Below are 115,343 nucleotides of genomic sequence, written 5' to 3' on the forward strand. Positions count from 1 at the left end.
TATCACGACACCCTAAAACCATTTGATTGTTAATGAAATGATATAAAAACGCTATAAAATATTTAATTAGAGAAAATTCCTAAGCCTTTTTAAATATGTTGGAAATTATCTTAGAAAATCATTCATCCATTTTTATTTTTTCTTCTTTTAATTTTTATTGTCTATTTCTGGGCATTGCGTTTTTACGCCTATTACTTAAAAGCGCTGCCTGCGCCGCGTAAATCTAAACGCCGGAAGCAAATCACGTTGCCTCTCGCCGTACGTCCCTATCAGACAATTCCCTACGGTGTTCCACATTTCCTCCATTTTTCTGCCGGGATGCCTGACTAAACTAGTATCATTCCCCGAAGTGTTTCAGGATGAGAACGTATAACGATGAAAGGCCGTAACAAATCCCGCTGGGCCATTGCCGCCGGCATCATTGTGGTGGCACTTGCCGCCGCCTGGTACTGGCATAACCACTCTGCAAAAACGTCTGCACCTGCGGGTGCCAGCAGCCACCCGCAGCAGGCCTCGGGCGGACGTCGCGGCATGCGCGGCGGCGCGCTGGCTCCGGTTCAGGCGGCCACCGCGGTGAATAAAGCCGTGCCGCGTTATCTTACGGGTTTAGGGACCATTACCGCCGCCAACACCGTTACGGTGCGCAGCCGCGTTGACGGCCAGCTGATGGCCCTGCATTTTCAGGAAGGGCAGCAGGTAAAGGCCGGGGATCTCCTCGCCGAAATCGATCCGAGCCAGTTTAAGGTCAACCTTGCGCAGGCGCAGGGGCAGCTCGCCAAAGATAAAGCCACGCTCGCCAACGCCCAGCGCGATCTGGCGCGCTACCAGCAGCTGGTGAAAACCAACCTGGTCTCCAGACAGGAGCTGGACACCCAGCGCTCGCTGGTTAGCGAAACGCAGGGCACCGTCAAGGCCGATGAAGCCGCCGTTGCCAGCGCGCAGCTCCAGCTCGACTGGAGCCGCATCACCGCCCCGATTGACGGCCGCGTAGGCCTCAAGCAGGTGGACATCGGCAACCAGATTTCCAGCGGCGATACCACGGGCATCGTGGTCATCACCCAGACCCACCCAATCGATCTGGTCTTTACCCTGCCGGAGAGCGACATCGCCACCGTGGTGCAGGCGCAGAAGGCCGGAAAAGGGCTGGTGGTCGAGGCCTGGGACCGCACCAACAAACAGAAGCTCAGCGAAGGTTCCCTGCTCAGCCTGGATAACCAGATCGATACCACGACCGGCACCATCAAGCTGAAGGCGCGCTTTAACAATGAGGATGACGCCCTCTTCCCGAACCAGTTCGTCAATGCGCGCATGCTGGTTGCGACGGAAGAGAACGCCGTGGTGATCCCCACCGCCGCGCTGCAGATGGGTAATGAAGGAAACTTCGTCTGGGTGCTGAACGGCGACAATAAGGTGAGCAAACATCTGGTGAAAACCGGGATTCAGGACAGCCAGACGGTGGTGATTGCCGCCGGGCTTTCAGCGGGCGACCGCGTCGTCACCGACGGCATTGACCGCCTGACCGAAGGAGCCAAAGTCGAAGTCGTCGAGGCGCACGCAGGCACAGCAGCAGCCGAACAGCCTGCGAAACGGGGAGCGAAAGACTGATGCAGGTGATGCCGCCAAGCGCTACAGGTGGGCCATCACGCCTGTTTATTCTGCGCCCCGTTGCCACGACCCTGCTGATGGTGGCGATCCTGCTGGCCGGGATTATTGGCTACCGCTTCCTGCCGGTTTCGGCGCTGCCGGAAGTGGACTACCCGACGATTCAGGTGGTGACCCTTTATCCGGGCGCCAGTCCGGACGTGGTCACCTCCGCCATTACCGCCCCGCTGGAGCGCCAGTTCGGCCAGATGTCCGGCCTCAAGCAGATGTCCTCGCAAAGCTCCGGCGGCGCGTCGGTGGTCACGCTGCAGTTCCAGCTTACGCTGTCGCTGGACGTCGCCGAGCAGGAGGTGCAGGCCGCGATTAACGCCGCCACCAACCTGCTGCCGTCCGACCTGCCCAACCCGCCGGTCTACAGCAAGGTCAACCCGGCGGACCCGCCGATCATGACGCTGGCGGTCACCTCCTCCGCCCTGCCGATGACGCAGGTGGAAGACATGGTCGAAACCCGCGTGGCGCAGAAAATTTCTCAGGTTTCCGGCGTCGGCCTGGTGACGCTGGCGGGCGGGCAGCGCCCGGCCGTGCGCGTGAAGCTGAACGCGCAGGCGATTGCCGCGCTGGGCTTAACCAGCGAGACCATCCGCACCGCCATCAGCAACGCTAACGTCAACTCGGCGAAAGGCTCGCTCGATGGCCCAACGCGCGCGGTCACGCTTTCCGCAAACGATCAGATGCAGTCCGCCGACGAGTATCGTCAGCTGATCGTTGCCTACCAGAACGGCGCGCCGATTCGCCTGGGCGACGTGGCGACCGTTGAACAAGGCGCGGAAAACAGCTGGCTGGGCGCGTGGGCGAACAAACAGCAGGCGATCGTCATGAACGTTCAGCGCCAGCCCGGCGCCAACATCATTGATACCGCCGACAGCATCCGCGCGATGCTGCCGCAGCTGATTGAGAGCCTGCCGAAGTCGGTCAGCGTGAAGGTGCTTTCCGACCGCACCACCAACATTCGCGCCTCCGTCACCGACACCCAGTTCGAGCTGATGCTCGCCATCGCGCTGGTGGTGATGATCATCTATCTGTTCCTGCGCAACGTTCCGGCGACGATTATTCCCGCCGTCGCCGTACCGCTGTCGCTGGTCGGGACCTTCGCCGTCATGGTGTTCCTTGATTTTTCGATTAACAACCTGACGCTGATGGCGCTCACCATCGCCACCGGCTTCGTGGTGGACGACGCCATCGTGGTGATCGAGAACATCTCGCGCTACATCGAAAAGGGCGAAAAGCCGCTCGCCGCCGCGCTTAAGGGTGCGGGGGAGATTGGCTTTACGATCATCTCGCTGACCTTCTCGCTGATTGCGGTGCTGATCCCGCTGCTGTTTATGGGCGATATCGTGGGCCGCCTGTTCCGCGAGTTTGCGGTCACGCTGGCGGTGGCGATCCTGATCTCCGCCGTGGTGTCGCTAACCCTAACGCCAATGATGTGCGCGCGCATGCTGAGCGCGGAATCCCTGCGCAAGCAAAACCGCTTCTCGCGCGCCTCCGAGCGCATGTTCGAGCGCATCATTGCCGCCTACGGCCGCCTGTTGGCGAAGGTGCTGAACCACCCGTGGGCGACGCTCGGCGTGGCGCTGGGTACGTTGGCCCTGAGCGTGATGCTGTGGATTTTCATCCCGAAAGGCTTCTTCCCGATTCAGGACAACGGCATCATCCAGGGCACCCTCCAGGCCCCGCAGTCGGTTTCGTTCGCCAGCATGGCCCAGCGCCAGCAGCAGGTATCCGAGATCGTGATGAAGGACCCGGCGGTGGAAAGCCTGACCGCCTACGTCGGCGTGGACGGCACCAACCCGTCGCTGAACAGCGCGCGGCTGCAAATTAACCTCAAGCCGCTCGACGAGCGTGAGGACCGCGTGAACGCGGTGATTGAGCGCCTGCAGCAGGCGGTGGCGAAGGTGCCGGGCATTTCGCTTTACCTGCAGCCGATTCAGGATTTGACCATTGACACCCAGGTGAGCCGCACGCAGTACCAGTTTACGCTTCAGGCCACCAGCCTCGACGCGCTCAGCACCTGGGTACCGCAGCTGGTCAACACGCTCCAGGCGCTGCCGCAGCTTTCTGACGTCAGCAGCGACTGGCAGGACAAGGGGCTGGCGGCCTACGTCAACGTGAACCGCGACGCCGCCAGCCGCCTGGGCATCACCATGGCGGACGTGGATAACGCCCTGTACAACGCCTTCGGCCAGCGCCTGATTTCGACCATCTACACCCAGGCAAACCAGTATCGCGTGGTGCTGGAGCACAACACCGACAGCACGCCGGGGCTCGCCGCGCTGGACACGGTGCGCCTGACCAGCAAGGACGGCGGCATCGTGCCGCTCAGCGCCATTGCCAGCGTCGAAGAGCGCTACGCCCCGCTCTCCATCAACCATCTGGATCAGTTCCCGTCCACCACCGTTTCGTTTAACGTCGCGGACGGGTATTCGCTGGGCGACGCGGTCGAGGCGATCCAGAATGCGGAAAAAAACATCAGCTTCCCGTCGGATATTCAGACCCAGTTCCAGGGCAGTACGCTGGCGTTTCAGGCCGCGCTGGGCAGCACCGTCTGGCTGATCGTCGCCGCGGTGGTAGCGATGTACATCGTGCTCGGCGTACTGTACGAGAGCTTTATTCACCCGATCACCATTCTCTCTACCCTGCCGACCGCCGGCGTGGGTGCCCTGCTGGCGCTAATGCTGGCGGGCAGCGAGCTGGACGTGATTGCGATTATCGGGATCATCCTGCTGATCGGGATCGTGAAGAAAAACGCCATCATGATGATCGACTTCGCGCTGGCGGCCGAGCGCGAGCAGGGCATGTCCCCGCGCGACGCCATTTTCCAGGCCTGCCTGCTGCGCTTTCGCCCGATCCTGATGACGACCCTCGCGGCGCTGTTAGGCGCGCTGCCGCTGATGCTCAGCACCGGCGTCGGGGCCGAGCTGCGCCGCCCGCTGGGGATCGGCATGGTCGGCGGGCTGCTGGTCAGCCAGGTGCTGACGCTGTTTACTACGCCGGTGATCTACCTGCTGTTTGACCGCCTGGCCCTGTGGACCAAAAGCCGCTTCCCTCAGCGTGAAGAGGAGGCGTAAATGTCGTTTTTCGCCCTCTTCATCTACCGCCCGGTGGCGACGATTTTAATCTCGGTCGCTATCACCCTGTGCGGCGTGCTCGGCTTCCGGCTGCTGCCGGTGGCCCCGCTGCCGCAGGTGGATTTTCCGGTGATTATGGTCAGCGCCTCGCTGCCGGGCGCGTCGCCGGAGACCATGGCCTCGTCCGTCGCCACGCCGCTTGAGCGCTCGCTCGGGCGCATCGCGGGGGTCAACGAGATGACCTCCAGCAGCTCGCTCGGCAGCACGCGCATCATCCTGGAGTTCAGCTTCGATCGCGACATCAACGGCGCGGCGCGCGACGTGCAGGCGGCCATCAACGCCGCGCAGAGCCTGCTGCCGAGCGGCATGCCGAGCAGGCCGACCTACCGCAAGGCCAACCCCTCCGACGCGCCGATCATGATCTTAACGCTCACCTCGGACACCTATTCCCAGGGCGAGCTGTACGATTTCGCCTCCACCCAGCTGGCGCAAACCATCGCCCAGATCGACGGCGTCGGCGACGTGGACGTGGGCGGAAGTTCGCTGCCCGCCGTGCGCGTGGGCCTTAACCCGCAGGCGCTGTTTAACCAGGGCGTATCGCTGGACGATGTGCGTAGCGCCATCAGCAATGCCAACGTGCGTAAGCCGCAGGGCGCGATCGAGGACGACAGCCACCGCTGGCAGATCCAGACCAACGACGAGCTAAAAACGGCCGCCGAGTATGAGCCGCTGATTATTCACTACAACAACGGCGCGGCGGTGCGGCTAAGCGACGTTGCCAGCGTGACCAACTCCGTGCAGGACGTGCGCAACGCCGGGATGACCAACGCGAAGCCGGCGATTTTGCTGATGATCCGCAAGCTGCCGGAAGCCAACATTATCCAGACGGTCAACGGCATCCGCGAGCGGCTGCCGGAGCTGCGGGAGACCATTCCGGCAGCGATTGACCTGCAAATTGCCCAGGATCGCTCCCCGACGATCCGCGCCTCGCTTGAGGAGGTGGAGCAAACGCTGATCATCTCCATCGCGCTGGTGATCCTGGTGGTGTTCGTGTTCCTGCGTTCGGGGCGCGCAACGCTGATCCCCGCGGTGGCCGTTCCGGTGTCGCTGATTGGGACGTTTGCCGCCATGTACCTGTGCGGGTTTAGCCTTAACAACCTGTCGCTGATGGCGCTGACCATCGCCACCGGCTTTGTGGTCGACGACGCCATCGTGGTGCTAGAGAACATCTCCCGCCACCTTGAGGCGGGCATGAAGCCGCTGCAGGCGGCGCTTCAGGGGACGCGCGAGGTCGGCTTTACGGTGCTCTCCATGAGCCTGTCGCTGGTGGCGGTCTTCCTGCCGCTGCTGCTGATGGGCGGGCTGCCCGGGCGGCTGCTGCGCGAGTTTGCGGTAACGCTCTCGGTGGCGATAGGCATTTCGCTGGTGATTTCGCTGACGCTAACGCCAATGATGTGCGGCTGGATGCTCAAGCGCAGCAGGCCGCAGTCGCAGCCGCGCCGCAAAGGCTTTGGCCGCGTCCTTGTGGCGATGCAGGAAGGCTACGGGAAATCACTGCGCTGGGTGCTCAGGCACACCCGCATCGTTGGCCTGGTGCTGATTGGCACCATCGCGCTGAACGTCTGGATGTACATTACCATCCCGAAAACCTTCTTCCCGGAGCAGGACACCGGCGTGCTGATGGGCGGCATTCAGGCCGACCAGAGCATCTCGTTCCAGGCGATGCGCGGTAAATTGCAGGACTTCATGAAGATCATCCGCGAAGATCCGGCGGTGGATAACGTGACCGGCTTTACCGGCGGCTCCCGCGTGAACAGCGGCATGATGTTTATCACCCTCAAATCGCGCGACGAACGCAGCGAAACCGCGCAGCAGGTGATCGACCGCCTGCGCGTGAAGCTCGCCAAAGAGCCGGGGGCAAACCTGTTTTTGATGGCCGTTCAGGATATCCGCGTCGGCGGCCGCCAGGCCAACGCCAGCTACCAGTACACCCTGCTCTCTGACGACCTTGCCGCCCTGCGCGAGTGGGAGCCGAAGATCCGCAAGGCGCTGGCCGCCCTGCCGGAGCTGGCGGACGTTAACTCCGATCAGCAGGATAACGGTGCGGAGATGGCGCTCATTTACGATCGCGAAACCATGTCGCGGCTGGGCATTAACGTCGAGGCGGCGAATAGCCTGCTTAACAACGCCTTTGGCCAGCGCCAGATCTCCACCATCTACCAGCCGATGAACCAGTACAAGGTGGTGATGGAGGTTGACCCGCGCTACACCCAGGACATCAGCGCGCTGGACAAAATGTTTGTGATCAACAGCGACGGCAAGGCGATTCCGCTTTCGTACTTCGCCAGCTGGCAGCCGTCGAACGCGCCGCTTTCGGTGAACCATCAGGGGCTGTCCGCGGCGTCAACCATCTCGTTTAACCTGCCAACCGGCTCCTCGCTTTCGGAGGCCAGCGACGCCATTACCCGCGCCATGACCCAGCTCGGCGTGCCGTCCACGGTGCGCGGCAGCTTTGCCGGCACGGCGCAGGTATTCCAGGAGACGATGAACTCGCAGGTCATTTTGATTCTGGCGGCGATTGCGACGGTCTACATCGTGCTCGGCGTGCTGTACGAAAGCTACGTGCATCCGCTGACCATTCTCTCCACGCTGCCGTCGGCGGGCGTCGGGGCGCTATTAGCGCTGGAGCTGTTCGGCGCGCCGTTTAGCCTCATCGCGCTGATTGGGATCATGCTGCTCATCGGCATCGTGAAGAAAAACGCGATCATGATGGTCGACTTCGCGCTGGACGCCCAGCGCAGCGGCGGCATGACGCCGGAAGAGGCCATCTTCCAGGCCTGTCTTCTGCGCTTCCGCCCGATTATGATGACCACGCTGGCGGCGCTGTTTGGCGCGCTGCCGCTGGTGATTTCCGGCGGAGACGGCTCCGAGCTGCGCCAGCCGCTGGGGATCACCATCGTCGGCGGGCTGGTGATGAGCCAGCTGCTCACGCTCTATACCACGCCGGTGGTCTATCTTTTCTTTGACCGCCTGCGGCTGCGCTTTTCGCGTAAAAACAGAACAACGGTGACCGAGTAAATGACCGATCTCCCCAGCAGCGTTCGCTGGCAGCTTTGGATTGTCGCCTTCGGCTTCTTTATGCAGTCGCTGGACACGACCATCGTCAATACCGCCCTTCCCTCGATGGCGAGAAGCCTGGGGGAGAGCCCGCTGCATATGCATATGGTGATTGTCTCCTACGTGCTGACGGTGGCGATCATGCTGCCCGCCAGCGGCTGGCTGGCGGACAAGGTGGGCGTGCGGAATATCTTTTTCACCGCGATAGTGCTGTTCACCGCCGGGTCGCTGTTTTGCGCCCAGGCCAACACGCTCGACCAGCTGGTGATGGCGCGCGTGCTGCAGGGCGTGGGCGGCGCGATGATGGTGCCCGTCGGGCGGCTGACGGTGATGAAAATCGTGCCGCGCGAGCAGTATATGGCGGCGATGACCTTCGTCACCCTGCCCGGCCAGGTGGGGCCGCTGCTCGGTCCTGCCCTCGGCGGTATTCTGGTGGAGTACGCCTCGTGGCACTGGATTTTCCTGATCAACCTGCCGGTCGGCATCATCGGGGCGATTGCCACCCTGACGCTGATGCCGAACTACAAAATGCAGACCCGGCGCTTTGATTTCACCGGCTTTATTCTGCTGGCGGCGGGGATGGCCACGCTGACGCTGGCGCTCGACGGCCAAAAGGGGCTGGGAATTTCATCGCTCTCGCTCGCGGCGCTGGTGGCGATCGGTATCGCTGCCATCCTGTGGTATTTGTGGCACGCCAGAGGCAACGAGCGCGCGCTGTTCAGCCTGGCGCTGTTCAAAAACGCCACCTACCGTCTGGGGCTGTTCGGCAGCTTTGCCGGGCGCATCGGCAGCGGCATGCTGCCGTTTATGACGCCGGTATTTCTACAGATCGGCATGGGCTTTTCGCCGTTCCACGCGGGCCTGATGATGATCCCGATGGTGCTCGGCAGCATGGGCATGAAGCGCATCGTGGTGCAGGTGGTTAACCGCTTTGGCTATCGCCGCGTGCTGGTCGCCGCCACGCTCGGGCTGGCGCTGGTCAGCCTGCTGTTCATGGGCGTAGCGCTGATGGGCTGGTACTACGCGCTGCCGCTGGTGCTCTTCTGCCAGGGGATCATCAACTCCATGCGCTTCTCGTCGATGAATACCCTGACGCTGAAGGATTTGCCCGACGGGCTGGCCAGCAGCGGCAATAGCCTGCTGTCGATGATCATGCAGCTCTCCATGAGCGTGGGCGTTACCGTTGCGGGGCTGCTGCTCGGGATGTACGGGCAGCACCATCTCAGCGTAGACACCCCGGTTGCCCACCAGGTCTTTTTATACACCTACCTCAGCATGGCGGTGATTATCGCCCTGCCCGCTTTCATCTTCGCCAGAGTACCGGCGGATACCAGCAAGAACGTCGTTATCCGGCGCGGCAAAAGGAGTGCACCATGAAACTGTGGCGACCGGGCATTACCGGCAAGCTTTTTGTGGCGATTTTAGCCACCTGTATGGTTCTGCTGATCACCATGCACTGGGCGGTGCGGGTGAGCTTTGAGCGCGGGTTTATCGACTACATCAAGCACGGCAACGAGCAGCGCCTGCAGGGGCTGAGCGACGCGCTGGGCGAGCAGTACGCCCTGCACGGCAACTGGCGGTTCCTGCGCAATAACGACCGTTTTATTTTCCAGATCCTGCGCTCGCTGGAGCACGATAACGACGACGATCGCCCTGGCCCCGGCATGCCGCCGCACGGCTGGCGCACCCAGTTCTGGGTGATCGACCAGGAGAGGCGCGTGCTGGTGGGGCCGCGCGCGCCGGTACCGCCGGACGGCTCAAAGCGCGCCGTTAAGGTAGACAATGCCATCGTCGGCTGGGTGATCGCCTCCCCGGTAGAGCGCCTGACGCGCAATACCGATATCAACTTTGACCGCCAGCAGCGCCAGACCAGCTGGCTTATCGTCGCGCTCTCCACGCTGCTGGCGGCACTCGCCACCTTCCCGCTGGCGCGCGGCCTGCTTGCGCCGGTCAAGCGGCTGGTAGAGGGTACCCACAGGCTGGCCGCCGGGGATTTTTCCACCCGCGTAGACACCCGCAGCCAGGACGAACTGGGCAAGCTGGCGCAGGACTTTAACCAGCTTGCGAGCACGCTGGAAAAAAACCAGCAGATGCGCCGGGACTTTATGGCCGACATTTCGCACGAGCTGCGCACCCCGCTGGCGGTGCTGCGCGGCGAGCTGGAGGCAATCCAGGACGGCGTGCGCCAGTTCACCCCTGAATCCGTCGCTTCCCTGCAGGCGGAGGTGGGCACGCTGACCAAGCTGGTGGACGATCTGCACCAGCTCTCTATGTCCGACGAGGGCGCGCTGGCCTACCAGAAAGCGCCGGTGGACGTGATTAACATTCTAGAAGTGGCGAGCGGCGCCTTCCGCGAGCGCTTCGCCAGCCGTAACCTGAAAATTGACCTTTCGCTGCCGGACAGCGCCGTGGTGTTTGGCGACAAAGACCGCCTGATGCAGCTCTTCAACAACCTGCTGGAAAACAGCCTGCGCTACACCGACAGCGGCGGCGGGCTGCACATTTCCGGCACGCGGGAAAACGGCCGCTTTTCCCTCACCTTTGCGGATTCTGCCCCCGGCGTGCAGGAGGCGCAGCTGGAAAAGCTGTTCGAGCGTTTTTACCGCACGGAAGGCTCGCGCAACCGCGCGAGCGGCGGCTCCGGACTGGGGCTGGCAATCTGCGTGAACATCGTCGAAGCGCACAACGGCACGATCCGCGCCGCCCATTCGCCTTTTGGCGGGGTTAGCATTACAGTAGAATTACCGCTGGAACGGGAGTTATCGAGAGAAGCATGACCGAGTTACCCATTGATGAAAACACGCCGCGCATCCTGATCGTGGAAGACGAGCCCAAGCTTGGGCAGCTCCTGATCGACTACCTGCGCGCGGCAAGCTACGCCCCTTCGCTGATTAGCCACGGCGACCAGGTGCTGCCCTACGTGCGCCAGACGCCGCCGGACCTGATCCTGCTGGACCTGATGCTGCCGGGCACCGACGGCCTGACCCTGTGCCGGGAAATTCGCCGCTTCTCGGACGTGCCTATCGTAATGGTCACCGCCAAAATCGAAGAGATCGACCGCCTGCTGGGCCTCGAAATTGGCGCGGATGATTACATCTGCAAGCCCTACAGCCCGCGCGAGGTGGTGGCCCGCGTGAAGACCATCCTGCGCCGCTGCAGGCCGCAGCGCGAGCTGCAGGCGCTGGATGCCGAAAGCCCGCTGATCGTGGACGAAAGCCGCTTCCAGGCAAGCTGGCGCGGCAAGCTGCTGGACCTGACGCCCGCCGAGTTTCGCCTGCTGAAAACGCTCTCCCACGAGCCGGGCAAGGTGTTCTCGCGCGAGCAGCTGCTCAACAACCTGTATGACGATTACCGCGTGGTAACCGACCGCACCATCGACAGCCACATCAAAAACCTGCGCCGCAAGCTGGAGGCGCTGGACGCCGAGCAGTCGTTTATTCGCGCGGTGTACGGCGTGGGATACCGCTGGGAAGCGGACGCGTGCAGGATTGTCTAATAATGCGTTAGCCTGCCGGACGGCAGGCTTTCTTTAATATCTTTACACATTTCTTTGATATAACCTTAGCGGTTTCAGGGTATAAATCTCTTCCCCCGATCATAATTTATGAGGAGATTATTATGGCCCAACGCAAATATTTAACCCGAAAAGAGATTGACGCATTAATTGCTGCAACCAAAACCAGCGCTTATCCTGAAAGGGATCGCTGCATGATTGAGATTTGTTTCAGGCACGGCCTGCGGGTCAGTGAATTAGTTAATCTACAAATCACCGACATTAGCCTTTCCGATAAAACAATCTATATCCAGCGTCTGAAAAACGGCTTCTCCACCATTCAACCTCTGATTCATACCGAAATTGTTGCCCTGGAGCGCTGGCTGGCGTGTCGACGCCACTGGCGGGACGCGTCAAGCGCGCGGCTTTTTCTTTCCCGAAATGGCGGAAGCCTTACCCGGCAGTATGTTTACAAGTTACTCAAAAACTGGGGCATGGAAGCCGGTATTACGGTGGCGGTACATCCGCATATGCTTCGTCATTCCTGCGGCTATGCGCTGGCGGATCTGGGCGCCGATACGCGGCTTATCCAGGACTATCTGGGACACAGAAATATCAGGCACACCGTGATTTATACGGCCAGCAACGCGGAAAGATTTAAGGGCGTGTGGCGGGAAAGGTAGGCGGAAAATATTCCACTTTGACCCAAACTGGAACTGATTTTAAATAAACCCTGACGGATGTCAATCTTCTCAAAATAACGTCAAAAGAAAATCTTACAGGCCTATGAAATTTAACTGCTTTATTTTTTAACCTCATTTCCCCTTTCTGCAGACGACATATCCACATATTTATTCCGACTTTTTACTCATTACTCACGAAGTGAATTAACGTGATAAAAACCTGTGCATTAACCACCAGGCAGTGATTACCACCACCACCCGATGATTTTCCGGTCATAAATAAAGTTTACTTTTTGGGTCAAATTGTCATGTTTTTTCGACACAACATGATGCGCCCTTTCTGAAGTAACTCTCTAATTTATAAAGGAAAACATATGAAGCGCTTTACACTTCCACTCATCGCATCTGCTCTGGGAGCGACTATCGCCACCAGCCACGCGGCAGACGGCACCATCCGCTTCACCGGCGCGGTTACGGATACCACCTGCACCATCGCAACAGGATCTCAGAACCTCAACGTTGACCTCGGCAAAGTAGCGAAAACGTCCCTGAACGGCGCGGCCGGAATGCAGGCTTCCCCAACCCGTTTCATCATCGCGCTGACGGGCTGCCCGGAAACCGTTAAAAACGCCAACGTCAAATTTGACGGCACGGCGCACAGCGCTAACCCGCGCCTGCTGGCGCTGGACAGCGGCACCGGTATTGCCACCGGCGTAGGTATTCAGATTGCCGATTCAGACGGCAGCGAGATCCCACTCCACACCGCCACCCGGGACTACGCCCTGGCCACCGGTGCAAACCAGCTCAGCTTCACCGCTCGCTATGTCTCCACGGCAGCCGCCGTCACCACCGGAACGGCCAACGGCACGTCGCAATTCACCATTAACTACAAGTAAAACGTTACGCGTTTACAGGTGCAGGGACGCACCGTTTATCAGAGGAAGAGGAATGGAAAAGGTGCTTATGCTGTTGATCGTCGTAACTGCGTTATTCGTGGACTCTGCGAAAGCCGGTATTGTGATAGGCGGTACCCGGATTATCTTTGACGGTAAAAATAAAGAGGCGTCTGCCTCCATTAAAAATACCGGTAAAGCGGATGTGTTTCTCATTCAGAGCTGGCTGGAAAGCGATGCTGCCGGGTCAAAACCCCCCTTTATCGTCACTCCTCCGCTGTTTCGCATTAATGCCGGCGAAGAAAACCTGCTGCGTATTGTGCTTACGAATAATCCGCTGCCGAAAGACCGGGAATCTGTCTTCTGGTTAAACGTCAAATCCATTCCGGCACAGGACAACAGCAAATCTGCCAGTAACGTATTGCAGGTGGTCATTAAGTCTCGCCTCAAGTTTTTCTACCGTCCTGAAGGGCTGGAGGGGACGCCTGAAGACGCGTGGCAACAGTTAACTCCCGCCCGCAGCGGCAGCCAGCTCGTGCTGACCAATCCGACGCCCTATTACGTCTCGCTGTATTCACTGAAGGTCGACGGGGCGGAGATTAAAGAAGCCGACCTGGTTCCACCTAAAGGTAAAGTTCGCTTCGCGCTGCCGTCTGCGGCAGCTTCCAGAGTCTCGTGGCAGGCAATTAGCGACTACGGCAGCATCAGTAGTGAAGAACAACGTTCATTGTGAGGCCGTGGAACATGCAAAATCCTGATCCACGCCCGTTTATCGTTGTGCTGGCACTGCTCCTGATACTGATATTGCTCATGGGCTACGTGCAGACGGCGTACTCAACGGAAAAATTCAATATTCACGCGCTGGAAATTGATAACCCCGACCAGCCCATCGCCGATCTCGACTGGTTTACCCAGGATAACGGCCAAATTCCCGGCGTTTACCCGGTCACGGTCTATGTCAACGGCGAGCGTCAGCGCGACATTCAGAATATCGCCTTTACGACGGGCCCGGACGGAAAGCTCGTTGCCCGGCTTACGCCCGCCATGCTCAAGCAGTGGGGAGTAAAAACCGCCGCGTTTCCGCCTTTACTGGCGCAGCCGGAGGATCGGCCGCTTGACAATATCGGCGCGATCATCCCGATGGCAAAAACGGCGTTACGCTTTAACACGCTGCAGCTGGATGTTTCGATCCCGCAGGCGGCGATGAACACCACCGCGCGCGGCTGGGTTGATCCTGCCGAATGGGATAACGGTATTCCCGCGCTGCTGCTGAACTACAGCGTCACGGGGAATAGCAGCCGTTACCGGGCCAGCGGCACCCAACAAAGTCAGTATGCCAACCTGAACAGCGGGCTGAACGTTGGTCCCTGGCGCCTGCGTAACTATTCAACGTGGAACTCAGATGACGGCCAAAGCCACTGGGAATCCATCAATACCTATGCAGAGCGCAATGTCCCCGCGTTGAAAAGCCAGCTGACGCTGGGGGACAGCTTTACCTCGTCGGATATTTTCGACAGCGTGCAGTTTCGCGGAGCCCAGCTGGCCTCCGACGACGCGATGCTGCCGGACAGCCTGCGCGGGTTTGCCCCCGTCATACGGGGAATTGCGCAGTCTACGGCGCAGGTGACCATCCGTCAGAACGGCTACGTCATTTATCAGTCATCGGTGGCGCCCGGGGCGTTTACCATCGATGACCTGTACCCCACGTCCGGCAGCGGCGATCTCGAGGTCACGATAAAAGAAGCGGACGGCAGCGAGCGAAAATTTACCCAGCCCTTCTCCGCCGTCCCCATTATGCAGCGCGAGGGACGGCTGAAGTACGCGCTGACCGGCGGGAAATATCGCAGCAGCAGCGACAGCGATAAGCCCGAGTTTATCCAGTCAACGTTCATCTACGGCCTGCCTCGCGCCGTGACGGCCTACAGCGGCGTTCTCTATTCGGGAAATTACCGCGCCGCCGCGTTCGGTCTGGGGTTCGGGTTCGGTACGCTGGGTTCACTATCCGCTGACGCAACCACCGCGCACACCTCGCTTGAGGGCGATGGCAACCGTCAGGGCCAGTCGTACCGGGTGCAGTACTCGAAGGATATTCAGACCAGCGGCACCAGCTTTACGCTGGCGGCGTATCGCTATTCGACGAAGGGATTTTATACCTTTCAGGAAGCGAATGATTTCCGCTCCGACAGCGCAAACGGCGGCCTGACGACGTTCGCCAAGCGTCAGAAAATGCAGCTGGATATCAGCCAGAACGCGCAGGCATTCGGCTCGCTCTTTCTTTCAGGCTATCAGCAGAGCTACTGGGGGCAGAACGGGTATGAGCGCACGCTCAGCGCCGGCTGGAACAACACCTTTAGGGGCGTGAACCTGAGCGTGGTGTATAGCTATAGCCGCTACCCTGGCAGCGCGCAGCCCGCCGACCAGCAGGTCGCGCTTAACGTACAGGTCCCGCTTTCTCGTTTCCTGCCCAATGCGTGGGCAAGCTACAGCGCGACGGCCTCACGGGGCGGCGACACGCGCCATCAGCTTGGGATAAACGGCACCGCGCTGGCCGACAACAACCTCAGCTACAGCCTGCAGCAGGGCTACGCCAGCCGGGGGAGCGTCAACAGCGGAGCGCTAAGCGCGACCTATCGGGGGACCTACGGCGAGCTTAGCGGAGGATACAGCTACGACGACAGCATGCAGCAAATCAACTACGGGCTGCGCGGCGGTGTTGTTGCGCATCCGCACGGCGTGACCCTGTCCCAGTCGCTCGGCCAGTCGCTGGCGCTGGTTCGCGCGCCAGGCGCCAGCGGCGTGAAGGTGCAGAACAACACGGGCGTTTATACCGACTGGCGAGGCTATGCGGTCGTACCGTACGTGAATCCTTATAAGAAAAACCGCGTTGCCCTGGCGACGGAAACGCTGGGTGACGATGTGGATCTTGAATCCTCGGTGCAGACCGTCGTCCCGACGCAGGGTGCCGTTGTGCTGGCTAATTTCAACACCCGCACCGGTAAACGCGCGCTGATGACGCTGCTTTATAAGGGGCTGCCGGTGCCGTTCGGCGCGCAGGCGACGCTCAAAAATGGCGGCAGCGGTATCGTGGGCGACGACGGACAGGTCTATCTGACGGGCGTTCCCGACAGCGGTGAAATTGCCGTGAGCTGGAGTGGCGCAAAGCGGTGCATGGTGCGCTATCAACTTCCGGAGGGTGCCTCACAGCCGGTCATCTCAACGGAACAGGAGTGTCTGTAATGAACAGGTTTTTACTCGCGGGCGGGCTGTTGCTGGCCCCCGCTTCTTTGGCGTTTGCCGCTAGCTGCGAAACAATTTCGAGCGGAATGACTCTTAACCCGGGTAACATCACCGTACAGAGAGATGTTGCCACGGGACAACCAATCAGCGAATGGATTGAAACACCAATCTTTGCTTCCTATCGGAATTGTGAATTCGATGATGAAGTAACCCATTGGCGAGTAAATGGTATAGAAACCTTTAATGCCGCTTCATCTGGATTGAGTTATACAGGGCTTCGCGTTTTTGATACCAACCTTTCAGGCGTTGGAATGATCATTGCCATTGATGGTAACAATATTGATGACCTTTCCCTGACTCCTAGCTATGGCGGTTTTATTCCTACTGGTAGGCAGAGTGGCGTTTCCTGGAGTGGGCAAATAATAAAAGGTCAAAAATATCATGCCACTAACCGGGTACGCATTCGTTTGATTAAAACCGGTACAATTAGTAGCGGGGCGTTAGCTGGAAGTATCGCTCAAGTTTATTACCGTACAGAGCAGCCAATACCCACTGTCCCAATTACCTTCGCAGGGGGTACGATAAGTGCCCTATCCTGTTCGGTCACCACACCGAATATCAATGTGCCCCTGGGCAAACAGGCAAAATCCAACTTTAGCGGCGTCGGTTCCGGTACGGAATGGCAAAGTTTTGATATCCAGCTGAACTGCCTTAAAGGTGCGCGGATCAACGTGCGCCTCGATGCCACCGCCGCACCGGCAACCACGCGAAAAGATGTCATGAGGCTCGATCCAGAAAGCGGTGATATTGCGGCCAAAGGCGTCGGGATCCAGCTCGGCTACCGTATGGGTTACGAATTAGAATTGGGTAAGACGCTGCTATACGAAACTTCTAAATTTGATACGGAATTTATTATGCTCCGCGCCCGCTATTATCAGACAGAGGAAAATGTTATTGCCGGTAAAGCCAATGGTACCGCCACCTTTACCCTGACGTATAAATAATAAAACCGTTGTTTATTACCCGTTTGCCCGGTTCGTGAGCCGGGCTTTTTTGCTGAAACCTTTCCCTCCTGCTACCTGACACTAGTCTACAAATCCATTACCGTAATTTACTTAGAAATGAATTAGTACAGCATTGAAACTAATCAAATTCAATGATATACCCCGTTTTAGGTATTCTTTAAAACGGGAAAATTATGAGCAAGCGAAAATATTTAACGGCTAACGAAATCGATAAAATTCTGCTTGCGACTCGCCAGGGTAAATATCACCTGCGTGACTATTGCCTGTTTAAAATGTGCTTTGTACACGGTCTGCGCGTCAGCGAAGCACGCCAACTCTTTCTCTCCGATATTGATATTCCAGGGCGCACTATTTTTATTCGCCGCCTGAAGAACAGCCTCTCAACGCAGCATCCTCTCTTTGACGACGAGATAGAAGCGCTGATTAACTGGAAAGAGCAACGTAATCACTGGCGCGGCGCAGAAAGCGACTGGCTATTCCTGTCGCAAAAGGGTGGCCCGCTTTCCAGGCAGCATATTCGTAATTTATTAAAAACGTATGGCGCAGCGTCCGGCATTCGATCTCATCCGCATATGCTGCGCCATGCGTGCGGCTACGCCCTGGCCGATCGGGGTAACGACACGCGCCTTATTCAGGATTATCTTGGGCATAAAAATATCCGTCATACCGTGCTTTACACCGCGACCAATGCCCGGCGCTTTACCACAATCTGGGATTGTCACCAAAAAAAGCGCGACCTATTTTTCGCAGACGAGGGAAAGAATACGGAAGGATAAACGGGCGTAATGGTTTACCTCCCTGCCCCTCGGCGCTACAATGCCCGCCCTTAAAGTAGGGGATCATCCCCTCACCGCGGCACCGGGTGCGCGCGGATCTGACCTGTCATCAGAACGAGAACAAACATGTTTAAACCGGAACTCCTCTCCCCGGCGGGAACGCTGCAAAATATGCGTTACGCTTTCGCCTATGGTGCCGACGCCGTATACGCGGGCCAGCCTCGCTACTCGCTGCGCGTGCGTAACAACGAATTCAACCACGAGAACCTGCAGCTCGGCATCAACGAAGCGCATGCCCTTGGCAAAAAATTCTACGTGGTGGTTAACATCGCGCCGCACAACGCCAAGCTGAAGACGTTCATTCGCGACCTGAAGCCGGTGGTGGATATGGGGCCGGACGCGCTGATCATGTCGGATCCGGGTTTAATCATGCTGGTTCGCGAAAACTTCCCGGAGATGGACATTCACCTGTCCGTGCAGGCCAACGCCGTCAACTGGGCGACGGTGAAGTTCTGGAAGCAGATGGGGCTGACCCGCGTCATTTTGTCTCGCGAACTGTCTCTCGAAGAGATCGAAGAGATCCGCACCCAGGTGCCGGATATGGAAATCGAAATTTTCGTTCACGGCGCGCTGTGCATGGCCTACTCCGGCCGCTGCCTGCTCTCCGGCTATATCAACAAGCGCGATCCGAACCAGGGCACCTGCACCAACGCCTGCCGCTGGGAATATAACGTTCAGGAAGGCAAAGAAGACGACATCGGCAATATCGTCCACAAGCACGAGCCGATTCCGGTTACCAACGTGGAGCCGACGCTCGGCATCGGCGCGCCGACCGACAGCGTATTTATGATTGAAGAGGCCAAGCGTCCGGGCGAGTACATGACCGCCTTTGAAGACGAGCACGGCACCTACATCATGAACTCGAAAGATCTGCGCGCCATTGCGCACGTTGAGCGTTTAACGCAGATGGGCGTGCACTCCCTGAAAATCGAAGGCCGCACCAAGTCTTACTACTACTGCGCGCGCACCGCCCAGGTATACCGTAAGGCCATCGACGATGCCGCAGCCGGCAAACCGTTTGATACCAGCCTGCTGGAAACCCTAGAAGGCCTGGCGCACCGCGGCTATACCGAGGGCTTCCTGCGTCGTCACACCCACGACGACTACCAGAACTACGAGCACGGCTACTCCGTTTCCGAGCGCCAGCAGTTCGTCGGCGATTTCACCGGCGAGCGCAAGGGCGCGCTGGCGGCCGTGGCGGTGAAAAACAAGTTCACCAAGGGCGACAGCCTGGAGCTGATGACCCCGCAGGGCAACATGAACTTCAAGCTGGAGCATCTGGAAAACGGCAAAGGGGAAGCGATTGAGGTCGCACCGGGCGACGGGCACACCGTCTGGCTGCCGGTGCCGGAAGAGATCGAGCTGAAATTTGCGCTGCTGATGCGCAACTTCAACGGCGAAAGCACGCGTAATCCCCACGGCAAATAGTTAATCAGGGTAATTTTTTCACGCGGGGATGATTCTTAGAATCGGATCACATACCGCTTCGCTCAATGCGGGTATTATCCCTCCCGCTGAAAAACATAACCCATAAATGCTAGCTGTACCAGGAACCACCTCCTTAGCCCGCGTAATCTCCCTTACGTGGGCTTATTTTTTGCCTTTCGTCCAGTTCTTACCCGCTTTTTTCCCCGCTGCGATACACTCTTGATAGAGCTAAAAAGGGAATAATGTAAATGGCAACCTATCCAGACAGTTTATTGATTCTGAATGGCAAAAGTGCAGGCAACGATATTCTGCGCCAGGCAATTACCGCGCTACGCGAAGACGGAGCCCGCATCCACGTGCGCGTCACGTGGGAGAAAGGCGACGCGGCGCGCTATATCGACGAAGGCCGTCGGCTGGGCGTCGAGACCATCATTTCCGGCGGCGGCGACGGCACGATCAACGAAATTGCGAGCGCGCTTGTCGATCTGGACGCGGCTGAACGTCCGGCGATGGGCATTTTACCGCTCGGCACGGCCAATGATTTCGCCACCAGCGCGGGGATTCCGGAGGAGTTAGGCAAAGCACTCCAGCTGGCGATCCTCGGTAAGGCGACCGCGGTGGATATTGCCCAGGTGAATGATAAAACCTGTTTTATCAATATGGCCACGGGCGGCTTTGGCACCCGCATCACCAGCGAAACGCCGGAGAAGCTAAAGGCCGCGCTGGGCGGCGTGTCGTATTTGATTCATGGCCTGATGCGCATGGATACGCTGAAGCCCGACCGCTGTGAGATTCACGGCGAGAATTTCCACTGGCAGGGCGACGCGCTGGTCATTGGGATCGGCAACGGCCGCCAGGCGGGCGGCGGACAGCAGCTGTGCCCGGAGGCGCTGATCAACGACGGTCAGCTCCAGCTGCGTATTTTTACCGGAGACGGGCTGCTGCCCGCGCTGTTTACCACGCTGACGCAGCCGGAAGAGAGCCCGAATATCATTGCCGGGAAATCGGCATGGTTTGAGATTAACGCCCCGCACGGGATGACGTTTAACCTTGACGGCGAGCCGTTGAGCGGGACGCAGTTCCGCATTGAGGTCATTCCGGGCGCGCTGCAGTGCCGCTTGCCGCCGGACTGCGTGCTGCTGCGCTGATGTTTTACACGGTGCGCGATGATGCCCTCACCCACCCCTCTCCCACGGGAGAGGGAGAAAACCATACCGCGCTCGGCCTGTCCCCTCTCCCACTGGGAGAGGGGGATGGAGGCGTCAGGCAATCGTGACTTTGCTGTCCAGATAGACATCCTGAACCGCATTGATCAGCTTCACGCCGTCGGCCATTGATTTTTTAAACGCCTTACGGCCCAGAATCAGCCCCATGCCGCCCGCGCGTTTGTTAATCACCGCCGTGCGTACCGCGTCAGAAAGGTCGGTTTCACCGCCCGCCGCGCCGCCGGAGTTAATCAGCCCCGCGCGGCCCATGTAGCAGTTCGCCAGCTGGTAGCGCACCAGGTCGATTGGGTTATCGCTGGTCAGCTTGCTGTAGACACGGTCATCGGTGTAGCCAAAGTTCACCGCCTTGTAGCCACCGTTATTCTCCGCCATTTTCTGCTTGACGATATCCGCACCAATCGTGGCCGCCAGGTGGTTCGCCTGCCCGGTGAGATCGGCAGAAACGTGATAGTCCACGCCGTCCTTCTTGAACGCGGAGTTGCGCAGATAGGCCCACAGCACCGTCACCATGCCCAGCTCGTGCGCGCGCTCGAAGGCCGCGGAGATCTCTTCAATCTGACGACGAGACTGCTCGGAGCCGAAATAGATCGTCGCCCCGACTGCCACCGCGCCCATATTGAACGCCTGCTCAACGCTGGCGTAGAGCGTCTGATCGTATTCGGTCGGGTAGCTCAGGGTTTCGTTGTGGTTCAGCTTGACGAGGAACGGAATGCGGTGCGCGTAGCGGCGAGATACGGAGGCCAGCACGCCGTAGGTTGACGCCACGCAGTTACAGCCGGCTTCAATCGCCAGCTCCACGATGTTTTTCGGATCGAAATAGAGCGGATTGGCCGCGAACGACGCGCCCGCAGAGTGTTCAACGCCCTGGTCAACCGGCAGAATGGACAGATAGCCCGTACCGGCCAGTCGGCCCGTGTTGTAGAGCGTCTGCATGTTTCGCAGCACCGCCGGCGGACGGTTGTTATCCACCATCACGCGGTCTACGTAGTCGTGGCCAGGCAGGTAAAGCTGGTCGGATGGAATGGTCATACAGCGATGCTGCAAAAGGCCGTCGGCGTCTTTGCCAAGCAACTGCGCAATATCGGTCATAGCTATTCTCCCGTAGCGTGTTATCCAGGCCCACAGCGTTGTGGGCAGACTAAGCCTGGTACCGACTTAACAGATTTTCCACCATTTGCAACGTTATTCAGCACATTCTGCTGGCTCGATTCGTGTACATCGCGCCGCGTTACCACCACGCGTGAAAATGATGAACCGGCCCAATACCGTGGCCGACCTCCAGCGTGTCGGCCTGCGCCAGCGCGGCGGAAAGCCAGGTCTTGGCGTGGAGCACCGTATCATTCCAGCGTTGATGTCGCGGGCGCAGGGCGGCCAGCGCCGCGGAGAGCGTACAGCCCGTCCCGTGGGTGTTTTTCGTTTGCACGCGCGGCGCGGTAAAACGCTGCTCCCCGTCGCGGGTGAACAGCCAGTCGGGGCTTTCGGCATCGTCAAGATGTCCCCCCTTCATCAGCACCGCACCGCAGCCCAGCGCCAGCAGCGCGTGGCCCTGCGCCTTCATTTCGCGTTCATTCCGTGCGTGCGGCGCATCCAGCAGCGCGGCGGCTTCGGGCAGGTTTGGCGTAATGAGCGCCACCTGCGGCAGCAGCTTTTTGCGCAGCGTGTCAACCGCGGCCGGAGAGAGCAGCGGATCGCCGCTTTTCGCCAGCATCACGGTATCGAGCACCACGTTTTGCACCTGATAGCGCTGCAGCCGCTCGGCCACGGCCTCCACGATATCCGTCTCCGCCAGCATGCCAATCTTGGTGGTATCGATACGCACGTCGCTGAACACGGAGTCCAGCTGGGCCGCGACAAAATCCGGCTCAATGCGGTAGACCGACTGCACGCCGCGCGTATTCTGCGCCACCAGCGCGGTAATGACCGAACACCCGTACGCGCCAAGCGCGGAGAAGGTTTTTAAATCGGCCTGGATCCCCGCCCCGCCGCTCGGATCGGTGCCTGCGATAGTGAGTGCGTTAATCCGCTTCATGCCTGCACCTCCAGCGCGTACAGCGCGTCAAGAAAAGCGGAGGCGAAGCTGCCCGGCCCGCGAGCGTCCGCAGCCGCGCGCGACCCGGCGCGCTTCATCCACTTACAGGCCGCCGCCGCGTTGTCCAGCCGATCCCCCGGCAGCGAACAGCTGGCCGCCACAACCGCAGAAAGCGCGCACCCCGTCCCTACCACGCGGGTCATCAGCGGGTCTCCGCCGGCGACCGTGCGGGTTCGCTGTCCGTCGGTGATGTAATCCACCTCCCCCGTGACCACGACGATGGCGCGGGTCCGTTCGGCCAGCGCCTGCGCCGCGGGCAACGCGCCGGACGCGCTGTCGGTGGAATCTACGCCACGACCGCCTTCGCTCATTCCGGCCAGGGCCAGAATTTCGGAGGCATTGCCGCGAATGGCGGCGGGCTTAAGGGAAAGAATTTGCTGGCAAAAGCGGGTGCGAAACGCCAGCGCGCCGACGGCAACCGGGTCGAGCGTCCAGGGTTTTCCCGCCGCGACGGCGCTTTCAATCGCCCGGCGCATCGACTGGGCGCGCGGCGCGGTCAGCGTACCGACGTTAATCAGCAGAGCGTCTGCCGCCGCAGCAAAGTGTTCCGCTTCTTCGGCCTCAATCACCATCGCCGGGGAGGCGCCGAGAGCCAGTAAAACGTTGGCGGTGAAGGCCTGCACGACGTCGTTGGTCATACAGTGCGTGAGGGGCGAATGGGTGTGGAACTGATGTAAAACGTGTAGATCGAGCAGGTCAGGCTGCATGGTTTCGCTCCTGCCTTACGTGAAGAAGCGATGACCGGGAAGGCATCTGACTTCCCTACGCTGGCATTATCCAGATCAGGTAATACGGGTATTTCTCAGCCTTCATTTAAGAAGGGCACCCCGAGTCAATTGTTGACCATTTGTAGAGTAATACCCTGCTCTTTGCAAGCCCTTATTTCATTCGTTATATTTCCGCTTTTATTTTATGGATATTCTCACCCCTCTCCATTCCGAATGAAAACGGGTCATATATCTTTCGAAAACCAGTCATTCAATATATTGATTTATATGAATTTTTATATTTATATAAGATCATTCCCAAGCCATACAAATCGCAAATTTTAGTGATCTGCATCAAGATCTTATTAATGAATCAGAGGGATAGTAATGCCACTTAATTACTCCAGAATCTATAAATACGCAGCCGCAATGGTTGCCTTTGTCTATGAGTAGCAAATGCCATTTATTTAAAATGGCTGGCGTAATTAAGCCCATATAAATTATAGAGATGATAGCAATGTTACAAACCAATAAGGCCATAATTATTATGGCTTCTTTTAGTGCGTTCAGTGTAAACGCTTCCACTCCGGCTTCGGACGTTTCGCTCAATTCGGGCGGCAATGTCGAAATAGCCATTGATCAGCTCGCAGGTCAACTTTCCGGCCTGTCCAGCGACGTCTATAGCGCTGGGCAAACCGATAAACGCCACGATCTGCAGATCTCAATTGCGCAGGATACGGCTAACGACGCCAGCACCAAAGCGAACGTCGCGCAGCTTAACGCCAGCCTGGCCGGTGCGGCGGCTGCTGGGGCGGACAAAACGGCCCACACGGCGCTGGCCGCGGCGGGAAATGCGCAAATCACCGCCGACCTGAACGGTAAAAATATACATGCCAATACCACCAGCATTCTGACGAACGTTGCGGGCATCGCTGAAAATAAAAAATCAATCAGCGCCAACACCAGCGCGATAGACGGAAAGGTCGAGAAGAGTACGTTTCAGGCGGACCGCGATCGTCAGGATAAGGCGACTCAGAGCGCGGCTGATAAGGCGAACCAGGCGTATAGCAAAGGCGCTTACGCGCAGCAGCTGGCGGTGGATGCACAAACCGTAGCCACCGCTAACCGGGCAGCCGTGGCGCGCGTGCAGTCCCGCAGCCGGGCCAACAGCGATGAGCTGCAGGCGCAGGCGGGCCAGCTGCAGAATCATGAAGAACGTATTACCTCTCTGGAGGGGGCGACCAACGCGCAGTTTGGCGCCCTGAAAAATGAGGTTGAGGAGAACCAAAAAGAGGCCCGAAGCGGCTCGGCGGCGGCCGTCGCGATTGCCTCTATGCCGCAGGTCGAGCAGGCGCAAACGGTGATGTTTTCCGCCGGGGCGGGCACCTTTAAAAGCGAATCTGCGGTGAGCGTCGGCGCCTCTTTCCATGCCGGAAACGCCATCGTCAAAACAGGATTCAGTACCACGACCAACGATGACTTTGCCGTGGGTGCGGGCGTCGGGGTTGGGTTCTGATCGTTAATACAATAAGCACCGATTAATTACCGATTTAAACGGCGGTATTAATCTTTGCGCTTTTAAATAGCAGGAAATATATGAACAAGTGGTTAACCGCATTATTTTTTATCCTGACGCTCTCGGGCTGCTCACACCGCGCCCTTAGCGAAGGCGAACGTGCCGCAATGCTGCAGGCCTCTGAAAAACAGGCGCTGGAAAATGCCCGGGCGCAATATCCGGTACAAAAAGCGCAGGCGACTAAAAAAGCGTTCATAAAGCATTACGATAATATGGAAATTAAGCGCGGCAGCGACGGTATCTTAACCGTAGACGGCAAGCCAGCCGCGGTAATTGAAACGACGGAAAGCGCCACCGTTTACAGCCAGGGGATCGTCGACATCATTGTTTACAAAAGCGGCAAAGTGGCCGTAAACAAGAACGGCGTTTTCGATGGCTTTGCCCGGTAGTTGATCTTATAAACAGCGCGTTAAGGGACTAACGCGCTGCTGCCCCTTTTTTACCCGCGATTTCCCCCGCTTCGCTGGGCCTTTTATTGATTATTTTTGTAACAAACTACGCCCCGACTTCACCGCGCAATTGACTGTTTTTATTCAATGATATTTCTCCAGATTTCACGCGCTTCATGGTGGGGTGCGGTTCCTTTACGTTTGTCATAAAACCGCAAACAAATTAACCATTGAGCCCAACCTCAAAAGGCTCTATATTGGCGGCGTTTTTTCAGGCCCCATCTATTTTTTATACTATTTATTCAATCGTGGCGCATAGCGAAGCCGCGGTTGTAGGAGAGATATGATGACGGATAAAGTCCGTATTGACACTGTAGATGCCCACAAAAGCAACGAAACCTATCTGGCCCGTCAGGCCGAGTTTGAATCTAACGTCAGGAGTTATCCGCGCAAGCTGCCTTTAGCGATTACCAAAGCAGAAGGCGTGTGGATCACCGATGCAGATAATAAAGAATACCTTGACTGTTTAGCCGGCGCAGGCACCCTCGCGCTGGGCCACAATCATCCTGATGTGCTGAAAAGCATCCAAAATGTCATTACCAGCGGCTTGCCGTTACATACCCTCGATTTGACTACGCCCTTGAAAGACGCGTTTTCCGAATATCTGCTCTCTCTGCTGCCAGGCCAGGGCAAAGAGTATTGCCTGCAGTTCACCGGCCCATCCGGCGCTGACGCCGTTGAAGCCGCGCTGAAGCTGGCGAAAAAAGTCACCGGCCGCAGCGGGATTATCAGCTTCTCCGGCGGCTACCACGGCATGACCCACGGCGCGCTGTCCGTGACCGGCAACCTGTCTCCGAAAGAAGCGGTTGATGGCATGATGCCAGAAGTCCAGTTCATGCCATACCCGCACGAGTACCGCTGCCCGCTGGGCATCGGCGGCGAAGCGGGCGTGAAGGCGCTGACCTACTACTTCGATAACCTGATCAACGACGTTGAAAGCGGCGTGCGTAAACCTGCCGCGGTGATCCTGGAAGCGGTTCAGGGCGAAGGCGGCGTGAACCCGGCTCCGGCCGAATGGCTGCAGCGCATCCGTAAAGTGACGCAGGAACACGGCATTTTGCTGATCCTTGACGAAGTGCAGGCGGGCTTCGCGCGCACCGGTAAATTCTTCGCCTTCGAACACGCGGGCATTGAGCCAGACATCATCGTGATGTCTAAAGCCGTCGGTGGCGGTCTGCCGCTGGCCGTACTGGGCATCAAAAAGCAGTTCGACGCATGGGCGCCAGGCCACCACACCGGCACCTTCCGCGGCAACCAGCTGGCGATGGCAACCGGCCTGACCACGCTGAAAATCCTGAAAGACCAGAACATCGCGGGCAAAGTGGCCGCACAGGGCGAATGGCTGAAAGGCCAGCTGAAAGAGATGGCGAAACGCTATCCGGTTATCGGCCACGTTCGCGGTCTGGGCATGATGATCGGCATTGAAATCGTGAAGCCAAACGAAGCGGCTGACCACATGGGCTGCTTCCCTGGCGACGGCGAGCTGTCTGCCCTGATCCAGAAGAAGTGCTTCGAAAACGGTCTGATTCTGGAGCGCGGCGGCCGTAACGGTATCGTTCTGCGCCTGCTGCCGTCTCTGCTGATTAGCGATGACGAGCTGAAGATCTTCCTGGATAAATTCGAGCAGGCGCTGCTTGCTGCGGGCGTTCGCCCGGCGTAACCGGAGTTGTTGATTACGATGTCTGATTCAAACCCAATTTTGTTCTCCTCTGCGCAGAGCATCGACGCTTACCAGCAGGCGATTGAACAAAGCACTCAGGCTGTGATGCAGTGGCTGAAGCAGCCTGAGATGTATCAGGGCAAAACGGTCGCTGAGCTGCGCGACCGCATTAAGCTGGATTTCAACCCGAAAGGGCTGGGCAACGAAGCGGCGATTGAACGCGCCGTGGAGTTCTTCCTGAAAGACAGCCTGTCCGTTCATCACCCGCAGTGCGTGGCGCACCTGCACTGCCCAAGCCTGGTCGTGAGCCAGGCGGCGGAAGTGCTGATCAACGCCACCAACCAGAGCATGGACTCCTGGGATCAAAGCCCGTCCGCAACCATCATTGAGATCAAGCTGATCGAATGGCTGCGTACCCGCGTGGGTTATCAGGCTGGCGACGCGGGTGTCTTCACCAGCGGCGGTACCCAGAGCAACCTGATGGGCCTGATGCTGGCGCGCGATGCGTTCTTCGCGCGCCAGGGCCACTCCGTTCAGCAGGACGGTCTGGTCGGCGATCTGCGCAAGATTCGCGTGCTGTGCTCCGAAAACGCCCACTTCTCCGTGCAGAAGAACATGGCGCTGATGGGGCTGGGCTACCAGTCCGTGGTGCAGGTGAAAACGGACGAGTTCTCGCGCATGGATCTCAGCGATCTGGCGGCGAAAATCGAGCAGTGCAACGCCAACGGCGAGCAGATTCTGGCGATTGTTGCGACCGCAGGTACCACCGATGCCGGTGCTATCGATCCGCTGCGCGCGATTGCCGAGCTGGCGGCGAAGCAGAACATCTGGGTGCACGTTGATGCGGCCTGGGGCGGCGCGCTGCTGATGTCCGAGCAGTATCGCCACTACCTGGACGGCATTGAGCTGGTGGATTCCGTTACCCTGGACTTCCACAAGCAGTTCTTCCAGACCATCAGCTGCGGCGCGTTCCTGCTGAAAGAAGCGCGTCACTATGAGCTAATGCGCTATCAGGCGGCCTACCTGAACTCGGAGTTCGATGAAGAAGCGGGCGTGCCGAACCTGGTCTCCAAATCGCTGCAGACGACGCGCCGCTTCGACGCGCTGAAGCTGTGGATGAGCCTGGAAGCGCTGGGCCAGGAGCAGTACGCGGCGATTATCGATCACGGCGTGACGCTGGCGCAGCAGGTTGCGGCCTACGTGAAGGAGCAGCCTGCTCTGGAGCTGGTCATGCAGCCGCAGCTGGCAAGCGTGCTCTTCCGCTTCCGCCCGCAGGCGCAGCTGGACGATGCGGGCGTTGCCCTGCTGAACCAGAAAATCGGCGATGCGCTGCTGGAATCCGGTCGTGCCAACGTTGGCGTGACCGAGCACAACGGCATCACCTGCCTGAAGCTTACCCTGCTGAACCCAACCGTGACGCTGGAGGACGTTAAGGTCCTGCTGTCTCTGGTTGAGCGTACCGCTAAGGAAGTCATGGCCAAGTAATGTCAGCCCCTCTCCTTACGGAGAGGGGTTATTTTATCGCCCCGCCCACCACATCCGTACTTTCATTCCCCAGTAGCTCGTCCAGCCGGTTGTCGTGCTGACCACCTGCCCTTTTGACACAATCACCAGCGTTGGCGTGACGCTCACCTGCCACTGCTGCGACAGCGCCCCGCGCGCATCGTTAATCACCGGCATCGTAAGCCGTTTCTTTTCCACCCAGCGCGCAAGCTTCGCGTCATCGCCGGAGCGCAGCGCGATGCTCACCACGTTCCCGCCCTCTTTCGCCATCTTATCGACCGCTGGCGTCGTAAAGCGGCAAATGCTGCACCAGGTCGCCCAGACGTAAATCAGCAGCGGCCGCTCCTGGCTGAGCGCCGCAATGTCGAACGTTTTTCCGTCGATGCTCTGCATCGGCGTCGCGCTGAAGCTGGCGGGCAAATCGGGTTTGCGGTATTGGTCCACGCCCCACATGACGGCCAGCGCTAGCAGAACGATAATGATCCCTTCTCGCGCCCAGCGGCGGAGCTTAGCGAATGTGCGGTTTTCCATGTTGACCTCGTGAGTAGACGAGGGTCATCTTAGCGAGCATTGCGCCGCCCCGCTGTAAAGAAGTGTCGCGTCAGGTTGCGCGCAGGGTTTCCAGCATCAGCGCAAAGCAGGATTCAATCAGCGGAGGCAGCGCCTGCGGGGCGCGCATCAAGGCCACCGTGCGGGCCAGCGCCGGCTGCTGAAGATGAACGACCTTAAGCTGCGGGTCCTGAAGATGGGTCGTATAAAGCTGGGGCAAAATAGCCACCGCGAGCCGGGAGCGCACCAGCCCGTACAGCGTTTCGATGTAATCCACCTGATAGCGCGTGCGTAAAGAGAGGCGGTGGCTCTCCGCCAGCGCGTTGACCAGGCGCTGAATATTGCCTTTCGTGAAGACCGCGATATCACGGCCGGCCAGCTGCTTCCAGGGCAGGTGGGCCGAGGCGGCCAGCGGATCGTCCCGATGGACCACGGCAACAAACGGATCTTCCTGAATCGGAAACACGTCCAGCGCGTCGGACACGCTGTTATCGAGCGCGCCTATGCCGAAATCAATCTGCCCTTTCAGCAGCTGCGCCACCAGCGCATCGTTAGTTTGATCGTGAAACTCGACCTTCAGGCGAGGAAACGCCTGCGCCAGCGCCTGCGGAAGCTGTGGGAATAAGAGCGAACCGACGGAGGGGATCAGGCCAATCCGCACCGTGCCGTCGCCGCCGGCCTGCACGATCCGCTGCATATCCTCGAACGCAAGCTGCGCGACGCTGACCACCCGCTGCGCGTGCGGCAGAATGGCATTGCCCAGCTCGGTTAGCGTCACGGCAGAGGCGGTACGGTTAACCAGCTTGCCGCCCAGCACCGTTTCAATTTGCCGCAGGGCGCTGCTGAGCGCGGGCTGGCTAATCGCCAGCCTGCTGGCCGTATCCGTAAAATGCCGCAGCTCGGCAAGGGTGACAAAGTACTGAAGCTGCCGAAGAGAGAGCGCGGGCAAGCGCTGCCAGGGTTCCGTCATCATTTTCTCTTTCACGCGTCGCAGAATAACCCGTAGTTATCGGGTGATAAATTTTATCAGCTAGGCAAACGTTTGCCGGGTGCATAGAGTAGCGTCATTATTTTGAAGCTGGAACCGTTTATTGCATGACTGCCGAAACCCGACGCCGCGCCGTACAGGCCGCGCGAGGCGAACTGCCTTTTGACCTGCTGCTCACCCAGGCCCAGATTATCGATATGGCGACCGGCGAGATCCGCGACGCCGACGTCGGTATCGTCGGCGAGCTGATTGCCAGCGTACACCCGCGCGGCAGCCGCAGCGATGCGCTTGAGACGCACGATCTCAGCGGGCTTTACCTTTCTCCGGGCCTGATGGACACGCACGTCCATCTTGAAAGCTCGCACCTGCTGCCCGCCCGCTACGCGGAAATCGTGCTGGCGCAGGGCACGACGGCGGTTTTTTGGGACCCGCACGAGCTGGCGAACGTGCTCGGCATTGACGGCGTTCGCTTTGCGATTGAATCCACCCGCAACCTGCCGCTGCAGGTCATGGTCGCGGCACCATCAAGCGTGCCCTCTACGCCCGGGCTGGAGATGTCCGGCGCGGACTTTAACGGCGATGAGATGACGACCCTGCTCGGCTGGCCCGACGTGCGCGGCGTGGCGGAAGTGATGGATATGCACGGCGTGCTGAACGGCAGCCCGCGCATGATCGGCATTCTGCAGGCGGGCCTGGAAAGCGGAAAGCTTATCGAAGGGCACGCCAGGGGGCTGAGCGGGGCGGATTTACAGGCCTATCTCGCGGCGGGCGTGACGTCCGATCACGAGCTGACCTCCGCGGACGATGCGCTGGAAAAACTGCGCGCCGGCCTGACGCTGGAAATCCGCGGTTCCCATCCCTACCTGCTGCCCGAAATTGTTAACGCCCTGAAAACCCTGCCGCATCTCTCCTCGCAGATCACGGTTTGTACCGACGATGTGCCCCCCGATATGCTGCTGGAGAAAGGCGGCATTATCGCCCTCCTCAACCTGCTGATTGAGCACGGGCTGGCGGCAACCGACGCGCTGCGCTTCGCCACGCTGAACGCCGCCATTCGCCTGCAGCGCAACGATCTTGGGCTGATCGCTGCCGGACGACGCGCGGATCTGGTCGCGTTTAATTCCCTGGATAAGCTGGCCGCTCGCCGGGTTTACGCCGCGGGCAAGCTGATTGCCCGCAACGGGGCGATGACTGAGCCAGTGATATCCCCCGCGGCCTCATTGCCGCGCGATACCCTGAGGCTGTCTGCGCTCGCGGCTGATGATTTTCAGCTTCGCATCGAAGGTGCCAGCCACGGTATAGCCCGCCTGCGCCACATCAGCGGCGCGCGGTTTACCCGCTGGGGCGAAGTTGAGGTTAACGTCCACAGCGGACGCGTTGAAGTACCGGAAGGATTTAGCCTGATTTGGGTACAGCATCGCCACGGTCGCCATGAGGCCAAACCGCAGATTGCCCTGCTGGAAGGCTGGGGAGAGCTGCGCGGCGCGATAGCCACCAGCTACTCGCACGATGCCCACAACCTGGTCGTGCTGGGACGCTCGCCGGAGGATATGGCGCTGGCGGCAAACGCGCTGATTCAAAGCGGGGGCGGCATGGCGCTGGCGCAGCGCGGGAAGATTATCTCGCACGTCGCGATGCCGATAGCCGGAATGCTGTCCGAACTGCCGCCGTCCGAGCTGGCGCAGCAGTTCCGCACGCTTCGCGATCGCAGCAGCGAGATTGCCGACTGGGAGCCGCCGTATCGCGTCTTTAAGGCGATAGAGGGCACGTGTCTTGCCTGCAACGCCGGGCCGCATTTGACCGACCTTGGATTGACCGACGGCACCACGCGCCAGATTGTCGATCCGCTCATTTCGTACCGGGAAACGCCGGACGCCACGCAATAATACTGAAGGAGAGCCGGATAATGGCCGACAATACCGTTAATACGCCAGCACCAGAGAGCTGGCTTGAGCGCCGTTTCGCACTGCAAGCGCGCGGGAGCACCGTACGAACAGAGTGTCTGGCCGGCATTACCGGCTTTCTGGCGGCCGCGTACCTACTGGTGGTGATCCCCGGGCTGCTGGCCGTGGGCGGAATGGACAAAGGCGCCGCAACGACCGGCACCATTCTGGTATTTGTCGCCGGCACGCTGCTGATGGCGTTTTACGCGAACCTGCCGTTTATCGTCGGGCCGGGCATCGGCGGCTCGGTGCTGGTCGGCGTGACGCTGGCGGGAAGTGAGGGTATTGGCTGGCAAATCGGCCTGGGCATTGCCTGCTGGTCGGGCATTTTGTTCTTTTTGCTGACCCGCTTCGGGCTTCGCGAAGTGGTCACGCGCTCGGTACCCCAGTCCATTAAGCTGGGCCTGACCGCGTCCATCGGACTGTTTGTCGCCGTGCTTGGCTTTAGAAACGCCGGGCTGGTGCTGGCAAACGCGAAAACGAACGCGCTGATGCTCGGTGATTTTCTCTCACCCGCCGCGCTGGTGGCGTTGTCCGGGCTGTTTTTGGCCATCGCCCTGCAGGCCCGCCGCATTCCGGGCGCTATCCTGTGGGCCATTCTGTTCGCCACGCTCGTCGGCATCCCAATGGGCGTGACTAAATTACCCGCCAGCCTTATCGATGCCCCCCACTCGCTCACGCCGGTGCTGGGCCAGATCGACATGATCGGCGCGCTTAACATCGCCTTCCTGCCGTTCCTGTTCGTCTTTTTCGCGTCCGAGTTTTTCTCCACCATGGGGACGACGCTGGCCGTGGGCGGCGAAGCGGGTTTGCTGGACGACGAAGGCAATATGCCGCATATCAATCGCCCCTTTATGGTGGACTCTATTGCGGCCGCGGTTGGCCCTTGGGTGGGTATTCCGGCCGCAACGGCGCTGATTGAGTCTTCCGCCGCCGCAGAAGCCGGGGGCAAAACCGGCATGACCGCGCTGGCCGCCGCCGTGATGTTTCTGCTGATGCTGCTGTTTACCCCGGTGGCGCTCATGATCCCTAAAGAAGCGACCGCGCCAGCCCTTATTCTGATTGGGCTAAATATGTTCAGCGGCCTGCGGAAGGTGGACCTGGCGAACTTCACCGACGGCCTGCCGGTGCTGATGATGGTCATGATTACGCTGATTGCCAACAGCTTCGGGACGGGCATCGCGGGGGGACTGCTGTTTTACATTGTGATCAAGGCGATTGCCGGGAAATGGCGCGAAATCCCCGTTGGTCTTTGGGTTCTCGCCATTCCCCTTGTGTACTACTTTGCCACGCTGGTGAGGCACTAGCGCTCGCGTGATTTACGTTCCGGATTATAGCTGTAGTCGTAGTGGCTATTTCCGGAGCTGTAATAAAGCGCGGCAGATTTCACGATATCGTTGAGAAGCATACCGCTGACCCTGGCACCCACCTGCTGCAGGCGTTTTATACTGTTCTCGACCTCTTTCGAACTGGTTTTATCGAAACGGGTGACGAGAATGAGCGTCGCCGCCGCTCTGGCAATCAGGGCGGCATCGGTGACGGCAAGCACCGGTGGCGTATCAACAATGACCATATCGTAATGCTCATCCGCCCATGCCATCACGGCATGTAGCCGCTCGCTCAGCAGCAGTTCAGAAGGAAGATGCGGGTCCGGGCCGCGCGTCATCACGTCAAAACCCCCCTTCTGGTAGCGCTGAATTGCGTCCCGATGCTCGCAGGCTCCTTCAAGCACGGAGGACAACCCGCGCTGGTTGCTGAGGTTAAAAATATTATCCACATAGCCAGCGCGCATGTCGGCGTCGATAAATAGCGTTTTTTTCCCCGCCTGCGCGGCAATCGCCGCCAGCGACGTGCTGACCAGGGTTTTACCACAGTCCTGAGTCGGCCCGGTAAACATCACCACGCTGTTCATGGTGTCCATCATGGTGAAGTGTAGGCTGGTTCGCAGCCCCCGGATTGCCTCAACAAACATATCCGCAGGCCGGTCCACGGGCAGGAAAGGGATATCCGAGGTTTTATGCTGCCAGTGCGAGCTAAAGGGGACCTTGCTGCGCAGGTGCGTTTTTTTCCATAGCCATGCGGATCGCGGCAGCGTCGCCAGAACGGGGATCCCGTGCACCTCAAGCTGTTCAGAGGTGGTGATACCGCGTTTAAGCGCCACGCGCACCAGCACGCCGCCTGCGGAAACCATCGCCCCAAGCAGCACGCCCATCACCACGATCAGCATCTTTCTGGGTTTTATCGGATCGGATTTGGTGACCGCAGGGTCGATGATGCGCACATTCCCAATCGCGCTGGAACGAGAAATATTGAGCTCCTGCTGGCGCGTTAAAAGCTGCTGGTAGATTTCACGCCCGGACTCTACGTCGCGGCTGAGACGTATAATTTCCTGCTGCGTGGAAGGCATGCTTGAGACGCGACTATTTAATCGCGCCCGTTCCTGCTCAAGCGTCTTGCGTTTGTCCTGCAGTGCGCGATAGGTTGGGTGATCCTTTTTAAACAGCTGCGAGATCTCCGCTTCGCGGAAGGTGAGCTCGTTAAGCTGGTTTTCGACGTTGACGACCCGATCCAGCACCGATTTCGCCTCAAGGGTTAAGTCAACGGAATCGCGCTTTTTCCGGTAATCATTCAGGCGAACCTCTGCCTCATTCAGTTCACCGCTGATTTTGGGCAACTGATGCTGCAGGAAAGCCAGGCTGCGGGCGTCATGTGCCTGCTGGCGGGCAACGTTTTGACGCAGGTAGCTTTCCGCGATCGTATTCAGCTCCAGCGCGATGCTATCCGGATCGTGGCCGGTTAACGTCAGGGTGAGCATACCGCTCTGCTTCGCCGATTCAGTGACCGTCAGGCGCTTTTGAAGCGAATGGATAACGTCAAGCCGGGGCAACGATTTCAGGGTGAACTGCGTTCCTGGCTCGGCATCAAGCGCTGTCACCAGCAGCGAGACGCCCTCTTTCGCCAGCGGTTTACCTACCGTTCCCTGGGCACGGAGATCTTTACCTTCAAGTAAATACTCCCCCGCACCAAGTGCGGTCAGGATAAGCTCCTGACGCTGCCCTCCCGCCAGAGGAATATGCAGCCCTTCGACCGCAATAGCGCCTTCTTTATGCCCCTGCATCCACTCCCACAGCGGGCCCACAATCGGCAGCATACGCTGGCGTACCTGCCGAGTCAGCCCAAGCTTGTCGACGGTTTCCCCAAGGATCATGCGCGATTTAAGCAGCAATATCTCCGGCGCTACGTCGGGTGAAAGGCCAGAATCAAGCTGGCTTAAACTTTTAAGCAGGCCGTTTTCCTGTTTCGCCTCGATTTGGATCAGGGCATCCGCCTGGTACACGGGCGTTGAAAAACAGGCGTACATTGCGGAAAAAGCGGCAAACAGAAGCGTAATGCTTAAAATGATAACGCGGTGGTCGATCATCTCGCCGAGCAAGCGAATCAGATCGATCTCACCTTTTTGGGATGAGACAGCCCCATAGCTGTCAGTGGTGTAAGACGACATTAATGCTTCATTCCTTGTTGACCCAAACGGCGAGCCCATTCCTGACTGGCTTTGCCCAACTGCTCGAAGACGTATTCGAACGTTTCACGACTTTTACAGTACGGATCGGGGATGTTTTGCTGCTCCAGCCAGTGGCCAAAAAGCAGTGATTTACCCCGGGTTTCCGGTGCGATATCGGCGATATAGCGAAGATGTTCTGACTCCATCACCAGAATAAGATCGGACGTCTGCATCAGGCTGCGCGTTAGCCTGCGCGCCACGTGCCCGTCGAGCGAGATGCCGTGGCGCATGGCAACGTCCCTCGCACCGCTGTCCGCCGGGCGCCCCTCAAGGCCCATCACCCCCGCGGAGGTGACCTGCTTGCCCGGCAGAAGCTGTCGCAACAGCCGCTCCGCGATGGGAGAGCGGCAGATGTTTCCGGTGCACACCACCAGTATCGAATTGAACATTACTGCGGCCACGAGCGAATATTGCGGACGGTTTCGGTCAGGTCGTGCACGCCGCTGATGGTTGGAACAAGCTGTGAGATCACGCGATTCCAGCGCGAAAGCGGCGCCGTGGTGACATAGACAATGTCATAGGGTTCCAGCTCAAACTCCGTGCCCATCACCATTGCCGACGCATCTTTGGCGTTAAGCTGGTAGATATTGGCAATTTTGTCCGAACGTTCTTTTTTCGGGATTGAGCGAATGACGAAGATCCCGGTGGCATCGGCCATATCCTGATTCACACCGCCCGCATTGCCCAGCGCCTCCGCCAGCGTCATACCGCTGCGATCCATTTTAAGCGTGCTCTGCTTAACCACTTCCCCCATCACGAAGACCTTCAGCGCATCGTTACGTGGGATAAAGAGGATATCGCCAGGATACAGCAGTTTGTTTTGCGAAAGATCGCCGTGCTGCATTAGCGCATACAGTGAAAGCCGTGCGTCCTTGCCGTTGTGCGTGAGCACGACGTTTCGCCAGTCGGCATCGGCGGAGAGCCCCCCCGCAGCGTTAACCGCATCCATGACCGTCAGCGGGATATTGGTAATGGCCTGCTGGCCCGATTTTGCCACTTCACCGGTGACATATGCTTTTTGAGAACGGAAAGACGCAATGCTGACGTCGACCTGGGGGCTTTCGATAACCCGCTCCAGGCGCGCGGCAATCTCATCGCGGATCTCAGCCACGGTTTTCCCGGCAACGTGCACCTTGCCGACGTAAGGATAAAAGAGCGTACCATCTGCATTAACCCAGTTACCGGCATCGCTTGCGCTACGATATTGTCCTGCAGGCGTGGTGAGCTCCGGGTGGTCCCATACCGTTACCGTCAGGATATCACCCGCGCCGACGCGGTACTCCCACGCTCTGACCTGGTCATCAAGGTTAGGATTTTGCTGAGATTTCAGCATCGGTTTGCGCATTTTTTCAATCAGGCCGGGCGTAATCGGGTAGACGTCGACATGATTATCAATTTGATAATCAGCGGCGCCCGACGAGGCAATATTCTTCCCTGTTACGCTTAAATTTTGCCCGGGAGAAAAAACACAGCCGGTTAACTGACTAATAACGAGAAATATAATCGAAAGTGGCGTTGTGTTTTTCATTTATATAATTAGTTCTATTGTCATTGCGGTCAGTCCTTAACCGACAAGCCAGGAGCAACAGCAATTAAAACCCATGATTATCATTTTAATCAATGATTTACGAGTGAAGAAATAGATATATTCAGCTCCACGGTTCGCAGGTGATGTTACGAGAAATGCTAATGCGGGGGCTGAATGAAATAACGTCAAACATGTATGACGCGCAATTTTAAGTCTTCTGAACAGGGAATGCATTCGCAATATGATATAATTTCGAACGAGCCGTAATTTTTCAGAATTGATTTATATAACGATAATTCTCATCACAAAAATAGAAGTCATCCATTCAGCAAAATAATACCCAACCCCATAATCGCTACACAAAACCGTCCATTTTTGTTACATTTTTTTCAAACACACTACTGCGTGATACTTAAAATAGGCTCACAGCTGTTCCATCTGTCCGTAACGATTTCACTGGAGAAAAAATGGCTAAGCGCAAACTGCTGCTTCTGGGTGTTCTACTGTCTTTAGCGGGTGCTGCCTGCGCTGCTCCGCAAACGGCGTCCGCCCCTTCCGGCATCAAGGCCTATGAAGAACAAGAGTTCATTGCCGACTTCACCAAATTTAAGATCGGCGATACGGCACCTGCTCAGTACCAGACCCCGGAGTACACCATTAAACAGTACCAGCTGCGCAACCTCCCGGCACCGGATGCGGGTACGCACTGGACCTATATGGGTGAAAACTACGTGTTGATTAGCGATACCGATGGCAAAATTATCAAAGCGTACAACGGAGACATCTTCTATCACCGCTGATAACGTTCGGATCCGCCCGTGGCAAGAGAGCGATCGTCCTTTCCTGCGCACGCTCTACCTGCATGCCCGACGCGACGCCTGGCCGTGGCTGGACGGAGATGAATGGCAGCTTGAGGATTTCGATGCGGCGACCCGCGATGAAGAAATTTGGGTTGCCGTTCAGAACGGGCACCGTCTGGGGTTCGCCTCCGTCTGGATGAACGATAACTTTCTTCACAATCTGTTTATCGATCCGCCGTACCAGCGTCTGGGCGTCGGGCGCTTACTGCTTGAACAGGTGCAGAAGACGTTTACCAGCACGGGGTCACTCAAATGTCTGGTGAAGAACAGGCGGGCTGTGGAATTTTACCAGCGGCACGGCTGGCACATTGAGGCGAAGGGTGATTCTCCGGACGGAGAGTATTATCTGATGCATTACCGCTTGCGTTAACGTCGGGTGGCGCTGCGCTCTGCGATAACCCGACCTACAAAACCGTATTTTGCAGGCCGGGTAAGGCCAAGAGAAATTACACCGCGCGGAAGGCAATTTCACCCGGAATCACTTCGCCCTGCCAGTAAAGCTGCGCCGCAACGCGCCCCGCCAGCTGACGATAGATTTCCGCAAACTCGCTGTCCGGACGGCTCACCACCGTCGGCTTCCCGCTGTCGAGATCTTCACGCAGCGTGATGTGCAGCGGCATCTGGCCCAGCAGCTGAGTGTGGTACTGCGCGGCCAGTTTTTCTGCGCCGCCGGTGCCAAAGATAGGCTCATGGTGTCCGCAGTTGCTGCAAATATGCATGCTCATGTTTTCGACGATGCCGAGGACAGGGACTTCCACCTTCTCAAACATCACGATGCCTTTTTTGGCGTCAATCAGCGCAATGTCCTGCGGCGTTGTCACCACAACCGCGCCCGTCACCGGAATGTTCTGCGCCAGCGTCAGCTGAATGTCACCCGTGCCCGGCGGCATGTCCAGCACCAGATAATCCAGATCCGGCCACAGGGTCTCCTGCAGCATCTGCATCAGCGCTTTGCTGGCCATCGGGCCGCGCCAAACCATGGCGTTATCGTCGGTGACCAGATAGCCAATCGAGTTAGTCGCCAGCCCGTGCGCCATAATCGGCGCCATGTGGGTACCGTCCGGCGACGTTGGGCGCTGGTTTTCCGCGCCCAGCATGTTCGGTACCGACGGGCCGTAAATATCCGCGTCCAGAATACCCACCTTCGCCCCTTCGGCCGCCAGCGCCAGCGCCAGGTTTACCGCGGTGGAGGATTTCCCCACCCCGCCCTTTCCGGAACTGACGGCGATGATGTTCTTCACGCCGTTCACGCCAGGCTGGTTTTTTACGCGCTTGAGCGTGGCAATGCTGTGGCTCAGCTTCCAGTCAATCGCCTTTGCGCCCGTGATGCGCAGCAGCTCAGAGCTGGTTTGCTCTTTCAGGGTATCGAACGCGCTGGCCCAGACGAACGGCATTTGCAGTTCGATGTGCAGCGTATCGTCCATCCACGCCACGTGATGCAGCGCTTTCAGCGCGGTGAGATTGTGCTTCAGGGTTGGGTGCTGAAAATTAGCCAGCGTCCCGGCAACCATTGCTCGTAAAGCTTCCGGTGATTTGGCCTGGGATTGAGAACTCATCCCGACTCCTTTGTTCTTGTGAATAAGACCGTAGATGAACAAGTTTACCTGAAAGGCCGTGGTTTGTGCTTACTTAATAATGCCCCATTTGGTAATATCAAAAACCCTTTTCACTGTTAAAAGAAGTAATGCCTACTATGACTCAAGTCGCGAAAAAAATTCTGGTAACGTGCGCCCTGCCGTACGCCAACGGCTCAATCCACCTCGGCCACATGCTGGAGCATATCCAGGCTGATGTCTGGGTCCGTTACCAGCGAATGCGCGGCCACGAGGTCAACTTCATCTGCGCGGACGATGCCCACGGCACGCCGATCATGCTGAAAGCCCAGCAGCTGGGGATCTCCCCCGAGCAGATGATTGCTGAAATGAGTCAGGAGCATCAGACCGATTTTGCCGGCTTTGACATCAGCTATGACAACTATCACTCCACGCACAGCGATGAGAACCGCGAGCTGTCGGAGCTGATCTACACCCGTCTTAAAGAGAACGGTTTTATTAAAAACCGCACCATCTCTCAGCTGTACGATCCAGAAAAAGGCATGTTCCTGCCGGACCGTTTCGTCAAAGGCACCTGCCCGAAATGTAAATCTCCGGATCAGTACGGCGATAACTGCGAAGTGTGCGGCGCGACCTACAGCCCGACCGAGCTTATTGAGCCGAAGTCCGTGGTGTCCGGCGCGACGCCGGTGATGCGTGACTCCGAGCACTTCTTCTTCGACCTGCCCTCGTTTAGCGAAATGCTGCAGGCGTGGACCCGCAGCGGCGCGCTGCAGGAGCAGGTGGCAAACAAAATGCAGGAGTGGTTCGAATCCGGCCTGCAGCAGTGGGATATCTCCCGCGACGCGCCTTACTTCGGCTTCGAAATCCCGAACGCACCGGGCAAATATTTCTACGTCTGGCTGGACGCGCCAATCGGCTACATGGGTTCCTTCAAGAACCTGTGCGACAAGCGCGGCGACACCGTAAGCTTTGACGAATACTGGAAGAAAGATTCCGACGCCGAGCTGTACCACTTCATCGGCAAAGACATCGTTTACTTCCACAGCCTGTTCTGGCCAGCGATGCTGGAAGGCAGCAACTTCCGTAAGCCAACCAACCTGTTCGTACACGGCTACGTGACGGTGAACGGCGCGAAGATGTCCAAGTCCCGCGGCACGTTCATTAAGGCCAGCACCTGGCTGAACCACTTCGACGCGGACAGCCTGCGCTACTACTACACCGCGAAGCTCTCTTCGCGCATCGACGATATCGACCTCAACCTGGAAGATTTCGTGCAGCGCGTGAACGCGGACATCGTCAACAAGGTGGTTAACCTGGCCTCCCGTAACGCGGGCTTTATCGCCAAGCGTTTCGACGGCGTGCTGTCTGCCGAACTGGCCGATCCTGAGCTGTTCAAAACCTTCACCGACGCCGCCGCTGCGGTTGGCGAAGCCTGGGAAAGCCGCGAGTTCGGCAAGGCGATTCGTGAAATCATGGCGCTGGCTGACGTCGCAAACCGCTACGTTGACGAGCAGGCGCCGTGGATTGTCGCGAAGCAGGAGGGCCGCGACGCTGACCTGCAGGCGATCTGCACCATGGGTCTGAACATGTTCCGCGTGCTGATGACCTGGCTCAAGCCGGTGCTGCCTCAGCTTTCTGAACGTGCTGAAGCGTTCCTGAACACCGAACTGACCTGGGACGCGATCCAGCAGCCGCTGCTCGGCCACAAGGTGAACACCTTCAAGGCGCTGTATAACCGCATCGAGATGAAGCAGGTAGAAGCCCTGGTGGAAGCGTCAAAAGAAGAGGTCAAAGCTGCCGCTGCGCCGGTGACCGGCCCGCTGGCTGACGATCCGATTCAGGAAACCATCACCTTTGATGATTTCGCGAAGGTCGATCTGCGCGTGGCGCTGATTGAGAACGCGGAGTTCGTTGAAGGTTCTGACAAGCTGCTGCGCCTGACGCTGGATCTGGGCGGCGAGAAGCGCAACGTCTTCTCCGGCATCCGCTCAGCCTACCCCGATCCGCAGGTGCTGATTGGTCGTCAGACGGTGATGGTAGCCAACCTGGCGCCGCGTAAAATGCGCTTCGGCATCTCTGAGGGGATGGTGATGGCCGCGGGCCCTGGCGGGAAAGATATCTTCCTGTTAAGCCCTGACGAAGGCGCGAAGCCGGGTCAGCAGGTGAAATAATAAAAAAGCCGGATGCATAATCCGGCTTTTTTAATGGCATTTTGTTTTCTGCCTCTCCCCGTGGGAGAGGGTCGGGTGAGGGCAACAGGCCGCACCCATTCCTTCATTACGCCTTCGCGTTATGAACCCGCTGCGTCAGCCCGCGCAGGAAATAGCGCAGAAACTGATCGCCGCACTCGCGGTAGTTTTTATGGTCCGGCGCGCGCATCATGGCGGTGATTTCCGGCATCGAGACGCGGAATTTTTGTTGGGTCATCATCGCCAGGATATCGTCAGTTTTCAGTGAAAACGCAATGCGCAGCTTTTTCAGCACCGTGTTGTTATTCACGCGGCGCTCGAGCGCAAGCTCCGGCGCGGAGTCATCTTTGCCGCGCTTGTCGTAGATAAGCCCGTTCAGAAAGCCGGACAGGATAATATCCGGGCAACGAACAAAGCCCTCTTCATCTTCTTTGGTCGTCCAGGTATCAAAACTCGCGGACGTGGACTCCATGTCGGAAAGCGCAAGAATACGCACCATGTCGTTGTTGTTGGCTTTCAGGGTGTAGCGCAGGCTACGAAGTATGTCGTTACTCAGCATGTGTGCCTTTATCTGTCGATGATGCAATGGCGCGCAGTGTACCAGTTTTACAGGCCGATCGCCTCTTTCAAACTTTTCAGATAGCGGCGGCTAACCGGCACCGTCTGTCCCGCGCGCAGCACCAGCTCGGCCTGCCCGTTTTCTTCCAGCCGAATTTCCTTCAGGTGCGCCATGTTCACCAGATACTGACGATGGCAGCGGATAAGCGGCGTGCGGCTTTCGAGCGTGCGCAGCGTCAGCTCGGTGAAACCTTCATTCCCTTCGGCGCTGGTCACGTAGACGCCGCTCAGGCGGCTGCTGACGAACGCCACGTCGTCCATCTGCAACAGGTAAATACGGCTGTGCCCGGTGCACGGAATGAACTTGAGCGGCTGCTGGTTTTCCGGCAGCAGCGTAACGTCCTGCACGGAGCGCTCCTGGCGCAGGCGGTTGAGCGTTTTGTCCAGCCGCTGCTCTTCAATCGGCTTGAGCAAATAGTCGAACGCATGCTCCTCGAACGCCTTCACGGCGTATTCGTCGAACGCCGTCAGAAAAACGATATACGGCCGGTGCTCCGGGTCAAGCATGCCGACCATCTCCAGCCCGCTGATGCGCGGCATCTGGATGTCGAGAAACAGCACGTCCGGGCGCAGCTTGTGTACCGCCCCGATGGCCTCGATGGCGTTTGCGCACTCACCCACCACCTCGATATCACGCTGCTCCTGCAACAGCACGCGCAGGTTTTCTCGTGCCAACGGCTCGTCATCCACAATCAGCACTCTCAGCATGCGTTTTCCTCCAGCGGCAGTCGTAAGGTAATGCGGGTAAAGCGGTCCGGCTCGCAGGCAACGGCAATGCCACAACCGTCGCCAAAGTGGGCGCGCAGGCGCTTGTCCACCAGGCTCATGCCTAAGCCTCCGGAACCGGTGGGCTCATAAAGCCCGGCGTTATCCTCAATATCCAGCACAAGATGGTGGTTAAACCGGCTGGCGGAAATGGATATCTCCCCTGTCCCCAGCAGCTGCGAGGTGCCGTGCTTGATGGCGTTTTCCACAATCGGCTGCAGGGTAAAGGCCGGAAGATGCTGGTACGCCAGCTCGTCCGGTACGGATAAGGACACCTGCAGGCGCGACTGAAAGCGCGCCTTCTCAATCTGCAGGTAGGCATTGACGTGTTCAATCTCATCGGCCAGGGTCACGATCTCCGACGGGCGCTTGAGGTTTTTTCGGAAAAACGTCGACAGGAACTGCACCAGCTGGGCCGCCTGATCGCTGTCGCGACGAATCACCGCCTTAAGCGTATTCAGCGCGTTGAACAGAAAATGCGGGTTAACCTGCGCGTGCAGCAGCTTAATCTCTGACTGGGTCAGCAGCGCCTTCTGCCGCTCGTACTGGCCGGCCAGAATTTGCGCCGATAGCAGCTGCGCGATCCCCTCTCCCAGCGTGCGGTTGATGGAGCTGAACAGCCGGTTTTTCGGCTCATACAGCTTGATGGTGCCCATCACCCGCTGGTTTTCACCGCGCAGGGGAATGACCAGCGTCGAGCCCAGCTTGCACTGCGGATGCAGCGAGCAGCGGTACGGCACTTCATTGCCGTCGGCGTAAACCACCTCGCCCGTTTCAATGGCGCGCAGCGTGTAGGCGGACGAAATGGGCTTGCCGGGTAAATGGTGATCGTCGCCGGTGCCGGTAAAGGCCAGCAGCTTTTCGCGATCGGTTATTGCTACCGCACCGATATCCAGCTCCTTATACAGCACCTGCGCCACCTTCATGCTGTTCTCTTCATTGAAGCCCTGGCGCAGGATCCCCTCCGTCGAGGCCGCCACCTTCAGCGCCGTGGCGGAAAATGCCGAGGTGTATTTCTCAAACATCGCGCGCTTGTCGAGCAGAATACGCATAAACAGCGCGGCGCCGACGGTATTGGTCACCATCATCGGCGCAGCAATGTTGCTGACCAGGTGCAGGGCATCTTCAAACGGACGGGCAATCAGCAGGATGATCGCCATCTGCGCCATCTCGGCGACAAAGGTAATCGCACCCGCGGTAATCGGGCTGAACACTTTGTCCGGGCGGCCGCGCTTGATCATGTAGCTGTGAACCAGCCCGCCGAGCAGCCCTTCGACGATCGTCGAAATCATGCAGCTGAGCGCCGTCATGCCGCCCATTGAGTAACGGTGCAGGCCACCCGTCAGGCCGACAAGCCCGCCCACGACGGGGCCACCGAGCAGCCCGCCCATGACCGCGCCTATCGCGCGCGTGTTGGCAATGGAATCTTCGATATGGAGACCAAAGTACGTCCCCATAATGCAGAAAATAGAGAAGGTTACGTAGCAAAGCAGCTTGTGCGGTAAACGAACGGTAACCTGCATCAGCGGAATAAACAGGCGCGTTTTGCTCATCAGCCAGGCAATGACCAGAAACACGCACATCTGCTGAAGCAACAGCAGCACCAGATTGAACTCGTACATACTCGGGAACCGCACCTTCTAAAAACGCGTAACATACACTGAAGGGGGAAAACTTTCTTTGAAGCAGTCCAAAAAAGCTGAAATTCGTGCCCGCTATCACATCTTTTGCCGAACATCGCGCATGCTTCGCATAATTTGTACAAAAAAGAATCAGTTCTTCCTGGTTCGGCAAAGTGGGTCTACAGTTAAGCTGGGGACGCGCAGGCCAGGGGGCGAATATGGCGCTTTACACGATAGGTGAAGTGGCACTCCTTTGTGATATCAATCCCGTCACGCTCAGGGCGTGGCAGCGGCGGTATGGATTACTCAAGCCGCAGCGAACGGACGGCGGACATCGCCTTTTCAATGATGCCGATATCGACAGGATCCGGGAAATCAAAAGCTGGATTGATAACGGCGTGCAGGTAGGCAAAGTGAAATCCCTGCTCTGCCAGGACGATCCCGACACGCAGCGCGTCTGGCGCGAACAGCAAGAAGCCCTGCTGCGCCTTCTGCAGGCCGGCAACCTGCAGCGCCTGCGCGCCTGGATTAAGGAGCAAGGGCGCGATCACCCGGCGCAAACGCTGATCGTACAGCTTTTTATTCCCTTACGCCGCCGCCTCCAGTGCCAGCAGTCCACGCTGCAGGCGCTCCTGAGCATGCTCGACGGCGTGCTTATCAACTATATTTCGGTCTGCCTGGCCTCCGCGCGAAACAAGAGCGGAAAAGATGCGCTGGTGGTCGGCTGGAACATTCACGACACCACCCGCCTGTGGCTTGAAGCGTGGATCGCCACCCAAAAAGGCTGGCGCGTCGACGTGCTGGCCCATTCGCTCGCCCAGCTGCGGCCCGAGTTTTTTGACGGCCAGACGCTGCTGGTCTGGTGTGGCGAGGTTCCCACCGCCTCCCAGCAACAGCTGCTGGCCGAGTGGCGGGAGAATGGCTATCCGGTTTACGCCCTGGGGCCGGATGAGTCGTAACGGCATTTAATGGTTCATTAACAGCTGCGCTTCACCGTATAATTGTTCCGTTAACAACAGGAGCACATGATGAAGGCAACCAAACTGGCCGTAATTACCCTTTTCGTTCTGATGGCCGTGAGCGGCATTGGCGGCGTCATGCTGGCAGGCTATTCATTTATTGTTCGCGGCGGTGTCGGCTGAGATACCCAGCCAACCGTTCGAACAGGCGGTCGACGACGATCGCCGCCAGCGCCACCAAAATCGCCCCCTGCAGAATATAGGCCGTATTAAACCCGCTCAGGCCGATAATAATCGGCGTGCCCAGGGTGTTTGCCCCCACCGTTGACGCGATAGTCGCCGTGCCAATGTTGATAATGACCGACGTGCGGATCCCCGCGAGAATGACCGGCGCGGCGAGCGGCAGCTCAACTTTCCACAGCCGCTGGCGGGCGCTCATCCCGACCCCTTCGGCCACGCTCAGCACGGACGGCGGTACCGCCGCTATCCCGGCCAGCGTCCCCTGTAAAATGGGCAGTACGCCGTAGAGAATCAGCGCGACAAGCGCCGGCTCCTGACCAAAGCCCATGACCGGTACCGCAATCGCCAGCACCGCCACGGGGGGAAACGTCTGCCCCATCGCGGCGATGGTCTCGACCAGCGGACGAAATTCCCTGCCCTGCGGCCGCGTGACCGCAATTCCGGCGCCCACGCCGAGCAAAATGGCCATCATGCTGGAGAGTGATACCAGCCAGAAATGGGCCAGCGTCAGGTTAACGAAGCTCTCCTGCTGATAAACCGGGCGCGGCAGCCCGGGAAAGAGCGCGCTAAACAGCCCCGCGCTGTGCGGCATCAGAAACAGCAGGGCAACAAAAAGGCCAATCAGCCAAAGCAACGGATCACGCGCCCACTTCACCCGCCACCTCCCCTGTCAGCAGATCGCGAAAGTGCAGCGCCCCGCAGGTCACGCCCTGCTCGTTTGCCACGGGCAGCACCTCGCACCGTCGGGCGACAAACGCTGATAGGGCATCGCGCAGGCTCATCTGCGCCCGTAGCGGCTCTCCCGCCACCGCCTCGCTTTGCGAGCGCATATACTCCCCGACGGTTCTCAGGGAGAGCAGCCGGACGCCCAGCTCGCTGCGGCCAAAAAATTCACGCACAAAATCGTTTGCCGGGTGCGTTAGCAGCTCAAGCGGCGAGCCCTGCTGCACCACCTCCCCCTGGTCCATCAGGATCAGGCGATCGCCCAGGCGCAGCGCCTCGTCAATGTCGTGCGTGACCAGCACAATCGTGCGCCCAAGGATGCGGTGAATGCGCGTCATCTCTGCCTGGAGCGCGCCGCGCGTGACCGGATCGAGCGCGCCAAACGGCTCATCCATCAGCAGCACCTGCGGGTTCGCGGCCAGCGCGCGCGCCACCCCCACGCGCTGCTGCTGCCCGCCCGAAAGCTGGTGCGGGTAGCGGTCGCGCAGCGCAGGCTCCAGCCCCAGCAGCGCCATCAATTCGTCCACGCGCTCCTGAATCCTGGCCTTCGTCCATTTTTCCAGCTGCAGCACGGTGGCGATATTCTGCGCGACCGTCCAGTGGGGGAAGAGGCCGATGGACTGAATGGCGTACCCCATGCGGCGGCGCAGCTCCAGCACCGGCAGGCTGCGGATCTCTTCGCCGGCAAAGCGGATCTGGCCGCTGTCGTGTTCCACCAGCCGGTTGATCATCTTCAGCGTGGTCGATTTGCCCGAACCGGAGGTACCAATGAGCACGGAGAAAGCCCCTTCCGCAAAGTGAAGGTTCAGGTGGCTTGCCGCCGGGCGGCCCGCGAAGGTTTTACTGACATCATGAAATTCAATCATTGGCGCTTCTCCTGAGCAGGGCGAGCCACAAGGCAAACAGCGCATCCAGCACGACCGCCAGCGCGATGGTGGGCACAACGCCCAGTAATACCAGGTCCAGCGCGCTGCTGAGCAAGCCCTGGAAGACGAGCGCGCCAAATCCTCCCGCGCCTATCAGCGCGGCGATAACCGCCATGCCGACGGTTTGCACGGTGACCACGCGCAGGCTGCGGACCAGCAGCGGCAGCGCGAGCGGAAGCTGGATTTTCCAGAAGCACTGGCGCGCGCTCATGCCCATCGCGTGGGCGCTTTCCAGCACGTCCGGGGCCACCTGGCCTAGCCCTGCCACCACGCCGCGCACCAGCGGCAGCAGCGCGTAAAGCACCAGGGCGATAAGTGCAGGCGTGAGTCCGGTTCCGGCTACGCCTAGCGATCCCAGCACGGGAAAGGACTTTACCAGCCCCGCGAGCGGCGCAATCAGCAGGCCAAACAGCGCAACGGAGGGAATGGTCTGGATGATGTTCAGCACGGTAAATACGCTGCCCTGCCGCGAGGGATGACGGTAACACCACATCCCCAGCGGCACGCCGATCAGCAGCGCGGGGAAAAGCGTACCGAGCAGAATGGTTACATGCTGCGCCAGCGCGTCGTCGAACACCTCCTGGCGGTTGGCGTACTCCTTGAGCAGGGAAAGCGCGTTCAGCTCGCCGCTGAACAGCAGCGCAAGCGGCAGGATCCAGATCTGGGCGTTTAGCACCCAGCGCCAGGCGGGCATCGTTACCAGGCGGCGAATCGCGTCGCTGCACGCCAGAAGGCACAGGGCGAGCCAGAGCCACAGGCCGCTGCCAATCGAGGTTCGCGCAAGCGGGCTTTCCGCCGAGGCCATGTGCGTAGCCGCCAGCCCGGCGCTCCAGAACAGGGTAACAAAGAGGAGCTCACAGAGGATAAGCGTCAGCCACAGGGCGGCGCGGCCCGGCAGGAGCGACAGCGCGGTTGCCGCCGCCAGCGCCATCACGATGGCGACCGGCATGAACGGCCAAATCTCCCACAGCAGGCGCGGTTCGCCCGAGACCAGACGGTTGGGCGCAACGTTTACAAACGGAAGCGCGACGGCTGCCGCGGCCACGCAGGCCAGCAGCAGCAGTACGCGATTATGACATTTTATTGGCACAGCCTTTCCCTGTTACTTCACGAGCCCTTGCTGCTTCAGGAAGTCGGCGGCCACTTTTTTGGCGTCCAGCCCCTCAACGGCAATGCTGGCATTCAGCTGCTGCAGCGTTTTCTCATCCAGCTTTTCGAAAACCGGCTTGAGCCATTTATCCATGTCGGGATAGGCTTTCAGCACCGCTTCGCGCACCACCGGTGCCGGAGCATAGATCGGCTGAACGCCTTTCGGATCGCTCAGCGTTTGCAGCCCCAGCGCCGCTACGGGGCCGTCGGTGCCGTAGGCCATCGCGGCGTTCACGCCGGAGGTTTTCTGCGCCGCGGCTTTGATGGTGACCGCCGTGTCGCCCCCGGCCAGCGAAAGCAGCTGCGACTGGTCAAGCTTGAAATCGTAGGCTTTTTCAAAGGCAGGCAGCGCGTCGGGGCGCTCGATAAACTCGGCAGAGGCGGCAAGCTTAAAGTCGCCCTTCTCTTTCAGATAGCGGCTCAGATCCTCCAGCGAAACCAGCTTGCCCTTCTCGGCGAGGTCTTTACGCACCGCAATGGTCCAGGTGTTGTTGGCCGGCGCAGGCGTGAGCCAGACCAGCTTGTTCTGCTCGGCGTCGAGCTTTTTGACCTTCTCATAGCCGGCTTTGGCATTTTTCCATGCTGCATCGTTTTCATCCTTGAAGAAGAATGCGCCGTTGCCGGTATATTCCGGGTAGATGTCCAGCTCGCCGGAGGTGATTGCGCCGCGCACCACGGGCGTTGTCCCCAGCTGTACCTTATTGACCGTTTTCACCCCGTGGCTTTCAAGCACCTGCAGGATGATATTGCCCAGCAGCGCCCCTTCGGTATCAATCTTTGAGCCCACCTTCACCGGCTCCGCTGCCTGTAAAGGCAGGCTTAGCGCCGCCAGCAGTACCGCTGAGCCTACTATCCCCTTTGAAATCGTCATCTACTTTCCTCAGTTTTGCCGCCTTTTTCAGAGGCTTGAAAGAAAAGCGTAGCTTAAAACGGCAGGTTTAACCGTCAAAATGCCTTTTTAGCATAAGGTAAGAGACATCCCCCGGGGCCGGGGGATGCGGGGGAGGAGATTACAGCAGCTCGAACTCGCCTTTGTTGACGCGCGCGGAGTCCACGCCGATAAAGACGTTGAATTTGCCCGGCTCGGCGTCGTACTTCATCTGCTGGTTCCAGAACTTCAGCGCGTTCACGTCAATCGGGAAAGTGACGGTTTTGGTTTCGCCCGGCTTGAGCGTGACCTTATCAAAGCCGCGCAGCTGCTTGACCGGACGGCTCATCGACGCCGTCACGTCCTGAACGTACATCTGAATGACCGTGGCCCCCTCGCGTTTGCCGGTGTTGGTCACCTCCACGCTGGCGGTCACGTTACCGTCACGCTTCATGGTCGGCGCAGACATTTTCACCTCAGAGACCTTGAAGGTGGTGTAGCTCAGGCCGTAACCAAACGGATACAGCGGACCGTTCGCTTCATCAAAGTAGCGCGAAGTGTACTTGTTCGGCTTGTCGGCGTTGTACGGACGGCCGGTGTTCAGGTGGCTGTAGTACACCGGGATCTGCCCGACGGAGCGCGGGAAGGACATCGGCAGCTTGCCGGACGGGTTGTAATCGCCGAACAGCACGTCGGCAATGGCGTTGCCGCCTTCGGTGCCCGCAAACCAGGTTTCAAGAATCGCGTCGGCCTGCTGGTCTTCTTTCACCAGCGCCAGCGGACGGCCGTTCATCAGCACCAGCACCAGCGGCTTGCCGGTGGCCTTCAGGGCCGCAATCAGGTCGCGCTGGCTCTGCGGAATGGTGATATCGGTACGGCTGGACGCTTCGTGCGCCATGCCCTGCGCTTCGCCCACCACGGCAACCACCACGTCAGACTGCTTCGCGGCGCTGACAGCCTCGTCGATCATCTCTTTCGGCGAGCGTGGGTCAACCTTCACCGCCTCTTCGTACTGGTTGAGGAAGGTGACGATATCGTTATCGTCTGTGACGTTCGCGCCCTTGGCGTAAACCACTTTCGCGTTTTCACCCACGGCGTCTTTGATGCCGGTCAGCACGGTGACGGACTGATCGGCCACGCCCGCGGCGGACCAGCTGCCCATCACGTCGCGCTTGCTGTCGGCCAGCGGGCCTACGACGGCAATGGTGCCGGATTTTTTCAGCGGCAGCGTGTCAAGACGGTTTTTCAGCAGCACCAGGCTTTCACGCGCCACCTCGCGCGCCTCTTTGCGGTGCAGGCGGCTTTCGGCGTTGGTGTCCGCCGGGTCAGATTCTTTTGGCCCCAGGTGGCTGTACGGATCGTTAAACAGTCCCATGTCGTATTTCACGTTCAGCACGTGGCGGGTCGCGTCGTCCAGCTCCGCCATCGTCACCTTGCCGCTCTTCACCAGGCCCGGCAGGTATTTGCTGTAGTATTCGTCGCTCATGCTCATGTTGATGCCGGACTTGAGCGCCACGCGCACCGCGTCTTCCGGGTCGGAGGCGGTGCCGTGCTTGATCAGCTCTTTGATCGCACCGTGATCCGAGACGGTAATGCCCTTAAAGCCCCACTGGTCGCGCAACACGTCTTTCAGCAGCCACGAATCGGAGGTCGCCGGCGTGCCGTTCAGCGAGTTCAGCGCCACCATCACCGCGCCGCTCCCCGCGTCCAGCCCCGCCTTGTACGGCGGCATGTAGTCGTTGAACAGGCGCTGCGGGCTCATGTCGACGGTGTTGTACTCTTTACCGCCCTCCACCGCGCCGTAGGCCGCAAAGTGCTTAACGCTGGTCATCACCGAGTAGCGGTCCGCCGGGCTTTTGCCCTGCATCGCTTCCACCATGGTTTTGCCCATCGTGGCCGTTAAATACGTGTCTTCGCCAAAGCCCTCCGAGGCGCGGCCCCAGCGCGGATCGCGGGAGACATCCACCATCGGCGCCCAGGTCATGTTCAGGCCGTCGTCCGCCGCTTCATAGGCGGAAACGCGCCCGACGGTTTTGACCGCATCGAGGTTAAAGGAAGAGGCTAAACCGAGGCTAATCGGGAAAACGGTACGCTGCCCGTGCAGCACGTCGTAGGCGAAGAAGAGAGGAATTTTCAGGCGGCTGAGCGCCATCGCCTGATCCTGCATTTTGCGGATATCCTGGCGGGTAACGGTGTTAAAGATCGCGCCCACCTGACTTTCTTTGATCATCTCCCGGATGGCCTCTTTCGGGTTGTCCGGGCCGACGCTGATAAGACGCAGCTGGCCGATTTTCTCATCGACCGTCATTTTCTTGAGCAATTCCGTGACGAACGCGTCCCGGGCTTCAGGCGTAAGCGGGTGATTGCCAAACATATCATCTGCCAGCGCGGGCTGCAGCGCCAGGCTGACGGCGACACCTACAGAACATATCCATTTCATGTCGTTTTACTCTCTCATCATTAACCGCCGGAAGAACGCCACCGGACCGTGCGAAAAGCGCAGTGTGCCATAAACCCTCTTTCGCTTGCAGGGTTATTCTCTGATTTTTCTGATGAATAGTAGACCGCTCAACAGTTAATCGCGCTATGCTTTACAGCGAGAAATTTGCCCCACCACAAGGAGTGGAAGATGTCTTCTGTTCGAACTGACGATAACAACGCTTTTATTAACGAACTGTCGCGCCTGGTTGGCTCCTCTCACCTGCTTACCGACCCGGCAAAAACGGCCCGCTACCGTAAGGGCTTCCGCTCCGGCCAGGGCGATGCGCTGGCGGTTGTTTTCCCCGGCACGCTGCTGGAGCTGTGGCGCGTGCTCAGCGCCTGCGTCGCCGCCGACAAGATCATTTTAATGCAGGCCGCCAATACCGGCCTGACGGAAGGCTCAACGCCGAACGGCAACGACTACGATCGAGACATTGTGATTATCAGCACGCTGCGCCTCGATAAGCTTCACCTGCTGGACAAAGGCGAGCAGGTGCTCGCCTTCCCCGGCACGACCCTCTATTCGCTGGAGAAAGCGCTTAAGCCGCTGGGGCGCGAGCCGCACTCCGTGATTGGCTCCTCGTGCATCGGCGCGTCGGTGATCGGCGGGATCTGCAATAACTCCGGCGGTTCGCTGGTGCAGCGCGGCCCGGCGTATACCGAGATGTCGCTCTTTGCGCGGATCGACGAGAACGGCAAGCTGACGCTGGTCAACCACCTGGGTATCGACCTGGGCGTGACGCCGGAGCAGATCCTGAGCAAGCTGGATGACGATCGCGTGAAGGATGAAGACGTGCAGCACGACGGCCGCCACGCGCACGATCATGATTACATCACCCGCGTGCGCGACATTGAGGCCGACACCCCGGCGCGCTACAACGCCGATCCGGATCGGCTGTTTGAATCCTCCGGCTGCGCGGGCAAGCTGGCGGTGTTTGCGGTGCGTCTCGATACCTTCCCGGCAGAAAAAAAGCAGCAGGTCTTCTACATCGGGACTAACCAGCCGGAAGTGCTCACCGAAATTCGACGCCATATCCTGGCCGAATTCACCCACCTGCCGGTGGCGGGCGAGTATATGCACCGGGATATTTACGATATTGCCGAGCGCTATGGCAAAGATACCTTCCTGATGATCGACAGGCTCGGCACCGACAAAATGCCGTTCTTCTTTACCATGAAGGGGCGTACCGACGCGATGCTTGAGAAAGTGCCGCTGTTTAAGCCCCACTTCACCGACCGCTTTATGCAGAAGCTGGGCAACGTCTTCCCGGCGCACCTGCCGGAGCGGATGAAAACCTGGCGCGATAAGTACGAACATCACCTGCTGCTAAAAATGGCCGGGGACGGCATCGAGGAAGCGCAGGCCTGGCTGACCGAGTTTTTCAAAACCGCCGAGGGAGATTTCTTCGCCTGTACCCCTGAAGAGGGCAGCAAAGCCTTCCTTCATCGTTTTGCGGCAGCGGGCGCGGCAATTCGCTATCAGGCGGTACATTCCGAAGAGGTGGAAGATATCCTGGCGCTGGATATCGCCCTGCGCCGCAACGATACCGAGTGGTTTGAACACCTGCCGCCGGAAATTAACGATAAGCTGGTGCATAAGCTCTATTACGGCCACTTTATGTGCTACGTCTTCCATCAGGATTACATCGTCAAAAAAGGCGTTGATGCGCACGCGCTGAAAGAGGAGATGCTCGCCCTGCTTCACGCGCGCGGCGCGCAGTACCCCGCGGAGCATAACGTTGGCCACCTGTATAAAGCCCCGGAAACGCTTACGCGTTTTTATCGCGAGAATGACCCTACAAACAGTATGAATCCCGGGATTGGTAAAACAACGCGGAAGAAATACTGGAAAGAGGATGTTGAAACCGAGCAGCGCGACGCGTAAGCCCCTGAATCCGGACTACCGCTATATTTGAGAGATTGTTAAGCGCTCCTTAAACGTACTAGAGTAGCAGCCTGTCGCCGGAGAAACGCTTCTCCGGCATTGCATCACGAGGAGCAGGCACATCATGTCGGCTGTTGATACTTTGTCCGAAAGCGGAGTGGTTGTGCGCGATGCCCTTCCCGATGACGTGCATGCCATCTCCGCCATTTACGCGTGGCACGTTCTTCACGGCCGCGCATCGTTCGAGGAAGTTCCTCCTACCGTCGACGACATGCGCCAGCGCATAAAAAACGTCAGCGATAGCGGCCTGCCCTGGCTGGTTGCCCTCTATCGCGGCGTCGTGGTCGGCTATTGCTACGCCACGCCCTATCGTCCACGCCATGCCTATCGCTACACCCTCGAAGAATCCATTTACGTGGATGCCAGCGCCACCGGACGAGGGCTAGGCTCAACGCTGTTAAGCGCGCTGATCGAGCGCTGCGAACAGGGCCCGTGGCGGCAAATGATCGCCGTGGTGGGAGACGGAAACAATAACGCGGGGTCGCTGCGGCTGCATAAAAAACACGGCTTCGTGGTGGTGGGCCAGCTGCGCAGCGTAGGCTACAAAAAAGGCGACTGGCGGGATACGCTGATCATGCAGCGATCGCTCAATGAGGGCGACTGGACGCTGCCGGAATAAACGCTGTGCGGTCTGGTGCCCTCACCCCGGCCCTCTCCCACAGGGAGAGGGAGAAAACATAAAAAACGGTAACCTGGGTTACCGTTTTGCGTTTACCTAATCGTTCTGCGCGGTCGCCATCTGTTCCGCTTTCTGCTTTTTGTACGTCAGCGCCGCGGCCGGCACCGGCTGTACCTTCCCTGTCTCAATCCAGGTGCGCAGGCGGCTGGCATCCGCGAAGTGGGTGTATTTGCCAAAAGCGTCCATCACCACCAGCGCCACCGGCTTGCCGTTGAACACGGTACGCATCACCAGACAGTGGCCCGCCGCGTTGGTAAAGCCGGTTTTGGTTAGCTGTATGTTCCAGTTTTCGCGGTAAACCAGATGGTTAGTGTTGCGGAACGGCAGCGTGTAGGAGGGATTGGCGAACGTCGCCATATCCTCACGGGTGGTGCTGAGCTGGCCGATCAGCGGGTACTGCTTGCTGGCAATCAGCATCTTCGTTAGGTCACGCGCCGTCGACACGTTGTGGATCGACAGGCCGGTAGGCTCAACAAAGCGGGTGTTGGTCATGCCCAGGGATTTGGCTTTGGCATTCATCGCGCGAATAAACGCGTCATATCCGCCCGGATAGTGGTGCGCCAGGCTCGCCGCCGCGCGGTTTTCTGACGACATCAGCGCCAGCAGCAGCATGTTTTTACGGCTAATTTCGCTGTTCAGGCGCACGCGAGAGTAAATTCCCTTCATCTCCGGCGTATGGCTGATATCCACCTTCAGCGTTTCGTCCAGCGGCAGCCGTGCGTCAAGCACCACCATCGCCGTCATTAATTTTGTGATTGAGGCAATCGGTCGCACCAGATCGGGATGGCTGGCGTAGATCACCTTATTGGTGTTGAGATCGACAATCATCGCGCTGCCGGACGCAATTTGCGGTTGAGCAGCCGGCGCGGCGGCTGTCGCGGCTGCCATCGCGGGCACGGCCGCAGACGCACCGAGGATTAGCGCAAGGCTAAGTATAGAGACACGGAATTTCAGCATGGTGAGACTTCTGATAGTGAATCAGGCACGTATTGACGTACGCCGCCTGCGCGTATGAAAAACGCAGGCTGGCCAGGGCATCATAGCGGGCACCGTGAAATGTCGCCAGCGGATAATCATGAACGGATGCTGCGCTGCTGGCAATTGCGCCAGCAGCGCAGTGAGCTTAGAAAAGACGGTATCCGTAGCCCCACAGAATCACCGTCAGCGCCAGCAGCGCCTCCAGAACCAGCACGCCGATAGCCAGCGTTGAGCTGGAGAAGCTCAGGCCCTCTTCTTTATTGATATTCAGAAAGGTGGGCACGCCCAGATACAGCAGATACCCCGTGTAAAAGAGCGCAAGCGTACCGATCAGCGCGCACAGCCAGGCCAGCGGATAGAGCGCAACAATGCCGCTTAAAAACAGCGGAGTCGCGATATATCCGGCGAAAATCATGCAGTTTGCCAGAGATGGACGTTGAGGAAAGTTACGCGCCATCCAGTGGATCACGCGCCCCATTACGGCCACGCCCGCCAGCATGACGCCGTAGAATAAAATGGCCAGGTAGAGCCCGGTAAACCAGGAGAGCTTAACCACGGTGCCATCACCGAAGTTCCAGCCGATTTGCGTGGTGCCAATGAACGCGCAAATCACCGGCACCGCCGCCATCAGCAGCACGTGGTGGGTATAGTGATGCGCAACCGTTTCGTTCTCATTTCTGATCACGTGCATTTCACGATCGGGATGGGAGAAGAGTCCCCAGACATGGTTCATAACGCCCCCTTGTTGTCGGCCCGTCATCGATACCTCAAGTATAATGCAGGCTTTAGATTATTTTATGTACAACGCTAAATTTGCCTCTGATGCCGCGCTATTTATAGATGGGGTGTATCATTAACGGAGGAAAAACAAGGAGACGACGCGTACTTAATGGATATCAACGGTCTGATTGAACAATACGGATACGCTGCGCTGGTGATTGGCAGCGTGGCGGAGGGCGAAACCATCACGCTGTTAGGCGGGGTTGCAGCGCATCAGGGATTGCTCAAGTTTCCGCTGGTGGTTGCCGCCGTAGCGCTGGGCGGCATGATTGGCGACCAGCTGCTCTACTTTCTGGGATTACGCTTTGGGCCCACTCTCCTTAAGCGCTTTTCGAAGCATCGCAAGAAGATTAACCGGGCGCAAAAGCTGATCCAGCGTCACCCTTATCTCTTTGTGATTGGCACCCGCTTTATGTACGGCTTTCGTATCATCGGGCCAATACTGATCGGCGCAAGCCGCCTGCCGCCGAAAATCTTCCTGCCGCTGAATATCCTCGGGGCCATCGCCTGGGCGCTGATTTTCACTACGCTCGGCTACGTTGGAGGCGAAGTGATAGGCCCGTGGCTGCATAAGTTTGACCAGCACGTGAAGCACTGGGCATGGCTGATCCTGGTGGTTGTGGGGGTGATTGCGGTGCGGCTGTGGCTAAAGCACCGGGAGAATAAGCGGGATGGGGATTGAGTAAATCACCACATCCTCCCCTTTTCACCCCTGACGATAACCGCCGCCCAGCGCGGAGGTGAGCTGCAGGGTGGCGTCCAGGTACTGCTCCTTTAAGGTCAAGCCGGCGATCTTTTCCTGAAGCGCCGGGATTTTCGCCTCGCTGACGCGCGATCCCGCAATCAGCCCTGCGCTAAAGCGCGCCTGCGCAAGCGCAACCACCCGCGCGGCGTCGCGCTCTACGCGCTGATGCTGCTGACTTTTGCGGGTTAAGGTCTCAACTTCACTGGCGGTGCGCGCCACCTGGTTTACCGCATCCACCACCGCCTTGTTGTAATCGGCAACGCTGAGATTATTCTGCGCCTGAGCGATATCTAGCTGCGCGTTGAGGCGACCGCTGTCGAAAATCGGCAGCGTGAAGCCTCCCGTCACGCCCATCTGCTGCGCGGAATGGCGAAACAGATCGCTCAGGTGCAGCGCATCCTGCTGCAAAAATGCCATCAGGTTAACATCGGGGTAGAACGCCGCCCTGGCCGCATCAACGTCATTCATCGACGCTTCGATATACCAGCGGGCTTCCTGAAGATCGGGGCGACGCGCCAGCAGCTCGTAGCCAAGCGTCGTAGGCAAAGACGCCTCAACGGCCGGCAGCTCGCGGCGCGTGAGCGTCACCGATGCCGTATTGGTCAGCGCCTGGAGCCGCGCTTCAATGGCCTTCATCTTGCCCGCGGCGTCGGCCATGCGCTCTTCGGTTTTGCCTGCGTCAATGTCGGTTTCGACACCTTGAACGGACGAGGCGATCCCGTGCTGATACAGCTGTTTATCCGCCGAGATAATATTATTCTGCTCCTGGCGAATATCGCTCAGCACGCCGTAGATTGCCGCCTGCGTTTGCCACTCCCAGTAGAGCCGCGCCACGCTGGTCGCGAGCAGCTGGCGGGTCTGCTCCAGCTCCGCCTTTTGCGCGTTTACTTTACCTATTCGCGCCGCAACCCGGTCGCGGTTTTTCCCCCAGAGATCCAAATCCCAGCCCGCCGTCAGGCCGAACGTGCCGTTGGTGTACCACGGGCCGGTGGTCCCCGCCGCTGGATCGGTCAGCGCAAACGGCCCCATCAAGCCTTCTGCAGACATTTTCTGGCGCTCAACGTCAGCAGAAAAATCAATCTCGGGGCCGTCGGCGGCCATCGCGGCTTTCGCCTGCGCTTCGGCAAGCGTAATGCGCTGCCGGGCAATCGCCATATCCGGCGCATCGCCTAGGGCTTTCGCAATCAGTGAATTTAGAAGAGGATCGTTATAGTCCTTCCACCACGCGCTTTTCGGCCAGTCGGCGTGGTTCAGATGTGCGTTAACGCCAGCGGCAACCGGCTGCGTTTTGATCGCGTTAATCGTGGGATGCTGCGGCGCGCACGCCGCCAGCGTGAAGACCAGAGGCGTCGTCAGGGCTAAAAGAAAAGAACGTTTCATCACGTCAGGCACTCAAAAATGAAAGGCGCAAATTACGCCGGGTGCCATTCTTTTTTTTAGTAACCCGTGGCAATCCACACGTTGTCATACAATCACATAACCGGAAAATTATTTATCAAATCAATCAATAGATTAAACACATTCGCCGCAATTATGATTTAGCGCGCCGAGGGGCTGCTACACTTTATGTGACAAACATGCACAGGAGAGGCAAATGAAGATATTACTTTGGATTATTTTGATTATTTTTCTGATTGGGCTGTTGGTGGTAACCGGCGTATTCAAGATGATATTTTGAGTGAACGGCCCGGCATTGCGCCGGGCCGTTTCGTTATTTGGACTGAATCACTCTGGCAATATCGGCCGAGGTTTGCAGCGTGCGGATCTCCTGAAAAAGGCCCAGCGCTTCGCTGTACTCCTTACGCAGATAGCTCAGCCACTGCTTAATGCGCGCAACGTGATACAACCCGGTATCACCCTGCTTTTCGAGACGGCTGTATTTCTGCAGCAGCGTGACGACGTCCGCCCACGGCATGCGCGGCTCGTTATATTTCACTACCCTGCTCAGGTTCGGCACGTTCAGCGCGCCGCGGCCTATCATCACCGCATCGCAGCCCGTCGCCTTCAGGCAGGCCTGCGCGCTGTCATAATCCCAGATTTCGCCGTTGGCAATCACGGGAATGGAAAGCCGCTTGCGGATTTCGCCAATCGCCTGCCAGTTAATGCGTTCGGCCTTATAGCCATCTTCTTTGGTACGGCCATGCACCACCAGCTCGGTGGCGCCCGCCTGCTGTACCGCATCGGCAATCTCAAACTGCCGCGCGTCACTGTCCCAGCCCAGCCGCACCTTAACCGTGACCGGCAGATGAGACGGCACCGCCTCACGCATCGCTTTTGCGCCGCGATAGATAAGCTCCGGATCTTTCAGCAGGGTCGCGCCGCCGCCGCTGCCGTTCACCAGCTTCGAGGGGCAGCCGCAGTTGAGATCGACGCCGTAAGAGCCCAGCTCAACCGCGCGGGCGGCGTTTTCCGCCAGCCATTCCGGATACTGCCCCAGCAGCTGGATGCGCACCAGCGTGCCGGAGGTAGTACGGCTCTGGCGATGCAGCTCCGGGCAGAGCCGATAGAACGATTTTGCCGGCAGTAGCATATCCACCACGCGTAAAAACTCCGTCACGCAGAGATCGTAATCATTTACCTCGGTCAGCAGCTCGCGCACGAGCGAGTCGAGCACGCCTTCCATAGGGGCCAGCAAAACACGCATATCAGTACCTGTAAAAAAAAGACGCGCTATAGTTGCATGTAAACTGAACCCTGTCCATTTGTGGAAATGCCCGACGTTCCGTTTTGGAATGTCTGGTATGCTCAAAATTCATGTTGTGATCCGTGGCACATTTCAGGGTTTAATTGTATGATGAATGCGTTTCAGCAAGGACTTTCACCATGAGCAAATCATTGAATATCATCTGGCAATATCTGCGCGCATTCGTTCTGATTTATGCCTGTCTGTACGCCGGGATCTTCCTCGCCTCCCTGCTGCCTATCACCATTCCCGGCAGCATTATCGGGATGCTGATCCTCTTCGTGCTGCTGGCGCTGCAGGTTATTCCGGCGAAATGGGTTAACCCAGGCTGCTTCATGCTTATCCGCTACATGGCGCTGCTGTTCGTGCCCATCGGCGTGGGGGTCATGCAATATTACGATTTGCTGATGGCACAGTTCGGGCCTATCGTCGTCTCCTGCGCGGTCAGCACGCTGGTGGTCTTCGTGGTGGTGAGCTGGAGTTCGCACATCGTTCACGGTGAACGCAAAGTGGTCGGGCAGAAAGGAACCAAACAATGATGGCTAATATCTGGTGGTCGCTGCCGTTAACCCTGGCGGTATTCTTCGCCGCACGCAGGCTGGCGGCGCGGTTGAAAATGCCGCTGCTTAATCCGCTGCTGGTCGCAATGGTGGTGATAATCCCTTTCCTGCTGCTGACGGGCATCCCCTACGAACGCTATTTTGCCGGAAGCAAAATTCTCAACGATCTGCTGCAGCCGGCCGTCGTGGCCCTGGCGTTTCCTTTATATGAACAGCTGCATCAAATTCGCGCCCGCTGGAAGTCCATCATCACCATCTGCTTCGTGGGCAGCCTCGTGGCGATGGTCACGGGGACATCGGTGGCGCTGCTGATGGGAGCATCGCCGCAGATCGCCGCTTCAATCCTGCCGAAATCGGTCACCACGCCCATCGCCATGGCGGTAGGCGGCAGCATCGGGGGGATCCCCGCCATCAGCGCCATGTGCGTGATTTTCGTCGGCATCCTCGGCGCGGTGTTTGGCCATACCTTGCTTAACGTGATGAAAATCCACACGAAAGCGGCGCGTGGCCTGGCAATGGGTACCGCCTCGCACGCGCTGGGTACCGCGCGCTGCGCCGAAGTAGACTACCAGGAGGGGGCATTTAGCTCGCTGGCGCTGGTCATCTGCGGGATTATCACCTCGCTGATTGCGCCGTTTGTCTTCCCGCTTATCCTGGCGGTAGTGGGCTAAAATTTGCGATGCGTCGCGCAAATTTCATTTTGATTTCATAAGTTGCATAAATTATGTGATTAATATCACATATAAGACCTTAGCGGCTCCGTACACTACCGATCCATTAACCGTTATGAGGCAATGCCATGCACCCACGTTTTCAATCTGCTTTCGCCCAGCTCGCAGTGAATTTGCAATCAGCCCTGGCCCCGGTTCTGGCGGATGAGCATTTCCCCGCCCTGCTGACCGCTGAGCAGGTCGCGACGCTTAAAGAAGCAACGGGGCTGGACGAAGACGCGCTGGCTTTTGCGCTGCTGCCGCTGGCTGCCGCCTGCGCGCGCGCCGATCTTTCACACTTTAACGTGGGTGCCATTGCACGCGGCGTGAGCGGAACCTGGTACTTCGGCGGGAACATGGAGTTCCTCGGTGCGACCATGCAGCAAACCGTTCACGCAGAGCAGAGCGCCATCAGCCACGCCTGGCTGCGCGGTGAAAAATCCCTGCGCGCCATTACCGTTAACTACACCCCGTGCGGCCACTGTCGGCAGTTTATGAACGAGCTAAACAGCGGGCTGCAGCTGCGCGTTAATCTGCCGGGCCGCGAGCCGCGCACGCTGGGGGATTACCTGCCCGACGCCTTCGGACCGAAAGATCTTGAGATCAAAACCCTGCTGATGGACGAGCAACACCACGGTTTCGCCCTGTCCGGCGATGACCTGAGCGAAGCCGCTATCGCTGCCGCGAATAAGAGCCACACGCCGTACAGCAACTCGCCGAGCGGCGTGGCCCTGCAGTGTCGCGATGGCCGCATCTTCACCGGTAGCTATGCCGAAAACGCCGCGTTTAACCCGACGCTTCCTCCACTGCAGGGCGCCCTTAACCTGCTGAGCCTCAACGGCTATGACTACCCGGATATTCAGCGCGCCGTTCTGGCTGAAAAAGCCGACGCGCCGCTGATCCAGTGGGATGCCACCGCCGCAACGCTCAACGCGCTCGGCTGTTCAACACTCGAGCGCGTCCTGCTTGCGTAATCCTGTCGGCGGGCAGAAATGCCCGCCCCTGTGATGAAAAACCCTTCAGTTGATTCTCTGTTTCTTGCGCTTACCGGGCGGGTAAAGTAGCCTGAGTGAACTTTCATCCACGAACGAGCCATCTCCATGTTAAAGCGCGTGTTTTACAGCCTGTCTGTCCTGGTCGGCATACTGCTGTTGATCGTGCTTGGCCTCGACCGCTGGATGAGCTGGAAAACCGCACCGTACATTTTCGACGAGCTGCAGGATCTTCCCTACCGCCAGGTCGGCGTGGTGCTCGGCACCGCCAAATACTATCGCACCGGCGTGATTAACCAGTATTACCGCTACCGTATTCAGGGCGCGCTGAACGCCTATAACAGCGGGAAGGTTAACTACCTGCTGCTGAGCGGCGATAACGCCCAGCAAAGCTATAACGAGCCGGTAACGATGCGTAAGGACCTGATTGCCGGCGGCGTCGATCCGGCAGACATCGTGCTTGACTACGCCGGCTTCCGCACCCTGGACTCCATCGTGCGCACCCGCAAGGTCTTCGACACCAACGATTTCATCATCATTACCCAGCGCTTCCACTGCGAGCGCGCGCTGTTTATTGCCCTGCACATGGGCATTCAGGCGCAGTGCTACGCCGTGCCGTCGCCGAAGGATATGCTCAGCGTGCGCGTGCGCGAGTTTGGCGCCCGCTTTGGCGCGCTGGCCGATCTGTATCTCTTCAAGCGCGAGCCGCGCTTTTTAGGCCCGCTGGTGCCGATCCCGGCAATGCACGAGGTGCCTGAAGACGCGCAGGGTTATCCGGCGGTCACGCCCGAGCAGCTGCTGGAGTTGCAGAGGAAACGCTAACCCTACACTCGCGATGCTGTAGGCCCGCTAAGCGCAGCGCCATCGGACAAAAAAGGCCCGCTACGTGAGCGGGCCTTTTCATTTTTAAGCACTTATTTCTTACGCGCGTACTTCAGTGAATCCAGGGCAACCGCGAAGATGATAATCGCGCCCTTGATGATGTACTGCCAGTACGGGTTCACGCCGATGTAGGTCAGCCCGTAGTTGATGACGGTAAAGATAATCACACCGGTCACCACGCCAATTACCGTACCGACACCGCCGCTGAAGGAGACGCCACCCACCACGCAGGCTGCAATCGCATCCAGCTCGTACATGAAGCCAAGGTTGTTGGTCGCCGAACCGATGCGCCCTGCTTCCAGCATCCCGCCGAAGGCGTAGAACACGCCGGACAGGGCATAAATCATCAGCAGGTTCAGCGCAACGTTTACGCCGGACACTTTCGCCGCTTCCGGGTTACCTCCGATGGCGAAGATATTTTTGCCGAAGCGGGTTTTGTTCCACAGCACCCAGACGAAGGCCACCGCAATCAGCGCATAGAACGTAATGTACGACAGGCGGAAGCTGCCGAGCGCCACGAAGCCCTGGGTGAAGGTCGAGAAGCCGCTGTCGAAGCCGGAAATCGGCGACGCGCCCACGAAGTCGTAATACAGGGAGTTGATGCCGTAAACGATAATCATCGTGCCGAGGGTGGTGATGAACGGCGTCACGTTGAGGTAGGCGATGATAATACCGTTGATCAGGCCAATCACCGCGCCGATGGCGCATACGATCAGGATCACCACGAAAATCGGCATGGTCGCCATTTCCGGGAACACCTTGTTGGCATTTTCCATCGACTGCAGCAGCGTGGCGGCGATAACCGCCGCGAGGCCAACCTGACGCCCGGCCGAAAGGTCCGTCCCCTGGGTAACGATAAGCCCCGCCACGCCCAGCGCGATGATAATACGCACGGAGGACTGGGTCAGAATGTTACTCAGGTTCAGCAGGCTTAAGAACGTAGGGTCCTGGAAAATAATAATGGCCAGCAAAACTAAAAGAACGACGTAAATACCGCCTTCTTTCAGATAAGTGAGAAAACTTTTTTTATTTAACGCACTCATGAGGAGCCCCTGATCTTAAAGGTGCAAAGACGCAAGACGCAAAATTTCGTTTTGCGTTGTCGTTTTGGTGTCAACAATACCGGCAACGAGACCATTGCTCATTACCAGAATACGATCCGTGATCCCTAACAGTTCCGGCATTTCGGAAGAGATAATAATGATCCCTTTATTCTTTTTCGCCAGCTCGGCAATCAGCTGGTAAATTTCGAATTTTGCCCCTACGTCGATGCCGCGCGTTGGCTCGTCCAGCATCAGAATTTCCGGCTGGGTTAATAGCCAGCGGCCAATAATGACTTTCTGCTGATTACCGCCGGAAAGAGAGCCAATCTGCGTGCGGTGGCCCGGCGTTTTTACGCGCATTGAGTCAATCACCCACTGGGTATCGCTCTTCATGCGGGAATTATCCAGCAGTCCAATTTTGCTCTTGTAGTTACGAATATTCGAAATTAACGAGTTAAAGTTAATATCCAGATACGCATAAATACCGGTTGAGCGGCGCTCTTCCGTCACCAGCGCAAAACCGTTATTAATGGCTTCGTTGGCGTTGTGGTTATTAATTTTCTTGCCGTGCAGCGTAATCGTGCCGCCGGACTTCTCGCGAATGCCAAACAGGGTTTCGACGATATCGGTACGCTTGGCGCCCACCAGCCCGGCAATACCCAAAATTTCGCCCTTGTGCAGGTCGAAGGAGACGTCGCGAATGGACGGCTGGCGCAGCGAGGTCAGGTTGCGCACCTCGAGGATCACCTCTCCCGGCGTGTTCTCTTTGTCCGGGAAGCGCTGGTTCAGGGAGCGGCCGACCATCATGGCGATGATCTTGTCCATATCCAGCCCTTCCAGCGGCTGGGTAGCAATCCACTGGCCGTCGCGCAGAATGGTGATTTCGTCGCACAGCTGGAAAATCTCTTCCATCTTGTGGGAGATATAAACAATCCCGCAGCCGCGATCCTTCAGCTTGCGAATAATGGTGAAAAGGTGGTTAACCTCTTTTTCCGTTAATGACGAGGTCGGCTCATCCATAATGACGATTTTGGCATCATAGGAGAACGCTTTCGCAATTTCGATCATCTGCATCTGGGAAACGGATAATGTTCCGACGCGGGCGCGCGGATCGATATCAATATCCAGCTCGTCAAAGATGGCTTGGGTGTCGCGGTACATTTTGTCCTGATCGACAAAGACACCTTTGGTTGGATAACGGCCCAGCCACATATTGTCCATAACCGAGCGTTGCAATACCAGGTTTAGCTCCTGGTGAACCATCGAGATACCGTTTTCCAGCGCTTCTTTCGCCGAATGGAAATCGATCTCTTTTCCCTGAAAAAGAATACTGCCAGAATCTTTTTGATAGATCCCAAAAAGACATTTTAATAACGTTGATTTACCGGCGCCGTTCTCCCCCATAAGTGCATGAATAGAGTGGGGACGTACCTTTAAATTAACATTATCAAGCGCCTTAACGCCGGGAAAAGACTTGTTGATACCGCTCATTTCTAACAAGTATTCGCCTGACGACTGAGTAGGTGTGCTGACCATAATTATACCTTGTTGGCCTCGCATATCGCGTTATAAAAGGGCGCAACGAATTGCGCCCAGTGAAGACATTTCAAATAACTTATTTACCGATAAACTCGGCCAGGTTGGACTGGTCTACGCCCACGTAAGGTACGCGAACGATTTTATTTTCAATTTTCCAGCTGGTGCCGTCTGCCGCGCCTTTGCCGTCGGCCAGGTTTTTCGCCAGGTCGAAGGTGGCTTTCGCCTGGTTGTTAGCATCGTTCAGCACGGTACCGGCCATCGCGCCGGATTTCACCAGCGCCAGCGCTTCCGGCAGCGCATCCACGCCGAACACAGGAATAGAAGATTTATTGTGTGCTTTCAGCGCTTCAACCGCGCCCATTGCCATCGCATCGTTGTTGGCGATAACCACTTCGATTTTGTTGGCGTTCGGGCCGGACAGCCATGCGTCCATCTTATCTTTCGCCTGAGCGGTGTCCCACATGGCGGTATCGAGCGCCAGCTGCTGGGTTTTCAGGCCTTTGTCGTTCAGCTCTTTGATCACGTAGGTGGTACGCGCTTCAGCGTCCGGGTGGCCCGGCTCGCCCTTCAGCAGCACAAACTGAATCTGCCCGTCTTTGTTCAGATCCCAGTTCGGGTTCGCCGCCCAGTGTTTCGCAATCAGGTCGCCCTGAATAATGCCGGACTCTTTAGAGTCGGTGCCGACGTAGTACGCTTTATCGTAGCTATCCAGCGCCTTGCGGGAAGGTTCTTTGTTAAAGAAGACGATCGGCACGTTTTGGCCGCGCGCTTTTTCAATTACCGTGCCTGCTGCAGCCGGGTCAACCAGGTTGATTGCCAGCGCTTTCACGCCTTTTGCCAGCAGCACGTCAATCTGATCGTTTTGTTTGGACTGATCGTTCTGGGAGTCATTCATCAGCAGCTGTACGTCTGGCGCCGCTTTCGCATCTTTCTCGATGGCTTTACGCACAACGGACATAAAGTTGTCGTCGTACTTATAGATGGTCACACCAATACGGGTATCCGCGGCGTGCGCAGCGGCACCAAAAAGCATGCTTGCCATAACAGCAGACAGAGTTAACACCTTCTTATTCATGGTATCTCCGGTTTTTTTTATGCAGGGTAGTTCTGATGAATAACGATCGGCGGGCAGATGTTAAAGAAACGTTACCGATCGCCGAAGTTCACTTATAAAATGCTTATCTTCCGTGGTCTGTAACGCTCCAGAAATGCGTTTTTTTGGATGTTTCCGGCACGTTTGCTATGGTCAAAGTGAATAATCACCGTTACATAGCGTTTCAGCCCCTAAAACGCTGACATCATAGTCAGCAGCTTGTTAAGATACTGTGAATTTACTCACAGATTGAAAACGGTTACATCACACCGTGTAATCAGTTAGTGATCGAAACCACAGTTTGCCGAATGGATACCGAATGACGCCGCACTAAAGTCGGCATAAAACAGTGCGTTGCGCCCCGATCCTGCAGCCCTGCCGCCCCCTGTAACGCCAGCTCTGTAGCCAGTTTCGCCATCGAAGCAATCGGGTAGCGCACCGTCGTCAGCTGCGGGTCGGTGTAACGGGCAATGGGGATGTCGTCAAAACCGATCAGCGACAAATGCTGCGGCACCGCAATGCCGTTATCCTTCAGCGCGGTGAGCGCCCCTGCCGCCATGCTGTCGTTGTAGGCAAAAACGGCCGTCAGCTGCAGGTTGCGGCCCAGCAGCTCTACCATCGCCGCCTCGCCCCCCTGCATGTCCGGCGTACCGGTTCCCGTCCAGCTCTCAAGCGGCGTGATGCCGTGCTCTTTCAGGGCGGTTTGCCACCCCTCGCGGCGCATGTCATCGTCTTCGATACGGTGGCTGGAGGCCAGATAGCCGACGCGCTGATGTCCGTTGTTGATCAGCATCCGCGTCGCCATCATCGCGCCGCTGACGTTGTCCAGCCCCACGCAGCGGTGCGCGTAGCCGGGCACGATGCGGTTGATCAGCACCATGCCGGGGATCTGCTCCATAAAGCCGGAGAGCTCTTCGTCGCTAAGGGCTTTTGAGTGGACGATCAGGGCGTTACAGCGCTGGCGAATCAGCACCTCAATGGCATGTCGCTCTTTTTCAGCCTCGTGGTAGCTGTTGCCGATCAGCACGTACTTTCCGTGCTGCTGGGCAACAACGTCCACCGCCTTAACCAGCGCGCCGAAAAAGGCGTCGGAAACGTCCATCACCACCACGCCAATGGTATCGCTCACCTGCGTGGCCAGCGCCTGCGCGTTGGCATTAGGCCGATAGCCCAGCTGCGAAACGGCTTTCATCACGGTTTCGCGGGTTTCAGGGCTGACGAGCGCGCTGTTGTTCAGCACGCGAGAAACGGTAGCAACGGAAACGCCCGCCAGACGGGCGACGTCACGAATGGTGATCATATTCACCATCCTTAAAAGAATTGCAGCAACGCACAGACACCCCCTGTGTTTAGCAAGGAGGCTATTCTGGCAGCACGAGAAAAGGGACTGCGTGAAGAAGCTCACACGGATGAAAACGCTTACATCCGTTTTGTTAATGATTGTGATCCAGATCGTTATCTGGATGTATTACGCAATGATACACCCGCAGCACGCGCGGTTAATTGCCGCCACGCCCACTCCAGCGGCCCCTGGCGGAAATAGCGCAGCCAGAAAACGGAAAACAGCACGTTAACAATCCAGACAGGAATAACGAACGCCAGCAGCGCAAGCCGGTCGAATTTCATAAAGAGGCCGAATTGATAAAACAGGGTGGTGCAAATCAGCGTTTGCAGAATGTAATTGCTTAACGCCATGCGGCCCACGCAGGCCACGGCAGCCACCGCGCGCAGGCGGGACAGCTGCGGCCAGAAGCCGTACATCAGCGTCGCATAGCCTATCGTCTGGAACGGGGCGCTTAGCTCGCGCGGAGCCTGAAGCAAAAACGCGCACCAGCGATAGTCCCAGTGAAGATGCCATTGCGCTATCACCGCCGGAAGATTGATCAGCACGCCGAGGAGCACCAGCCCCGCGCCGACGCGACGGTAGTGCCGCAGGCTAAATTCCCCCTTCAGCCAGCCGGTGCGCATCAGGGATGCGCCCATCAGCATCATCCCCGCAAGCTGCCAGCCGTACTGCGCGCCGAGCGCCAGAAGATTATTCCCCAGCATATCCGCGCGGTTGCTTATCGCTTCCGTTCCACCCTTCAGCTTCCAGAACTGTTCATACTGGAGGTTGGCGGCGTCCGGGACCCACGAGCGGTTCGTTGCATCACCTGAAATCAGCCCAAGCAGCAGCAATACGCCAAGCCCCATGACGTAAAGCATTACGCCGGTGTTAAACAGGCTTTTGACGCTGTGCGCATCGCGTATCAGGCGCCAGCAAATCAGCCCTACCAGGCCGTAGGCCAGCAGAATATCCCCGTCCCAGAAGAACAGGCCATGAATAAACCCGAGGATGACCAGCAGCGTCAGGCGCGACTGGATCCAGCGCGTGCCCCGCTTGAGCAAAAGCTGCAGGCCCGCGCCAAACAGCAGCGCGAAGAGCGTCAGGAATTTGACCTGCGCAAAGAGATCGAGCACCGCCCACGTCCAGGCATCGCTGGGGGTGATGTCGCCATACCAGGCGGGATTAAGATAGGCGGCCTTTGGCAAACCAAAGGCGCTGATATTCAGCAGCAGGATACCGAGAATGGCGACGCCGCGAACAAAATCGAGCGTGACGTTTCGCTCCATGGTCCCTGCCCTGTCTGATTAGTTGTGGTGTCGCACCGCGCGCAGAAATTCCTGGCGGGTATTCTGGCTCGACTTAAACAGCCCACCCAGCGAGGTGGTAGTAGTGGCGCTGGTCGCATCGCGCACGCCGCGCGCCTTCACGCAGTAGTGCACCGCGTCGATAGAGACCGCCACGTTGTTGGTTCCCAGCAGCGTTTGCAGCGCCGTCAGGATCTGCTGCGTCAGGCGCTCCTGCACCTGCGGACGCTGGGCGAAGAACTGCACGATGCGGTTAATTTTGGACAGGCCAATCACCGTATCTTTTGGAATGTAGGCCACGGTCGCTTTGCCGTCGATGGTGACGAAGTGGTGTTCACAGGTGCTGGTGAGCGTGATGTCGCGCACCGTGACCATCTCATCGACCTTCATCTTGTTTTCGATGACGGTGATTTTCGGGAAATTAGCGTAATCCAGGCCGGAGAAGATCTCATCGACGTACATTTTCGCGATGCGATGCGGCGTCTCCATCAGGCTGTCGTCGCTCAGATCGAGATTCAGCAGCTGCATGATCTCGGTCATATGCCCGGCGATAAGGCGCTTGCGGGTTTCATTATCCAAATCCTGAACCGGCGGACGCAGCGGCGTTTCAAGACCGCGCGCAACCAGCGCTTCATGGACCAGGGCAGCTTCTTTACTGAGTGATGACATTCTTTTCTCCTGCAGGTGTGGCGTCTTTTGCCCTCGTTGTGGCAAAAGTGTGCGCTCATTGTGCGTGAGGCGGCGCACATAATCCAGTATTCACGGCGATAATTATTGCAATCGCTGCTGCCTTTCGGGCTGACGGTTCCAGACCAACGCCCCGCCGATAAACAGCGCGAGGCCAGCCAGACCCAGCGCCGGCTCCAGCCGGTGCGTGAGCCAGGTGGAGAGCGCGGAGGTCATTGGGCCAACCAGCTGCCCGATGGCGTAACCGGTGGTCAACAGCCCCGCCATATAGCGGGTATGCTCGGGCGCCAGCTCGCGGCCATACAGCAATGAAAGCTGCACGGCGCAGAGGAAACCGCCGCCGACCAGCAGCCCGCCGGTCAGCAAACCGCCAATTCCAGGCAGCAGCCAGGCGGCCAACACGCCGATGCCCTGAAGCCAGAGCACGATCGCCAGCCTGCGGTTGGACGTTGAGGTATGCCGCAGCGCGATGCTCAGCGCAATCCCCAGCACGGCGGCGGCGCCGAAGAGCGGCCAGACGAACTGGGCAAAGAGGCTGCCGGGAAAACGGGCGACCGCCATCTGCGATAAAAACGTGGCCGGAAGGATATAGCCAAACCCGGCCAGGCTGTAGCTCCACACCAGCCTTTTTAGGTCAGGCGTGAGGTGCAGCGGCTCGGGGGCCGTTCCCGGGCGATGTAGCTGGCCCGCCCGCGGCAGATAGCGCGCCACGACGGCGATCAGCACCAGCGCCAGCACGCCGTAGATTTGCCACGCGGCGCCGGCGGAGAGCGATCTGGCCTGAATATAGACCGCGAGCAGCCCGCTCAGGGCGATGCCTGCCCCCGGCCCGGCGAAGACCGCCGCGCTCAGCCCCGGCTTGCCCAGCTGCCCAAGGCGCTCGTTGGTCCAGGCGGCGATCAGCACCATCGACCAGCCGCTCATGCAGCCAATCACAAAGCGCAGAAGCCCGTGCACAACGGCGTTATCCGCCGCCGCGGACAGCAGCGTCAGCGCGACGGCCCCGATAATGCCGAGCCACAGCCGCGCTTCGACAAAGCGATGGGCGCGCATGGCGTCCCAGGCGCCCGCCAGATAGCCAAGGTAGTTCATCGCGGCCACCAGGCCCGCGCTGGTCAGGGTGAGCTGCCCGGCGGCAATCATCAGTGGAACCTGAGGCGTAAAGGCAAATCGCCCTATCCCCATCGCCACCACCAGAACCACGAAGCCGCTCAGGGCAATACGCAACGCCATGACCTTTCCAATTGTTAAAAATAAGTTAACTGATGATGCAACATCCTTGCGCCCGACGAAAGTGAAAGTTACTCACAGGCCAATGAAAACTCTGTATTATTGATTTAACAAATAGTCATCCGTAAAAGGAGCCCTGCATGGAACTGCTCGAAGAGCACCGTTGTTTTGAAGGACGACAGCAGCGCTGGCGCCACGACTCCAGCACGCTTAACTGTGCCATGACGTTCAGCATTTTCCTGCCGCCTGAAGCCGGAGCGAAGCCGCCCGTCCTGTACTGGCTGTCAGGCCTGACCTGCAACGACGAAAATTTCACCACCAAGGCGGGCGCGCAGCGCATCGCGGCCGAGCTGGGCATCGCGCTGGTGATGCCGGATACCAGCCCGCGCGGTGACGACGTTGCCGACGACGCCGGTTACGACCTTGGAAAAGGCGCCGGTTTTTACCTCAACGCCAGCCAGCAGCCGTGGGCGACGCATTACCGCATGTATGACTACGTCCGTGACGAACTGCCTGCGCTGGTTCAGGCCGAGTTTAACGTGGGCGATCGCTGCGCCATCAGCGGGCACTCGATGGGCGGACACGGGGCGCTGATCCTGGCCTTGAAAAATCCGGGGAAATTTACCAGCGTATCGGCTTTTGCGCCGATCGTGAACCCGACGCAGGTGCCGTGGGGGCAAAAGGCATTCACAAACTATCTGGGTGAAGACACAGAAAAATGGCGGGAATGGGACAGCTGCGCGCTGATGCTGGCCAGCCGTGAAGACGATGCAATCCCAACGCTTATCGACCAGGGCGATGCGGATCAGTTCCTCGCCGCGCAGCTTCAGCCCGCGGTGCTTGCCGAAGCCGCGCGCCAGAAAAACTGGCCGCTGACGCTGCGCATCCAGCCGGGATACGATCACAGCTACTTTTTCATCGCCTCGTTTATTGAGGATCATCTCCGCTTCCACGCGGCGCATTTGCTGCGGTAAGTGCGGCGGGTCTCGCCCGGTGGCGCTTCGCTTACCGGGCCTACAAATTTGTGCTATTGAGTAGGCCGGGTAAGGCGAAGCCGCCGCCCGGCACATTACGCAATCAGAACTTATAATCCACGCCCACGAAGTAGCGGCGGCCGTCTTCGGTATAGCTGTAGTCATCGCGGCTGAGATCTTTATCCAGCAGGTTCTGCACGCCGGCGCGCAGCTTCACGCTTTTTGTTGCCTGCCACGCCGCGCCCGTATTCCAGACTACGTAGCCGCCCGGCGTCGCCGCACCGGAGGTCACCGCGCGTTTCTCACCGGTGTAGTTTCCCTGAACGTAGAACGACCAGTCCTGCGTCGCCTGCCAGTCTACGGTGCCGTTCGCCGTGTGGAACGGCAGCTCGGACAGCGGCTTGTTCCCGCCGTTGCTGATGTCGCGACCGTCGTTGTAGGTGTAGTTCAGCGTCACCTTCCAGTCTTCGGCAACCGGGAACTTCAGCTCGGTTTCCACCCCGCGGATGCGCGCCTTATTGACGTTGTAATAGCGGAAGATAGGTTCCCCGTCGGCGTTCAGGCCCACGTAGTTCGGGTAGCCTTTTGCCTGATCGACGCTCGCCGTGCGGTTGACGCTGATACGATCATCCACGTTGTTCTGGAAGGTAGTGATGCTGGCCTGTACGCCCTCTAACCAGCCCTCTTCGCCGCTGTAGTAGAGGCCAAACTCGAAGCTTTCGCTGGTTTCCGGCTTCAGGTCCGGGTTACCGACAATTTGACAGGCGCCGCGGCAGGAGTTGGACACCCAGTCCGGGCTAAGCTGCAGCAGCGACGGCGCTTTAAACGCGGTTGCCCAGCCTCCTTTCACCGTCACGGTATCCGTCGCGTTATACACCAGGTAAGCACGCGGGCTCCAGTGGTCGCCGTAGGTTTCATGGTCATCCATGCGGATGCCGGTGGTCAGCGCCAGCGGTTCAAAGATACGCCACTCATCTTCCAGGAACAGCGCGTACTGGCTTGCTGACGTATTGCTGCTGGAGCCACCCGTCATGTTTATAGGGTCTTTCAGCTTGTCGTGACGCCATTCGCCGCCGAACGTCAGCATCTGGTTGATTTCGCCCAGCGGCAGCACGTATTTGCCATCAACGGCGTTGCTCTCGGAGGTGATAGCGCTGCTGTTGCCGGGGTTTTTGTTATCCACTTTTTCGCCGTAGAACTTCAGCTCGCTGTTGCCTACGCCCCAGCGGCCATTGTGGCTCAGGGAATAGTTCTGACGCTCAAGGCGGTTTTTATCAAGAGAATCCGAATCGCGATCCTGACGGTCAAAGCCGTAGCCCGCGGTGAAGTCGTGGTCTTCCGTCGGCGTCCACGCAAACTCTACGTTCGCATCGCGGCTGGTAAAACCTTCGATGCGCGGCGTTTGGCCGCTGGCGTCGCTGGATGATTTTTGCTGGTCGTCTTTTTCACGCTTTGAGACGCTGCCGTAGGCCTTCAGCCCCAGCACGCCGTCCACCAGCGGTCCGCTGGTAAAGAACTGGCCGCTATGGGTGTCGCCGCGATCGCGATGCTCCTGAATCGTGCTGTCGGCGCTCAGGGCTCCCGTCCACTTCTGGCCGATTTTTTTGGTGATGATGTTCACCACGCCGCCCAGGGCGTCGGAACCGTAGAGGGAGGACATGGGTCCGCGAACCACTTCGATGCGCTCGATCGCATCCACCGGCACCCAGTTCAGGTCAAAATCGTTATGGCGAAACACGGCGTTACGCGAGCTTACGCGTTTGCCATCGACCAGAATCAGCGTATAGCTGCTGTCCAGACCGCGAATACTTACCCCTTTTCGGTTGTCCCCTTCGTTCGTCAGCTGTACGCCGGGCACGTCCCGCAACACATCTTTGAGGTTCTGAACGGGCTTACGATGCAAATCTTCCTGAGTAATGACGCTAATACTCGCCGGTGCATCCTTCAGGTTTTGCTCGGTAGCCGCTGCCGTTACAACCATTGTGTCGCCGGATTCTGCTGCGATGACAGGCAGAGCGAGGGACATTGCAGACGCGCAGAGTCCTCCCCTGACGATGGGATTCAACCTAAACATTCCATTTCTCCATGAGGTAAATACAGCTAAATCAAATCATTACTGCTCACAGTGCTTTGCACCCCGCCCGCTTCTTCGGCAGGTCGGTCATCTTCTACAAATTTTCGTAACGATAAAGCAAACGATAACTATTATCAATTGAATTGTTAAAAAATATATCTGCACTGCACAGTGTGGAGACAAAAAAAAGCCCGCTCAAATGAGCGGGCCAGAAAGAGAGGAAGTGCGGTTATTGTTTAAATCGTTTCGGAAATTCCATTTCGCTGTAACGAACGAAGTGCGTGCCTTTCACCAGCTTGTAGCCAAACCAGATGACGAGGAACAGCGGAATACCGATGTAGGTCGCCATCACGCCGCCCCAGTCGATGGTGTCAGACAGGAAGGCCTCGTAGTTCTGCCCCAAAGTAATAATCAGACACAGAACGAAGGCAAAAATCGGCCCCAGCGGGAAGAACCCGGAGCGGTACGGCAGGTTGTTAATATCATGGCCCTGCTTCACGTAGCCGCGGCGGAAGCGATAATGGCTGATGGCAATCCCAAGCCAGGCGATAAAGCCCGTCATGCCCGAGGTGTTCAGCAGCCACAGGTATACCGTCTGGTTGCCGAACATGGAGGTCAGGAAACACAGGCCCGCGATGACGGTCGTGGCGTACAGCGCGTTGCGCGGCACCCCGCCGCGAGACAGCCTGGCGAAAATACGCGGCGCTTTACCGTCGCAGGCCAGGGTGTACAGCATGCGGGTTGAGGCGTACATGCCTGAGTTACCCGCAGACAGCACCGCCGTCAGGATAACCGCATTCATGACCGCCGCCGCAGACAGCAGGCCGGCGTGCTGGAACACCAGCGTGAATGGGCTAACGCTGATGTCCTTCACATCGTTGCGCAGCAGGCTTGGGTCGGTATAAGGGATGATCAGGCTGATGATCAGAATAGCGAACACGTAGAACAGCAGGATACGCCAGAACACCTGACGCACCGCGCGCGGGATATTCTTCTCTGGATTTTCAGATTCACCGGCCGCGATGCCGATAAGCTCGGTGCCCTGGAAGGAGAAGCCGACGATCATCGCCACGCCAATCATCGCCGAGAAGCCCCCGGCAAACGGCGCATCGTCAATCGTCCAGTTGCTCCATCCCGCAGGTTCAGCGCCTTTGAAAATACCAACGATCATCGCCACACCGACCACGATAAAGATGATGACGGTTGCCACTTTTATCAAAGAGAACCAGTATTCCGCCTCGCCAAAACCGCGCACGGAGATGTAGTTGAGCAGGAAGATCACGGCGAGGAACAGCGCGCTCCAGATCCAGCCTGGCGTATCCGGGAACCACCAGGTCATTACCAGCTGCGCGGCGACCAGGTCAACGGCAATCGTTACCGCCCAGTTATACCAGTAGTTCCAGCCCAGCGCGAAGCCGAAGCCTTCCTCAACGTATTTTTGACCGTAGGTCGAGAACGAACCGGATACCGGCATATACGCCGCCAGCTCACCCAGGCTGGTCATCAGGAAGTACACCATCAGGCCAATCAGGATATAGGAAAAGAGTGCCCCGCCCGGGCCTGCTGCCGAAATTGTTGCGCCAGAGGCAACAAAAAGACCTGTACCGATCGATCCGCCAATGGCGATCATCGTCAGGTGACGCGCCTTCAGTGCGCGACGTAGCGCGGGCGCTTCTGTGGTTTTAGTTTCTGAAACCATGTGAAAATGCTGTCCATTCAATAAATGAGGCGCGATTGTAGCAGACGATCTGCGTTCCTTCCGGCAGAAATGCACTGTTATAAGAGAGCTTCATGACTCGGCCAGGATTATAAGTAAACCCCTCACCCTGACCCTCTCCCCTGTGGGAAGAGGGGCGCTTTTACATCTCGCAGTAGCGCAGAAAACGCTGCAGCGAGCTGGAAAGGTGTTTCTGACGATGGTGGATGCACCACAGCGTGCGCACCAGCTTCGGCAGCGGCACCGGAATTTCAACCAGCGTTCCGCTTTCCAGCTGTTCAGCAATCACGCGGCGCGAAAGGCAGCTGATGCCCAGACCGTGGCGAACGGCGTGCTTGATCGCCTCCGAGTTGCCAAGCTCCATGCCCAGCTGGAACTGCGGAAGATGGGACAGCAGCAGGTAATCGACGATTTCCCGCGTGCCGGAGCCCTGTTCGCGCAGGATCCACTGGGCCTGCGCCAGCCGCTCCAGCGTCACCTCGCCCTGTAATAAGGAGGAGGCCGGAGAGGCAAACACCACCAGCTCGTCCTCCAGCCACGGCTCCGCGATGATATCGACGTTATGGCACGGCCCTTCAATGAGGCCAATATCCACGCGGAAATCGATCACCGCGTTGATCACGTCCTGGCTGTTGCCGACGCTCATCTCCAGCGGCAGGGTCGGAAAATCCCGGCGGTAGCGGGCAATCACTTCCGGCAGGATGTAGTTGCCGATAGTGCTGCTGGCGAAAACGCGGATCGCGCCGTTGTCTTCCCGGAACAGCTGCTCAATTTCAATCGCCTGTTCAAGGAGCGCCAGCGCGCGCGGATAAAGCAGGCGGCCATGTTCGTTAACCACGAGCCGCTTCCCTACCCTGTCGAAAAGCTGAACCCCCAGCTGGCCTTCCAGATCGGTCAGCGCGGCGCTCACCGCAGACTGCGAAAGAGCCAGCATCTGGGATGCCTGGGTGGTCGACCCGCTCTTCAGCACTTCGGCGAACACTTCCAGCTGACGCAATGTAATGTGCATGGTTGCTTACCACTTATAAAGATTGATTATAAATATATAATCAATTTTATTTTTAAACCAGCGCGACGTAACCTTTAGCCAGACAAAGGAGAAGGTTATGTCAGAAATCACCTTACAGCATCATCGAACAGTATGGCACTTCGTGCCGGGGCTTGCGCTCAGCGCCGTCGTAACGGGCGTCGCGCTCTGGGCCGGCAGCATTCCGGCCATCGCCGGAGCCGGGTTTAGCGCCCTCACCCTGGCCATTTTATTGGGTATGGTCGTCGGCAATACCGTCTACCCTAAGCTCTGGAAAGCCTGCGACGGCGGCGTGATCTTCGCCAAGCAGCACCTGCTGCGCCTCGGGATTATTCTTTACGGCTTTCGCCTGACGTTTTCGCAAATTGCGGACGTCGGCGTCAGCGGTATCGCGATCGACGTCCTCACGCTGACCAGCACCTTTTTACTGGCGTGCTTTATCGGCCAGAAGGTGTTCGGGCTGGATAAACAGACAAGCTGGCTGATCGGCGCGGGCAGCAGCATCTGCGGCGCGGCCGCGGTGCTGGCCACCGAGCCGGTCGTAAAGGCCGAATCCAGCAAGGTGACCGTGGCGGTTGCGACGGTGGTGATCTTCGGTACGCTGGCAATCTTCCTGTACCCTGCGATGTATCCGCTGGTCGCGCACTGGTTCAGCCCGGAAACCTACGGGATCTACATCGGCTCAACCATGCACGAAGTGGCGCAGGTGGTCGCGGCGGGACACGCCATTAACCCGGAAGCGGAAAACGCGGCGGTGATTGCGAAAATGCTGCGCGTCATGATGCTTGCACCGTTCCTGATTATCCTGGCCGCGCGGGTAAAACAGCTGGCCCCGGCGGGAAGCGGCCAGAAGAGCAAAATCACCATTCCCTGGTTTGCGATTCTGTTTATCGTGGTCGCGGTGTTTAACTCCTTCCACCTGCTGCCAAAAGCGGTTGTGGATATGCTGGTGACGCTGGATACCGTGCTGCTGGCAATGGCCATGGCGGCGCTCGGGGTAACCACCCACGTCAGCGCGCTGAAAAAAGCCGGGGCGAAACCGCTGCTGATGGCGCTGGTGCTCTTCGTGTGGCTTATCGTCGGCGGTGGCGCAATCAACCTCGCGGTTCACAGCCTGATGGCATAAACCACTACGTCCTCCTCCTGTTAACCCGCTATCATAAGCATTTCGGGTTAACAGGAGTCCCTTTATGAAATATGTTGGAGCGCACGTTAGCGCTGCCGGTGGCCTCGCGAATGCCGCCATTCGCGCCGCCGAAATCGAGGCGACCGCATTCGCCCTGTTCACCAAAAACCAGCGCCAGTGGCGCGCCGCCCCCCTCACGGCTGAAATCATCGACGATTTCAAGGCCGCCTGCGAAAAGTACGGCTACGGGCCAGGCCAAATTCTCCCCCACGACAGCTACCTGATTAACCTCGGACATCCGGTTGAAGAGGCGCTGGAGAAATCCCGCGAGGCGTTTCTCGATGAGGTGCAGCGCTGCGAACAGCTTGGGCTGACGCTGCTGAACTTCCACCCTGGCAGCCACCTGATGCAGATTGACGAAGACGCCTGCCTGGCGCGCATTGCCGAGTCCATTAACATCACGCTGGATAAAACCCAGGGCGTAACGGCGGTGATTGAAAATACCGCCGGCCAGGGCAGCAACCTCGGCTTTAGGTTCGAGCACCTGGCGGCCATCATCGACGGCGTTGAGGATAAATCCCGCGTGGGCGTATGCATTGATACCTGCCACGCGTTTGCGGCGGGGTATGACCTGCGCACCGCCGAAGCCACGAAAAACACCTTCGACGAGTTTGAACGTATCGTCGGCTTCCAGTACCTGCGCGGCATGCACCTGAACGATGCGAAGAGCGCGTTCGGCAGCCGCGTCGACCGCCATCACAGCCTGGGCGAAGGGAACATTGGCCACGACGCGTTCCGCGTTATCATGCAGGACGCTCGCTTCGACGGCATTCCGATGGTGCTGGAAACCATCAATCCGGATATCTGGGCAGAAGAGATTGCCTGGCTGAAGGCGCAGCAAACCGCCGAACAGGCGGCATAAAAAAAGCCGGGTGCTAAGCAACCCGGCTTTTTTATTGCGTTTCGCTTACGCCGCTTTTGCGACCGCTTCCGCTTCCGGGCGCTTCAGCACCGCGTAAGACAGACCCGCCACCAGCGTACCGGCGATAATCGCCAGCAGGTAACCCAGCACCGGAGTGATAGCGCCAGGGATCAGCAGCACGAACAGGCCACCGTGCGGCGCCATCAGCTTCGCGCCAACCGCCATGGAGATGGCGCCGGTAATCGCGCCGCCTACGATGCAGCAAGGCAGTACGCGCATCGGGTCACGCGCCGCGAACGGAATCGCCCCTTCGGTAATGAAGCACAGGCCCAGAACCAGCGCCGCCTTGCCCCCTTCCTGCTGCGCCTTGTCGAACTTACGGCGCGCAATCAGCGTTGCCAGGCCAAGCGCCAGCGGTGGCACCATGCCCGCAGCCATAATGGCCGCCATCGGCGCGTAGGTTTGGGTGCTCAGCAGGCCCACGCCAAAGGCGTATGCCGCTTTGTTCACCGGGCCGCCCATGTCGGTACACATCATGCCGCCCAGGATCGCGCCCAGCAGAACCGCGTTCGCCGTGCCCATGGTTTGCAGCCAGTGCGTCAGCCCTTCCAGGATGCCCGCGACCGGTTTGCCGATCAGGTAAATCATCGCCAGGCCAACCACCAGGCTGGAAATCAGCGGGATGATCAGAATAGGCTTCAGCGCCTCCATGCTCTGCGGCAGCTTCAGCTTCGAGCTGATGAGCTTCGCCACGTAACCGGCCAGGAAACCGGCAATAATCCCGCCGATGAATCCGGAACCGGTGCTCACGGCCAGCATACCGCCGATAAGACCCGGCGTCAGGCCAGGACGGTCCGCAATCGAGAAGGCGATAAAGCCCGCCAGGACCGGCACCATCAGCGCGAAGGCGGATCCACCGCCAATCTGCATCAATGCAGCAGCCAGCGTGCCCTGCTCTTTGAACGCTTCAATACCAAAGGCGAAGGAGAGCGCAATGCACAGGCCGCCCGCCACCACCATCGGCAGCATGTACGACACGCCGGTCAGCAGGTGACGATAGGCGCCAGCAGACTCTTTTTTCCCCTCGGTCGGCGCTTTCGCCGCGCCGCTTGCCTGATACGGCTTGGCTTCCGCCAGCGCCTTATCAAACTCCTGCGCCGTCTTTTTCAGCGCCAGGCCGGTTGAGGTGCGGTACATCGGCTTGCCGGCAAACTTCGCCAGATCCACTTCAATATCCGCGGCGACGATCACCAGATCGGCCTCTGCGACCTCTTCTGGCGTGATGGCATTGCCCGCCCCCACGGAGCCGCGGGTTTCAACCTTCACCCACCAGCCGCGTTTTTTGGCTTCGGTTTCAATTGCTTCAGCCGCCATAAAGGTATGCGCAACGCCCGTTGGGCAAGCCGTAACCGCCACAATGCGTTTTGGCCCCGTGCCCGCAACCGGCGCGGATGCCGCTGGCGCGGTGTACAGCGCAGCGTGGCCTTTCGCCTCGCTCAGGAACAGCTCAGGATGCGCAACGGCGCGATTGATATCGCCCAGCCACACCTTTTTGCCGTTGAGGGCGCTGTCTGCCGGGATGCTATCGCCCAGAACGATGGCCATCTCGGCGTCGCCCGGGTTATCAATAATGTCCAGATGTGCTTTTTGTGCCGCCGCGCCCAGCAGGGTCTTCGCCATGTAGGCGCGAGCCTGTCCAAGACCGGAGTCAATAATCAGCAGCGTTTTCATTGTGCCTCTCCTGCTGTTAGTTAAAAGGTTTCAAGTCAACGCGCGCCATCATCGCGGCCAACTGGGTACGATCGGTAATACCAACGTTGCTCTGGCTCACGGCCAGGGCTGCAACGGCGGTAGCAAGACGTAAAGTATGTTCGCTGGATTCACGCATCAGCAGGCCGTAAATCAGGCCGCCAACCATGGAATCCCCTGCGCCAACGGTGCTAACCACCTCCATTGACGGCGGTTTGGCGATCCACTCGCCGGAGGCGTTAACCCACAGCGCGCCTTCTGCACCGAGAGAAATCACCACGTGAGCGATCCCCTGTTCGCGCAGCGCGTGCGCCGCTTCAATCACATCGCTTAATTCTGGCAGCTTGCGGCCGGCCCAGATCTCCAGCTCGCGGCGATTAGGCTTCACCAGCCACGGCGCGGCCTTCAGACCGGCGACCAGCGCGTCGCGGCTGCTGTCGAAGATAATGCACGGACACTGGCTGCGCAGGCGGGTCATCCAGTCGGTGAATGCTTCCGGGCTGACGCCGGACGGCAGGCTACCGCTCACGCATACCATGTCGAATTGGCCCAGCCAGCTCAGGGAATCCGTGACAAAACGCTCCCAGTCGGCAGGCGTGACTTCAAAGCCGGAGAAGTTCAGGTCGGTCACTTCACCGTCTTTTTCCGTCAGCTTGACGTTAATACGGGTACGGCCCTGCACCACCTGGAAACGGTTGGCAATGCCCAGCTCGCTGAACAGCTGCTGAAATCCGTCCTGGTTATCTTTACCGAGGAAACCGCCCACGGTGACGTCGATACCCAGATCCTTCAGCACTTTGGCTACGTTAATCCCTTTACCCGCGGCGTGCAGGCCGGTAGTACGCACGAGGTTAACCTCACCACGCTCAATTTCCGGGCAAAAACCGACCAGGTCATAGGCCGGGTTCAGCGTAATGGTCGCGACGCGTCTGCTCATTATGCGCCCTCCCCTAAGCCTGCCGTAATGGCATCGCCAATGGCTTTCAGCGCCTGTTCAGCATCTGCACCCTGTGCGGTGAAGCGCAGGCGGTGGCCTTTCTTCACGCCCAGCGCGACAACTTTCATCAGGCTGCGGCCGTTGGCCGGCTTGCCCGAACCATCCAGGTTGGTCACGGTAATCTCGCTATCAAATTGTTTAATGGTATTCACCAGCATGGTGCCCGGACGGGCGTGCAGCCCGTGCTCGTTACGCACCACGTATTCGGCGCTGAGCACGTCCTCAGTCAGCGCATCGTCGCTGGTCAGCAGAGCCAGGACGGTCGCCGCGTCGGCGTTCAGCAGTTTTTCAGCTTTGTTGTTGAGCAGCAGCTCGCTCAGGCGCTTCAGCACCGCGACGGGCTGGTCATCGGCCATGGCGACGGTCACCAGCAGCGCGGCGCGTTCACCGTCAACGTCAAACGCGGTAGCCGCACGGCTGACGGCGATGGCGCTGCGCAGGTTGCCTTCCGCGCTGTCGTTCAGCCAGATGCCCTGGCCTAAGTTCAGCGGCTTGTCGTTGATCGCACGCGCAACGAATGCGGCCTCAACGGCGCCCGCCTCTTTGAGACGCGCGGCGTTCAGCGCCTGCAGCGTCACCAGATCGACCGCGGCGACGTCCAGCGTCAGCGTGTCGTTATCCAGCTTCAGCGCATCGCTCTGCTTCTCACCCATCAGCAGGGCGCGCAGCTCTTCCGCCGTCGTGGCGGACTTCAGCTGTTCAGCCACCGCATCATCGCTTAACACGTGCGTCAGCTGACGCAGCAGGCCTAAGTGTTCATCGCTGCTGGCGGCAATACCAATCGCCACGTAAGCCACCTGGCCTTCGCCCCACGTCACGCCCTGTGGGAACTGATAAACCTTGACGCCGGTTTTCAGCACCTGGTCACGCGTGTCGGTGGTGCCGTGCGGAATGGCGATGCCGTTGCCGAGGAATGTGGAGGTTTGCAGCTCGCGCGCGAGCATGCCGTCTACGTAGCCTTCCGCCACGTTACCTGCCTCAACGAGCGCGGCGGCAACCTGGCGAATGGCCTCTTCTTTGTTTCCGGCCTGTGCGCCCGGGTGAATATCCTGAACAGATAACTGGAACATGGTTCTCCTCTCCTGCCGAAATTGAATCGTTTCAGCTTTAATGAGAAAAAATGCGCTGACCTGTCCGTCAGTTAAAACAAGTGAGCGCTGAAACGTTTCAATAATTCTTGCCCTTTTCCGCAAATTGTTGCAAGAAAAGTTACATATCGCATATCAGAAGTTAGATATACAGCACATTTCTCCGTCGTTCAGCTGCGTGGTGCTGACGTTCAGCATTCTGTTTCAGCAAATTCTGGTCACATCGTTAAAATGAAATAGCATTTTGATTTTTTGTAGCAAAACCCCCTGCCCTGACTGTTCATTTTCTGACAGGGGGCGTAAACTCCGCGTCTCTTTCAGACACTGCTGATAATGGATCATGCATAACACCCCCGCAGCCGCCTCGCCAAAGCCCTTCGACCTGACGTCATCGGCGTTTTTAATTGTTGCCTTTCTCACCGGCATTGCGGGTGCGCTGCAAACGCCCACGCTGAGCCTGTTTCTGACGAACGAGGTACACGTGCGCCCGGCGATGGTTGGCTTCTTCTTTACCGGCAGCGCGATCATCGGCATCTTCGTGAGCCAGTTTCTGGCCGGACGCTCAGACCGAAAAGGCGACCGCAAAAGCCTGATCGTTTTCTGCTGCCTGCTGGGCGTGTTCGCCTGCCTGCTGTTTGCGTGGAACCGCAACTACTTCATCCTGCTGTTCATCGGCGTTTTTCTGAGCAGCTTTGGCTCCACCGCAAACCCGCAGATGTTCGCCCTCGCGCGCGAGCACGCCGACCGGACCGGACGTGAAGCAGTCATGTTCAGCTCCATTCTTCGCGCGCAGGTGTCGCTGGCATGGGTGATCGGCCCGCCGCTCGCCTACGCGCTGGCGATGGGGTTTGGCTTTACGGTGATGTACCTCAGCGCGGCCGTTGCGTTTGTGATCTGCGGCGCGATGGTGTGGTTCTTTCTGCCGTCGATGCGCAAAGAGCCAAAGATGGCGACGGGCGTGCTTGAGGCGCCGCGCCGCAACCGCCGCGATGCGCTGCTGCTTTTCATCGTCTGTACGCTGATGTGGGGCACCAACAGCCTTTACATCATTAATATGCCGCTGTTTATTATCGACGAGCTGCATCTGCCGGAAAAGCTGGCGGGGATTATGATGGGAACCGCTGCCGGGCTAGAGATCCCGACCATGCTGATTGCGGGGTATTATGCGAAGCGCTTCGGAAAGCGTTTTTTGATGCGCGTGGCCGCCGCCGCGGGGCTGCTGTTTTATATCGGTATGCTGACGGCGCACAGCCCGGCGGTGCTGCTGGCCTTACAGCTGCTGAACGCTATCTACATCGGCATTCTGGCCGGGATCGGCATGCTCTACTTTCAGGACCTGATGCCGGGCCAGGCAGGTTCAGCGACCACCCTTTATACTAATACCACGCGCGTGGGCTGGATTATTGCGGGCTCAATGGCAGGCGTCGTGGCCGAGCTGTGGAACTACCACACGGTATTCTGGATAGCGCTGGCGATGTGCGTCATAACGATTGGCTGCCTGACGCGAATCAAAGACGTCTAGGGCGCGGTGAGCGCCTCCAGCTCAAGAAGATACGTTATCGCCTGCGCGCGCGAGCTGCCGCACATTTCGGCCGCTGGCTGAAGCCCGGAGCAAACCTTCGGGCGAAGGGGCGAGCCGAAAATAAGGCACAGATTGTTTTCCGAAAGCTGGACGCAGCGGGTATTCGCCGGCTTGCCCTGGGGCATTCCTGGAATAGGACTTGAAATAGACGGTGCGGTACAGCACGCGCCGCAGTCTGGACGACAATCCATAAATGCTCTCTTTCGCTGATGAATACCCGCGCAATCGGGCATCGCGCGCACAGTAACACCTTTTATGTATTGATAGCAAAAGCCGCGAATTCCGCTTGCCTGAAAGGCCGCGCGCGAGTAATTTGGCGCGATATTTTTTACCTCCCGTAGACAGGATTAACGCAATGCCAAGAGCGAACGAAATTAAGAAAGGTATGGTACTGAATTACAACGGCAAACTGCTGATTGTGAAAGATATCGACATTCAGGCCCCGAGCGCCCGTGGTGCCGCAACGCTGTACAAAATGCGTTTCGCCGATGTTCGTACCGGCCTGAAGGTGGAAGAGCGCTTCAAAGGCGACGATATCGTGGATACCGTGACCCTGACCCGCCGCTATGTTGATTTTTCCTACATTGACGGCAATGAATACGTGTTCATGGATAAGGAAGATTACACCCCGTACATCTTCACCAAGGACCAGATCGAAGAAGAGCTGCTGTTCATTCCTGAAGGCGGTATGCCTGACATGCAGGTGCTGACCTGGGACGGCGTGCTGCTGGCGCTGGAGCTGCCGCAGACCGTCGATCTGGAAATCGTCGATACGGCGCCAGGCATCAAAGGCGCATCTGCCAGCGCCCGCAACAAGCCCGCTACCCTGACCACCGGCCTGGTTGTCCAGGTGCCGGAATACCTGTCTGCCGGTGAGAAAATCCGCATCCATATTGAAGAAAAACGCTATATGGGTCGCGCTGACTGAATGCGGCATTTATCGGGTGGCGGCCTTGCCCTACCCGACCGACAAAAACAAAAAACCGGCTCTCAGGCCGGTTTTTTGTGGGACCGCTAAGCGTAGCGCGACCGGGCAACAGAGCTTACAAAAGCTCAGGATATTTGGTCATCTTCAGCGCCAGCTCAACGCCGCGCACTTCCGCCATCCCCTTCAGGCGGCCAATCGCCGAATAGCCCGGGTTGGTTTTCTTGCGCAGATCGTCCAGCATCTGGTGCCCGTGATCCGGGCGGAACGGAATAGGACGCAAATCCCCGGCGCGCTTGCGGCGCGCTTCTTCCGCCAGGATCGCATCCACCACCGCAACCATATTCACATCGCCGCCCAGGTGGGCCGCCTCGTGGAAGGTTTTTGGGTTATCTTCACGGCAGGTGGCGCGCAGGTGCGTGAAGTGAATCCGGTCGCCGAAGGTCTCAATCATCTGCACCAGGTCGTTATCCGCGCGCACGCCGTAGGAGCCGGTGCACATCGTAAAGCCGTTGTAGATGCTGTTGACCGTCTCCTTAAGCCACTGCATATCCTCGATGGTCGAGACGATGCGCGGCAGGCCGAGGATAGGACGCGGCGGATCGTCCGGGTGAACCGCCAGGCGCACGCCCGCCTCTTCGGCAACCGGCACGATAGCGCGCAGGAAGTGGGCCATGTTTTCACGCAGCTGGTTTTTATCGATATCACCGTATTCCGCCAGGCGCGCGCGGAACTGATCCAGCGTGTAGCCCTCTTCGGCGCCCGGCAGGCCCGCAATGATGTTGCGGGTCAGCTTTTCGATATCCGCTTCGCTTGCCGCGTTGAACCACTGCAGCGCCTGCTGCTGCTCTTCAGGCGTGTAATCTGCCTCCGCGCCTGGGCGCTTCAAAATATGCATTTCGAACGCCGCAAAAGCGATCTGATCGAAGCGCAGCGCCTTAGAGCCGTCGGCCATCCGGTATTCCAGATCGGTACGCGTCCAGTCCAGAATCGGCATAAAGTTATAGCAGACCGTGTCAATGCCGCAGGCCGCCAGGTTGCGAATGCTCTGCTGATAGTTCGCAATCCAGGTTTCGCACTGGCCGGAGCGGGTCTTAATCTCTTCATGCACCGGAATGCTTTCCACCACGGACCAGGTTAAGCCTTTTTCCGCCAGCAGCGCCTGGCGCTGCTGGATTTCCTCAACCGGCCACACCTGGCCGTTCGGAATATGGTGCAGCGCCGTCACGACGCCCGTCGCGCCAGCCTGACGTACGTCATCAAGAGATACCGGATCGTTCGGCCCGTACCAACGCCAGGTTTGTTCCATTGTCCTGCCCTCGCAAGTTGTTATACCAATATTCGTTAAAGCAATGACGACTACCATACATGTTTGACGGGAAGGATCAATACGGTGCGCCGCTATTGATTGATCAAACTCACAGAACGGGGATATTTACGGCTCACCAATTTAATTTGTTGTCATATAACTTTACACTGCCATTGTTAATTAATGGTTAATCAGGTGTGTACTTCATGAAGACTATAGCCTCCGCCGCGCTCCCTCCGCGCGTTCAGCAGCCGCATTACGATCGTTCGCGCTTACGTTCGCGCATCGTTCACTTTGGCTTCGGCGCGTTTCACCGCGCGCATCAGGCGCTATTGACCGACCGCGTGCTCAACGCCAAAGGCGGCGACTGGGGAATTTGTGAAATCAGCCTGTTTAGCGGCGACGTGCTGATGAGCCAGCTCCGCGCGCAGGATCACCTCTTCACCGTGCTGGAGAAAGGCGCAGAGGGCAACCGACCGATTATCGTTGGCGCCGTCCATGAGTGCCTGAACGCAAAGCTGGACTCGCTTGCGGCCATTATCGAGAAATTCTGCGAGCCGCAGGTGGCGATCGTTTCGCTGACCATCACTGAAAAAGGCTACTGCATCGACCCGGCGACCGGCAGGCTGGACAGGCAAAACGACCGCATTATTCACGATCTGGCCAATCCGGAGGAACCGCATTCCGCGCCGGGCATTCTGGTAGAGGCCCTGCACCGCCGCCGCGCGCGCGGCCTGCCCGCCTTCACCGTTCTCTCCTGCGACAATATCCCGGACAACGGCCACGTTGTGAAAAACGCCGTACTCGGCATGGCGCACAGGCGATCCGCAGAACTTGCGGGCTGGATTGAAGCGAACGTCAGCTTCCCCGGCACGATGGTCGATCGCATCGTTCCCGCTGCCACCGAGGCCTCGCTGGCTGAAATTACGCAGGCGCTTGGCGTTGAAGACCCGTGCGCCATCAGCTGTGAACCGTTCATTCAGTGGGTGGTGGAAGATAACTTTGTTGCCGGACGCCCCGAGTGGGAGGCCGCAGGCGTGCAGATGGTGCGGGATGTGCTGCCGTGGGAGCAGATGAAGCTGCGCATGCTCAACGGCAGCCATTCGTTCCTGGCCTATCTGGGGTATCTCGCCGGATATGCGCATATTAATGAATGCATGGAAGACGCCGACTTCCGCCGCGCCGCGCGCCGGCTAATGCTTGACGAGCAGGCGCCGACGCTGCGCATCACCGACGTTGACCTCACGGCCTACGCCGACAGCCTGATCGACCGTTTCGCCAACCCGGCGCTACGGCACCGGACCTGGCAAATTGCGATGGACGGCAGCCAGAAATTGCCGCAGCGCATGCTGGACGGTATCCGCGTTCATCTCGAGCGTAAAAGCGCATGGCCGCTGCTGGCGCTGGGCGTCGCGGGCTGGATGCGCTATGCAAGCGGCGTGGACGACGCCGGGAACCCGATCGACGTGCGCGACCCGCTCAGCGACAAAATTCGGGCGATTGTTGCGTCCACCACCGACGCGGAGCGCGTTAACGCTCTGCTGGGTCTGAGTGAAATTTTTGGTCACGAGCTGACGCAAAATACCGTTTTTGTCGATGCCGTAAACCAGGCCTACCAGCGCATTGTACGTCTTGGCGCACGCCGGGCTGTTATCGAGACGTTAAATCTTTAACGATTATTGCCCTTAAGGCGAACGGTATCCGCCTCCGTTCGCCGTGCCTCTTCTCATTACCGCTTTTTTTCGCCAGGATAAGTGATAATTGTTACATCATCACACCTTTCCTGGAGCGCATGTGACCAAAACCAACCTCATCACCGGTTTTCTCGGCAGCGGTAAAACCACCTCGATTTTGCACCTGCTGGCTCACAAAGATCCGGCAGAAAAATGGGCCGTGCTGGTCAATGAATTTGGCGAGGTCGGCATTGACGGCGCGCTGCTGGCGGACAGCGGCGCGCTGGTTAAGGAGATCCCCGGCGGATGCATGTGCTGCGTAAATGGCCTGCCGATGCAGGTTGGGCTCAACACCCTGCTGCGCCAGGGGAAGCCGGACCGGCTGCTGATCGAACCCACCGGCCTGGGGCACCCTAAGCAAATCCTCGATTTACTCACCGCGCCGGTTTACGAGCCGTGGATCGACCTGCGCGCCACGCTGTGCGTTCTCGATCCGCGCCAGCTGCTGGATGAGAAAGCGGTCAGCAACGAGAACTTCCGCGATCAGCTCGCCTCGGCGGATATCATCGTGGCAAATAAAGAGGATCGCGCCACGCCGGAAAGCCAGGCCGCCTTCGACGGCTGGTGGCAGCGCTACGGCGGTGAACGCCAGCGCCTTCAGACGACGCAGGGGAAAATAGACGGCGCGCTGCTGGATTCTCCCCGCCGGAACCTGACGGAGCTGCCCGCCAGCGCCGCGCATGTCCACCCGCACAGCGCAAAGCAGGGCCTGGCGGCGTTAAGCCTGCCGGAGCATCAGCGCTGGCGGCGCAGCCTTAACAACGGCCAGGGCCACCAGGCCTGCGGATGGATTTTTGATGCCGACACCGTTTTTGACACCATAGGCATTCTGGAATGGGCAAGGCTTGCGCCGGTCGATCGGGTTAAGGGGATTATGCGCACCCCTGACGGGCTGGTGCGCATTAACCGCCAGGGCGAAGACTTCTTTATCGAAACGCAGAACGTTGCGCCGCCCGACAGCCGTATTGAGCTGATTAGTGCGGTTAACGCCGACTGGAACACGCTTCAGTCGAGCCTGTTGAAGCTTCGTTTAACTTCCTGAGGCTAACGTTGCCCCTGTTTTAACTCTATGCGGAACGATGATGACAACCCGACTTCCCCTGATTTTGCTGTTGAACGCTCTCGGTCTGGCGCTCTTTTTCTCCTGGTATCTGCCGGTAAACCACGGTTTTTGGTTTTCGCTGGATTCCGGGCTGTTCCACTTTTTTAACCAGGAGCTGGTAAAAAGCCGGGCATTTCTGTGGCTAGTCGCCATCACGAATAACCGCGCGTTTGACGCCATTTCGCTGCTGGCCATGGGCTGCCTGATGCTCTCCTTCTGGCTGAAAGCGGACAAATCCGGCCGCCGCCACATTATTATCATGGGCCTGGTGATGCTGCTGACCGCCGTCGTCGTTAACCAGCTGGCGCAGCATCTGATGCCGGTTAAGCGCGCAAGCCCGACGCTCTATTTCACGGATATTTATCGCGTCAGCGAACTGCTGCATATTCCAACAAAGGATGCCTCTAAAGACAGTTTCCCTGGCGATCACGGTATGATGCTGCTTATTTTTTCAGCGTTCATGCTGCGCTATTTCGGCAAAAAAGCCTTCGTGATTGCCCTGATTATTGTTGTGGTGTTTATCCTGCCGCGCGTGATGATTGGCGCTCACTGGCTAACCGATATTGTGGTGGGATCGCTGACTGCGGTGTTGATTGGTTTGCCCTGGTGCCTGATGACGCCGCTAAGCGATCGCCTGATAGCGATTTTCGATCGTTATCTCCCCGGCAACAGCAACAAAATAAAAACAAACTCCTAACGTAAATTAACCACATCTATCAGGGATCGTTTTCGATCCCTGATGCTGCCCTTCACCCTGTCGATATCCTCTGTCATATTCTCGTCATAACATTCATGATAAAAATGAATCGATTACATGATATAGCGAGAATGTTGACGCTATTTTAGCCGATTGCGATTATTTACTTTCAGTATCACATTTTCTTATAAAAAAAAGGGTATTTTTACTCGCAAAGCCCCTTGCAATCGGTTAATCTCAGACTCGTTTTGCCTCACAGAGATAATTATTATCACGGTGAATAAATTTGTGCGCTACGCCACAGATTTGGTGATAAGGAATTGTCTCATTGTGCGCAGGTTATTAGTCTCGTCACGTTTGGCATTTTTTATAACGATTTTATCGTTAAGGACTTCAAGGGAAAATAAACAAAATGGTCAAATCTCAACCGATTTTGAGATATATCTTGCGGGGCATCCCGGCGATTGCAGTTGCGGTTCTGCTTTCGGCATGTAGTACAACGAACACCGCCAAGAATATGCATCCTGAGACGCGTGTTGTGGGAATGGAAGATTCCTCTTCACTGCAAGCCTCTCAGGATGAATTTGAAAATATGGTACGTAATCTGGACGTTAAGTCCCGCATTATGGACCAGTATGCTGACTGGAAAGGCGTGCGTTATCGCCTGGGCGGCAGCACCAAGAAAGGTATCGACTGCTCCAGCTTTGTACAGCGTACCTTCCGCGAGCAGTTTGGGTTAGACCTTCCGCGTTCAACCTATGAGCAGCAGGAAGTGGGCAAATCGATTTCTCGCACCAAGCTGCGTACAGGTGATTTAGTCCTGTTCCGCGCGGGCTCTACCGGTCGACACGTGGGTATTTATATCGGTAACGACCAGTTTGTTCACGCGTCCACCAGCAGTGGAGTCACGATCTCCAGCATGAACGAGCCATACTGGAAGAAGCGCTACAACGAAGCGCGCCGCGTTTTAACCCGCAGTTGATATGACTGTCGTATCGCTGGTTATCCCTTGGCTAGCGATATGAAGAAAAAAGCACTGCTTCGGCAGTGTTTTTTTTTGCCTGCTATCCGGCATACGCCCTGCTCGATTCCAGGCTATAGTCTTGTAATTACGTAAGTTTGGCCGACCCGTAGACACTCACGGCTTTCCAGGAACAACGACGTCTATGTTCACCCGCTACTTCTCCAGCAACCGGAAAATACTGTTTCTTAGCATTATCACCGGCGTTTTCATTGCCCTGCTGCTGGGCTCCCTGCAATTTCTCTGGAGCTACCACAAGCGGGAAGTCAAATTCGACACGCTAATTACGGATTTGAGCGTCTATATGGAAAACTATTTTGACGAGCTAAAAACCGCCATCGATGTTCTTCAGCCGCTCACCCTGGGAAGCTGTCGCGACGTCAGCGCAGAGCTAACGTCGCGCGCGGCGTTCAGCATTAACGTGCGCGCGTTTTTGCTGGTAAGAGATAAAAATGCCTTTTGCTCATCCGCCACGGGGCCGCTGAATGCGCCGATGGAGGAGCTTATTCCCCAGCTGCACATCAATAAACCCGTGGATATGGTTCTGCTCGAAGGCACGCCCATGCTGCCCGACACGCCGGCGATTGCCATCTGGTACCGCAATCCGCTGGTAAAAGACGGGGGCGTTTTTACGTCGGTCAACATCAACCTGACGCCTTACATGTTCTACACGTCGCGCCAGGAAGAGTTTGCGGGCATCGCGGTGGTCATCGGCAAACGGGCGTTAACCACGATGTCCAGTACCCTGGTTAACGCTGAGGATCTGCATGAAACACCCGCGCGCAGCGCGACGCTCAGGCACATCCCGCTGACCATCAACCTGTACGCCGACACCTGGACCAAAGATGAGCTGCTGCTCGCGCTGCTGTTTGGTCTGGTGTGCGGCATTGCTGCCGGATCGCTCAATTTCTATATCCTGACCATCCGCTTAAACCCTGGAAAAGAGATCTTAACCGCCATCAAGCTCGGCCAGTTTTACGTGGTGTATCAGCCGGTTGTGGATGCGAAAGAGCTCAAAATGCGCGGCGTTGAAGTGCTGATGCGCTGGAAGCACCCGACGATGGGGGAGATCCCGCCCGATGCCTTCATCAATTTTGCCGAGGCGCAGAAGCTGATCGTTCCGCTCACGCTGCACCTTTTTGATCTCATTATTCGCGACGCGCCGAGGCTGCAGGCCGTGCTGCCGCCGGGCGCCAAGCTCGGCATCAACATCGCGCCGGGACACCTGCACGCGGAAAGCTTCAAAGCCGACATGCGCGCGTTTAACGCCTCGCTGCCGCCGAATCATTTCCAGACCGTGCTGGAGATCACCGAGCGCGATATGATCAACCAGCATGAAGCCAGCCCGCTGTTTGACTGGCTGCACGATGAAGGGTTTGAAATCGCAATAGACGACTTCGGGACCGGGCACAGCGCCCTCATCTATTTAGAGCGCTTCACCATGGACTACATCAAAATCGATCGCGGCTTCGTAAACGCAATAGGTACCGAAACCGTGACGTCACCCGTACTTGATGCGGTGCTGACGCTGGCAAGACGCCTGAATATGTCTACCGTTGCCGAAGGTGTCGAAACGCCAGAACAGGCAGCCTGGCTGCGCGAGCATGGCGTTAATTTCCTGCAGGGCTACTGGATTAGCCGCCCGATGCCGCTGGAGCAGTTCTGCCAGTGGCGGCCGGACATGCCGCAAGCCGGTGAATAATTTCACAATTGTGGCTGTCTCACTTATTATTCGCACAGCCGAATAAAAGCAGGAACCGCCGGGAGATGTTTATGCGCATCGTGTTAATGCTGTTGACGTTACTGTGCCTGCCCGCATTGGCTCAGGAAATCAAGGAAAACACCGCATTCGCCGTCATCGGCGAGCCGAAGTATGCCATTAACTTTACCCACTTCGATTACGTCAATCCTGCGGCCCCGAAGGGCGGAAACGTCACGCTCGCGGCCATCGGCACGTTTGACAATTTTAACCGCTACGCCCTGCGCGGCGTGGCGGCCGCGCGCACCGAATCGCTTTACGACACCCTTTTTGTCACGTCCGACGATGAGCCCGGCAGCTACTACCCCCTGATCGCCGAGAACGTGCGCTATGCGGACAATTTCGCCTGGGCGGAAATCGCGATTAATCCGCGCGCGCGTTTTCACGACGGGACGCCCGTCCAGGCCAGCGACGTCGCCTTCACCTTCCACAAGTTTATGACCGAAGGCGTGCCGCAGTTCCGGCTGCTGTACAAAGGCACCACGGTGAAAGCCATCGCGCCGCTGACCGTGCGCATTACGCTTGGCCAGCCGAACAAGGAAAACATGCTGAGCCTGTTCTCGCTGCCCGTAATGCCGGAATCGTTCTGGAAGAATCACAAGCTCAGCGATCCTCTCTCTACCCCGCCGCTGGCGGGCGGGCCGTACCGCATAACGTCCTGGCGCATGGGCCAGTACGTGACCTATTCCCGGGTCAAGGACTATTGGGCGGCGGACCTGCCGGTCAACCGGGGCCGCTGGAACTTTGACACCCTGCGCTACGACTATTACCTCGACGACAACGTGGCGTTCGAAGCCTTTAAGGCTGGCGCGTTCGACCTGCGCGTTGAAAGCGACGCAAAAAACTGGGCCACCCGCTATATCGGCAAAAACTTCGCAAACCATTTCATCATCAAGGAAGAGCATAAAAACGAATCGGCGCAGAACACGCGCTGGCTGGCGTTTAATATTCAACGTCCGGTATTTGCCGACCGCCGCGTGCGGGAAGCCATCACCCTGGCGTTTGATTTTGAATGGATGAACAAAGCCCTGTTTTACGGCGCCTACAGCCGCACGAACAGCTATTTCCAGAACACGGAATACGCGGCGCGCGATTATCCCAACGCTGACGAACTGGTGCTGCTCGCGCCGATGAAGGCCGAACTTCCGCCGGAAGTCTTTACCCGCATCTTCGAACCGCCCGTCTCCGACGGCAAAGGATTTGATCGCAGCAACCTGCTTAAAGCCAGCACGCTGCTGGACGACGCGGGCTGGGTGCTGAAAAATCAAAAGCGGGTCAACGCCAAAACGGGCGCGCCGCTGAGCTTCGAGCTGCTGCTCTCTTCCGGGGCCAATAACCAGTGGGTACTGCCGTTCCAGCAGAATCTTAGCCGCCTCGGCGTTACCCTGAATATTCGCCAGGTCGATAACGCGCAAATCACCAACCGGATGCGCAGCCGCGATTACGACATGATGCAGAACCTGTGGTACGCGCAGCCGTGGCCGAGCTCGGACCTGCAAATTTCCTGGGCCTCCAGCTACATTAACTCCAGCTATAACGCCCCCGGGGTGAAAAGCCCGGTGATTGACGCCCTGATTGCCAAAATCATCGCGGCGCAGGGCGATAAGGCGAAGCTTCTCCCGCTTGGGCGGGCCCTCGATCGGGTGCTGACGTGGAACTACTACATGCTCCCCATGTGGTACATGGGCGAAGATCGCATTGCGCGATGGGATAAATTCTCGCAGCCCGCCGTGCGCCCCATCTATTCGCTGGGTTTTGAAACCTGGTGGTATGACGTCAACAAAGCCGCCAGGCTGCCCCCCGAGCGGCGCTAAGGAAAACCCATGGGTGCTTATCTGATACGCCGCCTGCTGCTGATTATCCCGACGCTGTGGGCCATCATCACCATTAACTTTTTTATCGTGCAAATCGCCCCGGGCGGCCCGGTCGATCAGGCCATTGCGGCGATTGAGTTCGGCCACGCCAGCGGCATGCCGGGCGGCGGCGGCGAAGGCATGGGCGCAAGCCACGCCAGAACCGGCGTGGGCAACATCAGCGACAGCCACTACCGCGGCGGGCGCGGGCTCGACCCCGAGGTGATCGCCGAGATCACCCACCGCTACGGCTTCGATAAGCCGCTCCACGAGCGCTATTTCAAGATGCTGTGGGATTACGTGCGCTTTGATTTTGGCGACAGCCTGTTCCGCAGCGCCTCGGTGCTGACCCTCATCAAGCAGAGCCTGCCGGTTTCCGTCACGCTGGGGCTGTGGGGCACGCTGATTATCTACCTGGTGTCGATTCCGCTGGGCATCCGCAAGGCGGTGTATAACGGCAGCCGTTTTGATATCTGGAGCAGCACGTTCATTATCATCGGCTACGCCATTCCGGCGTTCCTGTTTGCGGTGCTGCTGATCGTCTTTTTCGCCGGCGGCAGCTATTTCGATATTTTCCCGCTGCGGGGATTAGTGTCAGCCGATTTCAGCACCCTGCCGTGGTATAAAAAAATCACCGACTACTTCTGGCACATCACCCTGCCGGTGCTGGCAACGGTGATCGGCGGCTTTGCGGCCCTGACCATGCTCACCAAAAACGCCTTTCTCGATGAGATCCGCAAGCAGTACGTGGTAACCGCCCGGGCAAAAGGCGTAAGCGAAAAGCAGATCATGTGGAAGCACGTGTTTCGCAACGCCATGCTGCTGGTCATTGCGGGGTTTCCCGCCACGTTCATCAGCATGTTTTTTACCGGTTCGCTGCTGATCGAAGTGATGTTCTCCCTCAACGGGCTCGGGCTGCTGGGCTATGAGGCCACCGTATCGCGCGATTATCCGGTAATGTTTGGCACACTCTATATTTTCACCCTGATTGGCCTGCTGCTGAATATCATTAGCGATATCAGCTATACGCTGGTCGATCCCCGAATCGATTTTGAGGGACGCTGATGCCGCGTTTAAGCTCCGTCAATCAGGCCCGCTGGGCGCGCTTTCGCCACAACCGGCGGGGATATTGGTCCCTGTGGATCTTTGCCGTTCTGTTTGTTCTAAGCATGTGTGCAGAGCTGATTGCCAACGACAAGCCCCTGCTGGTGCACTTTAACGACCGCTGGTACGTGCCCGTGCTGGCGAACTACAGCGAAAGCGACTTCGGCGGCCCGTTCGCCACCCCGGCGGTTTATCAGGATCCGTGGCTTCGTGACCAGATTGACCAGCACGGCTGGGCGCTCTGGGCGCCGATTCGCTTTGGCGCGAACAGCATCAACTACGCGACCACCGCCCCCTTCCCTTCTCCGCCCTCGGCACAAAACTGGCTGGGCACCGACGCCAACGGCGGCGACGTGCTGGCGCGCATTCTTTACGGCACGCGGATCTCGCTGCTCTTCGGCATCATGCTGACGTTCTTTTCCAGCGTGATGGGCGTGGTGGCAGGCGCGGTACAGGGCTACTACGGCGGGAAAATCGATCTGTGGGGCCAGCGCTTCATTGAGGTCTGGTCCGGCATGCCGACCCTGTTCTTAATCATTCTGCTGTCGAGCGTGGTGCAGCCCGGCTTCTGGTGGCTGCTGGGGATCACCGTGATCTTCGGCTGGATGGCGCTGGTGGGCGTAGTGCGCGCGGAGTTTCTGCGCACCCGCAACTTTGACTACATCCGCGCCGCCCAGGCGCTGGGCGTGGGTGACCGCGGGATCATCTTCCGCCACATGCTGCCAAACGCGGTGGTCGCGACGCTCACCTTCCTGCCCTTCATTTTGTGCAGCTCCATCACCACGCTCACCTCGCTGGACTTCCTCGGCTTCGGGCTGCCGCTGGGCTCGCCCTCGCTCGGCGAGCTGCTGCTGCAGGGCAAAAACAACCTGCAGGCGCCCTGGCTTGGCATCACCGCCTTCCTCTCGGTGGCGGTGCTGCTTTCACTGTTGATTTTTATTGGCGAAGCCGTCCGCGATGCCTTCGATCCCAACAAGGCGGTATAAGATGACGCAGCCTCTTCTGAGCATTGAAAATCTGTCGATTGCGTTTTCGAAGCAGGGCGAAACGCGCACGGTGGTGAGTGATTTATCGCTGCACATCCAGCGCGGCGAAACGCTGGCGCTGGTGGGCGAATCCGGTTCCGGCAAGAGCGTCTCGGCGCTCTCCATATTGCGCCTGCTCCCCTCCCCGCCGGTGAGCTATCCGCAGGGCGATATTCTGTTCCACGGCCGTTCGCTGCTGCACGCCGGTGAACAGACCCTGCGCGGAATACGCGGCAACAGGATTGCGATGATCTTCCAGGAGCCGATGGTCTCGCTCAACCCGCTGCACACGCTGGAAAAACAGCTCTACGAAGTGCTGTCGCTCCACCGGGGGATGCGCAAAGAGGCGGCCAGAGGCGAGATCCTGGACTGCCTGGAGCGCACCGGCATTCGTCATGCGGCAAAGCGCCTGTCGGATTTCCCGCATCAGCTTTCCGGCGGCGAGCGCCAGCGCGTGATGATCGCCATGGCCCTGCTCACCCGCCCCGAGCTGCTGATCGCCGATGAGCCAACAACCGCGCTGGACGTTACGGTGCAGGCGCAAATCCTGCAGCTTCTTCGCGAGCTGCGCGACGAGCTGGACATGAGCCTGCTGTTTATTACCCACAACCTCGGCATCGTCAGAAAGCTGGCCGACAGCGTGGCGGTGATGCAGAACGGGCGCTGCGTTGAGCAGAATGGGGCACCCGCGCTGCTGGCGGCCCCTCAGCATCCCTATACCCAAAAGCTGCTCGACAGCGAACCCGCTGGCGATCCGGTCCCTCTTGCCGCTGGCGGCGCGCCGCTGCTGAAGGTTGACGGGCTGTCCGTTTCGTTTCCCGTCCGCAAAGGGATCCTGCGCCGCGTGGTCGATCGCAATACCGTACTCAACAATATCAGCTTTACGCTGCGCCCCGGGGAGTCGCTCGGGCTGGTAGGAGAATCCGGTTCGGGCAAAAGCACCACGGGGCTTGCGCTGCTGCGCCTGATCGCCTCGCGGGGGGAGATTATTTTTGACGGCATGACGCTGCACGACCGGAATCGCCGACAGATGCAGCCCGTTCGCCCCCGCATGCAGGTGGTGTTCCAGGACCCTAACTCCTCGCTCAACCCGCGGCTCAGCGTGTTACAAATCGTCGAAGAGGGGCTGCGCGTCCACCGGCCCGGACTTACGGCGCGCCAGCGCGAAGAGGAGGTGATTCAGGCGTTGGCAGAGGTGGGGCTTGAGCCTGAAATGCGCCATCGCTATCCGGCCGAGTTTTCAGGCGGTCAGCGTCAGCGTATCGCCATCGCCCGCGCGCTGATCCTCAAGCCGGAGCTGATCGTGCTTGATGAGCCTACGTCGTCGCTGGACAGAACCGTTCAGGCGCAAATTCTGGCGCTGCTCAAGGGGTTGCAGGAAAAATACCGGCTGGCCTATATCTTCATCAGCCACGATTTGCAGGTCGTGCGCGCGCTGTGCCATCAGGTGATTGTGTTGCGGCAGGGAAAAGTGGTCGAACAGGGAGAGTGCCAGCGCGTCTTTGCTGCGCCAACGCAGAGCTACACGCGCCAGCTGCTATCGGCTGACTAGCACTCAGAAAGGGTATTGGCCGGAGAAAGGCTCCGCTATCGCCACGCCGAAGTTTTTCAACCGGCACGTAGCGGCAAATTCGTCCTGGCTTTTCACAAACAGGCACGGCTCGCCCTCGCACTCCAGCACGGAGCTATCCACTTCGATATCCGACAGCGCCTGGCTGAGGCGCTCCATGACCGGCCACGCCTCGTCATCATTCGGGCTCAGCAGCTTTAGCGCAACCAGGCAATTCTCGCCGCCTGCTCCGCTTTGCGGAATCGGTTCAACCTTCGAGCCTGCAAAACCCGCCGACCAGCGATAGCTCTGGGGCAAGCGATGGACTATAGAGAGTTGTAATGTATTCACGTTCGTTCCCCGGAAGCAAAATTACTTCACAATTTATTTACATTTATAGTAACACATCACGGCTAACCTGCCCCGTTTTTGCGCGGAAAACGCGGTAAGCCGCGCTCTGCGGGCAATTGCGTCTTATTTATCAGGGCTTTTTTTGATGAGTGACAGGCTCGCTTCGGCGCTATATGTACCCGTTTCTGCGATCTAACTCAACCTTTTTAACTACAGTGATGTGACTTTTTACATAAATATATTTTACATAAAAGAAACAAACAAGGGGTAAACGAACGCCATTTTGGTTGATATGGGTCAACAAAAAGGCCCTTTCGGGCCTTTGAGCGCTCAGCGTGCCGTTTTGCTGGGCCGGCTGGCGTAGAGGTAAAACAGAATGGAGCTGGTTGCGCACAGCGCAATGGCCCACAGCATTGGCCAGGCCGTGCTGAACGTGGCAAGCGACAGCAGCGCCCCCACCACGGCACCGATGCCGAAGCGGAACGTCCCCGCCAGGGACGAGGCGGTGCCCGCCATGTGCGGAAACTCGTCGAGGATCACCGCCATGCCGTTAGACGAGACCATCGACACGCAGCCCACAAACGCGGCAACGCCAACCACCAGCGCCCAAAAGCCGACGCCGAGAAACGCCGTCACCACCAGCCAAATCGCCATCACAAACTGGATCCACAGCCCGGCACGGAACATATTGAGCGCCCCGACCCGCCGCACGAACCGGCTGTTAATGATGGTCATGACGAACAGAAACACGATGTTCAGGGCAAAGTAGTAGCCAAAGTGCTGCGGCGAAACGTGATTCAGCTCAATGTAGACAAACGGCCCGGCGCTAAGGAACGAGAACATCCCGGCAAAGCTGAAGCCGCTGGCCAGCATGTAGCTCAGCACGCGCTTGTGGCGAAACAGCGAGGCAAAGTTGCCAAGCGTGGTGCGAATGTGGAATTTCTGCCGACGCTCAGCGGGCAGCGTTTCGTCAATAAAGAAGAAGATCATCGCCGACGCGAGCAGCGCCGCCACGGCCAGGATCCAGAAGATAACGTGCCAGCTAAACCACACCAGCACCGCGCCCCCTACCATCGGCGCAACCAGCGGCGCAATGGTGGTCACCAGCATGACAAACGACATCATGCGGGAGAACTCTTCCTTCGGGTAGACGTCGCGCATCAGGGCGTTAATCACCACGCTCGCCGCCGCGGCCGCCAGGCCGTGCAAGAAGCGCATAACGATGAGCTGGTCTATGGTTTGCGCCAGCGCACAGGCCACCGCCGCCGCGGCAAAAATCAGCGTCCCGCCGAGGATCACCGGCTTGCGCCCAAGGCTGTCCGCCATCGGGCCATACAGAAGCTGGCCAATGGCGAAACCGAGAATATAGGTGCTGAGCGTCATCTGCGCGCTGCCCGCCGGCACGCCAAACTGCGCGGAAATCACCGGCAGCGCGGGCAGATACATATCGATGGACAGCGGCATCAGCATGGCCAGCAGGCCAAGAATAAAGACGATTTTAAACGACGAGTGTGGCCTGGTGGTCACAAGGTTCTCCTGAAATTAGCGCGAGGGCAGGCCGACGCTGGCGATTTCTTCTGCCGTTAACGGGCGGTATTCGCCGGGAGCCAGTTCCGGGTCAAGCTCAATCGCGCCGATACGCTCGCGGTGCAGGCCCACAACGCGGTTTCCTACCGCGGCGAACATGCGTTTGACCTGGTGGTAACGCCCTTCGCTGATGGTAAGACGGACCTCGGTTGGGGTAATCACTTCCAGCACCGCCGGTTTGGTCAGATCTTTTTCATTATGCAGCTGAACGCCTTGGGTGAAGCGTTCTGCCGTGTCATCGGCAACCGGCGATTCCAGCGTCACCAGATAGGTTTTCTCGCAGTGGTGGCGCGGAGAGGTAATGCGGTGTGACCATTGACCGTCGTCGGTCATCAGCACCAGGCCGGTGGTGTCAATATCCAGACGCCCCGCGGCGTGCAGCTTGTGCGCCACCGGCTCGTCGAGAAAATAGAGTACGGTCGGGTGATCCGGGTCGTCCGTTGAGCAGACGTAGCCTTCCGGCTTGTTGAGCATGAAATAGCGCGGGCCGTTCTGCTGGGTGAGCGGATTATCATTGTACTCAACCTGATGTTCAGGCTGGAGTTTGAACGCGCTATCTTTCACAATGTCGCCATCTACGGTAACGCGGCTGGCGCGGATCTCACGCCCGGCAATAGCGCGGCTTACGCCGAGTTGCTGAGCGATAAATTTATCAAGTCGCATGAAATCTTTTTAGCCTTTAGGGTGCTGGAAGTCGGACAACGCGTCCGAAAATGAAGCAGTCAAGAACGGTTCAGTATAATGGTCTGGTTGCGCCACTCAAGGGAAAAAGTTTCGTGGCATACTATGTGTGAGTTAATCAATCTGAGAGCCCATGACTTTTACACTCCGTCCCTATCAGCAGGAAGCCGTTGACGCTACCCTCGCCTGGTTTCGCAAACACCATAAGCCTGCCGCTATCGTGCTTCCGACCGGGGCGGGTAAAAGCCTGGTGATCGCCGAGCTGGCCCGCCTGGCGCGCGGGCGCGTGCTGGTGCTTGCCCACGTTAAAGAGCTGGTGGCGCAAAACCACGCCAAGTATTGTGCGCTCGGGCTAGAGGCCGATATTTTCGCCGCCGGATTAAAACGCAAAGAGAGCCACGGAAAAGTGGTGTTTGGCAGCGTGCAGTCTGTCGCCCGCAACCTGGATCAGTTTCGCAGCGAGTTTTCACTGCTGATCGTCGACGAATGTCACCGCATCAGCGATGACGACGACAGCCAGTATCAGCAGATACTCAATCATCTCAAAGAGGTGAATCCTCACTTACGCCTGCTCGGCCTGACGGCGACGCCGTTCCGCCTGGGCAAAGGCTGGATCTATCGTTTCCACTATCACGGCATGGTCCGCGGTAACGAAAAGGCCCTGTTCAGCGACTGCATCTACGAGCTGCCGCTGCGCTACATGATTAAGCACGGCTACCTGACGCCGCCAGAACGCCTGGATATGCCGGTGGTGCAGTATGACTTCAGCCGCCTGCAGGCGCAGAGTAACGGCCTGTTCAGCGAGGCTGATCTGAACCTCGAGCTGAAAAAGCAGAAACGCATTACGCCGCACATCGTTAGCCAGATTGAAGAGTTTGCGCAGACGCGCAAAGGGGTGATGATCTTTGCCGCCACGGTTGAGCACGCCCGGGAAATCACCGGGCTGCTGCCAGCCGACGACGCGGCGCTGATCACCGGGGAAACGCCCGGCCCCGAGCGCGACAGGCTGATTGAGGCGTTTAAAGCGCAGCAGTTCCGCTATCTGGTCAACGTTTCGGTATTAACCACCGGCTTTGATGCCCCGCACGTCGATCTGATCGCCATTTTGCGCCCCACCGAATCCGTCAGCCTTTATCAGCAAATTGTCGGACGCGGCCTGCGCCTTGCGCCCGGAAAGACCGACTGCCTGATTCTGGACTATGCGGGAAACCCGCACGATCTCTACTCTCCCGAGGTCGGGACGCCGAAAGGCAAAAGCGACAACGTGCCGGTGCAGGTATTTTGCCCTGCCTGCGGCTTTGCCAACACCTTCTGGGGCAAAACCACCGCCGACGGCACGCTGATCGAGCATTTTGGCCGCCGCTGCCAGGGCTGGTTTGAGGACGACGACGGGCACCGCGAGCAGTGCGATTTTCGCTTCCGCTTCAAAAACTGCCCCCAGTGCAACGCCGAAAATGATATTGCCGCCCGCCGCTGCCGGGAGTGCGACGCGGTGCTGGTCGATCCCGACGATATGCTCAAGGCGGCGCTGAAGCTGAAGGACGCGCTGGTGCTGCGCTGCTCGGGCATGGCGCTCCAGCCCGGCGCGGATGAAAAAGGCGAGTGGCTCAAGATCACCTACTACGACGAGGACGGCGCGGACGTTAGCGAGCGCTTCAGGGTCCATACTCCGGCCCAGCGCACGGCGTTTGAGCAGCTATTTATGCGTCCGCACACCCGCACGCCCGGCGTGCCCCTGCGCTGGATAACGGTGGCGGATATCGTTCACCAGCAGGCGCTGCTGCGCCATCCGGACTTCGTTGTTGCCCGCAGGAAAGGTCAGTTCTGGCAGGTACGCGAGAAGGTCTTTGACTATGAAGGCCGCTTTCGTCGGGCAAATGAATTACGCGGCTAGCGGGACTTTTCATTGATGTGAGGGGCAATTGAGTATAAAATGCCGCCCGCTTCACATCCGTGAGGCAGAACACTCACCTGCTGCTGGGTCGCCTGTAGTAGGGTTTTAAATACAGAGAGAAATCAATGTTCACTATCGAAGCAGAAGTACGTAACGTGCAGGGTAAGGGTGCGAGCCGCCGCCTGCGTAACGCTAACAAGTTCCCGGCTATCGTTTACGGTGGCGAAGCTGCTCCAGTTGCAATCGAACTGGATCACGACAAAGTGTGGAACATGCAGACTAAGCCTGAGTTCTACGGCGAAGTTCTGACCATCGTTGTTGGCGGTAAAGAAGAAAAAGTGAAGGTTCAGGCCGTTCAGCGTCACGCGTTCAAGCCAAAACTGACTCACATCGACTTCGTTCGCGCGTAATCGCAAACCGGTCGTAAAAAACCCCGCTTCGGCGGGGTTTTTTTATGCCTGCTATTTACCGCCGGACGTGCGGCGCTGCAGCTGATCGCGCAGGTTCGGCGGCGTGCCTTTGATCGTCAGCGTATCGGTGGCCGGGTCCCAAAAGATGCGCTCGCCCAGCAGCATGGCGTCGAAGTTGACCGTCAGGCCCCCGCCGCTGCCGGCAAATTTCGTGAGCTGACGCAGCGTGCTGCGGTCCGCCGGGAAGCTCTCTTCCAGCTCGTAGCCTTTCTCCGCGGTAAACGCCTGGAAGCTGACCTCGCTGACGCCCGCCAGCTCTTTTGACAGCGACTCCAGCTCAATCTCTTCGCCCGCCTGAAGCTGCTCGTTGCAGTAGCTGTAAACCTGCTGACGCACGGTCTGGCGCTCGGATTTATCCAGCTGCGCTTCGGCGGTGAAATCATCTACCGCCTGCAGCAAACCTTTGTTCTGTGCCTTGGCGTTAAGGCCTTCACTGGCCCCGAGGAAATCCATAAAGAAATCGGCCACTTTGCGGCCCACGCGCCCTTTCAGGAAGGTCAGGTAGCGGGTCGATTCCGGGTTGGTTTCCCACTCGGTCAAATCAATTCGCGCCACAATATCCGCATGGTTAATATCCAGATAATGCGTTGAGCTGATATCCAGCTGCTCGTTCACGCGCATGCTGCTTAAGTTATTCAGCACGGTAACCAGCAGATACTCTACCGCCAGGTAGCGATAGTGGCAGAACAGAACGATACCGCCGTCAGCAAACGGATATTTTGCCAGCTCGTCGCGCAGGCGGCCAGTGGCGGCGCGGCTAAAGGCCAGGAAATCCTCTTCACCCTGACGCTGCAGGCGCAGGCTATCCGCCAGCTCGCTCTCGTCGTTGAACAGGCCATAAGCTTTATTTTTTGCGCTGTAGACGCGGTGTAGCTCCGCCATCATTTCCACAACGGTAGGCGTTGGTTCCAGTAATGAATCGCGCAGCACCACTTCAAGGGTTTGCTCATCACGCTTGATAAGCTGGTGCAAGGCAATCTGGTTGATTTCCAGACTCATGATAAACTCTCCTTTTAGACCGGGCGGTATTCAACCACCACCGGGACGTGTGTGCAACAACAGATAAAAAAGGGGAAAAAAAGCTGTTGCTACGGTAATATGTTGCCCTTTCATCAACGAACTGATTTTGATTTATGCCACAACATTCCCGCTATAGTGATGAACACGTTGAACAACTGCTCAGTGAGCTGGTCAACGTACTGGAAAAACACAAAACGCCGACCGATCTTTCCCTGATGGTGTTGGGAAACATGGTCACCAACCTGATCAATACCAGCGTTGCTCCGGCTCAGCGTCAGGCGATCGCCAAATCTTTCGCCCAGGCTTTGCAGTCATCCGTGAGCGACGACAAGGCCCACTAAGGGAAACGAACAACAGTTTATGGTGACGAACCGTCAGCGCTACCGCGAAAAAGTCTCCCAGATGGTCAGCTGGGGGCACTGGTTTGCCCTGTTCAACATGCTGCTGGCCATGGTACTCGGCAGCCGCTATTTGTTTGTGGCAGACTGGCCTACGACGCTCACCGGGCGTATCTACTCCTGGATCAGCGTTGTTGGACATTTTAGCTTTCTGGTTTTCGCCACCTACCTGCTGATCCTGTTCCCGCTGACGTTTATCGTCATGTCACAGCGTCTGATGCGGTTTTTATCCGCGGTCCTCGCCACTGCGGGGATGACGCTGCTGCTTATCGACAGCGAAGTGTTTACCCGTTTCCACCTGCATCTTAACCCCATCGTCTGGGAACTGGTGATTAACCCCGACCAGAACGAAACCGCACGTGACTGGCAGCTGATGTTTATCAGCGTGCCGGTGATCCTGCTGATTGAGATGCTGTTTGCGACGTGGAGCTGGCAAAAGCTCCGCAGCCTGACCCGACGCCGCCACTACGCGAAGCCCGTCGCGGCGCTCTTTTTTGTCTCCTTTATCAGTTCGCACATAATGTACATCTGGGCCGATGCGAACTTCTATCGCCCGGTGACCATGCAGCGCGCAAACCTGCCGCTGTCGTACCCGATGACCGCCCGTCGATTCCTCGAAAAACACGGCCTGCTGGATGCGCAGGAGTATCAGCGCCGCCTGGTCGAGCAAGGTAACCCAGAGGCGGTCAGCGTGCAGTATCCGCTGAGCGACCTGCGCTACCGCGATATGGGACGCGGGCAGAACGTTCTGCTGATCACCGTTGATGGCCTGAACTACTCGCGCTTCGAGAAGCAGATGCCGGCGCTGGCGGAATTTGCGGATAAAAATATCGCCTTCACGCAGCACATGAGCTCTGGCAACTCCACGGACGCGGGCATCTTTGGCCTGTTCTACGGGATCTCGCCGGGCTATATGGACGGGGTACTCTCCGCCCGTATTCCTGCCGCATTGATTACCGGGCTTAACCAGCAGGGCTATCAGCTGGGGCTGTTCTCATCAGACGGCTTCAACAGTTCACTTTACCGTCAGGCGCTGCTGTCTGACTTCTCCCTGCCTGCGGCACAAAGCCAGTCGGACGATCAAACGGCAAATCAGTGGATAAACTGGCTGCAAAACTACGCGCAGGAAGATAACCGCTGGTTCTCATGGGTCGCCTTTAACGGCACAACCCTGGACGACAGCAATCAGAAGGGCTTTGCGCGCCGCTATGCGCGCGCAGCGGGCGATGTCGATGCGCAGATTAGCCGCGTGCTAAACGCCCTGCGCGACGCCGGCAAGCTGGATAATACCGTCGTCATTATTACCGCAGGCCACGGCGTACCGCTGGGTGATGAGAAGAACGACATGGAGTGGTCACGGCCAAATCTTCACGTTCCGCTCGTCGTTCACTGGCCGGGCACGCCGGCGCAGCGCATCAACATGCTCACCGAGCACAAAGACGTGATGACCACGCTGATGCAGCGCCTGCTGCACGTCAGCACCCCGGCAAATGAATACTCTCAGGGGCAAGACCTGTTTAGCGCAACGCGTCGCCACAACTGGGTGACGGCAGCGGGCAATAACACGCTGGTCGTGAATACGCCGAAGCTGACGCTCGTGCTGAACGGCAACGGAAAATACCAGACCTATACTCTGCAGGGTGAAAAGCTGAAGGATCAGAAACCACAGCTCAGCCTGCTGCTGCAGGTGCTGACGGATGAGAAGCGCTTTATCGCTAACTGATTAATTATAAACCAGTTAGCGTTCGCTTCCCCTTGCATTCAGCGGGGAATCGAGTACTATCTTTTTATGCGTCGGCACGTAGCGCAGCCTGGTAGCGCACCGTCATGGGGTGTCGGGGGTCGGAGGTTCAAATCCTCTCGTGCCGACCAAAAACACATTTAAAACCAGCCTCTTATGGCTGGTTTTTTTATGGCTTAATTTTGTGCGGGGAAGAACAGGGGAATAATGGGGGAATAAACACCCGTCATTATCTGCAAATGAAGAGCAAAAAAACCAGCCTTAAAGCCGCCCACACGCCTTGACACTGTATATTTTTACAGTAAAAATACTACCTCCCCCAGAGCAATTATGGAGGCTTTTATGTTTGTTGAGTTGGTTTATGATAAGCGAAATGTCCAGGGCCTGGATGGAGCCAGAGAAATAATTCTGGCCGAGCTGACCAAGCGAGTGCACAACATCTTCCCTAACGCAGAAGTGAAAGTTAAGCCTATGCAGGCTAACGGCCTGAATAGTGATGCAAGTAAAAGCGATCGCGAAAAGCTGAATCGTATGCTTGAAGAAATGTTCGAAGATTCAGATAACTGGCTTTCAGCAGATTAGGTACGTAAAAACACTGAAAGAAACACCAGGTTATCAGATTACGTTTTTTAGACTAATATCCAACGACTAATTACAGATGTTGAAAAGGATATTCGTCGAAGCCATGCCCATCGAACCCTTGCGCGTTATCGAAATAATTCGACGTATACCGGATTGTGCAACGGAACCTTTTCTATGCAAATGTGATGATGGAGAGTTATATGTCGTAAAAGGTATGCCTAGCGTACCCCGCGTACAACTCATTGCTGAATGGATATCAGCGCATCTAGGTAAAGAATTGGGCCTTTCTTTACCAGACTTCGGTATGGCTTATGTTGACAGCGCTCTTACTCAATACGTGCCTGAATGGCGGAATGCGCTTAATGAGGGCCTCGCATTTGCGACAAAATTTATACCAGGTGTTGCCCCTATTACCTTTTCACAAGCACACCATAACGTAGATGTTCAAGCACAAAAGATAATCTATCTATTTGATAGATGGATAAATAATTCAGATAGGTCGCTTTCTCCTAACGGCGGCAACGTAAATATCATCTTTGATTACCGCAATAATAGATACTATCTGATTGATCACAATCTGGCGTTCGACCAGAATGATGATGAGGCATCGTTTGACTACCATGTCTACGCTCCGCGGCATAGGAAGTGGGTGTTTGACATCGTTGACCGCCCTCATTGCGAAGATGAAATTATTCGAACAAAAGGAACTTTGCCTGTTTGTTTAGGACAAATTCCTGAGGATTGGTTGCCTGAGTCTGAAGAGGCTCGTGAGCAGTGTTTTAGTCAAATCGCACAACTACTGAATCGTAACGAAACTGAAGTTTTTTGGAGTAATATCAAATGACTACGCCATGTCTATACAGCATTGTAAGATATGCGCCGTTTGCTGAAACTGAAGAGTTTGCAAACATAGGCGTCGTCCTTTGTGCGCCTCTAAAACATGTATTTTTGTTTCGTTTGACCCAAAGCAATGACGCACGAGTCACCTCTTTCTTCAAAGATGATACGATTTTCCCAATAGCAAAAGACGCGGTTGCCAGAGAACTTAAGCTGGCTCAAGAGCAAACTAAGAACATTAGCTCTGCCGACGATATTGCAAACTTTTTCAGTTACTTAACAGCTAAACGCGAGTCAATATTTCATTTTAGCTCTACACGTGTGGTGCTTGCAGAAAGCCCTGAACACGAACTGCATCGCGTTTATGATAAATTTGTTAATCATTCTGATTACAACAAAGAACGCAGAGAAGAAATTCTAACGCGCGAGCTAAAAAACCGTTTGAATTCATACACAGAGCTTCAAAACGTTTTCCGTAAGGAAACATTTGGAGGAACTCTTACGCGCTTCACAATGCCTTTTGTTGCTAAAAATGAGGATGAGATCCTTTGCGCGATTAAACCTCTTGCTTTTGTTCAGCAAGAGCCGGGCAAAATGATGGAACATTGTGATTCGTGGGTATCACGGGTAAAACGTGCTGCTGATGAACGTTTGCTAAATCTTGCAAATGTACTTTTTACAATCGATGGGCATAAGCATCCGAGCAGTTCAGAAGCAAAAGCTATGGATGAGATTCGACGTACGTTTGACCGTAACAATTTAGCTCACTTCAACCATAACGATGAAACGTCCATTATTCAGTTTGCTAAAGCTGCGATTTAACTAAACCCGGTTTTCTACCGGGTTCTCCCCCTTCTGAATGTTTACCTATACTCCATTGATGACTTTAATGGCGGTTCTATGTGTGGCCGATTTGCACAAGCACAAACCCGTGAAGAGTATCTGGCTTATCTCGCCTACGAAGGTGATCGCGACATCGCATATGACCCAGAGCCGATTGGTCGGTACAACGTCGCGCCCGGCACTAAGGTTCTGCTGCTTAGCGAACGCGACTAGCAACTGCATCTTGGTCCGGTCCTGTGGTCTTACGCGCCCGGGTGGTGGGATAAAGCACCATTGATAAACGCGCGCGTCGAGACGGCTGCCACCAGCAGGATGTTCAAGCCTCTCTGGCAGCATGGCCGGGCAATCTGCTTTGCTGATGGATGGTTCGAGTGGAAGAAAGAAGGCGACAAGAAGCAGCCATATTTCATTCACCGGGCAGACGGTCAGCCGATATTTATGGCCGCGATAGGCAGTACGCCATTCGAACGCGGCGATGAAGCAGAGGGTTTTCTCATCGTGACGTCTGCAGCTAACAAAGGACTGATCGACATTCACGACCGCCGGCCACTGGTTCTGTCGCCTGAAGCGGCGCGGGAATGGATACACCAGGACATAGGCGGGAAAGAAGCTGAAGAGATAGCAGCAGACGGTGCCGTGCCCGCCGACAAGTTTATCTGGCATGCCGTGACGCGCGCTGTAGGGAATGTACGTAATCAAAGCCATGAGCTTATAATGCCGATAAATTAAAACTATTAGGGCTATAAAATGACGAACAAGGAACTTTTGGATTGGATCCATAACACTTCTCCAACCATCGAACAGCAGCTGAAGCGCTGGTTGGATGAAATTCTGCAGAATGGACATAACTCACCTGAGTACCGCCATGGCGTAGAGTTGTACGACAAAAATCAATTGGCGTTATTAAGGCCCTACACCAATAAATATAACGGGTTTTGTCTTTCGATTTGCACCGTGCGGTTGCCTGCTGAGATTCAGGGGAAGGGATGGTTTAAAAGTTTTCTTAACTATGTTGCGAGATGAACCCTTGGCGCGATGTAATTTTAGAAGATGTTGAGAATGAACATTTAAAATCATTCTGCGAGCGCAACAATTTTCATGTATTGGACCCGTTTTATAAAACAACATATGTGGTTAATAAACAGGCTGTAATGAATTTAGTAACCAGCCCCCTTGGTCGTTACACTGACTACCTAACTCTCAACAAATCAGAGTAACGCGTCGTATACCGGATCGTCAGGTTAAACGCAGTAAAGAGGTTTCACACCCAACTCAAGTTGCGCCTGACTATCTTAGTCGCTCGTTCTCCTCTTTACGCGATGAGCTAGGACTGTGTGAACATCTTGCGATGGACGAACGTCCTACATTTCACGAGATAAGAGCACTTGCGGCGCATTTGTTTAATAGCCAAGGAATCGCCCCTCAAGGCAGGATGGCCCATAGCGATGCAAAATCAACGAAGATTTATACTCGTAATCATATCGATTGGGTTATCGTTCCTCATGGGGAAATAAAAACCGGATAACTATAAAACTTTCTACTTTATTTGATTTTAACTTAAATAAGTGATTCATAAGGTATAGGGCTGAGTTTATTTTGATTAAAGCCCTATACCAAAAAATATAAATGTGAACTACTTTTGCCCATGATATTTATCAGTGATATCGTTCATGGCGGAAATGTATTTTTGCAAGCCTCCATAGCTATCTATCATTCTAAAAGAGTTTCGAAACGTAGCCATTTTTTCATCTTGCTGAGTAATCCCACACCAACCACAAACCTTACTATCGAAATCTAGTGGCTCATAACATTTTTTACATTGACGAGAAACAGCTTCTATCTTCCCATCAACAAACTGGTGTGATTTAAGATTCTTAGATAAAAGAAAAGGTGCAGTAGTTGTTTTACCTATTACCATCTCAAAATATCTGCATTTAGCCTTTTTAGCTAAAACCTGAATTTTTTGCTTCAAAGAATCATTTGATTTGTGTCCAACAATAACGCCCGTTATACAAGTAACTGGTACAGGAAGTAGCATTAGCCAGTCGTTTGGTTTAGTAAGCGCTTTCTCATCAATTATCACTCGTCTTTCTTGCTCATAACTCCAGCATGTTTGCTTAGTCAAATATGCTGCTCTTTTAATATATGAAATAAGCCAATAAATATAACGAGGTTTACAGATATGAAATGCTCTTGCTAGAACATCTTCAATACCTTCATCTGGAGAGTCCATATACTCAACATCTGCTATTGCGCAATGTTCTTGGAAGCCGATTTCATTCAGGAAGTTTTTAAACTTCTCTTCGTTAATTTCTATTACAAATCCTGATGAATTGCCTGCATAATGCGCCCACATTGGGGATATTACAGGACTTTTTGTAAAGCAAGTGGCAGGTTGCTTTGTAAGCATGCTGATCATTTCATTGTAAAAAGCCAGTTCATCAGGACCTCGGTTAAAATCAATTGTGAGGAAAAACTCATATGGGTCATTGTATTCATGCAAGTGAGAAAACTTTATACCAATATGTTTTTCATCTATCATTAATTTATCGGCTATATCAGCACCCATGAATTTATACAAATTGGTCATATACTTTTCCTTAGTAACAAGACAAATTCTGTAAATCCTATACTCGCGTCAACCTAAATGCTAGTAAGATTGTTTGACCAAACGAGATGGGGAAATACCTCTCCTAACTCATTGATGTTTAAAGGGCGGATTTTGCATAAAAAGCACTGATTGTTTATACATACGTATCCGAGACAACATCAGTAATGACGCGGCCTTCAGCGATTTAACAACGGTGTCATGGGGTGTCGGGGGTCGGAGGTTCAAATCCTCTCGTGCCGACCAAATTTTCACAGAAAGGACAACAACTTACGTTGTCCTTTTTCGTATCTGCGATACGCAGACTCCTCGCAAAATGTGTCACGTGACACGCGGCGTGACGCGCGCTGTATGCGATTCTGTCAGCCTACAATTGCAGGCAAGGCGAACCTAACCTTCTCGCCAGACGCTGGCTATGAGCCAGGCATCTCCGAATTTGGACACCATGACCGTTGCTCGCAGGCTCGCGATGGTGCGCTATCAGGCTGCGCTACGTGCCACAAATTACTCTTTAAATCTCACCGTTTACTACATGGCACGTCGTGGATGGGAACATCACGTTTTCAGACTCATGGAAAAAAAGAAACGCTGAAACGAAGATGTGATTACACGGGCAATTAGCCCCTTCATTTATGCTGAGAGAAAATCATTTTGTTTTCAGCCCCATGCCGCTACAGCCGCTCTGTCCATTTGCTTATCCGCGACTGCGGTTTGCCGCTGGCGTCGATGGCGCGCCCGTCCGGCAGCCAGCGCTCCGCGTCCCCTTTCATCATCCCCTTGTCATAAACCTGACGCGCTGCCCGCGCGCCGTCCGGGTAGAACTGCTCGCTTACCGCGTGCCGTAACCCGTGCTGCCACTGCTCGCGCATCTGTAACTGCCCGGAAAGGTAAAAGCTGCGGCATTCGCCGTGCAGCTGGCCGTCGAGCCAGTTTTCTTCGCGGAGCAACGCGCCTTCGCTGGAGAAGTAGCGGGCCACACCGTTTCGCCTGCCGTCGCGATACGCCTGCTGCACGGCAAGCTGACCGTTAGGGTGCCAGCACTCCATCGCCCCGTTTAGTAAGCCCTGCTGATAGCGCAGCACCGACAGCAGGCGACCGTGTTCTTCGATGCGCATTTCGCCGTTAAGCAAACCGTCCGAGAGTTCAGCCTGAAGCCGGGTGCTCTCCTGCTGATGTTCCAGCACCTCGCGCATCAGTTAATCTTCACCATCCCGCCCTTGATGGTCAGCATCCCGCCGCCGTCCACGGTCTGGGTGGCGCTGGCCTTGCTGGTGAGGGTGGCTTTCGCTTCATGCGTTATTGTCGCGGCTTTTTGCGTCAGCGAGGCTTTCGCTTCGCTGGCGATGTTCGTGCCGTTAAGCTTAAGGTCGCTGGTCGCGCTGGCGTTCAGCGCCGCCCCGCTCTTCACGTTCAGCGTTTTTCCGCTCTCCAGGGTGAGCGTGCCGCTGACCTTGATGGTCAGATTGCCGTCGACGTTGAGCGTATAATCCCCCTTCACCTTGTGCGTCTCGTCGCCGCCTACTGAGTATTCCTGATCGCCCTTCACCGACACGCTGCGTTTGTCTTTCACCTCCAGCGTGTCGCTGCCCTTCTCGATTTTCACCGTGCGGTTGCCCTTTTTCAGCGTCACCGTTTCGTTGCCCTCTTCAACGGTACGAGTGCGGTCGTTTTTGACGTTCTGAATGTCGTCATGGCTAATCGTCGTTTTGCTGTCGTTAAGTACGGTAAGCTGGAAATCTTTCTGCGCCTGCATCGCCAGCAGCTCAGCGTCTTTTTTGTCGTCGAAGCGCAGCTCGTTAAAGCCTTTTTCGCTTTTGGTTTTAATGCCGGACTGGGTCTGATTCGCTGGCAGCGCATACGGCAGGGCATTCGCGCCGTTGTACACGCAGCCGGTAATCAGCGGTTTATCCGGGTCGCCGTCGATAAAGCTCACCACCACCTCCTGGCCGATGCGCGGGATAAACTGCGCGCCGAAGCCGTTGCCGCTCCAGGCGGTGGCGACCCGCAGCCAGCAGGAGCTGGTTTCGTCGTTTTTCCCCTCTCTGTCCCACGGGAACTGCACTTTTACCCGCCCGAGCTTATCGGTCCAGACCTCTTCGCCGCTTTTGCCGACCACCTGCGCCGTTTGGGTGTGCATAAACGGTTTCGGCGTGCTGCTCTGCGGGCGATACGGCGTGGCTTTCGGGATGGCGGTAAAACGGTTGCGATAGTGCTCGCCGTCGTATTCATGGCTGACGCCGATGACCAGCCAGTCGATGTTGAGCGCTTTGTCATCGTGATCGGTGAGCGTAAACCAGTGCCCGGCGGCCAGCGCCGCGCAGTCGCTTTCGCCGACCAGCTGTTTCGCCTGCGCCTTCAGAGCGTTCACTTTCCACGCCGCCAGCGCGTCGCCCTGCGCTTTTTCACTGAATCCGCCGGGATGCGGAGAGTGCATCCCGCCTTTCTTCTCACCCGCCTGGGCAAACAGCGCCGCTTTTGGCTGCTCGTAGTTATAGTCGCTGCACTGGAAGCCCTGGGCGGTGGCCTGCAAACGCAGCTCCGCCGAACGAACCGCCCCGGTTTCCCGCTCGCCGCTCTGCGCCGCCTGATACTTGACCTTTGTCTCGCCCGTTATCGGCGGGAAAGCGCTGTTATCATCCGCCAGCACCAGCGTGTGCTTGCCTTCCTTGTGGGTGAAGAACCAGAAGATACCTTCCTGCTCCAGCAGCCGTGAGACAAAATTGAAATCGCTTTCGTTATATTGCAGGCAGTATTCGCGCTTCCCCGGTTTGGATTTTACTTTGAACTGATAGTCGATAAATCCGGCGTCCTTAAACACCTTCTCGACGATCTCCTGCGCGCTGAGGTTCTGAAACACACGGTTGTTGCTGGAAAGTGTTAGCCACCACAGCCATGGACGCAGCACAAACTGATAGCGATCGGCATTGCTGGTTGCAGGAAGCTGGTGCGCTTCGGCAATCAGTCCGTCGTAGTCGGCGTTGTTGATGGTGGCGGTCAGATGGGTTGCCAGCGCGCTATCAAGGGTCAACGGTGCGGAGGTGGTTCCCGCGACGGTGGCGGTGGTTAAACCGTTGAGCGTTGATTCAGTGTGTGCGGTGGCGACGGTAAGACCGGTTAGGGTTGGAGCGGCGAGTTTTATGATGGTGTCAGGCATGAGGAATTCCTTATAATTCAACAAAAATGACGGTTTCCTAAACCATACTTAATCTGTCTGATTCATATATAAAAACACTATCATTTTTTGTTACATACTGATGGTCATACTGGCCACGAAGACTCGTGCCAGAGAGATGTTCAGATTTAATCTTATTATATATTTCAATTTCAATTCTCTCTTTCTTTTTAGCTATTCCTCCCTGCATTTTTAAATATTTATCCCTGCGTAAAATTCCAGATTGTAGAACAATAGGAGGCGAAATCACTTCACGTCCCATCCGTAAACTTCGTAAGGCTTTTGCATTAGCATCTACATCTGAATAAATACAATGCCCTAAACACCTTTTACGCGAATAATAGTTAACAACGCTTTCTATGGGGCCTCGATCATATAAAAAATGATCATGCCAAAGAACAGATTGCGCTTTTATTGGCCATGGATCAATAACAATTATTCCTCTACTAATATAATCCAATTTATCTCTTGAAT

General features: G+C 57.5%; 98 protein-coding genes, 1 tRNA gene, 2 pseudogenes and 1 riboswitch (1 of these 102 only partly in view). Of the genes and pseudogenes, 57 read left to right on the forward strand and 44 right to left on the reverse strand.

What is annotated here, in order from left to right; genetic code table 11:
- Positions 1-375: 375 nt before the first annotated feature.
- The 14 genes from V1599_RS16985 (at position 376) to yegS (ending at position 20,587) form a co-directional block, all read left to right on the forward strand.
- Positions 376-1,605, forward strand: coding sequence for an MdtA/MuxA family multidrug efflux RND transporter periplasmic adaptor subunit (locus tag V1599_RS16985; RefSeq protein WP_112010431.1), 1,230 nt, complete (start codon positions 376-378; stop codon positions 1,603-1,605).
- The gene (locus V1599_RS16990) at positions 1,605-4,727 is read left to right on the forward strand and encodes an MdtB/MuxB family multidrug efflux RND transporter permease subunit (RefSeq protein WP_297121826.1); all 3,123 of its coding nucleotides are present in this window, start codon (positions 1,605-1,607) and stop codon (positions 4,725-4,727) included. Before V1599_RS16985 ends, V1599_RS16990 begins: the two co-directional genes overlap by 1 nt.
- On the forward strand, positions 4,728-7,805 hold the full coding sequence (gene mdtC / locus V1599_RS16995; RefSeq protein WP_395300490.1) for a multidrug efflux RND transporter permease subunit MdtC: 3,078 nt from the start codon (positions 4,728-4,730) through the stop codon (positions 7,803-7,805). It begins immediately after the preceding gene.
- Positions 7,806-9,221 (forward strand): MFS transporter, encoded by a 1,416-nt coding sequence (locus tag V1599_RS17000; RefSeq protein WP_395300491.1) that lies wholly within the window; start codon positions 7,806-7,808, stop codon positions 9,219-9,221.
- Entirely contained in the window at positions 9,218-10,621 is a 1,404-nt protein-coding gene (gene baeS, locus V1599_RS17005; protein ID WP_395300492.1) for a two-component system sensor histidine kinase BaeS, read from the forward strand. Before V1599_RS17000 ends, baeS begins: the two co-directional genes overlap by 4 nt.
- Positions 10,618-11,340, forward strand: a complete 723-nt coding sequence (gene baeR, locus V1599_RS17010) for a two-component system response regulator BaeR (protein ID WP_395300493.1) — start codon at positions 10,618-10,620, stop codon at positions 11,338-11,340. Before baeS ends, baeR begins: the two co-directional genes overlap by 4 nt.
- Positions 11,341-11,462: 122 nt before the next feature.
- The gene (locus tag V1599_RS17015) at positions 11,463-12,020 is read left to right on the forward strand and encodes a tyrosine-type DNA invertase (protein WP_395300494.1); all 558 of its coding nucleotides are present in this window, start codon (positions 11,463-11,465) and stop codon (positions 12,018-12,020) included.
- A 374-nt stretch (positions 12,021-12,394) separates the two neighbouring features.
- Positions 12,395-12,916 (forward strand): fimbrial protein, encoded by a 522-nt coding sequence (locus V1599_RS17020; RefSeq protein ID WP_297121839.1) that lies wholly within the window; start codon positions 12,395-12,397, stop codon positions 12,914-12,916.
- Between the two features lie 52 nt (positions 12,917-12,968).
- Entirely contained in the window at positions 12,969-13,646 is a 678-nt protein-coding gene (locus V1599_RS17025; RefSeq protein ID WP_297121842.1) for a molecular chaperone, read from the forward strand.
- A gap of 11 nt (positions 13,647-13,657) precedes the next feature.
- On the forward strand, positions 13,658-16,150 hold the full coding sequence (locus V1599_RS17030) for a fimbria/pilus outer membrane usher protein (RefSeq protein WP_395300495.1): 2,493 nt from the start codon (positions 13,658-13,660) through the stop codon (positions 16,148-16,150).
- Positions 16,150-17,154: a fimbrial protein gene (locus tag V1599_RS17035; protein ID WP_395300496.1), complete on the forward strand. Its 1,005-nt coding sequence runs from the start codon at positions 16,150-16,152 to the stop codon at positions 17,152-17,154. Before V1599_RS17030 ends, V1599_RS17035 begins: the two co-directional genes overlap by 1 nt.
- Positions 17,155-17,348: 194 nt before the next feature.
- Entirely contained in the window at positions 17,349-17,951 is a 603-nt protein-coding gene (locus tag V1599_RS17040) for a tyrosine-type DNA invertase (protein ID WP_297121851.1), read from the forward strand.
- A 126-nt stretch (positions 17,952-18,077) separates the two neighbouring features.
- The gene (gene yegQ / locus V1599_RS17045; RefSeq protein ID WP_395300497.1) at positions 18,078-19,439 is read left to right on the forward strand and encodes a tRNA 5-hydroxyuridine modification protein YegQ; all 1,362 of its coding nucleotides are present in this window, start codon (positions 18,078-18,080) and stop codon (positions 19,437-19,439) included.
- A 248-nt stretch (positions 19,440-19,687) separates the two neighbouring features.
- Positions 19,688-20,587, forward strand: coding sequence for a lipid kinase YegS (yegS, locus tag V1599_RS17050; protein WP_112010424.1), 900 nt, complete (start codon positions 19,688-19,690; stop codon positions 20,585-20,587).
- A 114-nt stretch (positions 20,588-20,701) separates the two neighbouring features.
- On the opposite strand, the gene fbaB is transcribed toward yegS, so the two are convergent.
- From fbaB to thiM, 3 genes are all read right to left on the reverse strand, one after another.
- Positions 20,702-21,754, reverse strand: coding sequence for a class I fructose-bisphosphate aldolase (gene fbaB / locus V1599_RS17055; protein ID WP_112010423.1), 1,053 nt, complete (start codon positions 21,752-21,754; stop codon positions 20,702-20,704).
- Between the two features lie 139 nt (positions 21,755-21,893).
- A complete protein-coding gene (gene thiD / locus V1599_RS17060) occupies positions 21,894-22,694 on the reverse strand; it encodes a bifunctional hydroxymethylpyrimidine kinase/phosphomethylpyrimidine kinase (RefSeq protein ID WP_112010422.1) in 801 nt (266 codons plus the stop codon).
- Positions 22,691-23,461 (reverse strand): hydroxyethylthiazole kinase, encoded by a 771-nt coding sequence (gene thiM / locus V1599_RS17065; protein ID WP_395300498.1) that lies wholly within the window; start codon positions 23,459-23,461, stop codon positions 22,691-22,693. Before thiM ends, thiD begins: the two co-directional genes overlap by 4 nt.
- 35 nt (positions 23,462-23,496) lie before the next feature.
- Positions 23,497-23,594: riboswitch (TPP riboswitch) on the reverse strand.
- 414 nt (positions 23,595-24,008) lie between these two features.
- Here thiM and V1599_RS17070 point away from each other — a divergent pair.
- The 4 genes from V1599_RS17070 to V1599_RS17085 all read left to right on the forward strand — a co-directional run bounded on the left by V1599_RS17070 (position 24,009) and on the right by V1599_RS17085 (position 28,631).
- Entirely contained in the window at positions 24,009-24,977 is a 969-nt protein-coding gene (locus V1599_RS17070; RefSeq protein ID WP_395300499.1) for a YadA-like family protein, read from the forward strand.
- Between the two features lie 80 nt (positions 24,978-25,057).
- Positions 25,058-25,426, forward strand: coding sequence for a hypothetical protein (locus tag V1599_RS17075; RefSeq protein ID WP_395300500.1), 369 nt, complete (start codon positions 25,058-25,060; stop codon positions 25,424-25,426).
- Positions 25,427-25,769: 343 nt separating this feature from the next.
- Positions 25,770-27,146: a diaminobutyrate--2-oxoglutarate transaminase gene (locus V1599_RS17080; RefSeq protein ID WP_112012516.1), complete on the forward strand. Its 1,377-nt coding sequence runs from the start codon at positions 25,770-25,772 to the stop codon at positions 27,144-27,146.
- Between the two features lie 18 nt (positions 27,147-27,164).
- Positions 27,165-28,631: a pyridoxal phosphate-dependent decarboxylase family protein gene (locus tag V1599_RS17085; protein WP_395300501.1), complete on the forward strand. Its 1,467-nt coding sequence runs from the start codon at positions 27,165-27,167 to the stop codon at positions 28,629-28,631.
- A 33-nt stretch (positions 28,632-28,664) separates the two neighbouring features.
- Here the strand turns inward: V1599_RS17085 and V1599_RS17090 are convergent, their stop codons facing one another.
- Positions 28,665-29,180 (reverse strand): protein disulfide oxidoreductase, encoded by a 516-nt coding sequence (locus tag V1599_RS17090; protein ID WP_395300502.1) that lies wholly within the window; start codon positions 29,178-29,180, stop codon positions 28,665-28,667.
- 70 nt (positions 29,181-29,250) lie between these two features.
- Complete coding sequence (locus V1599_RS17095; RefSeq protein ID WP_395300503.1) at positions 29,251-30,171, reverse strand: LysR family transcriptional regulator; 921 nt, start codon at positions 30,169-30,171, stop codon at positions 29,251-29,253.
- A 122-nt stretch (positions 30,172-30,293) separates the two neighbouring features.
- Between V1599_RS17095 and V1599_RS17100 the strand changes: the two genes are divergently transcribed.
- The gene (locus V1599_RS17100) at positions 30,294-32,072 is read left to right on the forward strand and encodes an adenine deaminase (RefSeq protein WP_395300504.1); all 1,779 of its coding nucleotides are present in this window, start codon (positions 30,294-30,296) and stop codon (positions 32,070-32,072) included.
- Positions 32,073-32,092: 20 nt separating this feature from the next.
- On the forward strand, positions 32,093-33,436 hold the full coding sequence (locus V1599_RS17105) for an NCS2 family permease (protein ID WP_395300505.1): 1,344 nt from the start codon (positions 32,093-32,095) through the stop codon (positions 33,434-33,436).
- Here V1599_RS17105 and V1599_RS17110 read toward each other — a convergent pair.
- Genes V1599_RS17110 through V1599_RS17120 form a run of 3 tightly spaced genes read right to left on the reverse strand, consistent with a single transcriptional unit; the run spans position 33,433 to position 37,219 of the window.
- Complete coding sequence (locus tag V1599_RS17110; RefSeq protein WP_395300506.1) at positions 33,433-35,631, reverse strand: polysaccharide biosynthesis tyrosine autokinase; 2,199 nt, start codon at positions 35,629-35,631, stop codon at positions 33,433-33,435. The two genes, V1599_RS17105 and V1599_RS17110, sit on opposite strands and share 4 nt — an antisense overlap.
- Positions 35,631-36,080 (reverse strand): protein tyrosine phosphatase, encoded by a 450-nt coding sequence (locus V1599_RS17115; RefSeq protein WP_112012523.1) that lies wholly within the window; start codon positions 36,078-36,080, stop codon positions 35,631-35,633. The genes V1599_RS17110 and V1599_RS17115 overlap by 1 nt, the downstream gene beginning before the upstream one ends.
- Positions 36,080-37,219, reverse strand: coding sequence for a polysaccharide export protein (locus V1599_RS17120; protein WP_112012524.1), 1,140 nt, complete (start codon positions 37,217-37,219; stop codon positions 36,080-36,082). The genes V1599_RS17115 and V1599_RS17120 overlap by 1 nt, the downstream gene beginning before the upstream one ends.
- Positions 37,220-37,686: 467 nt before the next feature.
- Here V1599_RS17120 and V1599_RS17125 point away from each other — a divergent pair, with 467 nt between their 5' ends.
- Positions 37,687-38,019, forward strand: a complete 333-nt coding sequence (locus tag V1599_RS17125) for an RcnB family protein (protein ID WP_112012525.1) — start codon at positions 37,687-37,689, stop codon at positions 38,017-38,019.
- On the forward strand, positions 37,970-38,449 hold the full coding sequence (locus V1599_RS17130) for a GNAT family N-acetyltransferase (RefSeq protein WP_112012526.1): 480 nt from the start codon (positions 37,970-37,972) through the stop codon (positions 38,447-38,449). Before V1599_RS17125 ends, V1599_RS17130 begins: the two co-directional genes overlap by 50 nt.
- A gap of 76 nt (positions 38,450-38,525) precedes the next feature.
- Here V1599_RS17130 and apbC read toward each other — a convergent pair whose 3' ends face one another.
- Positions 38,526-39,635: an iron-sulfur cluster carrier protein ApbC gene (gene apbC, locus V1599_RS17135; RefSeq protein ID WP_112012527.1), complete on the reverse strand. Its 1,110-nt coding sequence runs from the start codon at positions 39,633-39,635 to the stop codon at positions 38,526-38,528.
- A 137-nt stretch (positions 39,636-39,772) separates the two neighbouring features.
- Between apbC and metG the strand changes: the two genes are divergently transcribed.
- Complete coding sequence (metG, locus tag V1599_RS17140) at positions 39,773-41,806, forward strand: methionine--tRNA ligase (protein ID WP_112012528.1); 2,034 nt, start codon at positions 39,773-39,775, stop codon at positions 41,804-41,806.
- Positions 41,807-41,912: 106 nt separating this feature from the next.
- On the opposite strand, the gene V1599_RS17145 is transcribed toward metG, so the two are convergent.
- The 3 genes from V1599_RS17145 to V1599_RS17155 are packed head-to-tail and all read right to left on the reverse strand — an operon-like array spanning position 41,913 to position 44,829.
- The gene (locus V1599_RS17145) at positions 41,913-42,383 is read right to left on the reverse strand and encodes a DUF1456 family protein (protein ID WP_112012529.1); all 471 of its coding nucleotides are present in this window, start codon (positions 42,381-42,383) and stop codon (positions 41,913-41,915) included.
- Between the two features lie 47 nt (positions 42,384-42,430).
- A complete protein-coding gene (btsR, locus tag V1599_RS17150; protein ID WP_112012530.1) occupies positions 42,431-43,150 on the reverse strand; it encodes a two-component system response regulator BtsR in 720 nt (239 codons plus the stop codon).
- Positions 43,144-44,829, reverse strand: a complete 1,686-nt coding sequence (locus V1599_RS17155; protein ID WP_112012531.1) for a sensor histidine kinase — start codon at positions 44,827-44,829, stop codon at positions 43,144-43,146. Before V1599_RS17155 ends, btsR begins: the two co-directional genes overlap by 7 nt.
- Before the next feature lie 218 nt (positions 44,830-45,047).
- Between V1599_RS17155 and mlrA the strand changes: the two genes are divergently transcribed.
- On the forward strand, positions 45,048-45,788 hold the full coding sequence (gene mlrA / locus V1599_RS17160) for an HTH-type transcriptional regulator MlrA (RefSeq protein ID WP_395301589.1): 741 nt from the start codon (positions 45,048-45,050) through the stop codon (positions 45,786-45,788).
- Between the two features lie 69 nt (positions 45,789-45,857).
- The gene (locus tag V1599_RS17165; protein ID WP_010433613.1) at positions 45,858-45,971 is read left to right on the forward strand and encodes a protein YohO; all 114 of its coding nucleotides are present in this window, start codon (positions 45,858-45,860) and stop codon (positions 45,969-45,971) included.
- On the opposite strand, the gene V1599_RS17170 is transcribed toward V1599_RS17165, so the two are convergent.
- From V1599_RS17170 to bglX, 5 genes are all read right to left on the reverse strand, one after another.
- Positions 45,946-46,683 carry an ABC transporter permease gene (locus V1599_RS17170; RefSeq protein ID WP_395300507.1) on the reverse strand — a complete coding sequence of 246 codons (738 nt, stop codon included), beginning with the start codon at positions 46,681-46,683 and terminating at the stop codon, positions 45,946-45,948. The two genes, V1599_RS17165 and V1599_RS17170, sit on opposite strands and share 26 nt — an antisense overlap.
- On the reverse strand, positions 46,667-47,617 hold the full coding sequence (locus tag V1599_RS17175; RefSeq protein WP_112012534.1) for an ABC transporter ATP-binding protein: 951 nt from the start codon (positions 47,615-47,617) through the stop codon (positions 46,667-46,669). The genes V1599_RS17170 and V1599_RS17175 overlap by 17 nt, the downstream gene beginning before the upstream one ends.
- The gene (locus V1599_RS17180; RefSeq protein WP_395300508.1) at positions 47,610-48,767 is read right to left on the reverse strand and encodes an ABC transporter permease; all 1,158 of its coding nucleotides are present in this window, start codon (positions 48,765-48,767) and stop codon (positions 47,610-47,612) included. The genes V1599_RS17175 and V1599_RS17180 overlap by 8 nt, the downstream gene beginning before the upstream one ends.
- A 12-nt stretch (positions 48,768-48,779) precedes the next feature.
- Complete coding sequence (locus tag V1599_RS17185; protein ID WP_395300509.1) at positions 48,780-49,697, reverse strand: ABC transporter substrate-binding protein; 918 nt, start codon at positions 49,695-49,697, stop codon at positions 48,780-48,782.
- 139 nt (positions 49,698-49,836) lie between these two features.
- A complete protein-coding gene (bglX, locus tag V1599_RS17190; protein ID WP_112012537.1) occupies positions 49,837-52,134 on the reverse strand; it encodes a beta-glucosidase BglX in 2,298 nt (765 codons plus the stop codon).
- A gap of 189 nt (positions 52,135-52,323) precedes the next feature.
- Between bglX and dld the strand changes: the two genes are divergently transcribed.
- Positions 52,324-54,060, forward strand: a complete 1,737-nt coding sequence (dld, locus tag V1599_RS17195; RefSeq protein WP_112012538.1) for a D-lactate dehydrogenase — start codon at positions 52,324-52,326, stop codon at positions 54,058-54,060.
- Between the two features lie 124 nt (positions 54,061-54,184).
- The gene (locus tag V1599_RS17200) at positions 54,185-54,739 is read left to right on the forward strand and encodes a GNAT family N-acetyltransferase (RefSeq protein WP_112012539.1); all 555 of its coding nucleotides are present in this window, start codon (positions 54,185-54,187) and stop codon (positions 54,737-54,739) included.
- Positions 54,740-54,835: 96 nt separating this feature from the next.
- Here the strand turns inward: V1599_RS17200 and pbpG are convergent, their stop codons facing one another.
- On the reverse strand, positions 54,836-55,756 hold the full coding sequence (pbpG, locus tag V1599_RS17205; RefSeq protein ID WP_112012540.1) for a D-alanyl-D-alanine endopeptidase: 921 nt from the start codon (positions 55,754-55,756) through the stop codon (positions 54,836-54,838).
- 166 nt (positions 55,757-55,922) lie between these two features.
- Entirely contained in the window at positions 55,923-56,510 is a 588-nt protein-coding gene (locus V1599_RS17210) for a Yip1 family protein (protein ID WP_395300510.1), read from the reverse strand.
- Between the two features lie 156 nt (positions 56,511-56,666).
- On the opposite strand from V1599_RS17210, the gene V1599_RS17215 reads away from it, so the two are divergent.
- A complete protein-coding gene (locus V1599_RS17215; RefSeq protein WP_112012542.1) occupies positions 56,667-57,239 on the forward strand; it encodes a DedA family protein in 573 nt (190 codons plus the stop codon).
- A 24-nt stretch (positions 57,240-57,263) separates the two neighbouring features.
- Here the strand turns inward: V1599_RS17215 and mdtQ are convergent, their stop codons facing one another.
- Together mdtQ and dusC are read right to left on the reverse strand one after the other, a co-directional pair.
- Positions 57,264-58,682 (reverse strand): multidrug resistance outer membrane protein MdtQ, encoded by a 1,419-nt coding sequence (mdtQ, locus tag V1599_RS17220; protein WP_395300511.1) that lies wholly within the window; start codon positions 58,680-58,682, stop codon positions 57,264-57,266.
- Between the two features lie 331 nt (positions 58,683-59,013).
- A complete protein-coding gene (dusC, locus tag V1599_RS17225; protein ID WP_297121934.1) occupies positions 59,014-59,946 on the reverse strand; it encodes a tRNA dihydrouridine(16) synthase DusC in 933 nt (310 codons plus the stop codon).
- 179 nt (positions 59,947-60,125) lie between these two features.
- Here dusC and V1599_RS17230 point away from each other — a divergent pair, with 179 nt between their 5' ends.
- The 4 genes from V1599_RS17230 (at position 60,126) to sanA (ending at position 63,069) form a co-directional block, all read left to right on the forward strand.
- Entirely contained in the window at positions 60,126-60,524 is a 399-nt protein-coding gene (locus V1599_RS17230; protein WP_395300512.1) for a CidA/LrgA family protein, read from the forward strand.
- Positions 60,521-61,216 carry a CidB/LrgB family autolysis modulator gene (locus V1599_RS17235; protein WP_395300513.1) on the forward strand — a complete coding sequence of 232 codons (696 nt, stop codon included), beginning with the start codon at positions 60,521-60,523 and terminating at the stop codon, positions 61,214-61,216. The genes V1599_RS17230 and V1599_RS17235 overlap by 4 nt, the downstream gene beginning before the upstream one ends.
- 128 nt (positions 61,217-61,344) lie before the next feature.
- Positions 61,345-62,229 carry a cytidine deaminase gene (gene cdd, locus V1599_RS17240; protein ID WP_297121939.1) on the forward strand — a complete coding sequence of 295 codons (885 nt, stop codon included), beginning with the start codon at positions 61,345-61,347 and terminating at the stop codon, positions 62,227-62,229.
- 126 nt (positions 62,230-62,355) lie between these two features.
- Positions 62,356-63,069, forward strand: a complete 714-nt coding sequence (gene sanA, locus V1599_RS17245; protein WP_112012547.1) for an outer membrane permeability protein SanA — start codon at positions 62,356-62,358, stop codon at positions 63,067-63,069.
- Positions 63,070-63,161: 92 nt separating this feature from the next.
- Here the strand turns inward: sanA and mglC are convergent, their stop codons facing one another.
- The 7 genes from mglC to V1599_RS17280 all read right to left on the reverse strand — a co-directional run bounded on the left by mglC (position 63,162) and on the right by V1599_RS17280 (position 71,355).
- Entirely contained in the window at positions 63,162-64,172 is a 1,011-nt protein-coding gene (mglC, locus tag V1599_RS17250) for a galactose/methyl galactoside ABC transporter permease MglC (protein ID WP_112012548.1), read from the reverse strand.
- 15 nt (positions 64,173-64,187) lie between these two features.
- Positions 64,188-65,708: a galactose/methyl galactoside ABC transporter ATP-binding protein MglA gene (gene mglA / locus V1599_RS17255; RefSeq protein WP_112012549.1), complete on the reverse strand. Its 1,521-nt coding sequence runs from the start codon at positions 65,706-65,708 to the stop codon at positions 64,188-64,190.
- A gap of 79 nt (positions 65,709-65,787) precedes the next feature.
- The gene (gene mglB / locus V1599_RS17260) at positions 65,788-66,786 is read right to left on the reverse strand and encodes a galactose/glucose ABC transporter substrate-binding protein MglB (protein WP_023312468.1); all 999 of its coding nucleotides are present in this window, start codon (positions 66,784-66,786) and stop codon (positions 65,788-65,790) included.
- 295 nt (positions 66,787-67,081) lie between these two features.
- Positions 67,082-68,104: an HTH-type transcriptional regulator GalS gene (galS, locus tag V1599_RS17265; RefSeq protein WP_297121946.1), complete on the reverse strand. Its 1,023-nt coding sequence runs from the start codon at positions 68,102-68,104 to the stop codon at positions 67,082-67,084.
- A 155-nt stretch (positions 68,105-68,259) separates the two neighbouring features.
- Entirely contained in the window at positions 68,260-69,417 is a 1,158-nt protein-coding gene (gene yeiB, locus V1599_RS17270) for a DUF418 domain-containing protein YeiB (RefSeq protein ID WP_395300514.1), read from the reverse strand.
- 18 nt (positions 69,418-69,435) lie between these two features.
- Entirely contained in the window at positions 69,436-70,104 is a 669-nt protein-coding gene (folE, locus tag V1599_RS17275; RefSeq protein ID WP_112012553.1) for a GTP cyclohydrolase I FolE, read from the reverse strand.
- A 102-nt stretch (positions 70,105-70,206) separates the two neighbouring features.
- On the reverse strand, positions 70,207-71,355 hold the full coding sequence (locus tag V1599_RS17280) for a YbfB/YjiJ family MFS transporter (protein WP_112012554.1): 1,149 nt from the start codon (positions 71,353-71,355) through the stop codon (positions 70,207-70,209).
- A gap of 137 nt (positions 71,356-71,492) precedes the next feature.
- Here V1599_RS17280 and fghA point away from each other — a divergent pair, with 137 nt between their 5' ends.
- Positions 71,493-72,326 (forward strand): S-formylglutathione hydrolase, encoded by an 834-nt coding sequence (gene fghA, locus V1599_RS17285; protein WP_112012555.1) that lies wholly within the window; start codon positions 71,493-71,495, stop codon positions 72,324-72,326.
- A 103-nt stretch (positions 72,327-72,429) separates the two neighbouring features.
- Here fghA and cirA read toward each other — a convergent pair whose 3' ends face one another.
- From cirA to yieE, 3 genes are all read right to left on the reverse strand, one after another.
- A complete protein-coding gene (gene cirA, locus V1599_RS17290; RefSeq protein ID WP_112012556.1) occupies positions 72,430-74,400 on the reverse strand; it encodes a catecholate siderophore receptor CirA in 1,971 nt (656 codons plus the stop codon).
- 229 nt (positions 74,401-74,629) lie between these two features.
- Positions 74,630-76,099, reverse strand: coding sequence for an amino acid permease (locus V1599_RS17295; protein ID WP_112012557.1), 1,470 nt, complete (start codon positions 76,097-76,099; stop codon positions 74,630-74,632).
- A 160-nt stretch (positions 76,100-76,259) separates the two neighbouring features.
- The gene (gene yieE / locus V1599_RS17300; protein ID WP_112012558.1) at positions 76,260-77,126 is read right to left on the reverse strand and encodes a DNA-binding transcriptional regulator YeiE; all 867 of its coding nucleotides are present in this window, start codon (positions 77,124-77,126) and stop codon (positions 76,260-76,262) included.
- Between the two features lie 97 nt (positions 77,127-77,223).
- Between yieE and V1599_RS17305 the strand changes: the two genes are divergently transcribed.
- Together V1599_RS17305 and nfo are read left to right on the forward strand one after the other, a co-directional pair.
- Entirely contained in the window at positions 77,224-78,270 is a 1,047-nt protein-coding gene (locus V1599_RS17305; RefSeq protein WP_112012559.1) for a YeiH family protein, read from the forward strand.
- 64 nt (positions 78,271-78,334) lie between these two features.
- Positions 78,335-79,192: a deoxyribonuclease IV gene (gene nfo, locus V1599_RS17310; RefSeq protein ID WP_112012560.1), complete on the forward strand. Its 858-nt coding sequence runs from the start codon at positions 78,335-78,337 to the stop codon at positions 79,190-79,192.
- 45 nt (positions 79,193-79,237) lie between these two features.
- On the opposite strand, the gene fruA is transcribed toward nfo, so the two are convergent.
- Genes fruA through fruB form a run of 3 tightly spaced genes read right to left on the reverse strand, consistent with a single transcriptional unit; the run spans position 79,238 to position 83,008 of the window.
- Complete coding sequence (gene fruA, locus V1599_RS17315) at positions 79,238-80,923, reverse strand: PTS fructose transporter subunit IIBC (protein ID WP_112012561.1); 1,686 nt, start codon at positions 80,921-80,923, stop codon at positions 79,238-79,240.
- Between the two features lie 16 nt (positions 80,924-80,939).
- Complete coding sequence (fruK, locus tag V1599_RS17320) at positions 80,940-81,878, reverse strand: 1-phosphofructokinase (protein WP_112012562.1); 939 nt, start codon at positions 81,876-81,878, stop codon at positions 80,940-80,942.
- Positions 81,878-83,008, reverse strand: a complete 1,131-nt coding sequence (gene fruB, locus V1599_RS17325; protein WP_297121966.1) for a fused PTS fructose transporter subunit IIA/HPr protein — start codon at positions 83,006-83,008, stop codon at positions 81,878-81,880. The genes fruK and fruB overlap by 1 nt, the downstream gene beginning before the upstream one ends.
- A 358-nt stretch (positions 83,009-83,366) precedes the next feature.
- Here fruB and setB point away from each other — a divergent pair, with 358 nt between their 5' ends.
- Positions 83,367-84,548 carry a sugar efflux transporter SetB gene (setB, locus tag V1599_RS17330; protein ID WP_395300515.1) on the forward strand — a complete coding sequence of 394 codons (1,182 nt, stop codon included), beginning with the start codon at positions 83,367-83,369 and terminating at the stop codon, positions 84,546-84,548.
- Here the strand turns inward: setB and V1599_RS17335 are convergent.
- Entirely contained in the window at positions 84,545-84,799 is a 255-nt protein-coding gene (locus V1599_RS17335) for a YkgJ family cysteine cluster protein (RefSeq protein WP_112012565.1), read from the reverse strand. The two genes, setB and V1599_RS17335, sit on opposite strands and share 4 nt — an antisense overlap.
- Positions 84,800-84,963: 164 nt before the next feature.
- Between V1599_RS17335 and yeiP the strand changes: the two genes are divergently transcribed.
- Positions 84,964-85,536 carry an elongation factor P-like protein YeiP gene (yeiP, locus tag V1599_RS17340; RefSeq protein ID WP_006176435.1) on the forward strand — a complete coding sequence of 191 codons (573 nt, stop codon included), beginning with the start codon at positions 84,964-84,966 and terminating at the stop codon, positions 85,534-85,536.
- A 115-nt stretch (positions 85,537-85,651) separates the two neighbouring features.
- Here the strand turns inward: yeiP and uxuA are convergent, their stop codons facing one another.
- Positions 85,652-86,842 (reverse strand): mannonate dehydratase, encoded by a 1,191-nt coding sequence (uxuA, locus tag V1599_RS17345; RefSeq protein WP_297121973.1) that lies wholly within the window; start codon positions 86,840-86,842, stop codon positions 85,652-85,654.
- A 206-nt stretch (positions 86,843-87,048) separates the two neighbouring features.
- Between uxuA and V1599_RS17350 the strand changes: the two genes are divergently transcribed.
- From V1599_RS17350 to yejF, 9 genes are all read left to right on the forward strand, one after another.
- Positions 87,049-88,515: a mannitol dehydrogenase family protein gene (locus tag V1599_RS17350; RefSeq protein WP_395300516.1), complete on the forward strand. Its 1,467-nt coding sequence runs from the start codon at positions 87,049-87,051 to the stop codon at positions 88,513-88,515.
- Between the two features lie 121 nt (positions 88,516-88,636).
- Positions 88,637-89,617 (forward strand): GTP-binding protein, encoded by a 981-nt coding sequence (locus V1599_RS17355; RefSeq protein ID WP_297121979.1) that lies wholly within the window; start codon positions 88,637-88,639, stop codon positions 89,615-89,617.
- Positions 89,618-89,657: 40 nt separating this feature from the next.
- Positions 89,658-90,374: a phosphatase PAP2 family protein gene (locus tag V1599_RS17360; protein WP_112012569.1), complete on the forward strand. Its 717-nt coding sequence runs from the start codon at positions 89,658-89,660 to the stop codon at positions 90,372-90,374.
- Between the two features lie 412 nt (positions 90,375-90,786).
- On the forward strand, positions 90,787-91,356 hold the full coding sequence (mepS, locus tag V1599_RS17365) for a bifunctional murein DD-endopeptidase/murein LD-carboxypeptidase (protein ID WP_112012570.1): 570 nt from the start codon (positions 90,787-90,789) through the stop codon (positions 91,354-91,356).
- A 184-nt stretch (positions 91,357-91,540) separates the two neighbouring features.
- Positions 91,541-93,097: a cyclic di-GMP phosphodiesterase gene (locus V1599_RS17370; RefSeq protein ID WP_395300517.1), complete on the forward strand. Its 1,557-nt coding sequence runs from the start codon at positions 91,541-91,543 to the stop codon at positions 93,095-93,097.
- 65 nt (positions 93,098-93,162) lie between these two features.
- Positions 93,163-94,968: an extracellular solute-binding protein gene (locus V1599_RS17375; RefSeq protein WP_395300518.1), complete on the forward strand. Its 1,806-nt coding sequence runs from the start codon at positions 93,163-93,165 to the stop codon at positions 94,966-94,968.
- A gap of 9 nt (positions 94,969-94,977) precedes the next feature.
- Positions 94,978-96,072 (forward strand): microcin C ABC transporter permease YejB, encoded by a 1,095-nt coding sequence (locus V1599_RS17380; RefSeq protein WP_112012573.1) that lies wholly within the window; start codon positions 94,978-94,980, stop codon positions 96,070-96,072.
- Complete coding sequence (locus V1599_RS17385) at positions 96,072-97,097, forward strand: ABC transporter permease (protein WP_112012574.1); 1,026 nt, start codon at positions 96,072-96,074, stop codon at positions 97,095-97,097. The genes V1599_RS17380 and V1599_RS17385 overlap by 1 nt, the downstream gene beginning before the upstream one ends.
- A 1-nt stretch (position 97,098) precedes the next feature.
- Positions 97,099-98,688, forward strand: coding sequence for a microcin C ABC transporter ATP-binding protein YejF (gene yejF / locus V1599_RS17390; protein ID WP_112012575.1), 1,590 nt, complete (start codon positions 97,099-97,101; stop codon positions 98,686-98,688).
- A 3-nt stretch (positions 98,689-98,691) separates the two neighbouring features.
- Here yejF and V1599_RS17395 read toward each other — a convergent pair whose 3' ends face one another.
- The 3 genes from V1599_RS17395 to rsuA form a co-directional block, all read right to left on the reverse strand.
- Entirely contained in the window at positions 98,692-99,036 is a 345-nt protein-coding gene (locus tag V1599_RS17395; RefSeq protein WP_112012576.1) for a YejG family protein, read from the reverse strand.
- A 330-nt stretch (positions 99,037-99,366) separates the two neighbouring features.
- On the reverse strand, positions 99,367-100,563 hold the full coding sequence (locus tag V1599_RS17400) for a Bcr/CflA family multidrug efflux MFS transporter (protein WP_112012577.1): 1,197 nt from the start codon (positions 100,561-100,563) through the stop codon (positions 99,367-99,369).
- A gap of 15 nt (positions 100,564-100,578) precedes the next feature.
- A complete protein-coding gene (gene rsuA, locus V1599_RS17405) occupies positions 100,579-101,286 on the reverse strand; it encodes a 16S rRNA pseudouridine(516) synthase RsuA (RefSeq protein WP_112012578.1) in 708 nt (235 codons plus the stop codon).
- Positions 101,287-101,437: 151 nt separating this feature from the next.
- Between rsuA and V1599_RS17410 the strand changes: the two genes are divergently transcribed.
- Together V1599_RS17410 and rplY are read left to right on the forward strand one after the other, a co-directional pair.
- Positions 101,438-103,198 carry a DEAD/DEAH box helicase gene (locus V1599_RS17410; protein ID WP_112012579.1) on the forward strand — a complete coding sequence of 587 codons (1,761 nt, stop codon included), beginning with the start codon at positions 101,438-101,440 and terminating at the stop codon, positions 103,196-103,198.
- A 125-nt stretch (positions 103,199-103,323) separates the two neighbouring features.
- Positions 103,324-103,608 (forward strand): 50S ribosomal protein L25, encoded by a 285-nt coding sequence (rplY, locus tag V1599_RS17415; RefSeq protein WP_112012580.1) that lies wholly within the window; start codon positions 103,324-103,326, stop codon positions 103,606-103,608.
- Positions 103,609-103,659: 51 nt separating this feature from the next.
- Here the strand turns inward: rplY and yejK are convergent, their stop codons facing one another.
- On the reverse strand, positions 103,660-104,667 hold the full coding sequence (yejK, locus tag V1599_RS17420) for a nucleoid-associated protein YejK (RefSeq protein ID WP_112012581.1): 1,008 nt from the start codon (positions 104,665-104,667) through the stop codon (positions 103,660-103,662).
- Positions 104,668-104,801: 134 nt separating this feature from the next.
- On the opposite strand from yejK, the gene V1599_RS17425 reads away from it, so the two are divergent.
- The 9 genes and pseudogenes from V1599_RS17425 to V1599_RS17465 all read left to right on the forward strand — a co-directional run.
- Positions 104,802-105,029 carry a YejL family protein gene (locus V1599_RS17425; RefSeq protein ID WP_112012582.1) on the forward strand — a complete coding sequence of 76 codons (228 nt, stop codon included), beginning with the start codon at positions 104,802-104,804 and terminating at the stop codon, positions 105,027-105,029.
- Between the two features lie 19 nt (positions 105,030-105,048).
- Complete coding sequence (gene yejM, locus V1599_RS17430) at positions 105,049-106,809, forward strand: LPS biosynthesis-modulating metalloenzyme YejM (RefSeq protein WP_112012583.1); 1,761 nt, start codon at positions 105,049-105,051, stop codon at positions 106,807-106,809.
- A gap of 72 nt (positions 106,810-106,881) precedes the next feature.
- Positions 106,882-106,958 (forward strand) — tRNA-Pro (locus tag V1599_RS17435).
- Between the two features lie 211 nt (positions 106,959-107,169).
- Positions 107,170-107,409, forward strand: a complete 240-nt coding sequence (locus tag V1599_RS17440; RefSeq protein ID WP_248082907.1) for a DinI family protein — start codon at positions 107,170-107,172, stop codon at positions 107,407-107,409.
- Between the two features lie 103 nt (positions 107,410-107,512).
- Positions 107,513-108,253, forward strand: a complete 741-nt coding sequence (locus tag V1599_RS17445) for a HipA family kinase (RefSeq protein ID WP_395300519.1) — start codon at positions 107,513-107,515, stop codon at positions 108,251-108,253.
- Positions 108,250-109,068, forward strand: a complete 819-nt coding sequence (locus tag V1599_RS17450) for a DUF3037 domain-containing protein (RefSeq protein WP_395300520.1) — start codon at positions 108,250-108,252, stop codon at positions 109,066-109,068. The genes V1599_RS17445 and V1599_RS17450 overlap by 4 nt, the downstream gene beginning before the upstream one ends.
- A 78-nt stretch (positions 109,069-109,146) precedes the next feature.
- Positions 109,147-109,818, forward strand: a pseudogene (locus tag V1599_RS17455) (SOS response-associated peptidase).
- An 18-nt stretch (positions 109,819-109,836) separates the two neighbouring features.
- Complete coding sequence (locus V1599_RS17460) at positions 109,837-110,112, forward strand: hypothetical protein (protein WP_395300521.1); 276 nt, start codon at positions 109,837-109,839, stop codon at positions 110,110-110,112.
- 190 nt (positions 110,113-110,302) lie between these two features.
- A pseudogene (locus V1599_RS17465) lies at positions 110,303-110,614 on the forward strand (recombinase); the annotation flags it as partial.
- A gap of 108 nt (positions 110,615-110,722) precedes the next feature.
- Here V1599_RS17465 and V1599_RS17470 read toward each other — a convergent pair.
- From V1599_RS17470 to V1599_RS17485, 4 genes are all read right to left on the reverse strand, one after another.
- Positions 110,723-111,679 carry a DUF2971 domain-containing protein gene (locus tag V1599_RS17470; RefSeq protein ID WP_395300522.1) on the reverse strand — a complete coding sequence of 319 codons (957 nt, stop codon included), beginning with the start codon at positions 111,677-111,679 and terminating at the stop codon, positions 110,723-110,725.
- A gap of 689 nt (positions 111,680-112,368) precedes the next feature.
- Positions 112,369-112,890, reverse strand: a complete 522-nt coding sequence (locus V1599_RS17475; protein WP_395300523.1) for a toxin-antitoxin system YwqK family antitoxin — start codon at positions 112,888-112,890, stop codon at positions 112,369-112,371.
- Complete coding sequence (locus V1599_RS17480; RefSeq protein ID WP_395300524.1) at positions 112,890-114,851, reverse strand: type VI secretion system Vgr family protein; 1,962 nt, start codon at positions 114,849-114,851, stop codon at positions 112,890-112,892. Before V1599_RS17480 ends, V1599_RS17475 begins: the two co-directional genes overlap by 1 nt.
- 37 nt (positions 114,852-114,888) lie before the next feature.
- On the reverse strand, positions 114,889-115,343 hold the 3' portion of the coding sequence (locus V1599_RS17485) for a hypothetical protein (protein ID WP_395300525.1). It continues 436 nt past the right edge of the window; the window shows 455 of its 891 coding nt (coding positions 437-891); the start codon falls outside the window, past its right edge; it ends in the stop codon at positions 114,889-114,891.

This window comes from Enterobacter sp. ECC-175 (assembly GCF_043968675.1).
Taxonomy (GTDB): Bacteria; Pseudomonadota; Gammaproteobacteria; order Enterobacterales; family Enterobacteriaceae; genus Enterobacter.

What these genes read in the sequence shown, in the direction of transcription:
- V1599_RS16985 (WP_112010431.1), top strand. Translation starts at nt 376, where the DNA reads ATGAAAGGCCGTAACAAATCCCGCTGGGCCATTGCCGCCGGCATCATT.
- V1599_RS16990 (WP_297121826.1), top strand. Translation starts at nt 1,605, where the DNA reads ATGCAGGTGATGCCGCCAAGCGCTACAGGTGGGCCATCACGCCTGTTT.
- mdtC (WP_395300490.1), top strand. Translation starts at nt 4,728, where the DNA reads ATGTCGTTTTTCGCCCTCTTCATCTACCGCCCGGTGGCGACGATTTTA.
- V1599_RS17000 (WP_395300491.1), top strand. Translation starts at nt 7,806, where the DNA reads ATGACCGATCTCCCCAGCAGCGTTCGCTGGCAGCTTTGGATTGTCGCC.
- baeS (WP_395300492.1), top strand. Translation starts at nt 9,218, where the DNA reads ATGAAACTGTGGCGACCGGGCATTACCGGCAAGCTTTTTGTGGCGATT.
- baeR (WP_395300493.1), top strand. Translation starts at nt 10,618, where the DNA reads ATGACCGAGTTACCCATTGATGAAAACACGCCGCGCATCCTGATCGTG.
- V1599_RS17015 (WP_395300494.1), top strand. Translation starts at nt 11,463, where the DNA reads ATGGCCCAACGCAAATATTTAACCCGAAAAGAGATTGACGCATTAATT.
- V1599_RS17020 (WP_297121839.1), top strand. Translation starts at nt 12,395, where the DNA reads ATGAAGCGCTTTACACTTCCACTCATCGCATCTGCTCTGGGAGCGACT.
- V1599_RS17025 (WP_297121842.1), top strand. Translation starts at nt 12,969, where the DNA reads ATGGAAAAGGTGCTTATGCTGTTGATCGTCGTAACTGCGTTATTCGTG.
- V1599_RS17030 (WP_395300495.1), top strand. Translation starts at nt 13,658, where the DNA reads ATGCAAAATCCTGATCCACGCCCGTTTATCGTTGTGCTGGCACTGCTC.
- V1599_RS17035 (WP_395300496.1), top strand. Translation starts at nt 16,150, where the DNA reads ATGAACAGGTTTTTACTCGCGGGCGGGCTGTTGCTGGCCCCCGCTTCT.
- V1599_RS17040 (WP_297121851.1), top strand. Translation starts at nt 17,349, where the DNA reads ATGAGCAAGCGAAAATATTTAACGGCTAACGAAATCGATAAAATTCTG.
- yegQ (WP_395300497.1), top strand. Translation starts at nt 18,078, where the DNA reads ATGTTTAAACCGGAACTCCTCTCCCCGGCGGGAACGCTGCAAAATATG.
- yegS (WP_112010424.1), top strand. Translation starts at nt 19,688, where the DNA reads ATGGCAACCTATCCAGACAGTTTATTGATTCTGAATGGCAAAAGTGCA.
- fbaB (WP_112010423.1), bottom strand. Translation starts at nt 21,754, where the DNA reads ATGACCGATATTGCGCAGTTGCTTGGCAAAGACGCCGACGGCCTTTTG.
- thiD (WP_112010422.1), bottom strand. Translation starts at nt 22,694, where the DNA reads ATGAAGCGGATTAACGCACTCACTATCGCAGGCACCGATCCGAGCGGC.
- thiM (WP_395300498.1), bottom strand. Translation starts at nt 23,461, where the DNA reads ATGCAGCCTGACCTGCTCGATCTACACGTTTTACATCAGTTCCACACC.
- V1599_RS17070 (WP_395300499.1), top strand. Translation starts at nt 24,009, where the DNA reads ATGGCTTCTTTTAGTGCGTTCAGTGTAAACGCTTCCACTCCGGCTTCG.
- V1599_RS17075 (WP_395300500.1), top strand. Translation starts at nt 25,058, where the DNA reads ATGAACAAGTGGTTAACCGCATTATTTTTTATCCTGACGCTCTCGGGC.
- V1599_RS17080 (WP_112012516.1), top strand. Translation starts at nt 25,770, where the DNA reads ATGATGACGGATAAAGTCCGTATTGACACTGTAGATGCCCACAAAAGC.
- V1599_RS17085 (WP_395300501.1), top strand. Translation starts at nt 27,165, where the DNA reads ATGTCTGATTCAAACCCAATTTTGTTCTCCTCTGCGCAGAGCATCGAC.
- V1599_RS17090 (WP_395300502.1), bottom strand. Translation starts at nt 29,180, where the DNA reads ATGGAAAACCGCACATTCGCTAAGCTCCGCCGCTGGGCGCGAGAAGGG.
- V1599_RS17095 (WP_395300503.1), bottom strand. Translation starts at nt 30,171, where the DNA reads ATGATGACGGAACCCTGGCAGCGCTTGCCCGCGCTCTCTCTTCGGCAG.
- V1599_RS17100 (WP_395300504.1), top strand. Translation starts at nt 30,294, where the DNA reads ATGACTGCCGAAACCCGACGCCGCGCCGTACAGGCCGCGCGAGGCGAA.
- V1599_RS17105 (WP_395300505.1), top strand. Translation starts at nt 32,093, where the DNA reads ATGGCCGACAATACCGTTAATACGCCAGCACCAGAGAGCTGGCTTGAG.
- V1599_RS17110 (WP_395300506.1), bottom strand. Translation starts at nt 35,631, where the DNA reads ATGTCGTCTTACACCACTGACAGCTATGGGGCTGTCTCATCCCAAAAA.
- V1599_RS17115 (WP_112012523.1), bottom strand. Translation starts at nt 36,080, where the DNA reads ATGTTCAATTCGATACTGGTGGTGTGCACCGGAAACATCTGCCGCTCT.
- V1599_RS17120 (WP_112012524.1), bottom strand. Translation starts at nt 37,219, where the DNA reads ATGAAAAACACAACGCCACTTTCGATTATATTTCTCGTTATTAGTCAG.
- V1599_RS17125 (WP_112012525.1), top strand. Translation starts at nt 37,687, where the DNA reads ATGGCTAAGCGCAAACTGCTGCTTCTGGGTGTTCTACTGTCTTTAGCG.
- V1599_RS17130 (WP_112012526.1), top strand. Translation starts at nt 37,970, where the DNA reads ATGGCAAAATTATCAAAGCGTACAACGGAGACATCTTCTATCACCGCT.
- apbC (WP_112012527.1), bottom strand. Translation starts at nt 39,635, where the DNA reads ATGAGTTCTCAATCCCAGGCCAAATCACCGGAAGCTTTACGAGCAATG.
- metG (WP_112012528.1), top strand. Translation starts at nt 39,773, where the DNA reads ATGACTCAAGTCGCGAAAAAAATTCTGGTAACGTGCGCCCTGCCGTAC.
- V1599_RS17145 (WP_112012529.1), bottom strand. Translation starts at nt 42,383, where the DNA reads ATGCTGAGTAACGACATACTTCGTAGCCTGCGCTACACCCTGAAAGCC.
- btsR (WP_112012530.1), bottom strand. Translation starts at nt 43,150, where the DNA reads ATGCTGAGAGTGCTGATTGTGGATGACGAGCCGTTGGCACGAGAAAAC.
- V1599_RS17155 (WP_112012531.1), bottom strand. Translation starts at nt 44,829, where the DNA reads ATGTACGAGTTCAATCTGGTGCTGCTGTTGCTTCAGCAGATGTGCGTG.
- mlrA (WP_395301589.1), top strand. Translation starts at nt 45,048, where the DNA reads ATGGCGCTTTACACGATAGGTGAAGTGGCACTCCTTTGTGATATCAAT.
- V1599_RS17165 (WP_010433613.1), top strand. Translation starts at nt 45,858, where the DNA reads ATGAAGGCAACCAAACTGGCCGTAATTACCCTTTTCGTTCTGATGGCC.
- V1599_RS17175 (WP_112012534.1), bottom strand. Translation starts at nt 47,617, where the DNA reads ATGATTGAATTTCATGATGTCAGTAAAACCTTCGCGGGCCGCCCGGCG.
- V1599_RS17185 (WP_395300509.1), bottom strand. Translation starts at nt 49,697, where the DNA reads ATGACGATTTCAAAGGGGATAGTAGGCTCAGCGGTACTGCTGGCGGCG.
- bglX (WP_112012537.1), bottom strand. Translation starts at nt 52,134, where the DNA reads ATGAAATGGATATGTTCTGTAGGTGTCGCCGTCAGCCTGGCGCTGCAG.
- dld (WP_112012538.1), top strand. Translation starts at nt 52,324, where the DNA reads ATGTCTTCTGTTCGAACTGACGATAACAACGCTTTTATTAACGAACTG.
- V1599_RS17200 (WP_112012539.1), top strand. Translation starts at nt 54,185, where the DNA reads ATGTCGGCTGTTGATACTTTGTCCGAAAGCGGAGTGGTTGTGCGCGAT.
- pbpG (WP_112012540.1), bottom strand. Translation starts at nt 55,756, where the DNA reads ATGCTGAAATTCCGTGTCTCTATACTTAGCCTTGCGCTAATCCTCGGT.
- V1599_RS17210 (WP_395300510.1), bottom strand. Translation starts at nt 56,510, where the DNA reads ATGAACCATGTCTGGGGACTCTTCTCCCATCCCGATCGTGAAATGCAC.
- V1599_RS17215 (WP_112012542.1), top strand. Translation starts at nt 56,667, where the DNA reads ATGGATATCAACGGTCTGATTGAACAATACGGATACGCTGCGCTGGTG.
- mdtQ (WP_395300511.1), bottom strand. Translation starts at nt 58,682, where the DNA reads ATGAAACGTTCTTTTCTTTTAGCCCTGACGACGCCTCTGGTCTTCACG.
- dusC (WP_297121934.1), bottom strand. Translation starts at nt 59,946, where the DNA reads ATGCGTGTTTTGCTGGCCCCTATGGAAGGCGTGCTCGACTCGCTCGTG.
- V1599_RS17230 (WP_395300512.1), top strand. Translation starts at nt 60,126, where the DNA reads ATGAGCAAATCATTGAATATCATCTGGCAATATCTGCGCGCATTCGTT.
- V1599_RS17235 (WP_395300513.1), top strand. Translation starts at nt 60,521, where the DNA reads ATGATGGCTAATATCTGGTGGTCGCTGCCGTTAACCCTGGCGGTATTC.
- cdd (WP_297121939.1), top strand. Translation starts at nt 61,345, where the DNA reads ATGCACCCACGTTTTCAATCTGCTTTCGCCCAGCTCGCAGTGAATTTG.
- sanA (WP_112012547.1), top strand. Translation starts at nt 62,356, where the DNA reads ATGTTAAAGCGCGTGTTTTACAGCCTGTCTGTCCTGGTCGGCATACTG.
- mglC (WP_112012548.1), bottom strand. Translation starts at nt 64,172, where the DNA reads ATGAGTGCGTTAAATAAAAAAAGTTTTCTCACTTATCTGAAAGAAGGC.
- mglA (WP_112012549.1), bottom strand. Translation starts at nt 65,708, where the DNA reads ATGGTCAGCACACCTACTCAGTCGTCAGGCGAATACTTGTTAGAAATG.
- mglB (WP_023312468.1), bottom strand. Translation starts at nt 66,786, where the DNA reads ATGAATAAGAAGGTGTTAACTCTGTCTGCTGTTATGGCAAGCATGCTT.
- galS (WP_297121946.1), bottom strand. Translation starts at nt 68,104, where the DNA reads ATGATCACCATTCGTGACGTCGCCCGTCTGGCGGGCGTTTCCGTTGCT.
- yeiB (WP_395300514.1), bottom strand. Translation starts at nt 69,417, where the DNA reads ATGGAGCGAAACGTCACGCTCGATTTTGTTCGCGGCGTCGCCATTCTC.
- folE (WP_112012553.1), bottom strand. Translation starts at nt 70,104, where the DNA reads ATGTCATCACTCAGTAAAGAAGCTGCCCTGGTCCATGAAGCGCTGGTT.
- V1599_RS17280 (WP_112012554.1), bottom strand. Translation starts at nt 71,355, where the DNA reads ATGGCGTTGCGTATTGCCCTGAGCGGCTTCGTGGTTCTGGTGGTGGCG.
- fghA (WP_112012555.1), top strand. Translation starts at nt 71,493, where the DNA reads ATGGAACTGCTCGAAGAGCACCGTTGTTTTGAAGGACGACAGCAGCGC.
- cirA (WP_112012556.1), bottom strand. Translation starts at nt 74,400, where the DNA reads ATGTTTAGGTTGAATCCCATCGTCAGGGGAGGACTCTGCGCGTCTGCA.
- V1599_RS17295 (WP_112012557.1), bottom strand. Translation starts at nt 76,099, where the DNA reads ATGGTTTCAGAAACTAAAACCACAGAAGCGCCCGCGCTACGTCGCGCA.
- yieE (WP_112012558.1), bottom strand. Translation starts at nt 77,126, where the DNA reads ATGCACATTACATTGCGTCAGCTGGAAGTGTTCGCCGAAGTGCTGAAG.
- V1599_RS17305 (WP_112012559.1), top strand. Translation starts at nt 77,224, where the DNA reads ATGTCAGAAATCACCTTACAGCATCATCGAACAGTATGGCACTTCGTG.
- nfo (WP_112012560.1), top strand. Translation starts at nt 78,335, where the DNA reads ATGAAATATGTTGGAGCGCACGTTAGCGCTGCCGGTGGCCTCGCGAAT.
- fruA (WP_112012561.1), bottom strand. Translation starts at nt 80,923, where the DNA reads ATGAAAACGCTGCTGATTATTGACTCCGGTCTTGGACAGGCTCGCGCC.
- fruK (WP_112012562.1), bottom strand. Translation starts at nt 81,878, where the DNA reads ATGAGCAGACGCGTCGCGACCATTACGCTGAACCCGGCCTATGACCTG.
- fruB (WP_297121966.1), bottom strand. Translation starts at nt 83,008, where the DNA reads ATGTTCCAGTTATCTGTTCAGGATATTCACCCGGGCGCACAGGCCGGA.
- setB (WP_395300515.1), top strand. Translation starts at nt 83,367, where the DNA reads ATGCATAACACCCCCGCAGCCGCCTCGCCAAAGCCCTTCGACCTGACG.
- V1599_RS17335 (WP_112012565.1), bottom strand. Translation starts at nt 84,799, where the DNA reads ATGGATTGTCGTCCAGACTGCGGCGCGTGCTGTACCGCACCGTCTATT.
- yeiP (WP_006176435.1), top strand. Translation starts at nt 84,964, where the DNA reads ATGCCAAGAGCGAACGAAATTAAGAAAGGTATGGTACTGAATTACAAC.
- uxuA (WP_297121973.1), bottom strand. Translation starts at nt 86,842, where the DNA reads ATGGAACAAACCTGGCGTTGGTACGGGCCGAACGATCCGGTATCTCTT.
- V1599_RS17350 (WP_395300516.1), top strand. Translation starts at nt 87,049, where the DNA reads ATGAAGACTATAGCCTCCGCCGCGCTCCCTCCGCGCGTTCAGCAGCCG.
- V1599_RS17360 (WP_112012569.1), top strand. Translation starts at nt 89,658, where the DNA reads ATGACAACCCGACTTCCCCTGATTTTGCTGTTGAACGCTCTCGGTCTG.
- mepS (WP_112012570.1), top strand. Translation starts at nt 90,787, where the DNA reads ATGGTCAAATCTCAACCGATTTTGAGATATATCTTGCGGGGCATCCCG.
- V1599_RS17370 (WP_395300517.1), top strand. Translation starts at nt 91,541, where the DNA reads ATGTTCACCCGCTACTTCTCCAGCAACCGGAAAATACTGTTTCTTAGC.
- V1599_RS17375 (WP_395300518.1), top strand. Translation starts at nt 93,163, where the DNA reads ATGTTTATGCGCATCGTGTTAATGCTGTTGACGTTACTGTGCCTGCCC.
- V1599_RS17380 (WP_112012573.1), top strand. Translation starts at nt 94,978, where the DNA reads ATGGGTGCTTATCTGATACGCCGCCTGCTGCTGATTATCCCGACGCTG.
- V1599_RS17385 (WP_112012574.1), top strand. Translation starts at nt 96,072, where the DNA reads ATGCCGCGTTTAAGCTCCGTCAATCAGGCCCGCTGGGCGCGCTTTCGC.
- yejF (WP_112012575.1), top strand. Translation starts at nt 97,099, where the DNA reads ATGACGCAGCCTCTTCTGAGCATTGAAAATCTGTCGATTGCGTTTTCG.
- rsuA (WP_112012578.1), bottom strand. Translation starts at nt 101,286, where the DNA reads ATGCGACTTGATAAATTTATCGCTCAGCAACTCGGCGTAAGCCGCGCT.
- V1599_RS17410 (WP_112012579.1), top strand. Translation starts at nt 101,438, where the DNA reads ATGACTTTTACACTCCGTCCCTATCAGCAGGAAGCCGTTGACGCTACC.
- rplY (WP_112012580.1), top strand. Translation starts at nt 103,324, where the DNA reads ATGTTCACTATCGAAGCAGAAGTACGTAACGTGCAGGGTAAGGGTGCG.
- yejK (WP_112012581.1), bottom strand. Translation starts at nt 104,667, where the DNA reads ATGAGTCTGGAAATCAACCAGATTGCCTTGCACCAGCTTATCAAGCGT.
- V1599_RS17425 (WP_112012582.1), top strand. Translation starts at nt 104,802, where the DNA reads ATGCCACAACATTCCCGCTATAGTGATGAACACGTTGAACAACTGCTC.
- yejM (WP_112012583.1), top strand. Translation starts at nt 105,049, where the DNA reads ATGGTGACGAACCGTCAGCGCTACCGCGAAAAAGTCTCCCAGATGGTC.
- V1599_RS17440 (WP_248082907.1), top strand. Translation starts at nt 107,170, where the DNA reads ATGTTTGTTGAGTTGGTTTATGATAAGCGAAATGTCCAGGGCCTGGAT.
- V1599_RS17445 (WP_395300519.1), top strand. Translation starts at nt 107,513, where the DNA reads ATGCCCATCGAACCCTTGCGCGTTATCGAAATAATTCGACGTATACCG.
- V1599_RS17450 (WP_395300520.1), top strand. Translation starts at nt 108,250, where the DNA reads ATGACTACGCCATGTCTATACAGCATTGTAAGATATGCGCCGTTTGCT.
- V1599_RS17460 (WP_395300521.1), top strand. Translation starts at nt 109,837, where the DNA reads ATGACGAACAAGGAACTTTTGGATTGGATCCATAACACTTCTCCAACC.
- V1599_RS17470 (WP_395300522.1), bottom strand. Translation starts at nt 111,679, where the DNA reads ATGACCAATTTGTATAAATTCATGGGTGCTGATATAGCCGATAAATTA.
- V1599_RS17475 (WP_395300523.1), bottom strand. Translation starts at nt 112,890, where the DNA reads ATGCGCGAGGTGCTGGAACATCAGCAGGAGAGCACCCGGCTTCAGGCT.
- V1599_RS17480 (WP_395300524.1), bottom strand. Translation starts at nt 114,851, where the DNA reads ATGCCTGACACCATCATAAAACTCGCCGCTCCAACCCTAACCGGTCTT.